116 protein-coding genes, 4 pseudogenes and 3 riboswitches (1 of these 123 running past the window's edge) are annotated in these 115343 nt (G+C 39.0%); of the genes and pseudogenes, 43 read left to right on the forward strand and 77 right to left on the reverse strand.

The window, feature by feature from the left end:
• On the forward strand, positions 1 to 279 hold a 279-nt coding region (locus A2U94_RS12430; protein WP_197473400.1), incomplete at its 5' end, for a transposase.
• Positions 280 to 630: 351 nt separating this feature from the next.
• Here A2U94_RS12430 and galE read toward each other — a convergent pair.
• On the reverse strand, positions 631 to 1611 hold the full coding sequence (galE, locus tag A2U94_RS12435) for a UDP-glucose 4-epimerase GalE (protein ID WP_062954580.1): 981 nt from the start codon (positions 1609 to 1611) through the stop codon (positions 631 to 633).
• A 205-nt stretch (positions 1612 to 1816) separates the two neighbouring features.
• Here galE and A2U94_RS12440 point away from each other — a divergent pair, with 205 nt between their 5' ends.
• Positions 1817 to 2302 (forward strand): DUF2062 domain-containing protein, encoded by a 486-nt coding sequence (locus A2U94_RS12440; protein WP_061786669.1) that lies wholly within the window; start codon positions 1817 to 1819, stop codon positions 2300 to 2302.
• Positions 2303 to 2670: 368 nt separating this feature from the next.
• Here the strand turns inward: A2U94_RS12440 and A2U94_RS21835 are convergent, their stop codons facing one another.
• Positions 2671 to 3180, reverse strand: a complete 510-nt coding sequence (locus tag A2U94_RS21835; protein WP_231882761.1) for a DUF7668 domain-containing protein — start codon at positions 3178 to 3180, stop codon at positions 2671 to 2673.
• A 547-nt stretch (positions 3181 to 3727) separates the two neighbouring features.
• On the opposite strand from A2U94_RS21835, the gene A2U94_RS12450 reads away from it, so the two are divergent.
• On the forward strand, positions 3728 to 4879 hold the full coding sequence (locus tag A2U94_RS12450; protein ID WP_025911764.1) for a hypothetical protein: 1152 nt from the start codon (positions 3728 to 3730) through the stop codon (positions 4877 to 4879).
• Positions 4880 to 5127: 248 nt separating this feature from the next.
• Here the strand turns inward: A2U94_RS12450 and A2U94_RS12455 are convergent, their stop codons facing one another.
• The 3 genes from A2U94_RS12455 to A2U94_RS12460 form a co-directional block, all read right to left on the reverse strand.
• The gene (locus A2U94_RS12455; RefSeq protein ID WP_025911766.1) at positions 5128 to 5976 is read right to left on the reverse strand and encodes a YxiH-YxzG fusion protein; all 849 of its coding nucleotides are present in this window, start codon (positions 5974 to 5976) and stop codon (positions 5128 to 5130) included.
• 27 nt (positions 5977 to 6003) lie between these two features.
• Positions 6004 to 6135 (reverse strand): hypothetical protein, encoded by a 132-nt coding sequence (locus tag A2U94_RS22115; protein ID WP_257788888.1) that lies wholly within the window; start codon positions 6133 to 6135, stop codon positions 6004 to 6006.
• Positions 6136 to 6296: 161 nt separating this feature from the next.
• Positions 6297 to 9386, reverse strand: a complete 3090-nt coding sequence (locus tag A2U94_RS12460; RefSeq protein WP_025911768.1) for an efflux RND transporter permease subunit — start codon at positions 9384 to 9386, stop codon at positions 6297 to 6299.
• Between the two features lie 204 nt (positions 9387 to 9590).
• Between A2U94_RS12460 and A2U94_RS12465 the strand changes: the two genes are divergently transcribed.
• From A2U94_RS12465 to A2U94_RS12485, 5 genes are all read left to right on the forward strand, one after another.
• On the forward strand, positions 9591 to 10445 hold the full coding sequence (locus A2U94_RS12465; RefSeq protein WP_025911769.1) for a TetR/AcrR family transcriptional regulator: 855 nt from the start codon (positions 9591 to 9593) through the stop codon (positions 10443 to 10445).
• Positions 10446 to 10690: 245 nt separating this feature from the next.
• Positions 10691 to 10993, forward strand: a complete 303-nt coding sequence (locus A2U94_RS12470; protein WP_025911770.1) for a hypothetical protein — start codon at positions 10691 to 10693, stop codon at positions 10991 to 10993.
• Positions 10994 to 11127: 134 nt separating this feature from the next.
• Positions 11128 to 12840, forward strand: a complete 1713-nt coding sequence (locus A2U94_RS12475) for a methyl-accepting chemotaxis protein (RefSeq protein ID WP_025911772.1) — start codon at positions 11128 to 11130, stop codon at positions 12838 to 12840.
• 389 nt (positions 12841 to 13229) lie between these two features.
• Positions 13230 to 14483: a C40 family peptidase gene (locus A2U94_RS12480; RefSeq protein WP_025911773.1), complete on the forward strand. Its 1254-nt coding sequence runs from the start codon at positions 13230 to 13232 to the stop codon at positions 14481 to 14483.
• A gap of 91 nt (positions 14484 to 14574) precedes the next feature.
• Positions 14575 to 14793: a hypothetical protein gene (locus tag A2U94_RS12485; RefSeq protein WP_025911774.1), complete on the forward strand. Its 219-nt coding sequence runs from the start codon at positions 14575 to 14577 to the stop codon at positions 14791 to 14793.
• A gap of 403 nt (positions 14794 to 15196) precedes the next feature.
• Here A2U94_RS12485 and A2U94_RS21185 read toward each other — a convergent pair.
• From A2U94_RS21185 to A2U94_RS12515, 8 genes and pseudogenes are all read right to left on the reverse strand, one after another.
• Positions 15197 to 15310, reverse strand: a pseudogene (locus A2U94_RS21185) (GNAT family N-acetyltransferase); the annotation flags it as partial.
• Between the two features lie 223 nt (positions 15311 to 15533).
• Positions 15534 to 15659 carry a hypothetical protein gene (locus A2U94_RS22120; protein WP_257788889.1) on the reverse strand — a complete coding sequence of 42 codons (126 nt, stop codon included), beginning with the start codon at positions 15657 to 15659 and terminating at the stop codon, positions 15534 to 15536.
• Between the two features lie 97 nt (positions 15660 to 15756).
• A pseudogene (locus A2U94_RS12490) lies at positions 15757 to 16236 on the reverse strand (sensor domain-containing diguanylate cyclase); the annotation flags it as partial.
• Between the two features lie 176 nt (positions 16237 to 16412).
• The gene (gene nagZ, locus A2U94_RS12495) at positions 16413 to 17648 is read right to left on the reverse strand and encodes a beta-N-acetylhexosaminidase (RefSeq protein ID WP_152545208.1); all 1236 of its coding nucleotides are present in this window, start codon (positions 17646 to 17648) and stop codon (positions 16413 to 16415) included.
• A gap of 2 nt (positions 17649 to 17650) precedes the next feature.
• Positions 17651 to 19042: a zinc ribbon domain-containing protein gene (locus A2U94_RS12500; protein ID WP_025911777.1), complete on the reverse strand. Its 1392-nt coding sequence runs from the start codon at positions 19040 to 19042 to the stop codon at positions 17651 to 17653.
• Positions 19043 to 19112: 70 nt separating this feature from the next.
• Positions 19113 to 20009: a DUF6574 domain-containing protein gene (locus tag A2U94_RS12505; RefSeq protein WP_025911778.1), complete on the reverse strand. Its 897-nt coding sequence runs from the start codon at positions 20007 to 20009 to the stop codon at positions 19113 to 19115.
• A gap of 34 nt (positions 20010 to 20043) precedes the next feature.
• The gene (locus A2U94_RS12510) at positions 20044 to 21978 is read right to left on the reverse strand and encodes a zinc ribbon domain-containing protein YvbJ (RefSeq protein ID WP_025911779.1); all 1935 of its coding nucleotides are present in this window, start codon (positions 21976 to 21978) and stop codon (positions 20044 to 20046) included.
• Between the two features lie 553 nt (positions 21979 to 22531).
• A pseudogene (locus A2U94_RS12515) lies at positions 22532 to 22696 on the reverse strand (PTS ascorbate transporter subunit IIC); the annotation flags it as partial.
• Positions 22697 to 23915: 1219 nt separating this feature from the next.
• Here A2U94_RS12515 and A2U94_RS12525 point away from each other — a divergent pair.
• Positions 23916 to 24209, forward strand: a complete 294-nt coding sequence (locus A2U94_RS12525) for a WXG100 family type VII secretion target (protein ID WP_025909237.1) — start codon at positions 23916 to 23918, stop codon at positions 24207 to 24209.
• Between the two features lie 188 nt (positions 24210 to 24397).
• Positions 24398 to 25858 carry a catalase KatA gene (katA, locus tag A2U94_RS12530; protein ID WP_025909238.1) on the forward strand — a complete coding sequence of 487 codons (1461 nt, stop codon included), beginning with the start codon at positions 24398 to 24400 and terminating at the stop codon, positions 25856 to 25858.
• Between the two features lie 386 nt (positions 25859 to 26244).
• On the opposite strand, the gene A2U94_RS20705 is transcribed toward katA, so the two are convergent.
• From A2U94_RS20705 to A2U94_RS12545, 5 genes and pseudogenes are all read right to left on the reverse strand, one after another.
• Positions 26245 to 26379, reverse strand: coding sequence for a YjcZ family sporulation protein (locus tag A2U94_RS20705; RefSeq protein ID WP_076512530.1), 135 nt, complete (start codon positions 26377 to 26379; stop codon positions 26245 to 26247).
• Positions 26380 to 26553: 174 nt separating this feature from the next.
• Entirely contained in the window at positions 26554 to 27489 is a 936-nt protein-coding gene (locus tag A2U94_RS12535; protein WP_025909239.1) for a nucleoside hydrolase, read from the reverse strand.
• Positions 27490 to 27534: 45 nt separating this feature from the next.
• A riboswitch (purine riboswitch) is annotated at positions 27535 to 27634 on the reverse strand.
• 138 nt (positions 27635 to 27772) lie between these two features.
• Complete coding sequence (locus A2U94_RS22125) at positions 27773 to 28249, reverse strand: PAS domain S-box protein (protein WP_268746977.1); 477 nt, start codon at positions 28247 to 28249, stop codon at positions 27773 to 27775.
• Positions 28235 to 28702 (reverse strand): annotated as a pseudogene (locus A2U94_RS22130) (histidine kinase N-terminal 7TM domain-containing protein); the annotation flags it as partial. The pseudogene A2U94_RS22130 and the gene A2U94_RS22125, both read right to left, overlap by 15 nt.
• A gap of 15 nt (positions 28703 to 28717) precedes the next feature.
• Complete coding sequence (locus A2U94_RS12545; RefSeq protein WP_025909241.1) at positions 28718 to 28921, reverse strand: hypothetical protein; 204 nt, start codon at positions 28919 to 28921, stop codon at positions 28718 to 28720.
• A 251-nt stretch (positions 28922 to 29172) separates the two neighbouring features.
• A riboswitch (cyclic di-GMP riboswitch) is annotated at positions 29173 to 29259 on the forward strand.
• A gap of 26 nt (positions 29260 to 29285) precedes the next feature.
• Between A2U94_RS12545 and A2U94_RS20710 the strand changes: the two genes are divergently transcribed.
• From A2U94_RS20710 to ftsZ, 3 genes are all read left to right on the forward strand, one after another.
• Positions 29286 to 29417, forward strand: coding sequence for an anti-repressor SinI family protein (locus tag A2U94_RS20710; RefSeq protein ID WP_081801837.1), 132 nt, complete (start codon positions 29286 to 29288; stop codon positions 29415 to 29417).
• A 124-nt stretch (positions 29418 to 29541) separates the two neighbouring features.
• Positions 29542 to 29796 carry a hypothetical protein gene (locus A2U94_RS12550; protein WP_025909242.1) on the forward strand — a complete coding sequence of 85 codons (255 nt, stop codon included), beginning with the start codon at positions 29542 to 29544 and terminating at the stop codon, positions 29794 to 29796.
• Positions 29797 to 29998: 202 nt separating this feature from the next.
• On the forward strand, positions 29999 to 30952 hold the full coding sequence (gene ftsZ, locus A2U94_RS12555) for a cell division protein FtsZ (RefSeq protein WP_025909243.1): 954 nt from the start codon (positions 29999 to 30001) through the stop codon (positions 30950 to 30952).
• 34 nt (positions 30953 to 30986) lie between these two features.
• Here the strand turns inward: ftsZ and A2U94_RS12560 are convergent, their stop codons facing one another.
• The 12 genes from A2U94_RS12560 to iolG form a co-directional block, all read right to left on the reverse strand.
• Complete coding sequence (locus A2U94_RS12560) at positions 30987 to 33464, reverse strand: GGDEF domain-containing phosphodiesterase (RefSeq protein WP_025909244.1); 2478 nt, start codon at positions 33462 to 33464, stop codon at positions 30987 to 30989.
• Between the two features lie 141 nt (positions 33465 to 33605).
• On the reverse strand, positions 33606 to 34214 hold the full coding sequence (locus A2U94_RS12565; protein WP_025909245.1) for an ABC-2 transporter permease: 609 nt from the start codon (positions 34212 to 34214) through the stop codon (positions 33606 to 33608).
• Positions 34195 to 35076, reverse strand: a complete 882-nt coding sequence (locus A2U94_RS12570; protein WP_025909246.1) for an ABC transporter ATP-binding protein — start codon at positions 35074 to 35076, stop codon at positions 34195 to 34197. The genes A2U94_RS12565 and A2U94_RS12570 overlap by 20 nt, the downstream gene beginning before the upstream one ends.
• A complete protein-coding gene (locus A2U94_RS12575; RefSeq protein WP_025909247.1) occupies positions 35076 to 35453 on the reverse strand; it encodes a GntR family transcriptional regulator in 378 nt (125 codons plus the stop codon). Before A2U94_RS12575 ends, A2U94_RS12570 begins: the two co-directional genes overlap by 1 nt.
• Before the next feature lie 123 nt (positions 35454 to 35576).
• Positions 35577 to 37916: an immune inhibitor A domain-containing protein gene (locus tag A2U94_RS12580; protein ID WP_025909248.1), complete on the reverse strand. Its 2340-nt coding sequence runs from the start codon at positions 37914 to 37916 to the stop codon at positions 35577 to 35579.
• A gap of 513 nt (positions 37917 to 38429) precedes the next feature.
• On the reverse strand, positions 38430 to 38951 hold the full coding sequence (locus tag A2U94_RS12585; RefSeq protein WP_025909249.1) for a hypothetical protein: 522 nt from the start codon (positions 38949 to 38951) through the stop codon (positions 38430 to 38432).
• 107 nt (positions 38952 to 39058) lie between these two features.
• The gene (locus A2U94_RS12590; protein ID WP_025909250.1) at positions 39059 to 39850 is read right to left on the reverse strand and encodes a 5-deoxy-glucuronate isomerase; all 792 of its coding nucleotides are present in this window, start codon (positions 39848 to 39850) and stop codon (positions 39059 to 39061) included.
• A gap of 27 nt (positions 39851 to 39877) precedes the next feature.
• Positions 39878 to 40774 carry a myo-inosose-2 dehydratase gene (iolE, locus tag A2U94_RS12595; protein WP_025909251.1) on the reverse strand — a complete coding sequence of 299 codons (897 nt, stop codon included), beginning with the start codon at positions 40772 to 40774 and terminating at the stop codon, positions 39878 to 39880.
• A 36-nt stretch (positions 40775 to 40810) separates the two neighbouring features.
• A complete protein-coding gene (gene iolD / locus A2U94_RS12600) occupies positions 40811 to 42745 on the reverse strand; it encodes a 3D-(3,5/4)-trihydroxycyclohexane-1,2-dione acylhydrolase (decyclizing) (RefSeq protein ID WP_025909252.1) in 1935 nt (644 codons plus the stop codon).
• 81 nt (positions 42746 to 42826) lie between these two features.
• Positions 42827 to 44284, reverse strand: a complete 1458-nt coding sequence (locus A2U94_RS12605; RefSeq protein WP_025909253.1) for a CoA-acylating methylmalonate-semialdehyde dehydrogenase — start codon at positions 44282 to 44284, stop codon at positions 42827 to 42829.
• Between the two features lie 21 nt (positions 44285 to 44305).
• Entirely contained in the window at positions 44306 to 45316 is a 1011-nt protein-coding gene (iolC, locus tag A2U94_RS12610; RefSeq protein WP_025909254.1) for a 5-dehydro-2-deoxygluconokinase, read from the reverse strand.
• Between the two features lie 66 nt (positions 45317 to 45382).
• Entirely contained in the window at positions 45383 to 46408 is a 1026-nt protein-coding gene (gene iolG / locus A2U94_RS12615; RefSeq protein ID WP_025909255.1) for an inositol 2-dehydrogenase, read from the reverse strand.
• 339 nt (positions 46409 to 46747) lie between these two features.
• Between iolG and A2U94_RS12620 the strand changes: the two genes are divergently transcribed.
• On the forward strand, positions 46748 to 48022 hold the full coding sequence (locus A2U94_RS12620) for an MFS transporter (protein WP_025909256.1): 1275 nt from the start codon (positions 46748 to 46750) through the stop codon (positions 48020 to 48022).
• A gap of 50 nt (positions 48023 to 48072) precedes the next feature.
• Here A2U94_RS12620 and A2U94_RS12625 read toward each other — a convergent pair whose 3' ends face one another.
• The 8 genes from A2U94_RS12625 to A2U94_RS12660 form a co-directional block, all read right to left on the reverse strand.
• On the reverse strand, positions 48073 to 49113 hold the full coding sequence (locus A2U94_RS12625) for a Gfo/Idh/MocA family oxidoreductase (protein WP_025909257.1): 1041 nt from the start codon (positions 49111 to 49113) through the stop codon (positions 48073 to 48075).
• 15 nt (positions 49114 to 49128) lie between these two features.
• The gene (locus A2U94_RS12630) at positions 49129 to 50133 is read right to left on the reverse strand and encodes a LacI family DNA-binding transcriptional regulator (protein WP_025909258.1); all 1005 of its coding nucleotides are present in this window, start codon (positions 50131 to 50133) and stop codon (positions 49129 to 49131) included.
• A 144-nt stretch (positions 50134 to 50277) separates the two neighbouring features.
• On the reverse strand, positions 50278 to 51231 hold the full coding sequence (locus A2U94_RS12635) for a sugar ABC transporter substrate-binding protein (RefSeq protein WP_025909259.1): 954 nt from the start codon (positions 51229 to 51231) through the stop codon (positions 50278 to 50280).
• A gap of 51 nt (positions 51232 to 51282) precedes the next feature.
• A complete protein-coding gene (locus tag A2U94_RS12640) occupies positions 51283 to 52278 on the reverse strand; it encodes an ABC transporter permease (RefSeq protein WP_025909260.1) in 996 nt (331 codons plus the stop codon).
• A gap of 5 nt (positions 52279 to 52283) precedes the next feature.
• Positions 52284 to 53792 carry a sugar ABC transporter ATP-binding protein gene (locus tag A2U94_RS12645; protein WP_035320431.1) on the reverse strand — a complete coding sequence of 503 codons (1509 nt, stop codon included), beginning with the start codon at positions 53790 to 53792 and terminating at the stop codon, positions 52284 to 52286.
• A 215-nt stretch (positions 53793 to 54007) separates the two neighbouring features.
• Complete coding sequence (locus tag A2U94_RS12650) at positions 54008 to 54331, reverse strand: hypothetical protein (protein WP_139109161.1); 324 nt, start codon at positions 54329 to 54331, stop codon at positions 54008 to 54010.
• Positions 54332 to 54428: 97 nt separating this feature from the next.
• Positions 54429 to 55199 (reverse strand): EAL domain-containing protein, encoded by a 771-nt coding sequence (locus A2U94_RS12655; RefSeq protein WP_025909263.1) that lies wholly within the window; start codon positions 55197 to 55199, stop codon positions 54429 to 54431.
• 173 nt (positions 55200 to 55372) lie between these two features.
• The gene (locus A2U94_RS12660; RefSeq protein WP_025909264.1) at positions 55373 to 56554 is read right to left on the reverse strand and encodes an amidase; all 1182 of its coding nucleotides are present in this window, start codon (positions 56552 to 56554) and stop codon (positions 55373 to 55375) included.
• A gap of 191 nt (positions 56555 to 56745) precedes the next feature.
• On the opposite strand from A2U94_RS12660, the gene A2U94_RS12665 reads away from it, so the two are divergent.
• The 3 genes from A2U94_RS12665 (at position 56746) to A2U94_RS12675 (ending at position 60248) form a co-directional block, all read left to right on the forward strand.
• Positions 56746 to 57456, forward strand: coding sequence for a M50 family metallopeptidase (locus A2U94_RS12665; protein WP_025909265.1), 711 nt, complete (start codon positions 56746 to 56748; stop codon positions 57454 to 57456).
• 791 nt (positions 57457 to 58247) lie between these two features.
• Positions 58248 to 59501 carry a L,D-transpeptidase family protein gene (locus A2U94_RS21570; protein ID WP_025909266.1) on the forward strand — a complete coding sequence of 418 codons (1254 nt, stop codon included), beginning with the start codon at positions 58248 to 58250 and terminating at the stop codon, positions 59499 to 59501.
• A gap of 558 nt (positions 59502 to 60059) precedes the next feature.
• Entirely contained in the window at positions 60060 to 60248 is a 189-nt protein-coding gene (locus tag A2U94_RS12675) for a hypothetical protein (RefSeq protein WP_025909267.1), read from the forward strand.
• 30 nt (positions 60249 to 60278) lie between these two features.
• Here A2U94_RS12675 and A2U94_RS12680 read toward each other — a convergent pair whose 3' ends face one another.
• Both A2U94_RS12680 and A2U94_RS12685 read right to left on the reverse strand, forming a co-directional pair.
• Entirely contained in the window at positions 60279 to 61181 is a 903-nt protein-coding gene (locus A2U94_RS12680; RefSeq protein ID WP_025909268.1) for an NAD(P)/FAD-dependent oxidoreductase, read from the reverse strand.
• A gap of 100 nt (positions 61182 to 61281) precedes the next feature.
• Positions 61282 to 63168 (reverse strand): hypothetical protein, encoded by a 1887-nt coding sequence (locus A2U94_RS12685; RefSeq protein WP_025909269.1) that lies wholly within the window; start codon positions 63166 to 63168, stop codon positions 61282 to 61284.
• Between the two features lie 139 nt (positions 63169 to 63307).
• Between A2U94_RS12685 and A2U94_RS12690 the strand changes: the two genes are divergently transcribed.
• Positions 63308 to 63901 (forward strand): YdbC family protein, encoded by a 594-nt coding sequence (locus tag A2U94_RS12690; RefSeq protein ID WP_025909270.1) that lies wholly within the window; start codon positions 63308 to 63310, stop codon positions 63899 to 63901.
• Positions 63902 to 63933: 32 nt separating this feature from the next.
• On the opposite strand, the gene rpiA is transcribed toward A2U94_RS12690, so the two are convergent.
• Together rpiA and cls are read right to left on the reverse strand one after the other, a co-directional pair.
• Entirely contained in the window at positions 63934 to 64602 is a 669-nt protein-coding gene (gene rpiA, locus A2U94_RS12695; RefSeq protein ID WP_025909271.1) for a ribose-5-phosphate isomerase RpiA, read from the reverse strand.
• Between the two features lie 15 nt (positions 64603 to 64617).
• On the reverse strand, positions 64618 to 66126 hold the full coding sequence (gene cls, locus A2U94_RS12700) for a cardiolipin synthase (RefSeq protein ID WP_025909272.1): 1509 nt from the start codon (positions 66124 to 66126) through the stop codon (positions 64618 to 64620).
• 293 nt (positions 66127 to 66419) lie between these two features.
• Here cls and A2U94_RS12705 point away from each other — a divergent pair, with 293 nt between their 5' ends.
• Together A2U94_RS12705 and A2U94_RS12710 are read left to right on the forward strand one after the other, a co-directional pair.
• Positions 66420 to 66914 carry an NUDIX hydrolase gene (locus tag A2U94_RS12705; protein WP_025909273.1) on the forward strand — a complete coding sequence of 165 codons (495 nt, stop codon included), beginning with the start codon at positions 66420 to 66422 and terminating at the stop codon, positions 66912 to 66914.
• 55 nt (positions 66915 to 66969) lie between these two features.
• Positions 66970 to 68079 (forward strand): AI-2E family transporter, encoded by a 1110-nt coding sequence (locus A2U94_RS12710; protein WP_025909274.1) that lies wholly within the window; start codon positions 66970 to 66972, stop codon positions 68077 to 68079.
• A gap of 31 nt (positions 68080 to 68110) precedes the next feature.
• Here the strand turns inward: A2U94_RS12710 and A2U94_RS12715 are convergent, their stop codons facing one another.
• The 4 genes from A2U94_RS12715 to A2U94_RS21575 all read right to left on the reverse strand — a co-directional run bounded on the left by A2U94_RS12715 (position 68111) and on the right by A2U94_RS21575 (position 71540).
• Positions 68111 to 68770, reverse strand: a complete 660-nt coding sequence (locus A2U94_RS12715) for a haloacid dehalogenase type II (protein WP_025909275.1) — start codon at positions 68768 to 68770, stop codon at positions 68111 to 68113.
• Positions 68771 to 68861: 91 nt separating this feature from the next.
• Complete coding sequence (locus A2U94_RS12720) at positions 68862 to 69335, reverse strand: hypothetical protein (protein ID WP_025909276.1); 474 nt, start codon at positions 69333 to 69335, stop codon at positions 68862 to 68864.
• A 439-nt stretch (positions 69336 to 69774) separates the two neighbouring features.
• A protein-coding gene (locus A2U94_RS20715; RefSeq protein ID WP_502686067.1) for an IS1182 family transposase occupies positions 69775 to 71255 on the reverse strand; the annotation gives its coding sequence in 2 pieces (ribosomal slippage) (positions 69775 to 70694 and positions 70694 to 71255; 1482 coding nt in all).
• A 117-nt stretch (positions 71256 to 71372) separates the two neighbouring features.
• Positions 71373 to 71540, reverse strand: a complete 168-nt coding sequence (locus A2U94_RS21575; protein WP_165932531.1) for a hypothetical protein — start codon at positions 71538 to 71540, stop codon at positions 71373 to 71375.
• A gap of 159 nt (positions 71541 to 71699) precedes the next feature.
• On the opposite strand from A2U94_RS21575, the gene A2U94_RS12735 reads away from it, so the two are divergent.
• Complete coding sequence (locus tag A2U94_RS12735; RefSeq protein WP_025910103.1) at positions 71700 to 72161, forward strand: staygreen family protein; 462 nt, start codon at positions 71700 to 71702, stop codon at positions 72159 to 72161.
• A gap of 16 nt (positions 72162 to 72177) precedes the next feature.
• On the opposite strand, the gene A2U94_RS12740 is transcribed toward A2U94_RS12735, so the two are convergent.
• The 6 genes from A2U94_RS12740 to pgsB form a co-directional block, all read right to left on the reverse strand.
• Positions 72178 to 73737 carry a gamma-glutamyltransferase family protein gene (locus A2U94_RS12740; protein ID WP_035320814.1) on the reverse strand — a complete coding sequence of 520 codons (1560 nt, stop codon included), beginning with the start codon at positions 73735 to 73737 and terminating at the stop codon, positions 72178 to 72180.
• A 384-nt stretch (positions 73738 to 74121) separates the two neighbouring features.
• A complete protein-coding gene (locus A2U94_RS12750; protein WP_025908231.1) occupies positions 74122 to 74319 on the reverse strand; it encodes a CapE family protein in 198 nt (65 codons plus the stop codon).
• Between the two features lie 16 nt (positions 74320 to 74335).
• Positions 74336 to 75898, reverse strand: coding sequence for a gamma-glutamyltransferase family protein (locus A2U94_RS12755; RefSeq protein WP_025908232.1), 1563 nt, complete (start codon positions 75896 to 75898; stop codon positions 74336 to 74338).
• A gap of 21 nt (positions 75899 to 75919) precedes the next feature.
• On the reverse strand, positions 75920 to 77149 hold the full coding sequence (locus tag A2U94_RS12760; protein ID WP_025908233.1) for a CapA family protein: 1230 nt from the start codon (positions 77147 to 77149) through the stop codon (positions 75920 to 75922).
• 32 nt (positions 77150 to 77181) lie between these two features.
• Entirely contained in the window at positions 77182 to 77631 is a 450-nt protein-coding gene (gene pgsC, locus A2U94_RS12765; protein WP_025908234.1) for a poly-gamma-glutamate biosynthesis protein PgsC, read from the reverse strand.
• 16 nt (positions 77632 to 77647) lie between these two features.
• The gene (pgsB, locus tag A2U94_RS12770; protein WP_025908235.1) at positions 77648 to 78829 is read right to left on the reverse strand and encodes a poly-gamma-glutamate synthase PgsB; all 1182 of its coding nucleotides are present in this window, start codon (positions 78827 to 78829) and stop codon (positions 77648 to 77650) included.
• A gap of 751 nt (positions 78830 to 79580) precedes the next feature.
• Here pgsB and A2U94_RS12775 point away from each other — a divergent pair.
• The 5 genes from A2U94_RS12775 to A2U94_RS12790 all read left to right on the forward strand — a co-directional run bounded on the left by A2U94_RS12775 (position 79581) and on the right by A2U94_RS12790 (position 81374).
• Positions 79581 to 80180 carry a hypothetical protein gene (locus A2U94_RS12775; protein ID WP_224840043.1) on the forward strand — a complete coding sequence of 200 codons (600 nt, stop codon included), beginning with the start codon at positions 79581 to 79583 and terminating at the stop codon, positions 80178 to 80180.
• A 118-nt stretch (positions 80181 to 80298) separates the two neighbouring features.
• Entirely contained in the window at positions 80299 to 80451 is a 153-nt protein-coding gene (locus tag A2U94_RS21195; RefSeq protein WP_156413456.1) for a hypothetical protein, read from the forward strand.
• Between the two features lie 24 nt (positions 80452 to 80475).
• On the forward strand, positions 80476 to 80814 hold the full coding sequence (locus A2U94_RS12780; RefSeq protein WP_025908237.1) for a DMT family transporter: 339 nt from the start codon (positions 80476 to 80478) through the stop codon (positions 80812 to 80814).
• A gap of 1 nt (position 80815) precedes the next feature.
• The gene (locus A2U94_RS12785) at positions 80816 to 81130 is read left to right on the forward strand and encodes a DMT family transporter (protein WP_025908238.1); all 315 of its coding nucleotides are present in this window, start codon (positions 80816 to 80818) and stop codon (positions 81128 to 81130) included.
• 58 nt (positions 81131 to 81188) lie between these two features.
• A complete protein-coding gene (locus A2U94_RS12790; protein WP_025908239.1) occupies positions 81189 to 81374 on the forward strand; it encodes a twin-arginine translocase TatA/TatE family subunit in 186 nt (61 codons plus the stop codon).
• Between the two features lie 62 nt (positions 81375 to 81436).
• Here the strand turns inward: A2U94_RS12790 and A2U94_RS12795 are convergent, their stop codons facing one another.
• Genes A2U94_RS12795 through A2U94_RS12800 form a run of 3 tightly spaced genes read right to left on the reverse strand, consistent with a single transcriptional unit; the run spans position 81437 to position 82427 of the window.
• Entirely contained in the window at positions 81437 to 81679 is a 243-nt protein-coding gene (locus tag A2U94_RS12795; RefSeq protein ID WP_025908240.1) for a helix-turn-helix domain-containing protein, read from the reverse strand.
• A 6-nt stretch (positions 81680 to 81685) separates the two neighbouring features.
• Entirely contained in the window at positions 81686 to 81826 is a 141-nt protein-coding gene (locus A2U94_RS20720; RefSeq protein ID WP_224840046.1) for a YvrJ family protein, read from the reverse strand.
• Entirely contained in the window at positions 81819 to 82427 is a 609-nt protein-coding gene (locus tag A2U94_RS12800) for a sigma factor-like helix-turn-helix DNA-binding protein (protein ID WP_025908241.1), read from the reverse strand. Before A2U94_RS12800 ends, A2U94_RS20720 begins: the two co-directional genes overlap by 8 nt.
• A 193-nt stretch (positions 82428 to 82620) precedes the next feature.
• On the opposite strand from A2U94_RS12800, the gene A2U94_RS12805 reads away from it, so the two are divergent.
• Complete coding sequence (locus A2U94_RS12805) at positions 82621 to 82827, forward strand: hypothetical protein (RefSeq protein WP_025908242.1); 207 nt, start codon at positions 82621 to 82623, stop codon at positions 82825 to 82827.
• Positions 82828 to 82853: 26 nt separating this feature from the next.
• Here A2U94_RS12805 and A2U94_RS12810 read toward each other — a convergent pair whose 3' ends face one another.
• The 4 genes from A2U94_RS12810 to A2U94_RS12820 all read right to left on the reverse strand — a co-directional run bounded on the left by A2U94_RS12810 (position 82854) and on the right by A2U94_RS12820 (position 85926).
• Positions 82854 to 83837, reverse strand: coding sequence for a Gfo/Idh/MocA family protein (locus A2U94_RS12810; protein ID WP_025908243.1), 984 nt, complete (start codon positions 83835 to 83837; stop codon positions 82854 to 82856).
• A gap of 390 nt (positions 83838 to 84227) precedes the next feature.
• Positions 84228 to 84404 carry a type II toxin-antitoxin system antitoxin gene (locus tag A2U94_RS20420; RefSeq protein ID WP_035320136.1) on the reverse strand — a complete coding sequence of 59 codons (177 nt, stop codon included), beginning with the start codon at positions 84402 to 84404 and terminating at the stop codon, positions 84228 to 84230.
• A 16-nt stretch (positions 84405 to 84420) separates the two neighbouring features.
• Positions 84421 to 85263 (reverse strand): SPFH domain-containing protein, encoded by an 843-nt coding sequence (locus A2U94_RS12815; protein WP_025908244.1) that lies wholly within the window; start codon positions 85261 to 85263, stop codon positions 84421 to 84423.
• 351 nt (positions 85264 to 85614) lie between these two features.
• Entirely contained in the window at positions 85615 to 85926 is a 312-nt protein-coding gene (locus A2U94_RS12820; protein WP_025908245.1) for a hypothetical protein, read from the reverse strand.
• Positions 85927 to 86156: 230 nt separating this feature from the next.
• Here A2U94_RS12820 and A2U94_RS12825 point away from each other — a divergent pair, with 230 nt between their 5' ends.
• Positions 86157 to 86354 (forward strand): cold-shock protein, encoded by a 198-nt coding sequence (locus A2U94_RS12825; protein ID WP_025908246.1) that lies wholly within the window; start codon positions 86157 to 86159, stop codon positions 86352 to 86354.
• A gap of 37 nt (positions 86355 to 86391) precedes the next feature.
• Here A2U94_RS12825 and A2U94_RS12830 read toward each other — a convergent pair whose 3' ends face one another.
• From A2U94_RS12830 to A2U94_RS12845, 4 genes are all read right to left on the reverse strand, one after another.
• On the reverse strand, positions 86392 to 87717 hold the full coding sequence (locus A2U94_RS12830; protein ID WP_025908247.1) for an amidohydrolase family protein: 1326 nt from the start codon (positions 87715 to 87717) through the stop codon (positions 86392 to 86394).
• Positions 87718 to 88219: 502 nt separating this feature from the next.
• Positions 88220 to 88321: riboswitch (purine riboswitch) on the reverse strand.
• A 119-nt stretch (positions 88322 to 88440) separates the two neighbouring features.
• The gene (gene bluB / locus A2U94_RS12835) at positions 88441 to 89088 is read right to left on the reverse strand and encodes a 5,6-dimethylbenzimidazole synthase (protein WP_025908248.1); all 648 of its coding nucleotides are present in this window, start codon (positions 89086 to 89088) and stop codon (positions 88441 to 88443) included.
• 294 nt (positions 89089 to 89382) lie between these two features.
• Positions 89383 to 89814: a hypothetical protein gene (locus A2U94_RS12840; RefSeq protein WP_025908249.1), complete on the reverse strand. Its 432-nt coding sequence runs from the start codon at positions 89812 to 89814 to the stop codon at positions 89383 to 89385.
• Between the two features lie 67 nt (positions 89815 to 89881).
• On the reverse strand, positions 89882 to 90511 hold the full coding sequence (locus tag A2U94_RS12845) for a DUF1643 domain-containing protein (protein WP_025908250.1): 630 nt from the start codon (positions 90509 to 90511) through the stop codon (positions 89882 to 89884).
• 262 nt (positions 90512 to 90773) lie between these two features.
• On the opposite strand from A2U94_RS12845, the gene A2U94_RS12850 reads away from it, so the two are divergent.
• Positions 90774 to 91889, forward strand: a complete 1116-nt coding sequence (locus A2U94_RS12850; RefSeq protein ID WP_025908118.1) for an IS4 family transposase — start codon at positions 90774 to 90776, stop codon at positions 91887 to 91889.
• Between the two features lie 372 nt (positions 91890 to 92261).
• On the forward strand, positions 92262 to 92714 hold the full coding sequence (locus A2U94_RS12855; RefSeq protein WP_025908059.1) for a hypothetical protein: 453 nt from the start codon (positions 92262 to 92264) through the stop codon (positions 92712 to 92714).
• Between the two features lie 26 nt (positions 92715 to 92740).
• On the opposite strand, the gene A2U94_RS12860 is transcribed toward A2U94_RS12855, so the two are convergent.
• Complete coding sequence (locus A2U94_RS12860) at positions 92741 to 93733, reverse strand: NAD(P)/FAD-dependent oxidoreductase (RefSeq protein ID WP_025908060.1); 993 nt, start codon at positions 93731 to 93733, stop codon at positions 92741 to 92743.
• Positions 93734 to 94199: 466 nt separating this feature from the next.
• Here A2U94_RS12860 and A2U94_RS12865 point away from each other — a divergent pair, with 466 nt between their 5' ends.
• The 5 genes from A2U94_RS12865 (at position 94200) to A2U94_RS12885 (ending at position 99927) form a co-directional block, all read left to right on the forward strand.
• Positions 94200 to 95414: an NAD(P)/FAD-dependent oxidoreductase gene (locus A2U94_RS12865; protein WP_025908061.1), complete on the forward strand. Its 1215-nt coding sequence runs from the start codon at positions 94200 to 94202 to the stop codon at positions 95412 to 95414.
• A 126-nt stretch (positions 95415 to 95540) separates the two neighbouring features.
• Entirely contained in the window at positions 95541 to 95864 is a 324-nt protein-coding gene (locus tag A2U94_RS12870) for a YuiB family protein (protein WP_025908062.1), read from the forward strand.
• Between the two features lie 116 nt (positions 95865 to 95980).
• A complete protein-coding gene (spsC, locus tag A2U94_RS12875; protein WP_025908063.1) occupies positions 95981 to 96598 on the forward strand; it encodes a stationary phase survival protein SpsC in 618 nt (205 codons plus the stop codon).
• 336 nt (positions 96599 to 96934) lie between these two features.
• Complete coding sequence (locus tag A2U94_RS12880; RefSeq protein WP_025908064.1) at positions 96935 to 98416, forward strand: leucyl aminopeptidase; 1482 nt, start codon at positions 96935 to 96937, stop codon at positions 98414 to 98416.
• A 182-nt stretch (positions 98417 to 98598) separates the two neighbouring features.
• Complete coding sequence (locus tag A2U94_RS12885; RefSeq protein WP_025908065.1) at positions 98599 to 99927, forward strand: Na+/H+ antiporter family protein; 1329 nt, start codon at positions 98599 to 98601, stop codon at positions 99925 to 99927.
• 40 nt (positions 99928 to 99967) lie between these two features.
• On the opposite strand, the gene A2U94_RS12890 is transcribed toward A2U94_RS12885, so the two are convergent.
• A complete protein-coding gene (locus A2U94_RS12890; RefSeq protein WP_025908066.1) occupies positions 99968 to 100159 on the reverse strand; it encodes a hypothetical protein in 192 nt (63 codons plus the stop codon).
• Between the two features lie 118 nt (positions 100160 to 100277).
• Positions 100278 to 100814, reverse strand: coding sequence for an HD domain-containing protein (locus tag A2U94_RS12895; protein ID WP_025908067.1), 537 nt, complete (start codon positions 100812 to 100814; stop codon positions 100278 to 100280).
• Positions 100815 to 101094: 280 nt separating this feature from the next.
• Here A2U94_RS12895 and A2U94_RS12900 point away from each other — a divergent pair, with 280 nt between their 5' ends.
• Positions 101095 to 101478, forward strand: a complete 384-nt coding sequence (locus A2U94_RS12900) for a hotdog fold thioesterase (RefSeq protein WP_025908068.1) — start codon at positions 101095 to 101097, stop codon at positions 101476 to 101478.
• A 230-nt stretch (positions 101479 to 101708) separates the two neighbouring features.
• Positions 101709 to 102323, forward strand: a complete 615-nt coding sequence (gene kapD / locus A2U94_RS12905) for a 3'-5' exonuclease KapD (RefSeq protein WP_025908069.1) — start codon at positions 101709 to 101711, stop codon at positions 102321 to 102323.
• Positions 102324 to 102358: 35 nt separating this feature from the next.
• Here kapD and kapB read toward each other — a convergent pair whose 3' ends face one another.
• Entirely contained in the window at positions 102359 to 102742 is a 384-nt protein-coding gene (gene kapB, locus A2U94_RS12910; protein ID WP_025908070.1) for a kinase-associated lipoprotein KapB, read from the reverse strand.
• 72 nt (positions 102743 to 102814) lie between these two features.
• On the opposite strand from kapB, the gene A2U94_RS12915 reads away from it, so the two are divergent.
• Positions 102815 to 103003 (forward strand): hypothetical protein, encoded by a 189-nt coding sequence (locus A2U94_RS12915; protein ID WP_156482249.1) that lies wholly within the window; start codon positions 102815 to 102817, stop codon positions 103001 to 103003.
• A gap of 98 nt (positions 103004 to 103101) precedes the next feature.
• Entirely contained in the window at positions 103102 to 103632 is a 531-nt protein-coding gene (locus A2U94_RS12920) for a superoxide dismutase family protein (RefSeq protein WP_025908072.1), read from the forward strand.
• Between the two features lie 35 nt (positions 103633 to 103667).
• On the opposite strand, the gene A2U94_RS12925 is transcribed toward A2U94_RS12920, so the two are convergent.
• Together A2U94_RS12925 and A2U94_RS12930 are read right to left on the reverse strand one after the other, a co-directional pair.
• A complete protein-coding gene (locus A2U94_RS12925; RefSeq protein ID WP_025908073.1) occupies positions 103668 to 104840 on the reverse strand; it encodes a MalY/PatB family protein in 1173 nt (390 codons plus the stop codon).
• 196 nt (positions 104841 to 105036) lie between these two features.
• Positions 105037 to 105864: an alpha/beta fold hydrolase gene (locus A2U94_RS12930; RefSeq protein WP_025908074.1), complete on the reverse strand. Its 828-nt coding sequence runs from the start codon at positions 105862 to 105864 to the stop codon at positions 105037 to 105039.
• Positions 105865 to 106023: 159 nt separating this feature from the next.
• Between A2U94_RS12930 and A2U94_RS12935 the strand changes: the two genes are divergently transcribed.
• The 3 genes from A2U94_RS12935 to yugI all read left to right on the forward strand — a co-directional run bounded on the left by A2U94_RS12935 (position 106024) and on the right by yugI (position 108290).
• Positions 106024 to 106524 carry an Lrp/AsnC family transcriptional regulator gene (locus A2U94_RS12935; protein ID WP_025908075.1) on the forward strand — a complete coding sequence of 167 codons (501 nt, stop codon included), beginning with the start codon at positions 106024 to 106026 and terminating at the stop codon, positions 106522 to 106524.
• Entirely contained in the window at positions 106524 to 107684 is a 1161-nt protein-coding gene (locus tag A2U94_RS12940) for an aminotransferase (protein WP_025908076.1), read from the forward strand. Before A2U94_RS12935 ends, A2U94_RS12940 begins: the two co-directional genes overlap by 1 nt.
• A 207-nt stretch (positions 107685 to 107891) precedes the next feature.
• On the forward strand, positions 107892 to 108290 hold the full coding sequence (gene yugI / locus A2U94_RS12945) for a S1 domain-containing post-transcriptional regulator GSP13 (protein ID WP_025908077.1): 399 nt from the start codon (positions 107892 to 107894) through the stop codon (positions 108288 to 108290).
• Positions 108291 to 108323: 33 nt separating this feature from the next.
• Here yugI and A2U94_RS12950 read toward each other — a convergent pair whose 3' ends face one another.
• Positions 108324 to 108554, reverse strand: coding sequence for a DUF378 domain-containing protein (locus A2U94_RS12950; RefSeq protein ID WP_025908078.1), 231 nt, complete (start codon positions 108552 to 108554; stop codon positions 108324 to 108326).
• 210 nt (positions 108555 to 108764) lie between these two features.
• Between A2U94_RS12950 and A2U94_RS12955 the strand changes: the two genes are divergently transcribed.
• On the forward strand, positions 108765 to 109928 hold the full coding sequence (locus A2U94_RS12955) for an iron-containing alcohol dehydrogenase (protein WP_025908079.1): 1164 nt from the start codon (positions 108765 to 108767) through the stop codon (positions 109926 to 109928).
• 40 nt (positions 109929 to 109968) lie between these two features.
• Here the strand turns inward: A2U94_RS12955 and mnhG are convergent, their stop codons facing one another.
• The 7 genes in view from mnhG to A2U94_RS12990 are tightly spaced (at most 6 nt apart) and all read right to left on the reverse strand, a layout consistent with a single transcriptional unit that may run on beyond the window.
• A complete protein-coding gene (gene mnhG, locus A2U94_RS12960; protein ID WP_025908080.1) occupies positions 109969 to 110328 on the reverse strand; it encodes a monovalent cation/H(+) antiporter subunit G in 360 nt (119 codons plus the stop codon).
• Entirely contained in the window at positions 110312 to 110596 is a 285-nt protein-coding gene (locus A2U94_RS12965; RefSeq protein WP_025908081.1) for a Na(+)/H(+) antiporter subunit F1, read from the reverse strand. The genes mnhG and A2U94_RS12965 overlap by 17 nt, the downstream gene beginning before the upstream one ends.
• Position 110597: 1 nt before the next feature.
• Positions 110598 to 111074: a Na+/H+ antiporter subunit E gene (locus A2U94_RS12970; protein WP_025908082.1), complete on the reverse strand. Its 477-nt coding sequence runs from the start codon at positions 111072 to 111074 to the stop codon at positions 110598 to 110600.
• A gap of 6 nt (positions 111075 to 111080) precedes the next feature.
• Positions 111081 to 112565: a Na+/H+ antiporter subunit D gene (locus A2U94_RS12975; protein ID WP_035320080.1), complete on the reverse strand. Its 1485-nt coding sequence runs from the start codon at positions 112563 to 112565 to the stop codon at positions 111081 to 111083.
• The gene (locus tag A2U94_RS12980; RefSeq protein WP_025908084.1) at positions 112555 to 112896 is read right to left on the reverse strand and encodes a Na(+)/H(+) antiporter subunit C; all 342 of its coding nucleotides are present in this window, start codon (positions 112894 to 112896) and stop codon (positions 112555 to 112557) included. Before A2U94_RS12980 ends, A2U94_RS12975 begins: the two co-directional genes overlap by 11 nt.
• Complete coding sequence (locus tag A2U94_RS12985; protein ID WP_025908085.1) at positions 112896 to 113318, reverse strand: Na(+)/H(+) antiporter subunit B; 423 nt, start codon at positions 113316 to 113318, stop codon at positions 112896 to 112898. The genes A2U94_RS12980 and A2U94_RS12985 overlap by 1 nt, the downstream gene beginning before the upstream one ends.
• On the reverse strand, positions 113318 to 115343 hold the 3' portion of the coding sequence (locus A2U94_RS12990) for a Na+/H+ antiporter subunit A (protein WP_025908086.1). The gene runs 380 nt beyond the window's last position; only the last 2026 of its 2406 coding nucleotides appear in the window; its start codon lies beyond the right edge, outside the window; the stop codon is at positions 113318 to 113320. The genes A2U94_RS12985 and A2U94_RS12990 overlap by 1 nt, the downstream gene beginning before the upstream one ends.

The following is a 115343-nucleotide window of genomic DNA, read 5'->3' on the forward strand; positions in this document are numbered from 1 at the left end:
GGCTTCGACCAAATGAAAAGCCATGATTTCCAAGTAAATGAAGCACGTATGATGATTAGTCTACTTGCCTACAATTTAACGAACTGGTTACGTACATTAACATTTCCACCTGCGAAGAAGGGTCTTCAAATTCAAACGATTCGCACGAGATTAATCAAGGTAGCAAGTAAGCTGGTGAAATCGAGTCGCTACTTGCATTTTAAATTAGCATCCAGCTTCGTCTATGCGCACTTCTTTTCGGACGTACTGACCCAGGTACAGCAGCTTTCCCTCAACTAAATCACCTTTTTAAAAAATCGAACCCGCACCAAGGGATCAGTCTGCCCAAAAACAGGTGAATCCCCATTTTTTAAGCATCAACCAGACTCCTTCACCTATTCATCCATTTGAAATTCACGAAAATTTAAACCATCGTGATCAAAAGTTGAAAAACGAAATGATTTTAGTTAGCTATGAATAATTCAGGTTCAAATAAAGTTGATTCGCTTAGTACTTCTCCTAAACTCAGTAAGGAAATGATTGACTTGTAAGAAGCCAACCGCCTACGCCAAGAAGCTCTTAATGAACAAGAACAAAAGAAGCATGAAGGAAAGTAAAAAGCCGAGACCCCGGGTGTCTCGGCTTCCTTCATTACTTCACTACCTTCACTTGACTTTGATGCCACTTCCACGCAGATGCAATAATTTCTTCTAGCGAACGCTCTGCTTTCCAGCCTAGCTCACGGTAAATTTTTTCTGAAGACGCAACGAGTCGAGCTGGGTCGCCAGCACGGCGGTCCGCCATTACGACGTTGGCTTTTTTGCCCGTTACGCGCTCGCACGTATCGATCACTTCTTTTACTGAGTAGCCAAGGCCGTTTCCTAGATTGTACGTCGCTGTTTTGGTTTCGTTTGCTAAAAGTGACTGAAGCGCAGCGATATGTGCGTTGGCAAGATCGGTTACGTGAATGTAATCGCGAATGCACGTGCCATCTTCTGTATCATAGTCAGAACCAAACACGGAAATGTGTTCTCTCTCACCTAGTAAGTGCTCAAGAATAATTGGAATGAGGTGCGTTTCCGGGTCATGGGACTCGCCAATTTCTGCTGTTTCGTACGCACCCGCTGCATTAAAGTAGCGAAGTACAACGTATTCCATATCGTACGCATGCGCGTAGTCCGCTAAGATGTGTTCAATCATCAGCTTAGAGCGACCGTACGGGTTGATTGGACTTGTGCTTGTTTCCTCTGTAATCATATCAACAGACGGAATGCCGTACGTTGCCGCTGTGGATGAAAAGATAAACTTTTTCACGTTATGTTTCATCATTGTTTTCAATAACGTAAGCGTCGCTGCAACGTTGTTTTCATAGTACTTCACAGGATCAACAACCGACTCTCCTACTAAGCTGTTCGCCGCAAAGTGCATCACCGCGTCAATTTGATACGTAGAAAAAACGTGCTCCAAATCCGCTTCGCTCCCTAAATTACCTTCTACAAACTGCGCGCGTTCATCAATCGCCCAGCGGTGTCCTGTTGATAGGTTATCTAAGACAACGACTTCATTTGTTTTCACTAATTCTTTTACAAGGTGGCTACCGATATAGCCAGCTCCTCCAACTACTAAAATCATAAAACCTCTCCTTTAGTCCACTTTGACTAGTTTTATCGTACTCTCTTCCCCTACTATTGTAAATGAGTTTTGTGAACTGAAAATGACTACTTTTCTTTATCTTAGTGAAATATGCGAAAAAATGCTTCTTCCAGCATTTTCATGATGTAAAATGGTGATATAGGTCTTAACCGAAACTGAGTTACCATAGAAGGGAAAGAATGATGTGAGCAAACTAAAGATCCTCAAGCGTCGATTTAAATATCTTCTTATCAAACTATTACGACTAAAAGATCATTCGCATAAAGTTGCACTTGGTTTTAGCCTTGGTTCAATTGTTAACTTTGTTCCTACCTTTGGGTTTGGACTAATCCTTTCTGTAGGTTTAGCCAAATTATGTAGAGGCAACAGCATGGCGGGCCTTATTGGTGGAATGCTGTTTATGTGGGCTTTTCCGCTCATGTTTTACTTAAACACGGTAGTTGGCGAATATCTCGTTCCCATCGATTTAGATCATGCGTTACTAGAAGTCGCCGACGATGATTTAACCGATCACTTAGAAACGGGGGCACACATCGGCAAAATATTTCTAGCAGGAATGCTTGTGAATATGGTGCTGTTTGGCGGTCTTCTTTACGCTGGCGTTTATTATATGATTAATCAGTATCGAGCTGAGCTTTTATACTACGTTTATAAAAAGTGGGTTGTATAATTTCTTAACAGCAAGAAAAGTATTACGCATGCCAAAAACCATTTCCTATCCGTTTCAACCAAAATCAAATCGCTATCTTATCCCTGGACAATTTGCCTGCGGAAGAGTAATGGTGTCTTAAAATAAAAAGAGGCTGGGACATAAGTAATTCAGCCAATGATAAACAATATTGGAAACAGGGTGGAATGGAGCGTAGGACACTCGACTCCTGCGGGAAAGAGAGGAAAACGTGAGATCCCGCAGCGCAATGGAACGAACGTGTTCAGACAAACCAAAGAGATGGGAACAGCTAGTGTTCGTCTCTTAGAAGCAATCATTTTGTTATGTCCCAAACCCTTTTTGACATTATTAGAACATGTAGGCACTTTTCACATCACGTGAATATCACTGACTTTGATCATCCAGTCTCCAGACTTATTTTCATAAATATTGCACTGAAGTGTTAAATTACTGCGCTCATTATCGTAATACAAATCAAAATCGACCATATAGATTAATTTAGGGAATTGCTTCTTCACATTTTTCTTACCTAAACTAAAATGTGGAGCATCCGGTTGATTAATATAGAAACCATCTTCTAATTGATCGTAAGCTACTTCGGGAGGAAGTGTCATAACTCCTGGATACAAACTCAACTCTTCTCTTTCTAATGTTTCAATAAAATAATCGAACTGTTCATTGAGATCATTTAAACTTAGCACTACTTGTTTTACGTAACGCAAGATATCTTGTTCTATATCTTTAGACTCTTTCAAACTATTTAAATAAGTGTCTAGAATTTCATCAGTCGCTTTAATGTTCTCGACAGTGAACAGCTCATCTTCTTCCATTCTCTCTTGCCATTCTAGGGTTGGTTTACTATCTTTTAATTCTTCCATCTTGTAATCCCCTTTATGTTTTTTTATGTTTACTTCTTAACTTACTGACATACACACTAAAATAGAATGGGACTTATGTATTCCGAATGACTTACAGGTAGCGGGCTATAAAGAAATAATTAGTGATGAAGACGTATACACTGAAGGTGAAATCTCGCTTATTGGGGAGCTTGAATGACTCCCCTTTGTCCCTCGTCACTGCACTTTTAAATATCGTAAAGTTTTTAGCTTCTACTGCATATCATCAACTTATTACCAAATCGAAAATTGACTTAACGTCCTCCTGCCCTTCGTAAGCTTCAAACTGAATATCACCGAGCTTCGTTCCGACATCAAACTCACCCATTAAGCTATCAAGCATGGTGATTATTTTTTTATATAAGTTTGAAAATTCACATCTTTTAGTTGATGACAAACACTATTTTTTTCATTACAATTGTAATATTACTGTAATATTTATTGAAATTAAACACATTTTTTCTAGTTAGTTGTAATTTAAGAATGAAACAAAACGATCAAACTATAAACGCACATAAAAGGTGAAGACATGAAAAAAAAGGTGCTTATACTGAGCTTGTCGATGTTCGGATTATTATCCACAAATACGTTTATACCGACCAAGGTGCTGGCTACTACTGCCGTGGAGCCCAATGAAAATACCGCTCCTGAAGAGGAGTTGGACGTGCTGTATGAACGCGTATATGATAATGGCTATGCGCTTGGAGAAAGCGATGGTTATAGCGGTGAAAAATTCATAAGCTTTGACGGAAACAACCAGCTTGCAGCTTATCCCTCAGAAGCTGCAAGCTGGTTCATGCTAGGCTATTCGGTCGGCTTTGAAAGCGGAAAGCGAAGTAAGACAGAAGAAGAAAAGACTGAAAAAGAAACCGATTATAGCGCTGGTGAAAAAGCAGGATACGAAATCGGAATTCAAGACTATGAGAACGCGACGGTCGCTTATACCCCTCCCACTATGAAAAGCAAGTCGGCTGACTGGAACGAAGGCTTCACGTTTGGCTACGAAAAAGCGATTGAAACGATGGATCTTTCTGTAAAAGCAAAAGAAGAAGGATACCAGCAAGGCGTACAAGATGAAGCAATGTCGGTACCAGAGCTTTATGCCGAAGACCCTATGACGCAAAAAGCATTTGAAGAAGGCTTTCAAAAAGCAATGAACGAAAAAGAAGCGGCTAAAAACGTACAGTATGAAAAAGATGGCTATAAGCTTGGATACAGCATGGAGCCACTCGTTGTTCCCGATGGTCTTACGCCTGCCGGCACCGAAGCATTTACAAAAGGTTACAATAAAGGTGAAAAGAAGCGCTTAGCAGATGTGAAGATGGAAGGATTTAATGCTGCTTTTCTGAATGAAAAGTACAAAGTACCAAAAGTGTATGAATCGAATGTTCAGCTTCTAGAAGTCTACCAACAAGGATTTGTTTCTAATAAAAAAGCAGCCCAGTTCAAAAAACAAGCGTACCAAGACGGCTGGAAGTTAGGCACCAAAATGGATGTTCCCGCTGCCTATAAGAAAAACAAAGCAGCGGTGACAGCGTATAAAGAATACTATCAGCTTGGCCAAGAAAAGCAGGAAAAGACAGTTTACGACGTGTTGATTGCCCTTGGTATTTTGCTGAGTGGAATTGGCTTATTCCGCGTGATTAGAAAGCGCAAGAAAAAGGGAGATTTTTCGGTTTAGCTCCTCTTCTTTTTTATACTCTTACTTTTGGCTTGGTTTTTCCATTGTTTATTTTTGGAATCGGAACTCTTAGAAAACAAAATCTACACTTAAAGCAGGGAAGTACTTAGTTTTTGTTCTGTTGCATATTAAACTCCCTCACTCATAAAGGTTGAAATGGGGGAGTTACAAGCGATTCTATCTAAAGGATATGCTAAATTGACTTTTTATAAATTATAAAAATGAACAACAAATATACCCCTTGTTCACTATTCAGCTTCGTTAGGTGTAAATCTATATACCCCTTCATCCGTCCGCAAATAAATAGAAGCTCCTTTATAGAAACAGTCCCAAAAGTCCAGTCGGTTTCCTTGTTCGTCAACAGCAATAGCCGAAGAAAACTCTTTCGTTTGTAGCGAATAGGTCATCAACTCTTGTTCTGCAGCTTCAAATAGAAGTACGTTATCCCACACGGCAAAGCCTCCTGATAAATAATCCCCTAGGTTCGTATCAGGCCACCAGTTATGTAAGTGATTGTTTTTTAATTGTACAACAGGAAATTCCGAATAATAATAAAGCCAAATCTCATCACCCAACACGTTCATTCCGTAGCAATCATCAATAGACGGCAAATTATGCACATTAACTATATCTCCATAATCGAAAATTATGTTACCGTCTATGTCGAGTGCTACTAAACCAGATCGGCTCATTTCAGATCCGCTAAATATCCCCTCATCAAAATAACTAATCCAGATTTGGTGTACATCATCTACCTGACAGTCTGCGATTCCTTCTCCTACTGAAAATTCTTTCATCACTTCTCCTTCACAGCTAAACACACAAATCACATTCGTTTCTTTTTCTTCATCATAATGCAGAAGCATCCATCTATCAGGCTTTACTTGCTGCACCGTTAACACATAATCTGCATGCACCACATGGCGAGGCAACACAGCAATGATCTTGCCCCTTCCGTTATGAATTTGAATAGGCCCCTTGTTGCTTTCCACTAAATAAAACAGCACATTATCTTTGCTAACATAGATGTGCTCTGGATTTTCTGCTTGGATAAAAGCTGAGTCTGCTTTCATTTTGGTAAAGGTAATTTTGTTCATATTTCTAAAACCTCACTGTTTGCCGTTTTATTGTTCGTAATAGTATGCTTTTACTCCTGGATAGTTTTTCCCTTTTTCTTTTAACACACAAAACTTCTTAAACAGCGGATAATCATTTAAGCGGCGGTTGTTTAAAAGTTTTGTTTCAATTGGTTCCATCTAATCGCACTCCGTTTCTTGCTGTTGGCTTTAGAGATAGTCGAATAAACAAACGACCCTCCTCTTAAGGAAAAATTATACAATCTAATACAATAGAAAGATAGTAGTTTTTGAGTTAAAGTTCAAACAAAAAAGCGCCCCTTCCAACAGGGCGCTTTCTATTACATGTCTTCTTCTACCACTTGACGATTTTTCTTCAATAGCTTCGATAATGCTTCATAGACAATTGGTACAATGACTAGCGTTAACAGCGTTGAAGATGTTAACCCACCGATTACGGTGATGGCTAATCCTTTTGAAATTAGTCCCGCTCCGCCTGCACCGAACACCATTGGAGCCATTGCGCCTATCGTTGCGATTGCTGTCATCAGAATTGGACGAAGTCGCGTTGATCCTGCTTCAAGAATCGCGTCACGAATGGACATTCCCGCGCGCTCCATTTCAATGATGCGGTCTACAAGTACAATGGCGTTGGTTACAACGATTCCAATTAACATCAGAAGTCCCATCATAACGGATACGGAAATGGTTTCACCTGCAATCCACAGTCCGACAAACGAACCGATAACTGCAAACGGCAATGAGAATAAGATCGCAAACGGTGCTAAACCTTCACCGAACGTTACCACAAGGATAAAGTAAACGATGAGAATCGCTGCAAGCATCGCTACGCCTAGCTGCGTAAAGGATTCCTGCATATCCGCTGCCACTCCGGCAACGTCTATTTTTACACCATTTGGTAAGTCAATGTTGTCAATCTTTTTATCGGCTTCAGCCGTTGCTTTTGATACGTCGTCGCCGACAATTTTACCAGAAATCGTTGTGTAGAATTCACCTTTGTTACGAGCAAGCGTCGTATAGGTTGTTCCTTCCTCTACCTCTACAATTTCAGATAAAGGCATTGCTGTTCCTTGAGCCGTTGGAACCTGTGTTTCTAACAATTCATCCATTGATTTTGGCTCTTTTTTTGCATCGCTTTGAACTGTAACGTTGACTTCTTCTCCGTCTTTTTCAACGGTAGTCAGCACGTCACCACTATTTTGTGCAGATAGCGCTCCTGCAATTTGTGCTGTTGTTAACCCATATTGTAGAAGCTCTTGTTGATTTATTTTCATCATGTGCTCAACGTATGGATTTTCAAAATCAGATTTGACGTTTTCTAATTCTTTTACGTCTTTTAATGCTTTTTCAACGTCTGAAGCTGCTTTATTTAAGTCGTCTAAATTCTTGCCGTATAGCGTATAGCTTACTTCATCAGACGACATGCCGCCCATGCCAAAATCCTGTGACTTCCATTCACCTGACTGGTCAAGGTTTGTTGCGTAGTCAATGACTTCTTCTTTTACGTCAGCAAAGTTCTTCACATCTTCGTCAAAGAATAAGTACATCAACGCTCCGCTTCCGCCACCCATCATGACTGCTGATGCGTCTGTGCTTGTTTCGTCATTGATTGAGAACTGAATTGTTTCTAAGTCATCACGCTTCATGAAATGCTCTTCAACTTTTTCAACATTTTTGAGCGTTTCTTCTTTCAACTCACCAGCCGCTGGCGTATACGTTAAGTACACAACTTTTTCTTCTTCTGAACCCATGAAGCTAAAGCCAATGAGCGGTGTTAAAGCAAGTGACCCTACAAGTAATACAACTGCGATTAAAGATGCAATAATTTTATGGTTTAAGACTTTTCCTAGGAAACCTTTATACCAGTTTGCTAGTTTTCCACCTTCTTTATGCGCTTTTACTTCTTTTTCACCCGATAAGTTTTTACGGAATAAGAAGTGAGAAAGCGCTGGTACAATCGTAATCGCAACGAGTAGTGATGCTCCTAACGCGAATGCCATTGTTAAAGCAAACGGTCTGAATAATTCACCAACCATACCGCCAACAAACATGAGCGGCGCGAATACAGCAACCGTTACGAGCGTAGACGAAAGAATTGGTTTAAACATTTCAATCGTTGCTTCACGAATTAACGCGCGGCCACGAAGTTTTTCGTCGGACAAGTTCATGCGTCGGTAAATGTTTTCCACTACGACAATCGAGTCGTCAATAACACGACCAATGGCTACTGTGATAGCCCCTAGCGTCATAATGTTTAGCGTAATATCAAGCCAGTTTAGTAGCAGTAGTGCCATGAAAATGGAAACTGGAATTGAAATGATTGAGATAATGGTAGATTTAATGCTGCGCAAGAACAACAAGATGATGATAACGGCGAATAAACCACCGAATAGCGCTTTTTCTACCATCGTAAATACGGATTCTTCAATCGGTTCACCTTGGTCTAGCGTTACGTCGATTGCTAAGCCATCAATCTCTTTTTCTTGATCTTTAATTAAATCTTTCACCGCATTAACAACTTCTACGGTATTTGCTTCCTGCGTTTTCGTAATTTGAATTGAAATCGCATCTTTTCCATTTGTGCGCGAAATAGATGGCACTTTACCAACCGTTTCAATTGTTGCAATATCTCCTAGCTTCACAAACGGACTTTGGTTTTGAGCAGTTGGTGTAACTGGAATTAACACGTCTTTTAAGTCTTCAATCGTTGTGATATCACCATCGAGTGAAACAGCTTCTTTCCCTGTTTCAAATTCTTTTAAGCCGAGTGATAGTGACATATCGCTTGCTTGAACCATTTCTTTGACTTTGTCTTCTGTTAAGCCAAGCTCTTTCATTTTGTCTTGATTGTAGACAAGGTTTACCTCTTCAATATGTTGACCTGTGAGCGTTGCGCCTGCTACGCCGTCGATGTTTTCAATTTTAGGAAGAACCGTGTCTTGTACTGTTGAAGATAACTCAACAATGTCTTCCTTATCGCTGCTGATGGATAACGCAACAACTGGCATCATGTTCATGCTGATTGCCATAACCGATGGCTCTTCCGCGTCTTCCGGCAGCGTGACGTTATCAAGCGCCGCTTCTAGCTCACGCTTTTTCTCATCCATATCCACACCGTACTCATATTCGATTTGAACCTGAGATACGTTGGCAGATGAGTTTGAGTAAACAGCCTTCACATCTTCTAAGCCTTCGATATTTTGTTCCATTGGTCTTGATATGTCTTCCATAACCTGTTCTGCCGTCGCTCCTGGATACACGTCCATCACGATTAGGTACGGAACAGAAATATCAGGTATGCTTTCCATTTTCATTCTTGTTCCAGCATAAATACCCGATACGGTGACAATAATCGTTAATAACCATACGGCTAACTTATTCTTTAAAACGAAATTAACTAACCCCTTCAATAACTAGCACCTTCCTTTTTGCTTAAGTGTCATGCATTCGGTATAATTTTAAACTGACTGGTCAGTCAGCACAAAATCAACTATAATTGTCCTAGTGATTATCTGTCAACTATTTTGATAAGGAACGAAAAGATACCATAACGAATTAAGAGGTTTTGGTCTCTTAAAATACGGGGAAACTAATTGTTTAAGGAGGGTTCTTTCATGACTGAGAAGAATACACAAATTATTGAAGCTGGAATGAAGCTATTTGCAAACAAGGGGTTTTCGGCAACCTCGGTTCAAGAGATTGCAACGGAAAGCGGCATTTCAAAAGGGTCGTTTTATTTACATTTTAAATCCAAAGATGATTTATTATTAGCGATCTTGCAGCATCAATTTGCCATAATTAGCGAAGCATTCGATAAACAAACAGCGACCAATCAGAGCCCTCGGGAAAAGTTTATTCACCAGCAGGCCGCATGGTTTTCACACTTTATTAACCACCGCGAATTTTTCATTATGCTTGCCAAAGAACAAGCTATTCCACGAAATGAAACGGTTAAGAAGCTACTGTTTGAAAAACAAATGGAAGCGCACCGCTATTATCGTCAAAGCATGTTAGCTATCTATGGTCCAGACGTAGAAAAGTATTCGTGGGACTTAACGTTTCTAATTGACGGAATGATTCATTCATATATGCGCGTCATCTTGCTGTCAAATGAAGACATAGATCTAACAAAACTTGCAAATTTCATTTTGAGCAGAATGGACAGCATCGTAAAGGATATTCATAACGATACTCCCCTACTCACGAATGACAAAGCAAACGAACTATTATCTCGCTTCCTTTTTGATAATGAAACAAACCTTGAAAAAATTGTAGCAAACTTAGAAGAAGAAATTCAAAAGCTAGACGAAGAAGAGCTATTCATAACGCTTCAAGTGATTAAGGAAGAAATAATGAAAGAAAAGCCGCGAATTCCTGTTATTCAAGGAATGCTTTCAAACTTTGACGATTATCCTAGCCTCCATCATTATCGAAACGTCATTTTAGGTTATTATGCAAACAAACAATAAATTCAGGAAGCTAGTCCCCTACCTTTACACAGGTAAGGGACTTTACTCTTTTCTATGTTTGTTCCTTATTTGCTACTGTATGTTACTTCTATTTAACTTTAGAACCCAGTCTATAATCTATGAAAAGGAAAAATATATTTCCCCTCCATCTTCACTTCGCATATAGTCGATTCGCAAAGAATGCGACATTTTTCAACCACCTTTTAAACACTTCTCTTTCTCTACCGATATAGTAAATATACTGAATGAGTATCGCGATTGAAGCAGGCACATCGTTTGCCACGATTAATGATGCAATTATGGGCTTAGCGGCTCAAATTCAAGAAGTAACGGCAACCATCGAGGAAGTATCAAACGGAACTACCGCAGTAACAAATTCCATCACCCAAGTGAAAGCCGTATCCGAACAAGCGGCTGGCAGCTCGCAAAATGCATCCGCTGCCACGCAAAAACAGCTCGCTTCAATGGAAGAGATTACAGCTTCAGCTAACTCTCTTGCAGAGTTGGCTGAAGAACTCCAGGAGTCCATTCGACATTTCAAAGCATAATGGCCACCCGCTTTTGCGGATGGCTTTTTTATTTATCCAGACATTTTTTTATGACTCTAAATTTTTAGGCAAATAGTCCGATATATGTAGTAGCTACAATATGCATTTAATTTTATTTTCAAAGGAGAAAACGGATGAATATTCTTCGTAATTTAAAGCTTTCATTGAAATTTTTCATTTTACTTACCATAGCCTCTATTTCTCTCATCATTGTTGGAACGATTGGCTACCTATCCACCCACTTCACTGCTCGTGGATCTGAGATTATGTATACGGAACAATTAATTCCAAACAGCCTTATTCAACAGATTCAGACCAACAACCGCGCGCTAGATACGTTTGTTTTAGAAATGATGATTACAAAGGAACCACGACGTAACGGAGAGCTGAACACTCATATTACTAGTATCCTTCGTACACAGGACAAAAACTTAGAAAAACTCAAAAAAATTAAGATGTTACCAGAGCAAGAAAAAGCACTGGCATCCTATGAAGATAAGCTTGATGAATTGCGAGACTTACGCAATCAGACAATTGAGTTAGCAACCGCAAATAAAAAGGACGAAGCATATGAGTTATATACAAGTGAAGTCGCCCCTGTTCGTAGTTTTGCGAATCGCTATTTGGCAACGCTTCAAGAATTAAATACACAGCAAGCCGAAGTTATCTATAAACAAAACCAACAAGATGCTAAAGAAGCAACAAATTTAACAATGATTGTAGCAGGTGTGGCGCTTCTTTTATTAATAACTATTGGCACCTTTATTGGTCGCTTAATTGCACAACCAATTCGAGAACTGCGCACGTTAGCCTTACAAGCAGCTGACGGTGATTTCACTGTCAAAAGCACTTACAAATCAAAGGATGAAATTGGAGTTTTGACAAATGCGTTCACAGATTTAATTCAGAATACTCGACGCGTCATTCAAACTACCAATATGACGTCTGAGCAGGTCGCAGCCTCTTCACAGCAGCTTAGCGCCAGCGCTCAGCAAAGCACGGCGGCAAGTCAGCATATTTCAAGCGTGATGCAAGAATTAGCTGATGGTGCAACGCAACAAGCCGGCTCTGTTGAAAAGTCAATGGCAGTTATTGAGAATATGGCAATGTCCTCAAGCGTTGTATATGACCATATCGACAAAGCAGCTACAACAGCTAAAGAAGCATCTCATTTATCTGCAGAAGGTAGCACAGCCATTCAAACGGTTAATACACAAATGAACTCTATTAACGATACGGTCATTGGCTTATCAACCGTGTTTCAAAGCTTAGCCGAGCGCTCAAACGAAATTGAGCGTATTAACGAAGTGATTACAAATATTGCGGGCCAGACAAATCTCCTGGCGCTAAATGCAGCAATTGAAGCTGCTCGTGCTGGTGAGCATGGGAAAGGGTTTGCAGTTGTTGCTGCTGAAGTGCGTAAGTTAGCAGAACAATCTGCTCAGTCGGCTGAGCAAATTTCATCGCTTATTACGCTTATCCAGCGTGAAACTCAGCAAACTACAGAGTCCATTGACTCCGCTTTGGCAGAAGTAAAAGAAGGTATGGACGTGACAACAAAAGCCGGTTCATCGTTTGCAACGATTAACAAGACCGTAACCAGCTTAGCAGCTCAAATTAAAGAAGTGACAGCAACGGTAGAACAACTATCGATTGGTACTGCCCAGGTGACACAAGCTATATTCGAAGTAAACGGTATCGCTGAAGAAGCTGCAAGCAGTACACAAAATGCAGCTGCAGCAACCGAAGAGCAGCTCGCTTCAATGGAAGAAATTACAGCTTCTTCTACCGCTCTAGCAAGCCTTGCACAAGAACTTCAAGAATCAATCCAACGATTCAAAGTCTAGCAAAAAAGGGCTGGGACATAAATAACCCAGCCAATCGTAAACCTGAACGGTTGAGAGTTCCTGACTTTTAATCGTTCAGGTTTTTTGTTGATTGGGAAAAACTAGTTTGGAAACAGGAGCGTAGGACACTCGACTCCTGCGGGAAATAGAAGGAAAACGAGTCGCCGTAGCGCAATGGAACGAACGTGTTCTGCCAACGTAAAGAAGTGAGAAAAGGGCGTGTTCGTCTTTTTGGAAATTTGTTTTGTTATGTCCCACCTTCTTTTTATTTTTCAGGTAACCAGTTCTTTTATCTCATTTTATACACAGAATTAGATAAGTTTATTATCCTTTTAAACTCTCTTCCGATAAGAAATATAGATATTTAGAACGATAAGGAGATAGTCAAAATGAAACCATACAAACCGTTACTAATTGCAACACTTAGCGTTGGCCTTTTAGCTACGCCGTTTTCTTCACTTTCATCATCACCAGAGCACGTAGAGGCAACTGAAACAGCATCGGCACTACTTACGCAAAAAGCGAAAGAAATGCTGGGTGCCCCTCACACAACAGGGGGAGAATCCCTTGAAGAAGGGTTTGATAGTTCAGGCCTCGTACAGTATGTTTGGAAGCAAGCCATTAACGTTAAACTTCCACGTACATTAATAGAGCAATCACAGCTTGGTGAAACCATTTCTCGTGAAGAAATTGCACCTGGTGATTTAGTATTCTTTAGCTCAAAAGAAGATGGAAGCGTGACAAGCGTAGGAATTTATGTAGGCAATGGCGATATGATTTACCCTTCCCCTTCTAAAGGAAAAGTAATTCAACAAAATTTTGCAAACAGCTCGTTTTGGTCACCTAAATTTGTGACCGCAAAACGTATTACGTCTTCACCTGAAATCGCAAAAGAAGATCCGTTAGTTGCAGAGGCACTTAAACTCATTGGCACACCTTACGTATTTGGCAGTGATTCAATTGAAGAAGGCGTTGATTGCTCAAGTTTTGTTCAGTATGTATTTGAGCAAGCTAAAGATATTTATCTTCCACGCTCAACTGACCAGCAGTGGAAAGTAGGAACTGAAATTGCAAAAGAAGATATGCAGGTTGGAGACGTGATTTTCTTCCAAGATACGTACCGGGAAGGTATCTCACACGTTGGAATTTACATTGGAGGAGGTCAATTTATTCACGCTAAACGCAGTGAAAACGTCGCGATTGACTACGTGTCAAACAGCTATTGGACGTCTAAGTTTGCGGGAGTCCGACGCTTTGAAGGGTTATCTTTACCGAAAGAAGGCCCCGTTGTATCCACCGCTACGAAATATATCGGAGAAGTGCCTTATCTAAGCGGTGGGACAACTCCTGATGGCTTTGATACAGGTGGATTTGTACAGTATGTATATAAAGAAGCTTTAAACGTTGACTTACCTCGCTACGGATCAAGCCAGTGGAACGTCGGTACATCGGTTGAGAAAAATAATCTTCAACCTGGTGACATCGTGTTTTTTAAAGCCTCTACTTTAAACCCGGCTATTTATATCGGCAATGACTATGTTGTTCACGTCACACCATCAAAAGGCGTAACGGTGACAAATATGAAGGCAGATAGCTATTGGGCACCTAAATATTACGGGGCAAAGCGCATCGGAGAAAGCTAAACATTCTTCTAGAAATTTGAATAATCCCTCTAAAGGTGGTAAATTTTTTAATAGGAATATCTATTATACATAACCACTAAGGAGCTTTCTTATGACTGAAGCAAAGAAAAGCATGTTTTTAAGCATTATTTACGCCGTCATTATTTTAAGCGTTTATTTCTTTAACTTACCGCTATGGATTGCGCTAGTCATCCTGGCAATTATTATCGCATTTGAACTGTTCTTAGCTATTAAAAAAGGCGACAAATTTAAAATGAGTATTAACGCCGTTACGCTTGGACTCATTATATTAGCGGCGATTATGCTGTAGAAAGAGACTGAGACATAAGTAGTTCAGCCTCTACTATACCTGAACGATTAAGAGTTTCTCACTTTTAATCGTTCAGGTTTTTTGTTGATTGTGAAAACAATGTTGGAAACAGGATGGAATGGAGCGGAGGACACTCGACTCCTGCGGGAAAGAGAGGGAAAACGGAGATCCCAAAGCGCAGCGAGGAAGCTCAGGTTCCTCCCCGCGGAAAGCGAGTGGCCGTAGCGCAATGGAACGAATGTGTTGAGACAAAACAAAGAGATGGGAACAGCTAGTGTTCGTCTTTTAGAAGCCATCATTTTGTTATATCCCAAACTCTTTTTCTTATGTTTAATCTTCTGATTCAATTTATGTGTAACAATAGCAAAGGAGCTGGGCGGGTACCCAACTCCTCTTTTAATTCCTAACTTTCCATATATTTTACAACCGCCATCTCTCTTCCAAAGCGGTTTCCTTCATCCGTAAACCCAAGCGATGCGTAGAGCTCGTGTGCTCTTTCATTGTTTGGGTGATAGCCGAATTCATCCATTTGTTCCCCTTTCATAATAAGGGAACGCACACGTTTAGGCAGACGTTCCCTCCTGTTTCACTGCTGAGATAACGATATACGTAGTTGTCATAATGAACGCCTCTTTTACCAAACTACTTTTATTTTAAATATTCAGACTAATGATGACGTAGATAACTATTTTTCACCATTTTCTTTACTACTCATCTGCTTTTTTAATAACCTGTCCCTTTCAACCTACTGATTCAACCGGTGGCTGATAGCGCGACTGCTTTAAAAGATAGTCTAAATATATCTCTAAATCAAATTGATCCTCTGTAATAAAATCCTCTAACGTTAACTCATTCTTTTCCTTCATCTTCCTTTCTCCCTTCACCGTTTTTTCCGTTTATTTAGTTGTTTAAATTCATTATGAAGGTTTTAACAGAAAAGGGAAATGCTTTCTACAAAAGTTCCTATAAAGATATAAAACTTGACACGTTCATCTCATTCGACAGCATTAGCCTAAAAAAAAGCAACACAAGCCCTGATGTTCCTTTTTCTATCAAGTTGTTTAAGTTTTGGTAAAGCATTTCACGGTTCGGAAGCCTCGTTAGTCCATCGTGGAACGCTTCAAACTCAAGCTGTTTTTCCATACGCTTACGCTCAGTAATATCCGTATGCACAGAAATATACTCCACAATGTCACCTTCAATGTTTTTCAATGGAACCACGGTTTTATATCCCCAGTAAATTTGACCATTTTTATTTCGATTCGCGACTTCACCTCGCCATACGTTTCCTTCTCGAATCGTTTGTTGCGCTGCTGTCACCTTCTCACCCTGTGCTTCTACCGTATAATATTCATCGTATAAGGACTGTTCAATTTGCGGTTTAAACAAATAAATGCCGCCCGTAATCGCTAACACAACAAGAAACGGCGCAATCAAAATCCCCGCATAAAAATGCTACCGCCAAATTGTTTTATACATCGACTTCTTCGAATCTTCACTAGCCTTCACTTTTTCTTCCCTACCCCTTCTCCCTTTCTCTCTTTTGTACTTACATATATAGCATAAAGTTGTGAGAAAAAAATGAAGTCAGGCCGAATTTGGCCTGACTTCTTCTTTGGTTACTTCCCAACAAGCTGCTCTGCTTTTTGTGGGTTTGCGATTTCTCGATTCATTGCCTGTTGTTTATAACTCAAAATTCGCTTAACTGCTTCATCTAATCGCTCCTCGGAAATTTGACCAGCCTCAACTGCATTTTTGATTCCTCGAAACACTTTTTCTTGATTTTCAAACGTATGACACACAAGCAGTAAATCTACGCCTGCTCCGACGGCTTTTGCACCTAAATCTCCATACGTAAAGTATTTGTTTACAGCGCCCATTTCTAAATCATCGGTCACAACAAGTCCTTGATAGCCAAGCTTCTCCCTTAGCAAATCATTAATAATAATGGGTGAAACGCTCGCTGGGTTTTCTTTATCATAAGCTGGGTACTTTACATGGGTAACCATCACAAAGAATTGATTATAATCCACGGTATCAATCATATTTGCAAATGGATAGATGTCCTGGTTTTCAAGCTCTTCAGAACTGACTTTTACAGCTGAAGTTTCCACATGCGGGTCAACTGTCGTTCGTCCATGGCCTGGAAAATGCTTAAGTGCTCCTGTTATATTTCCATCATGAAATCCTTTTATCACTTGTTTGCTAAATACCGCTGCTTTTTGTGGATCTGTACCAAAAGATCTTGTATCGGTTTCAGACAAATCTAAGACTGGGGCGAAATTCACGTTGAACCCCATTGCGTTGAGTTCTTGTGCGTTATGATAAGCAGATTCATATACTTTATTTTCGTCACTTTGCTTGCCAAGCTCTTGCTGCGAAGGAATAGGAGATACTTTTTCCTTCATGCGCACAATTTGACCACCTTCTTGGTCCACACTAATAATTAGCGGAATTTGATGCTCTTGCTCTAGAGCAAGTTTCTGTAGATCTTGGTTGAGCGTAGCAACCTGCTTTGGATTGTCCATGTTGCGGTCAAATAAAATAATCCCTCCAACATGGTAATCTTCAATCATTTTTTTCGCATGCTCATCCAATTCACTGCTTTGGAACCCAACGACCATCATCTGACCAATCTTTTCGTCTATGGTCATATCAGCTACAAGTTGTTCAATTTCACTTTGTTCATTAAATGTTTCTTTAGAAATAGCTTCTGAACTTGCTTTCTTTATTTTATGATCTATTTCATTTTGTACTACTGGTTTAGCTTTTTCATTGGAAAAGCTGAAGGCTAGAAATACACCTGCAGCGATAATAAGTATAAGTAGAAAAAATGCTGTGTACTTTTTTTTCATTATTACTCTACCCTCGAATCTACCTTTTCAAGATCAGCGCTATCTAACTTCCATTCTCCGTCTTCCTTCACAAGGCTCCAATACCCTTCCCACTCTTGTACAAGGTGTGTTCCGTCATTATTATCATCATAAGATGTCATTTCAACGTAAGCTCTCGCTTCATTTCCATCTACATCAAGAACTTCAATGTTCGTTACATTATCCGAGATATTTGCTTGTAGCCCTTTTTTCCAGTCGCTTAAATCTACTTTTGACTTTCGGCTTGATGAGAACAGGTCATGTGCTGATGCAAAGCTATCCGATGTAATATAATTGTAGTGAGAACGAACGGCATCTTCAATACCTGTCTCTTCGTCGATAGAGTCAGAGGCATCAACTTCCGTACTTACGTCGTCGAAATCATCACTCATGCTAAAATAAAGTTCTGCTTCCACAATGTCACCTTCAAGAGTAATAGCTGGTGTTTTCTTCGTTTTCGAACCAAATTTTCGTTCTGCATGTACTTCCACTGATCCATCTAAATTAACCGGACCAATGTATTCAAGCTCTTCAACCGTTTTACCTGTACTCTTACCGTTTACGAATACAGTTCCATCAAAGTAATCAGAGTATAACGAAACGTAATGATCTCCCCAATCAAAGTCAGCACTTATTGCTTCATCGCTATCCGTTGACTCAATCGTTTGTTTCATTTCAACGGTTCCATAATCACCTTTTGTAGACAATTTCATTTCGTGTTCTCCAGGTAAAAATGGTCCAACTGTTTGGGATTCATCTGCATCTTTAATGGTACCTACTTTTTGATTGTCAATGTAAACTTCTGCTTTTTCCAAGTTAGACGTGACTTCCGCATAAGCAGGCTGAACACGAATCGTGTAATAATCGAATAAGACCCACTTCTTGCCGTCTAGTTTTAGCTGAGCATATGATGAGTTTACTTCGTCTGTTTGAACCGTGTTTCCTTGCGTTTCATAAAGGCTTACTTCTTCTTTTAACTCATCTGACATGGATGCAAGTACTTGAGGATTGTCTTTTACATAGGTAAGAAACTGCTGAACTTGTTTTTCATTTGCTTTTAGCTCAATCTGACCTTCATTGACAATTTTTTTCACGGTTTTTACATCTTGCTTCTGCACAGCTTCTATAAAGTTATCGACTACGGCACTTGGAGATGTCATTGTTTTATTAACCATATAGTAAGCTCCAAATGCTATCGCACCTAAAGCCACAACAGTAGCTGTGATAACTTTTGCTTTTAATCCCATTACTTTCTTCTGAACAGGGGGTGCACTTTCAGTAGTAGCTGTTTTGGAAGGATTCACAACTTCTCCGCATTCGGGACAAAACGTTTGTTCTTCATTCATTTTATAACCGCAATTATTACAATAACTCATCTTTTATTCTCCTTCACATGAAAAAGCACCGTCTAGTCACGATGCTTTTTCTACGATTTACTCTAATGTGTTACCAGTCACCAAACGTATCCTGCACATTAGAACCCAGACTAGAAACAACGGCTTCAATTAAGTGTCGTCCAAAAAGTACAAGTAAAATTGCCATAACGATATAAGTAAGTAGCGTACCATAGACACTATCTAAGCCATTTGAGTCACTGTGCTTAAAGCTTAAAATTGTAAATGCTACTGTTAGAAATAATCCTAGGATTCCAAAACCTAAGATATATGAAAATAGTGAAATCTTTAATAAAGCGAATACTACACCCACAAGCATCACCGCTGTTGGGGCAATTAAAAATGCACCAAAACGTGCAAAGACATCTTGAATAGAAACATTAACCTTTGCTAGCTTAACAGCTCCAAAAGTTACAAGAGCAATTGCACCAATACATAACATAGAAATAAGTCCATTAATAATAACAATATCCGTGAAATCCAACTTAACTACATTCTTCAAATCTTCTCTTAGATCTATAAAATCTGAGCCTAGCAAAGGCAATAGTAGAACTGAAAATTTATTAAGCACTTTATCTAAGATGGAACCAATTCCAAGATAAATCATTAGCGGTATGCTGATAGCAAAAAGAATCATTGTAATAAGACCATTAATAAACTGTTCTCCACGTACTCCTTCAGCCGTTGCAGTTGGGTTTTTTAAGCCTTGCATAAAGTAACCGATGTACAGCTTTGAAATTTTCTTTGCGTTTTCTACATGTTGATTCGGTTGTTGTGGCACTTGTTGTTGTGAATAGTTCGGTATTGGTTGTTGTTGAGCTGGCTGCTGAGTTGGCACAGCCTCTACTCTTGCTGCTGCTTGCTGAGCAGCCACTGCTTCTAATTTTTTTCCACACTTTACGCAAAATTTTCCGCCATCGTTGTGATGACCACAGTTTAAACATTGCATTTATAAAATCCTCCCTCTAGATGTTATGCTACTTTTAATTTGTTTCAGTCGTTTTAACAAGCTTGTAAACACCTAGTTCTCCGTCACTATCTTTTACTTGATGAACCGTATTGAAGTTTGCTTGTTTACTAGTTCCATCAGCATATGAAATTGTATACTCTTCATATGTAGAGACTTCGTATAGACCGTCTCCTAGATCTTTTACGTTTTTCACATCAAACGTATGTAGCTCTTCCGTAATTCCTTTTTCATTTAGATACGCTGTGTAATCTTTTTGTTCTTTATACTTTGGACCATTGGGGTCAATATAAGGTGATGCGATAGAGAAATCTTCGTTATTAATAGAAGAAATTGTTGCGTCCATATAGTTGGCCATAAACGAACCAATTTCGTCAGATGAATAGTTTGCTTGCCCTTCTTCACTTTCGTCTTCCGAACTTTCATTCACAGTCTCTGCTGTCTCTACTTCTTCGCTTGTTTCACTATCTTTCTTTGATGATGAGCTAGCGCTTGTTTGATACGTTTTTGGCTTATCTTCCATGACTTCTTTCACTTTTTTCGATAACTCACCGTATGTGCTAGAAGCGTTATGAACTAACCACTTTTCTTGTTTTTCATCATAAATTAGCGTGTATTCCATAAAGGTATTTTGCTTGCTCATTTCTGGAATGTTACCTTGGTAGTAATAAGCCTCTTCGTATTCTTGAAGCCCATATACGGTAGCCGTCCAGTCTCCATCTTCATATCGAATATCCATATCATCTAAATTAAACGTCGTGCCAATATACTTGTTTTTATACAGACGACTAATATCTTGATCATAGCTAATGTTTTCTTTTAAATCTGCTAAGTGATTTGCGGTTACATTTACAGCTTTACTTGGGTCTTGAGCCGTGTATGCACTTAACCACCCTTTTGTTGAACTCACAATCGTATCAATCAGCGCATCTTGTGTTTTTTTATCGGTGCCAAAGTTCACGTACACTTCTGACCCATCAATTGCGTGATTAGCAGTCGTAGCTTCTCCCCAAGGAAGCTTAGCTTTTACTTGTAGCTTCATAGAACCTTCTGTTAGCACTGGACCAAACGTATCTTTTTTTGCTAAATCTACGCCAACGTCTTTTCCATCAATCAATACGTTAGACGAAATCTCTGCATCTTCAATTCCGGTATACACCGTAACATCCGAGCCGTCTAATGAAAGGTTAACGTTTTCTGTATCCACTGTATTAGTAAGCTCTACGTTTTCTTTAGCTACTAAGTCCACAAAATCAGCTTTTAATTTACCTTCAATTTTATAAGTACCAGGCAAATAAGGACCGTATGTGTCTTTAAAATCATCCGATGTTGCCGTATCAATCTTTTTACCATTTATGTACAATTCCGTATTTTTGTAATTAGTGCTAATGTCGACATATACAGGGTCCACTTGAACTGAATACTTATCAAAGATAAGAGCTGTTTTACCACCTTTATTTAGCCTAATAGGACTATCTTCTAGCTCATTACCTAATACGCTCACAGCTGAGCCATCCATTGATGCTGACTGTCTCTTTAAAAACTTAATAACGTCTTTTCGTTCATCAGGGTTTTTCTTAAAGTAGCTTACAAAGCCTTTGACATCCTTTTCTCCAATCTTCAAACTTGGATCTGTAGATGTTAGAAAACTAGCAACCTCTTTTTCATCTTGTTCAATAAGAGCCGTTTCAAAGCGATCAATTATTTTATCTTTATCAGTGGCTGCTTTTCCGTACTGATACCCACCGAATAATACTACGATAGCAGCACTAACTGAGATAATTAACGCCTTTTTCTTTTTCGTCATTGGTGACTTTTGTGTATGTCGTGAATTTGTGGTTACCGTTTGCTCTGTGGGCTGAGCTAACTGTTGCTCAAACGGTTCTCCACAGTTTTGACAAAACTGTGCTCCTTCTTGTTGGTTTGTTCCGCATTCTTTACAAAATGCCATACGCATAACCTCCTTTTTTAAATATAAAATAAGTAAAAAGAATCATAAAAAAATACCCATCATTTATCCACAGTTCTTTATATCGGTAGGTTTCTCTAACTTTTAACCATTAATTTTCTATTTTTAACAATCACATCCAGGTCAACAACTTTTTAATCTTAAAAGAAGACACTTCATATTCCCAAACCAGCATATAAAGGTATTCCATTTCTAAAAATAATAAAAAAAAGAGTTTGGGACATAACAAAATGATGGCTTCTAAAAGACGAACACTAGCTGTTTCCATCTCTTTAGTTTGTCTCAACACGTTCGTTCCATTGCGCTACGGCCACTCGCTTTCCGCGGGGAGGAACCTGAGCTTCCTCGCTGCGCTGCGGGATCTCAGTTTTCCCTCTCTTTCCCGCAGGAGTCGAGTGTCCTACGCTCCATTCCACCCTGTTTCCAACATTGTTTTCACAATCAACAAAAAACCTGAACGATTAAAAGTGAGAAACTCTTAATCGTTCAGGTATAGTAAGGACTGAACTACTTATGTCCCAGCCTCTTTTTTTAGTTAAGATAATCCCAATAGTTTCATAATCATTAAAATCAGGATTCCAACGACACCAAAGTCAGAGTCACCAAAGGTTGTTCCTTCAAATCCAACGTCTCCCATAAATACTAATAGAAGAGCTGGAATGAAGCTGATGATTAAACCGTTACAGAACGCTCCTGCCATCGTTAAGCTTTTTACCTGCTGCAAGTTCTGCAACAGCGCTGCGCTTCGTTCATCTAAAACCATGTTGTGTTCCTCCTTATCTCTACAATACGCTATAACCACAGCAAAGAAAACGTTTTCTAAAACCCTTTCTTGTTCTCTCCACTGCACACAAATATACTCTGCCGTTATTGTAACAAACTTTTTGTGTGGGCTTTGCTTCTTTTAATAAGATGTAGTCAAACCTCTAGTTAAAAAGGCAAGTATGGAATATTGTGCACCCTCTTTCCTCTTTCAAAAACAAAGAGCGAAAAGGTGTGAGACCCATACGAGGTTAGCTTAACGCGAGTCCCATGGAAAGCGAGCAAGCCGGAGTGAAAATCATGACCCGTTGCGTGCGTTCTCCCCTCTTCCACACTCAAACAATACATAGAAGTAATTGTTTTCCCTTCTATTCAAAAAGCCCATGATTGAAACCGAGGATGCGAGACTCCTGCAGGACTAGCGAGTGTTCTGAGATCCCGCAGTTTACGAGGAAGCTCAGGCCGAGCCCTGCGGAAAGCGAGCAATCCGGAGTGAAAATCACGACTCGTTGCGTGCGTTCTCCCCTCTTCCACACTCAAACAATACATAGAAGTAATTGTTTTCCCTTCTATTCCAGATAGCCCATGATTGAAACCGAGGATGCGAGACTCCTGCAGGACTAGCGAGTGTTCTGAGATCCCGCAGTTTACGAGGAAGCTCAGGCCGAGCCCTGCGGAAAGCGAGCAAGCCGGAGTGAAAATCATGACCCGTTGCGTGCGTTCTCCCCTCTTCCACACTCAAACAATACATAGAAGTAATTGTTTTCCCTTCTATTCCAGATAGTTCATGATTGAAACGGAGGATGCGAGACTCCTGCAGGACTAGCGAGTGTTCTGAGATCCCGCAGTTTACGAGGAAGCTCAGGCCGAGCCCTGCGGAAAGCGAGCAAGCCGAAGTGAAAATCATGACCCGTTGCGTGCGTTCTCCCTTACTTCCTGCACACACTTCTTCCAATCTAAGAATCATTAGACCTACTTTACCGGTGGGAATAAAGACCAAAACACCCAGGTTTAATCGTTCTTTATAAGCATAAAAACTTCTATTATCTAGAACTATTGATTCGTTTTTGCTAATTTTTTCAAATTTCTTTTGACTGTTACTGGAATTTTTTTTTAAAATAGTAAATGAAAATACATATTAAAGGAGATGTTTTTCCATGTCAGGAATCATTCGCGTAACGCCTGCTGAACTTCGTGAAATGGCAGCTCGCTACAATAACGAAAGTGGTCAAGTACAAGATCTAGTAGGTCGCCTTGACACTATGAGAAACCAATTACAAGATATGTGGGAAGGTTCTTCTAGCCAAGCATTCATCGCTCAATACGAAGAATTAAAACCATCATTCGTTGAAATGTCAAACCTGCTTAACAAAATCGCTAAGCAACTTGACGACTCTGCGAACGTTCTTGAAGACACAGACAACCAAATCGCTAGCCAAATCCGTGGCTAATAAAAAAATGCTCTATCTTTTGATAGGGCGTTTTTTTTGTTAATGTTTTTCCCTCTTTGCCCATACCCATGAAAATAGGAAACACACTGCAAAATTTCAGTTATTTATAATTATTATAAAAAAATATTGATTTTTATCTGATATATGGTATTATCAAACTATCAACTAAAACTTTACGAGGTGATCTTATGACTGAAAATAACAAAAAATTGACGACTAGCTGGGGTGCTCCTGTTGGTGATAACCAAAACTCGATGACAGCGGGATACCGTGGCCCTACGTTAATTCAAGACGTTCATCTATTAGAAAAACTAGCTCACTTTAATCGCGAACGCGTACCAGAGCGTGTTGTTCATGCCAAAGGTGCTGGTGCACACGGTTATTTCGAAGTAACAAACGACGTTTCAGCTTATACAAAAGCAGACTTCTTATCTGAAGTTGGAAAACGTACACCCATGTTCATTCGCTTCTCAACAGTAGCTGGCGAAAGTGGCTCAGCTGACACGGTTCGTGACCCACGCGGCTTTGCAGTAAAGTTTTATACCGAAGAAGGAAACTACGACTTAGTTGGTAACAACACGCCGGTATTTTTCATCCGTGACGCAATTAAGTTCCCTGATTTTATTCATACCCAAAAAAGAGACCCACAAACGCATTTAAAAAATCCTAATGCAGTTTGGGACTTCTGGTCTTTATCACCTGAGTCTCTTCATCAAGTAACAATCCTTATGTCCGACCGCGGAATCCCTGCAACATTCCGTCACATGCATGGGTTCGGTAGCCATACATTTAAATGGGTAAATAAAGAAGGAGAAGCTGTTTGGGTGAAATATCACTTCAAGACAGAGCAAGGTGTGAAAAACTTGCCAACAGATCTTGCGGCAAAATTGGCTGGTGAAAATCCAGATTATCATACAGAAGATTTATTTAATGCGATTGAAAAAGGCGACTTCCCTGCTTGGAAGCTATATGTACAAATCATGCCTGTTGAAGATGCGGATACATACCGCTTCGATCCGTTCGACGTAACAAAAGTATGGTCTCAAAAAGACTATCCATTAATTGAAGTTGGTCGCATGGTGTTGAATCGCAACCCAGAAAATTATTTTGCAGAAGTTGAACAAGCAACGTTCTCACCTGGCGCATTCGTTCCTGGTATCGAGGCATCTCCAGATAAAATGCTTCAAGGGCGTCTATTTGCTTATGCAGATGCACATCGTTACCGCGTAGGTGTAAACCATAATCACCTGCCAATCAACCGTCCAAAATCAGACGTTCACCACTATCAGCGTGATGGACAAATGCGCTTTGATGGCAACGGTGGTGGATCAGTTTACTACGAGCCAAACAGCTATGGTGGTCCAACTGAAACGCCTGAGCATAAGCAAACAGCTTTCCCTGTTAGCGGCGTAGCAGAAAATGCACCGTATGACCATAATGACCACTACACGCAAGCTGGTGACTTGTACCGTTTAATGTCAACAGAAGAGCGTGAACGCTTAGTAAACAACATCGTAGAAGCGATGAAGCCCGTTGAAAAAGACGAAATTAAGCTTCGTCAAATCGCTCACTTCTACAAAGCTGACCCAGAATACGGCTTGGGCGTGGCAAAGGGCTTAGGGCTTGAAGTCCCTAACCTAAAAGCGTAAGCGACTGGTAGTTCATGAAAGGCATTAGAGCTTTTAACTTAAAAAAGTAAATAGGAAAATTCAGATTATCTATTCTCAACTATTATTTTCATTTCTCAATTAATCTATTTCTCTACTGCCCACGTCAAATTGGCGTGGGCAGTCATTTTCAGCTTTAGAAAGGATGAAAAAACAATGGCCAAACAGTGCCCTGTATGTATGACTGAAATCAAACAATTAAAACATACGTTATTATGCAGCTGCGGTGTACGATTAAAAAAGAAAAAAAACAGCTTATTCAAACAGGAAAAAAGCTAGCGGTGCGCTAGCTTCTTTAAGGCCTTTACAATAGGAGAATGAAGAGGAGCATACTCTTAACTGTTGAAGTACTAATCATTTACTTGCTATTAGCAATCGCCTTTGTATCCCCAACAAGCGCAACCGATAATAACTAATAGAATGAAAAGGACGATGATTAAAGCGAAGCCGCTTCCGCCGCCGTAACCACCACAACCGTAACCGCAGTTTCCGTAACCGTACATATTGTCTCACCTCCTCTTGTTGATACTCTCATCATATGTACCGATAAAAAAAATGCTCCTAAAAAATCCAAAGTAAACTTTTGCTTTTACACGAACATCTTTTAGGTTGATAGGCTTGTGCATATAAGAAAAAGCCCAAACCAGACGGCTTGGACTTCTCAATCTTGCATGTATTTATTGCTTTTTAGACAGCTCTGTTATGTAGTGGAAAAACGCTTCTGAATCAACGTCATACACGACATGAACCCGTCTTCCCCCTACTGTTTCATACGTTCTTCCTTGGCTTGGAACTTTCGTTTCTACCTCGCTGCAAACTGTTTTCATCTTCACAAGATCTGGCTTACCAACGGAAGCGGTTGTTAACACATCCCACAAATAGTACGTGGAATTGGTTTCAAAATGTTCAAGTGGTGGGCACGCAGCGTAGCACTGACCCACGAAATCCACTCCCGTATAGCGGCGAAGGGATGCCCAATAGTTGCGAACTGAAATCGTTAATGGTACTTGACTGGTACTTTCAAGAGCCACCATTTCAATCGTTAATCCGCTTTTCCACACGCGAGCTACGGCTTCAGGATCCCAAAATGCATTCCACTCCGCCGTTCCGTCGTGCTCAGGCTCTTGAACGTTTCCTACTTCTTGGAATGTTCCGCCCATCCACACTAACTTTTCAATTTTCTCTTCAATATCAGGTGCTTCATCAAGCGCTCTGGAAAGGTCTGTCAGTGGGCCTGTAAATAGGAGCGTTGTTTTTTCTTGTTCTGCGCGCACTTTTTCAATTAAATGACGATGAGCAGGCTGATTGCTGACCGGCGCTTTCATTTGACCTGACTCATTTAAAATCGGAAGCGCGTCAACAAAAAACGTATGCATGCGCCATTCTTTTGGAAATGGATACATTCCTCTTGACGTCGAACGCGCGACTTCAACTCTCTGGTTGCTGAAGCGATCGATGATTTTTCTACTTGCGCTAATACCAGGCTCGAGATAGCCGTCCGCTGGGATAACCGATACACCCGTTAGCTCCACATCATCCATTTGGAGCAGTAAAAATAAAGATACTAAATCATCAATTCCTGCATCATGGTTAAAATATACTTTCTTTTTCATCGCTTTTTCATCCCCCTAGGTACACTAAAAACTGCGAAAAATATGCTAAAGAAGCATATTTTTCGCAGTAAGAAATTTGTGGTTTCTATGTATTGCCCTTAAACCATATCATTAAGGATATACGAAAAATAATTTTTTTTTGTGTGTAATTGTTCGTATTTAAAGTCTATTTTACCTTAAAAATTCACCTAAAACAACCTTTTATAATTAGAATCAAACCTCCACACGATTTCGACCGTTTCGTTTTGCAGTGTATAGCGCTTGATCTGCCTTGCGCACAAATTCATCTAACGTACACGCTGCGTTTCATGAGCGATATGAACATTTCTTCTGCTTGTCGAACAAAGAACGTTCGATTATACACTCCTGTTAAACCATCGATGCTTGCAAGCTTGCGAAGATCTTCCTGCATATTGACTCGTTCTGTTACATCACTGAACGTAATCATTTGGCCTACGTATACTTGACTCGTGTTGTATACTTCAGAAAATCGAACGTGAAAATGCTGAATGACTCCAGCTTCGTGACGATAATCACATTCTTTCCTTTCTTGAATAATAGCTACTAGTGCTTTATTTTCTTTCACAATGGATAGGGTATGTTCACCAACCATTCTGTGATGCAGCATGGGAATAACTTGACGAACGGCGTTATTAAAGTCTACCACTATGCCCTTTTGATTTAGCACAATGACGCCTTCTTGCATCGTTTCAAAGACCGTATCACGAGCGATGGGCACCACATTAAACGACCGGAACATGAAGATGGACAGCCCGTGAAACAAGCAGGTTAACCCAATGGAAACAGGGCCTAAATCAATTCCATATGGGCTGAGCTTATTTAAGTAAAAGTAGCTAGCAATAATCGGCGTTAATAAACCAAATACCATTAATAGAATCTGCATTTGAAATTGAAAAACTGATTTCCGAAGCTCCATCAATAGCACAATGATACTCAGCATAATGCAGACAAACAAATAAAATGAATGGAGGTAATGAAACGGGCCTGCTACTAAATCAGCCACGGGAAACGGCGTATCGCTTCGAAACCCTATTTTTTTATAGTACATATCGTGCCAATCATTTGTATTGTGGGTGAAAATCGTAATAATTGGAACAGTAAATAGAAGATAATAAAAAGCTGGATAAATCTTTTTCCCAACGTAGTTAAAGCACATTAGTACGATGAATGCTGGGATAAATGGGAGAGGAAGATACTCTACGCTTAGCTAAAACTTAACTTCTTCAATCGATGTACTCATCATTTCAAACATGTATCCAAAAGCAAAAACAGAGGACAGAAAGGTTAATATGACATAGTGCTTAACCCGAGGACTGTCTCGAATTTTAAACGCACCGTATAAACTTAAAGCTAAACTAAGGACACCCGAACTTCCAACAATCACTACATATTTGAGTAGTTCACTATGCATGAGCCACGACTCCATTTTCATTAAGGTTAGCGTACGCTACATTATTATATAGCAGCGCGTTTCTCGTAGACTATATATTTTCGTTCATCTAGCCTATTTATCCTCCATAAAACCCAATTACTTCACATTTAATAGGGATATATTCATATAAATCAGAGAATTTTTTCAATTTTTTAAAGATAAACAACACTTTTCGACATCTTTTTCATTTTGTTTAGCATATACTTTTAATACTACTAAAAGTAATTCTCTTCAGAAAAAGGCAAATCTTTCGAAAGAAAGCGACGCAAAGCTACAGATCTAAGGTGCAACGGCACTATGATGGCTGAGCTCCCTGGGATGAGTCGAGGGGGATATTAAAGTAATGACAAATCAAATAACAGTAAAAGCAGAAGAAGATGTACAAGAATGGATTTCACTCATGCAGCACGCAAAAGATCTCGGTCTCACCATTGAAGAAATACAGCATTTTTTACTTCAGAACGAAACTACATAAACAGTCCTCAAGCTGAAATAAGGCACCGTAAACCTTCAGGTATAGACTACCTGAAGGTTTTTTCGTGCTTGCTCTTCTTGTATACTAGTAATAGGTAAAAACTAGAAAGGATTGTGAAGAAACATTGAATATAGCATCGTTTATCATAATCGCTGCCCTAGTCGTCTACATTTTTACACTACATTCAAAAATACGGGCGCTTGAAAAGCAGATTAAAACAACACCGCTTACGGAAAACCAACAAGAAGCGCTCGCAATAAAAGTCTCAGCCATGCTTGAAAAAGGGTATACAAATGTAGAAGTTATAAAAGCCGTTCGACAAGATACAGGGTGGGGCTTACTTCAAGCAAAACAGTACGTTGATATGTTCAAAAGATGACCAAAATCGAGTTCTTTGGTCATCTTTTTTGCGATTTGATAACGTTTTTCGTCAAATACAGACAGATAACCTTAATTAATGGTACAATGGCGATAAAACAGTGAATTTAACATCATTATGTCAACGGCGATAAAGATGATGATTATTTAAACAATCACTTACCTTTTTTGAACAATCGAATGAGAGAAAGTAGGCTGAACATATGATTGATTTTGATACAGGATCTCCACTAGTGAAAATTAAAGTAGTTGGTGTGGGAGGCGGTGGAAACAATACCGTTAACCGCATGATTGAACACGGCGTGCAAGGCGTTGAATTTATGGCTGTAAACACCGACGCTCAGGCTCTTAATCTATCAAAAGCAGAAAAACGCATGCAAATTGGTGCTGCCTTAACGCGTGGACTGGGTGCGGGTGCAAACCCCGAAGTCGGACGCGCTGCTGCTGAAGAGAGCAAAGAAGAAATTCAAGACGCCCTTCAAGGTGCGGACATGGTGTTTGTAACAGCAGGGATGGGCGGCGGAACAGGGACAGGTGCTGCACCTGTTGTTGCGGAGATGGCTCGTGAGCTCGGTGCGCTAACAATTGGTGTCGTAACAAAGCCGTTTCGTTTTGAAGGAACAAAACGTACTCGTCAAGCAACAGGCGGTGTTGACGAAATGATGAACGCAGTTGATACGCTAATTGTCATTCCAAATGACCGCTTATTAGAAATTGGTGATAAGCGCACGACAATGCTGGATGCTTTCCGCGAAGCTGATAACGTACTGCGTCAAGGGATTCAAGGGATTTCCGACTTGATTTCTATCCCAGGCTTCATTAACCTTGATTTTGCTGATGTAAAAACCATTATGTCAGACCAAGGCTACGCGCTGATGGGAATTGGGATTGCAAGCGGTCCTGAACGCGCTGCTGAGGCGGCGAAAAAAGCAATTTCTAGTCCACTGTTAGATCGTTCAATTGACGGTGCACAAGGAATTCTAATGAATATTACAAGCGGCTCTAACCTCAGTTTATTTGAAGTACAGGAAGCTGCAGATATCGTAACGTCTGCTTCTGACCAAGAATTGAACATGATTTTCGGTTCTGTTATTAATGAAGATCTTCAAGATAAAGTAATGGTAACCGTTATCGCAACTGGCTTTTCAGAAAGCTAACAAAAAAACACTTGGATGATCCAAGTGTTTTTATTTATACAACAGGTTCCAAATATTTCGCCTTTAAATAGATAATAGCCTGCTCAATACACACGGGCTTGCTAAAAATATAGCCTTGAATAAACGGACAGTCATTCTCCTCTAAGAACGAAAGCTGCGCACGCGTTTCCACACCTTCAGCAATCACCTTCATATTCAGCCCCCGTGCTAAGTAAAGAAGGCTCTTTGTAATGGTTTGATGTTTTTCGTTTTCAACAACGGACTGAATAAACGTTTTATCGATTTTCAACACGTCAAAATCAAGCTTTTGCAAGTGAGACAGCGAACTAAACCCTGTTCCAAAATCATCTAAAGCGAACGTCACGCCCTGCTTTTTTAAAACGGTCATCATCTTTTTTACTTGCTCTTCATGATGAATGATGGAGTTTTCCGTAATCTCAAGTTCAATAAGCGATGGATCGATGTCATAGCGTTCTAAAAGCTCCATGACAAATTCAACAAAGTTAGGTTTTAATAAGCGTTTTGACGATAAATTAACCGACACAGGAACGACCGTTAATCCTAACAGCTTCCACTCTTGCAGCTGTTGACATACTCTCTCTAGTACCCAATCTCCAATTTTCACAATTAAATTAGACTCTTCTGCTAGAGGAATAAATTCTCCTGGTGATACAAATCCCCATTCAGGATGATCCCAGCGAATTAACGCTTCAAAGCTATCAAGCTCTCTCGTTTGCGTATTGATCTTCGGCTGATAATGAAGAAAAAACTCATTTTGTTCAATGGCATTTCGCAGCCCTTTTTCTAAATGAAAACTTTTGTACGTTCGGCTATCCATATGAGGTGAATAAAGCTGCCAGTCATTTTTTCCAAGCTCTTTTGCTCGATATAAAGCAAGACTTGCATTTTTCAACAGCGTTTTTGCGTCTTTTCCGTCATGCGGATAAATTGTAATCCCCATGCTGGTGGTTGTGTGAAGATGAAATTCATCAATTTCAACTTCTCTTTCTACTTGTTCAAAAAGCGATTTGGCAATTTGCGTACATTCTTCTAAACGGTCTAATGACTCAAAAAATATCGCAAATTCATCGCCACCAACTCGTGATAAAGACCCTTTATCTTGTACCGTTTTCTCCAGACGATGCGCTAACTTTTGCAGCATGAGATCACCGATATCATGACCTAAAGTATCGTTTAAATATTTAAAGCGGTCAAGGCCGAGATAAAAAACAGCAATGAACGAATGATTCTTTTTAACGCGTGCAATTGCATTAGTTAAATCTCGTTCAAACTTACGGCGGTTTGGCAACTTCGTTAGATAATCGTAATTTGCTAGATATTCAATTTCATCCGTATAGCGCTTTTGCTCCGTAACGTCTTCTACAATTCCGTCGAGACGAATGACGTTTCCTGAATCATCTAAAACTGGAATCACTTGATCTTTTAGCCATTTAGTAATTCCTTTCTTTGTCACGATGCGATAATAGTGACAAATTGGCTCACCGCCCATCAGCTTTACTTGTTCTGCCTCTACTTTTTCAAGGTCATCTGGATGAACACACTCTTTCCACAATGAGCGACTTTGAATAAATTTCATTGCCGCTTCCTCATAGATATTTGCCACTCCGTCGGAACAAAACGTCACTTTGTTTGTGCGAACATCCGCTGACCATATCCCAACATCTAAGCTGTTATAAACCATGGAAAACTGACGCTCAACTTGCTTAAGCTGCTTTTTTATTTGATGTATTTCAGTTACATCAAATACGACGCCAAGAAGCTGCACAACTTGATTTTTCTCATCTATAACAGGATCTGCTTGTTCAAATACGATGCGTGAATGACCGCTGGGCTGAACTAAACGATATTTAATACTGTAGCTATCTCCCTTTTCAATGGCACGCTTTATAGTTTGATTCACTCGCTGCCGATCACCAGGGTGCACAAACGTCAGCACTTCATCGTATGAAGGAATAAAATCTGATGTTTCTTCCATACCAAAAATGACGTACATCTGTCGGGACCAGTACGATTCATTTTCCAATACGTCATAATACCAACTTCCAATATTCGCTAGCTTTTGCTCCATATTCAATTGGGTTTGAAGCGTCATTACATTCAGCTGTTCTTCCGACTTCTTTTTACAGATGGCATACACTGCCTGTAGCTGTCCCTCAATAAGAATAGGAACATAGCTCAGCATCACTCTAGTACTCTTTCCAAATTTTGTTTTTAGAATGGTAGTAAACTGAACGACTTCACCTTTCAGCGCTTCTGTAAAATACTTTTGATGATCTAACCCGTACTCTACAAGTTGAAAAAAAGAGAATTGATCTTGTACTTCAGTACATACAAAAGCCGAAGCCTGCTTGTTATAAAAAAGCAAATCACCTTTTTCATCGAGCAAAAAAATAGCGTGTGAACTGGCTTCTATGAGTGCTGTATTAAAAGTATGAACACCCATCGCATCTTGTGTAGTAGATGCGATGGGATTAAAAAATGAGTCATGCATCTGGTTCTCTTTTCTCCTCGCTCTATCAGTCTTATCTTTAATTGTAAAGGTTCAGTTTGATTTTGCAAGCCTATCCTTACAAAACTGTCATTATTTTCTTAAGGATAATATTTTCATTGAGCTCTGGAAAAGAATAACCGTTTAACGTGTTTTTTGTTTATAGATAAAAATTGACGTTAGCCACGATAAAAGATAGAGAAGTAAAGCAGGTAAAAAAACAAGCATATAAAGGTTTGAGACCTCTAAAGACATGATTGTGCGTGCCGTGTTAATTACCCGCTCCTGCAGGTTATGCACAAAGGTATTAGCAATGATCATATAGATAACGAACAGCCCAATAAAAGCTATTCCTAAATACTTACTGTGAAAAATATACGAAACCGGAAAGGCAATGGAAACAAAAGTTAAAACAACGCTGATACTAAACACTAATTGCGCCCACTGCATCCCTTCGCTGTGAATAATCCAGTTTGAAGCAGCGATAACAAAAAGCGTAATGACTGCAAACAGGAGCGCACCGAGGTATTTAGCGGTTACAAGCTCTTTGCGTGTATATGGAAGTGAATTTAGTAAAAGGTGCACAGCCGATTTCTCATCTTCTGAAAAAGCATTCATGATGAGTGCGATGCTAAAGATAATACCTATCCAAGTAGTCGACGTATCAAGCAGCAAGTATATAAACAAAATCGGTAGTAGAATGAAAAATACATTTCTTTGCAATAAAAAGTCTTTACGAATAAGCTGTAGCATGTTCACGCTCCCCCTTTTTTGTATAGAACATAATGTCCTCAAGCGTCGGCTTTTCAATGAGCACCTCTGCACCAAAGATATCGTGTACTCGGTCCTTTTTATTGGTCAGCGCTTCAAACCCATGATTAGATGTTTGAATGGCTAGAAATTCTTTTTTCGTGTCACGATCTAGTAAATCAACTGTCCCTTTTACGAGGGCATATTCTTCAAAGATTTGATGGTGCTCTTTTGTAAACATATGCTGTCCGTTATGGATAAAGGTAATGTAGTCTGCGATTTTATCTAAGTCTGTGGTGATATGCGTCGAGAAGAAGATCGTTTTCTCATGATTGAGCATGAGCTCCTGTAGAATCTCTAATAGCTCTCTTCGAAAAATGGGATCTAAGCCAGATGTTGGCTCATCCATCACAATTAAATCCGCGTGATGAGACAATGCCATCGTTAACGAAGCCTTCATCAGCATCCCTTTTGAAAACGTTTTGATTTTTTTACGTAAAGGGAGTTCAAATCGTTCAACATACTGTGTAAACAACGTATCGTCCCAGTTTCTGTACATCGGCTTAATAATACGCTGAAGGTCTCGTAGCGTAATGTTTTCGTAGTACATATTTTCATCACATACAAATCCAATCCGTTGCTTGATCTCTTTCTCGTGCTGAGTGTAGTTTAAGCCAAATACAGAGACGCTCCCGCTATCAGGCTGTAAAAGATTCATAATTATTTTAATAACCGTTGATTTCCCTACTCCGTTTCCACCGATTAATCCCGTCACAAAACCTTTTTTTACTGACAGAGATACATCCTTTAGTTGAAATCCGCTAAACGACTTGGTCACATTGTTCAGTTCAATCACGCTACCCATTACCTTTCCTCCTCATACAAAATGATTAAAAGCTCCTGGAGCTCCTGCAAGCTAACTCCAATTTCTTTGCTGTTTTGAATGGCTGCTACTAATTGTTCTTCGATGACTCTTCGCTTTCGCTCACGAATCATCTCGTGATTTTGTTCTGAAATGAATGAACCTTTCCCTACAATTGAAAAGATAAACCCGTCTTTTTCAAGCTCTTCATAAGCTCGTTTGGTTGTAATGACGCTAATACCTAAATCCTTAGCAAGCTGACGCATCGAAGGTAACGAAGCTCCTGGTTTTAATTCATCCGCTAATACCTGCTTTTGAATTTGATGGTAAATCTGTTCATATATAGGCTCTTTTGATTGATTTGAAATCACAATATGCATATTCATACCTCTTTTAAATAATGTATATATACTTTATATACATTATATACATATTGTGTTCCTTATTTCAATATTTCCCATAGAAAAAAGCGGTAAGTTTTTCACTTACCGCTTTCTGCCTTCTTATTTATGAATCCAAACTGCTCCAGCTGAATTATCATTTGCTTCGCCAATCACATCGATTTTCAAACCGTATTTTGGAAGAATGCGGCCGGCATCTTTAATGCGATCATCGATATAAGAACGACGGTCGTTAAAGCTTGTCACCCCTTTTGCTTCTTTGGAAGAAATTGTTCCCCATGTTGAATGCGTATATGTCCATGGAAGCGTTGAATCAAATGAGAACGCAGCGTCTGCGATTTGATAACGAGTTGAGTTTGCCGTTGTGCTAATTCCGTTTCCGTTAAAGTATAGAACTTTTTTCGGATGTGAATCAACAACGCCTAAGAAACCTTCACCAGGGTGCTCTCCAACCCAGTTATCTAAGTAGCTATCGTCAGCGTACCATAACAGCATTCCCGTATTGTACTTCGCTCCGCGTGCAAATTGGAGCGCCTTGTCACTTCCAGCGTAGTTTCTCCACTCAACGTAGTAGTAGTTATCCTTGTACATTAAGCCGTCCGTTTGCTCAAATCCATCTAGCGTAAACGTTGGTTGACCTTCAGCATCATCTGTAAATACAACGTTACCATCCACTACAAGCGATGCGTTATCCAGCCCAAACCCTTCAAGTGCTAATCCGCCGTCCGTTACGTATTCAAACTGAAGCTTGATTTTCTTACCTTTAAACTGACTTAAATCATAGCTTACATCTACCCATTTTCCATTTGTTGTTTCAGCAGAGTTATCAGCATTATTTGCTTTATCACCAATTGTATCTAAAAGAACTTTAGAGCCATCTGGGAGAATAGCATTTACATATAGGTAATCATATTCTGCTTCCACTTCATAGTTTGCTTTAAAGTTAAATGAAGCTTTTGTTGCACTTGTTAAATCTACCTCTTTTGTCGTCATTGCTGTGCGCAGGTCGTCACCTTTTTGACTGTAATAAAACTTCTTACCGAAGTCTGTTTTCATCCCTTGCACGGCTTTTTGAGGAAGGTTAATCTTCACAATGCCTGGGTTTTTAGATTTCGTTACGCTTTGGTCAATGATGCTTACAGCGCCCGTCTTTTTAATATCTTTTAAATCCATTTCTTTAATGTTTGCCCAGTTTCCTCCCATTACCTTTTGGAAGAACTCTTTGTTTTGTGGTGAAAAGCTTGTTGGCTCTGTTCCAGCAATTTCTCCAGCCCAGCTTCCGCCACTCATAATAGACCAAACACCAACCGGCTCACCTTGACCTGTATATTGCGTATCATACTCATCTGGAAGACCTAAGTCATGACCGTATTCATGAGCGAAAACCCCAACAGCTCCGTCTTCCGGCTGAATTGTGTAATCATATGCGGACACATCAGAACCAGGTACTTTATAAGGCTGTCCTAATGTCCAGCGGTGTGACCAAATTGCATCATCGCCTAACTTACCTCCACCTGCTTCTTGACCTGTACCAGCGTGGATAATCATTAAGTGATCCACTAATCCGTCCGGCTCGTTTAAGTTGCCGTCACCATCTAAATCATATTGATCAAATTGATCAAATTCTTTTAAATCAATACCGCTTTTAACAGCTTCTTGAAGTGCTTCTTTTACAAGGTCACGAGGGCCTTTGGGTCCGCGATTGTCATTTCCACCGTTTGGATTATCAGCACCGTAATCTGCCGCGTTACCTTTAACGGTTAACCATTCAGAAACCGTACCATCCATTGTATAGCTTCCACCTGATTGCTCTTCGTAATATTGTTTAAATGTTTTAACTTTTTTACCGTTAAACAGCTTGAATTCTTTATCTCCAAACATTAACTTTTCATAATGCTTCCGATTAAAATCATCAGCATACATATAACCAGGCTCTTGAACCACGTTATTATGTTTAAAGTCTGCATATTCAACTAACAGTACAAGCACTTTATCTGTACGAACATTTCCATTGTATTTTGCTTCTTTAGCTGGCTTAACTTTCACGCCATTTCCGCTTCCTTTTGTTACAGCGTTCATGTTAACGTTCTTTGCTTCCTTTACTTTCTTTTCATTTTTAGCACGGGCTTGTTTTGCTTTTACATCAATTTTATTTGGCTTTTGCCCTTTCACACTTTCTTTATGGCTGTCTTTCTTCTCTATGTATGCATTAACAGCCTTCTTTACCTCTTGAGATGTTGCCTTTTTTGAAATGACCCCTTGCTGCTGCAAAGCTTTCCCTAATCGTTCTTCTGGAACAATATTCATATCCAGCGGTGGACTTTCAAGCTGATCAGCTGTTTTCGCTGATGCACTCGTCGCATTAAACAGAGGAAGTCCTCCACCGATTGCAACGGTTGTTGCTAGCAACGAGGTTCCTAGTACTTTTTTCCATGTAACCAAAGATAATACCCCCTTCTAAATTATCACACTATTAGCAAAATTTATTTTAATCTGAAGTTTCTTGTCGGTCAATAGGTTTTGCTTTTGTAATAAAGCATTACATACCGCTAAAATCCTACATACTCCTCTATTTAGATCGTCTTACAACTCGACATTATAGGCTAAAAAGAGGATAAAAAATGTAAAAAAACTGTAAATATATAACTATAAGAATAATATGTAATCTTATATACCTATCGGCTGTTTTGTTATGGGTATATATTATTATTTTCAAAATTTTCGTATTTCGTAGTGTTCTATAAAGAAGAAGCTAAGACACAGCTAAATGATTCCTTTTCAAAGACGAAGCATGACTTTTCTACAATAACAAGTTCGTTCCATTACGCTGCAGACACTAGGTCTCTAAAATTGATTTCAAATCAACAAAAAATCCGAACTATAAAAGAGTCGTTAACTCTTAATAGTTCGGATAGATCATTAACTGAAATACTTATGTCCCAACCTCTTTTTGGTTTATTGGTATCGAGTTGGTTGACTCGGTACGGTTTCCGGCTGAGGAGCTGGATATTTTTTAAGTTCAGGATTTGCCTTAGTTGCAACTTCTTCACCAGCTTGCTTTACTTTATCACCAATGTCTTGCAGGTCTTCTTGTACACCTTGCGCAGACTCTACTAGTTGAGAAGACTCTTCTTTAATTGACTGTACGGGGCCATTTAGTTCATTGTTCACTTTCTCATATAAACTTTTAAGGTCTGACGTTACTTCTTTAATAACACCTGAAGCTACTTTAATACGATGTTGCCAATCATCTTTTACTTCAGATGGGTTCTCTCGTAGGCGCGTGACAAAACCTGTTGTCGAATTCTTAGCACACTGTGCACTGTTTATGACCTTTGTTCGCGTGCGTTTATCAACAAGCGCTACCACCCCTCCAACCGCTGCTCCTACCGCAATGCCTGTTAAAAGCTTATTTCCCTTTTGAGAAGGATCTTGTCCTTGGACCGCTTGTGTTTCATGAGTCGTTGCCTGCTTCATCTTATCCACTCTCCCTTTGTGATTAAAATAGTTGTTAGTGTAGATATTCCCCTTTTCTTTCCTCCTAAACTGTGAAAAAACGCCCAACTTTTGTTAGGCGCTTTTCACTACTCTTTCTCTGGCCAAATTTTTGCTCCTGGCTCAAGTAACCATTCGTGATCTCTTTCCATAATGCGCGCATTCCACGGATTATCATCAAGGTGACGAATCATCCAGCAAAAGTACATAGCATACCCTGGAGCCGTCGCTTGAGGATGATCTAGCTCTCCCGGGATGGTGATAAAGCTGTTGTGCACAACGCGATGAGCATCTTCTCCAACCATTGCACAGCCAAATCCTTGAGGCTTATTAAAGCGATAGTAATATACTTCAGGCTGGTCGTGATGATGCGGAGGATAGCTGGACCATCTGCCTGGATAGGAAATCACTTCACCAATGACCATGTTCGAATAAGGGGCGTTCTCGTAATCAAAAATAGTTCGGATCACGCGCTGAGCTGTTCCGTCCCATACACCTTCTCCTGCTACTTCACTTTGGCAATCCGAAGGCATATAAAGTTTAGAAGGAAAATTGCGATCATTGTCTGTTTTTTGAACAAGGACTTCGCTTTTTCCAAGCGACGTAATCTTTACTTCATTGTTGCTAGCAACGTGAAGACACCATGGATCTTCTTCAAACACGCTTTCACGCTCTATCTCCTGGACGTTGCCATCCCACTCGATGCGAACTTTTCCTTCTAATAAAAGTACTGCCGTTTCTTTTTCGGAATCTCGCAATACTTGCTCCGCACCCTCTCTTAAACTATAAATCCCAATATCAAGCATCATATCTTCGTGCTTGCTTGCCATATTCGTTAATTCATTGTACCCTTCTTTTAATTGTCCAAGCTTTTCAAACATTTCTTTCAGCTCCTTACGTTACCTACTTTATAGTCCACTTTTTTCTCTAATAAATTGACGTGCTTTTAGCGCGTATTCAAACGGATTAGCAACAGCAGGGTCCTGTTCGGCTTCGACTACAAACCATCCGGTATAATCAGAATCAGCAAGCTGTTCAAAGATTGGTTCAAAGTTGATGCTACCGTCTCCTGGCACGGTAAATACTCCTTGCCGAACCGCTTGTAAAAAGCTCCATTTCTTCGCTTTCACAGCTTCGACTACGTCCCGTCGCACATCTTTCAAATGCACATGCTTAATGCGCGGTAAATACTTCTTTAAAATATACAAAGGATTTTCACCTGAAAACACTAGATGTCCCGTATCAAACAAAAGGTGAACCAACTCTGGATCGGTCATCTCCATCAGTCGATCAATCTCAGACGTCGTTTGAACACCCGTTCCCATATGATGGTGATACACGATATGCATATCCTTTTCTTTGGCAAGCATCCCTAAGTGATTTAGGCCTAGAGCAAGTCGCTGCCACTCATCTTCTGTAAACTGCGGCTTTTCATCAAAAAGCGGAGTATCCATAAGCCCTTGAATGCTGCGTCCTTGCTCTGACACAACAATCACGCTTGCACCCATCGCGTGTAAAAAGTCGCGGTGATTAATAAAAGCACTCACCGTTTCCTCCAGTGGCTTTGTCGTTAAATATGTGCTAAACCAAGCGCTTGCAATCTCTAATCTGCGATGAGACAGCGCTTTTTTTAAAACCTTCACATCACGTGGATACTTATTGCCAACTTCGCTTCCTTTAAAACCAGCAAGCGCCATCTCGCTAATACACTGTTCAAACGTATTTTCTCCACCAAGCTCCGGCATATCATCGTTCGTCCATGCAATTGGCGCGATGCCAAGCTTAATTACACCTTCTTTAAACATAGCTCCTTCTCCCCTTCAAGCTCTTATTCAATCGTATTAATACAATCTTGCTTTTGTTAGATGCGCTTTTTTCTCTTCAAACGCTTCTTGCGTTTTTCCATTTTCAGATACTTCAGCAACCCCAACATGCCACCATGAGTCGTATCCACTTGTCATGGTCTTCGGCAGCACCTTAATATCAATGAGCGTAGACACATCTTGTTTCTTCGCATCTTCAAGCGCAAATCTAAGCTCTTCTAAAGTCTGTGCTTCGTACGTTTTCACTCCGTATCCAGCTGCGCTTTGTGCAAAGTTAATTCGGAGAATCTCACCATCTAACTTGTTAGACTGTTCGTTTCTGTAGCGAAACTCCGTACCAAAGCTACCCATTCCGTTGCCCATCTGCAAGTTATTAATACAGCCAAACCCTGAATTGTCAAACAATAAAACGTTAATTTTCTTTTTCTCCTGCAAGCTTGTCACTAGCTCTGAATGAAGCATTTGATAGCTTCCGTCTCCAACCATCGCGTATACTTCTTTATCTGGCTCAGCTAACTTAGCGCCAAATGCTCCGGCGATTTCATAACCCATGCATGAATAGCCGTACTCCATGTGATACGTATTGGGCGTGCGAGACGTCCACATCCGCTGAAGATCACCCGGCAAGCTTCCTGCTGCGCCTACGATAATCGCATCTTCATCAAGTAGATGGTTCACTTGACCAATGACGCTTGTTTGCGTTAATGATGTTCCGAGCGCTTCTTTATACTCAGAAAGTACATCATCAAGCTGTCCGCTTACTTCTGGTACAAATGCTCCCTCTTCGTAACGCACGTGATGCAAGCGTTCAAGCTCTGCTTGCCACTTCCGTTTAGCCTCAGCAATCTCCGTTCCGTAACCTGATTGATATCCGCTCTGTGTCAATTCAGCTGTTAGCGTTCGAAGCGCTTCTTTTGCATCAGCCACCACCTTTACGGCATCCAATTTATTGGCATGAAATTCAGAAATATTTAAGGTTAAAAACTCAACGGCTGGGTGCTGAAACAATTCTTTTGACCCCGTCGTAAAATCGGTGAACCTCGTCCCAATTCCAATGACTAGGTCTGCTTCACGAGCAATTGAGTTCGCAGCGAGATTACCGGTTACACCTACTCCGCCTAGGTTATAAAAGAAATCGCTTTCAACAGCACTTTTACCAGCTTGTGTTTCACCAAAAGGAATATGGAATGCTTCTGAAAAAGCTTTTAATTCAGCTGCTGCTTCCGAATAGCGAACACCGCCGCCGCAAATAATAATAGGCTTTTTCTTGCTTTGAATAAGCCGAACGGCATCTCTCACACTCTCTCGCGTAGGCAAACGTCTTTCCATTCGATGCACGCGCTTTTTAAAGAAGTAGCTAGGAAAATCAAAGGCTTCTCCTTGTACATCTTGCGGCAGCGAAATTGTCACCGCTCCCGTATCAGCAGGATTGGTCAATACGCGCATAGCATTGATCATTGCCGTCATGAGCTGTTCCGGTCGATTAACTCGGTCCCAATACTTACTCACCGCTCGAAAGGCATCGTTTGTTGAAATGGATAAGTCATGAGTTTGTTCAATTTGTTGAAGAACAGGATCAGGCTGACGAGTAGCAAACACATCACCTGGAAGCAATAAAATAGGAATGTTATTAGCTGAAGCAGTAGCGGCTGTTGTTACCATATTGGCAGAACCAGGTCCTACTGAAGAAGTGCACGCCATGATTTGTTTTCTGTGCTTTTGTTTTGCAAATGCCATCGCAGCATTTGCCATACCTTGTTCGTTTCTTCCTTGATAGACCTCCAATTCTCCTGCATCTTGTTCAAGAGCTTGCCCAAGCCCCACCACGTTACCATGGCCGAAGATTGTAAAGATTCCTTTGATAAACTTTGTTTCGTTTCCATCAACTTCTACGTACTGGTGATTTAAAAACTTTACAAGCGCTTGTGCCGTTGTCATTCTTTCCGTTGTCATTTCTTTTTCCCCTTTCATAAAAAAGGGAAGTCTTCAGAACAAGCTGCTCCTACTACTTCCCTCTCCTTTTTTGTTTACAACTTACCAGCGAGCCGTTACCATTTTCTTTCTTGTATAGAACTCTACACCGTCTGTTCCATTCGCATGCAAATCACCATAGAATGAGTCCTTCCATCCTGAAAATGGGAAGAATGCCATTGGAGCTGGAACACCTACGTTTACCCCTAACATACCCGATTCAATTTTTTCACGAAACTCACGAACGCTTGAACCGCTGTCTGTATAGATGCACGCACCGTTTGCAAAGCGTGAGGCATTCGCAATATCAATGGCTTCGCCAAGGTCATTAACTCGAATAATAGATAGCACCGGAGCAAAGATTTCATCTTGCCAAATTTTCATTTCTTGCGTAACGTTATCAAAAATGGTGGGGCCAACGAAATATCCGTTCCCTTGAACCTCAGCATCACTACGGCCATCACGAACAAGCTTAGCACCTTGCTCAACGCCTGATTCAATATAGCCAAGCGTGCGTTCTTTATGCCCTTCACGAATAACTGGACCTAAGAAAACATTTTCTTCAAGACCATTTCCAATCACAATACGATTTGCTTCTTCTACCAATCGAGTGATAAGTTCATCCGCTACGTCTTCTTGCACCGTAACAACAGATGCAGCCATACAGCGCTCACCAGCAGAGCCAAATGCAGCCCCTACAATTTGCTTTGTCGCTACGTCTAAATCAGCATCGTTTAACACGATTGAGTGATTTTTTGCACCGGCTAAAGCCTGAACTCTTTTTAGATTTTCCGTTCCTTTTTTATACACGTATTCCGCTACTGGCTGTGAACCAACAAACGAAATTGCTTTCACGTGCTTATGTTCCAATAGTCCATTTACGACATCATGAGCACCGTTTACGATATTTAGCACACCTTTTGGCAAACCAGCTTCTTCAAATAACTCTACTAAGCGCGCTGCTAACAGCGGTGTACGCTCAGATGGCTTCAACACAAACGTATTTCCACAAGCGATGGCTAATGGGAACATCCAGCATGGCACCATCATCGGGAAGTTAAACGGCGTAATTCCACCAATGACGCCGATTGGATAGCGGTACATCCCCGATTCAATTCCCGTTGCGATATCAGGCAGCTGTTTGCCCATCATAAGCGTCGGTGCACCTGCAGCGAACTCAACGCACTCAATTCCACGCTGAACTTCACCGTATGCTTCGTTATAAGACTTACCGTTTTCAAGCGTTACAAGCTTTGCTAGCTCATCCCAATGATCAACAAGAAGCTGCTGGTACTTAAACAAAATGCGCGCACGCTTTGGAACAGCTACTTGTGACCAAGTTTGAAACGCTTCATTTGCGGTTTCTACTGCGTGATCTACATCTTCTTTTGTCGATAATGGAACATTAGCAATCACTTCGCCTGTTGCAGGATTGTAAACAGGCTCCGTTTTCGAAGTAGAAGCTTCTACCCATTGTCCACCAATATAATTTTTAACGTCTTTGACGGCTGTTTGTGTCATCGTGAAATCTCCCCTTTGTTATTAATAAGTTTCCTGTAAAATTTCTTCTGCTGAGCTCATAAACTCTTTAATTTCGGCAACGGTTGGCATCGCATCAGAACAGCTATGACGTGAGATAACAATCGAGGCTGATGCACTTCCAAACCTCATGGCTTCTTTTACACTCATCCCGGTCATCACGCCGTAAATAAAAGCTGATGCATATGAATCGCCAGCACCAAAAGTTTTCAGTACCTTTGTTTTAAAAATGCCGCCGCGATAGGAGTTGCCATCTTTCGTATAGGCGATTGATCCTTCACCACCGTGCTTGATAATCACGATTTTGGCATTATAAGAAAACCATCTATTTGCCGTTACCTCATCACTAGAAGCTTCTAAGTTTAATAGCTTTTCCATCATGTCAAATTCTTCACGCGTACCGATAATCACATCGCATTTCTCTGCGGCCAAATTATAGTAAGTTGACGTTTCTTCTTCTGAAGCCCACGTATACGGACGATAATCGATATCAAAAAACACTACTACTTCATGTTTTCGTGCATATTCTAACGCTAAAAAAACAGCTTCACGAGATGGACTTTGTGCGAGTGCTGTACCAGAAATTAAAAGTGCTTTTGATTGCTTGATATAGCCTTCTGATACGTTGTGGACATCAAGCTTTAAATCTGCAACATTGTCACGATACATCAATATGCTACAATCCGTCGGGCTTTTAATTTCTGTAAAAGCTAATCCTGTTACCGCACCTGTGCGATCAATTGCAACATGATCCGTATCGATATTGGTTTCTGTGAGATAAGATGTAATAAAACGCCCCATTTGATCATCGGAAACTTTACCGATGAATCCTGTGTTCAAACCAAGGCGAGATACACCAATTGCAATGTTCGCTGGAGAGCCTCCAACGTATTTCGTAAACGTCTTTGTTTCTTCCATCGGACGCTGCGTTTCATTGGCATTTAAATCGATACACAATCGTCCTAGGGCAATAAAATCAAGGGGACGGTCTTGCTTAAATTGTAGTTTGTTCATTATCTATCCTCCTGCTTTTTATCAATCGAGTTAAGCACTTACTCATTTTGCATGATAAAACGTAATTCATCCATTAGTTACGTATGATTCTTCTAGACGTACAGGTCTTCCTGATAACAGTGATTCTTTTGCTGCTTTCGCAATTCGTTCTGCTTGAAACCCATCATTTCCGCTGCAAGTTACAGGTTGGTCTGTTAAGCACGCTGTCGCGAATTCTTTTACTTCTTCAACATAAGCTTGCGTATAGCGCTCTAAGAAGAAGTATAATGGTTTTTCTTTTACCACATGTTCACTTGTTGATACCTGAACCGTTGTTGGAATGCAGTTATCAGCTGTCGCTACACCTTTATTTCCAAAAACTTCGAGGCGTTGATCATAGCCGTATACCGCTTGTCGGCTGTTATCAATGACACCAAGCGCTCCGTTTTCAAACTTTAGCGTTACAATCGCCGTGTCAATGTCTCCTGCTTCTCCGATTGCCGGATCCACTAGTACCGTTCCCTGAGCTGAAACCTCAACGACTTCGCTATCCATTATGTAGCGAGCCATATCAAAATCATGAATCATCATATCCATAAATAAGCCGCCAGATGCTCTCACATAATCGATGCTTGGAGGCTGTGGATCACGAGACGTTATCTTTAAGACGTGAGGCTGACCAATTTCGTTCGTTTGTACAAGTTCTCGTACCTTTTTAAAGTTTGGATCAAAGCGGCGATTAAACCCTACTTGAAGCTTCACTCCAGCTGCTTCTACCGCTTTTAACGCATCATGTGTTTCTTCAACAGAGAAGCTGACCGGCTTTTCACAAAAAATATGTTTTTTAGCTTGAGCAGCTTCTTTAATAATAGCTGCGTGCGTATTGGTTGGTGAACAAATAAACACTGCATCAATTTCACCATCATTTAAGAGGTCGCTATAGTTTGTTGTTAACACATCAATTTCGTTTGTTGTAGCCCAGTCATGCAGATGATCTACCACCACGTCTGAAACCGCTTTAATTTTAATTTGTGGAATTAACTTTAGATTGTCAACATGAAGCTTTCCAATTCTTCCTGCTCCTATTACCCCAACCGTTAAAACATTACTCATTGTTTTAAATCCTCCCATCCATACTGTTGATTCTAGTACGCATTGCTTAATTTGCAATTAAGTTAAGCGCTTTCTTAATTTCTATTATACACACATTCTATAAAACCTCAATATTTTTTTAATTTTTACATAATTTATTTTAAAGAAAAATTGAATTCTCTTTATCTAACCTTATTATATAGACATTTATTCTTCCTTCACCAACAATAAACAGGGTTTTAAAGAGTCTAAAAACCCCATAAATTTAATTGACTTTTCAGAAATGTAACCGTATACTTCTATTATGAATGAAGTTAAGCGCTTTCCTTTTAAAAACTTTGAAAGTGGTGGATGGGACAAATGAATATGCTTGGAACGAAGAACTCATGGATCGACAAGATTGGCATTCCTTCTAATCTATTTTGGGGGTACATAGGTATCGTTGTATTTATGATTGGGGATGGCCTTGAGCACGGTTGGCTATCACCTTACCTAGTAGAACGTGGTTTATCAATGGAACAAGCTGGTTTTTTATTCTCGCTTTACGGTATTACCGTTGCCATTAGCGCATGGTTTTCTGGTGTTCTTGTTCAAATGTGGGGGCCGAGAAAGACAATGGTTATTGGCGTTATTTCATTTATTATCGGTTCTATTGTTTTTATTGGCATAGCTATTCCAAGCTTGAATTATCCTTTAATTCTCTTATCTTATGGACTTCGCGGATTAGGCTATCCACTTTTTGCTTATTCATTTTTAGTTTGGGTTTCTTACAATACCCCTCAGCAATCATTAGCTAGAGCTGTTGGCTGGTTTTGGTTTGTCTTTGAGCTTGGTCTTAGCGTTATCGGCGCTTTATACTCCAGCGTAATGGTAAGCCGAATTGGGGAAATTGCGACGCTATGGACTGCTTTAGTGTTCGTAGCAATTGGTGCTATTTTATCTATCGTCATTAACAAGGATCGATTTAACGGCAAAATTGTAAGCGATAACAAATCTAAAGAGCTGCTAAAAGGTTTAACTATCATGGCTGAGAAGCCGAAAGTAGCCATCGGTGGCGTAGTAAAAATTATTAATTCCGCTGCAAAATTTGGCTTCGTAGTCTTTTTACCAACTTATATGGTTGGCTTTAACTTTACCATTACAGAATGGCTCCAAATATGGGGCACCTTATTTTTTGTGAACATTGTGTTTAACCTCATCTTTGGTGTTGTTGGCGATAAATTCGGCTGGGTTAACACCGTGACGTGGTTCGGCGGTGTTGGATGCGGACTAGCTACGTTGGCGCTTTACTATACGCCCCAGATTTTTGGCCATAATTACTGGGCACTGATGCTAGTTGCTTGCTTCTATGGAGCTACTTTAGCTGGGTACGTGCCGTTAACTGCTCTTGTCCCATCTCTTGCTCCTGATAATAAAGGAGCTGCAATGTCCGTTTTAAATCTTGGATCTGGTCTTGCAGCATTTGTTGGTCCAGCTATTGTCGCACTATTTATCGGTCCTGTCGGTGTCGGTGGCTTAATGTGGATCTTTGCTATCCTTTATTTTGTAGGCGCTTTCTTAACGAGATTTTTAGCGTTACCTGAGCAAACCACGAGTTATCAATCCACAGACCAACAGCAAAAACTGTCTGTTTAACTGAATAAAATATGCAGAGAACGCCTCACACGATGTGAGGCGTCTTATTGTTACTTTGTACTAGAGTAAGCTTTAACGTGAACCAGCTCACCCGTTTCAAATGATTCTTTACAAGCATATCCTAATAGTGAAGCCTGCACGCCATCTTTAGCAGTGATAGCTGGCTTGCTACCAGTTTGAATACAATGAATAAATTCTTCAACCTCTGACAAATATGCCTGTGCGAATCGTTCATTAAAATTAGATACGCACTCTTTCAGAGCACCCGCGTCGTTGAAAATGGTTACTGCATTCTTTTCAGGAACAGTACCAATTCGCAGACTTCCTTTTGTACCGATAATCTCTGTTTCAATATGATATCCGTGACGGCTATTTCTCCCTGCTGCAAAAAGACCCATCGTACCATTTGAAAACTTTACAAGAGCAGCTCCTGTTTCTGCATCATTTAACTCCGTGAATGCTGGGACTGAATAGGCTCCACCGATTGCCCACACTTGCTCCGCTTCAGCTCCAAGATACCATCTGGCAAGGTCAAAATCATGCACAGCCATATCTAAGAATATGCCCCCGCTATAGTTTTTTTGAGCAAACTTTAAAAATGATTCCAAACCTTCCGTAGGATCAAATCCGTAGCAACGAACCATCACAGGTTCACCTATTGCACCTTGTTCAATTTGCTTTTTGGCATATGCATATGAATCATCATACCTTCTCATGAACCCAAGCATAAATACTTTGTCTTGGTGGCGATTAATAATTGTCTCAATCTTTTCCACCTCTTCTAGGTAAAGGCCTAATGGCTTTTCACTAAATACGTGATATCCCGCTTCTAATGCTTGCTGAATTTGATCACAGTGGAAGTTAGAAGGTGAAGCAATAAAAATGGCATCAAGCTCACTGTTCTGTAGCATTTCTTCATAGGATGTATACGTATATGGAATGTTCCACTTATCACTTAGTTCGGCTAACTGTTCCTTATTTAAACCACAAATTGCTTTTAATTCACAGTTTGGAATGCGAAAAGCTAAATTCTCAGCATGCTGAATTCCAAGCCTGCCTAACCCTACAATTCCTACCTTTACTTTGTTCACAGAACCTCTCCCCTTTTACTCCAGTATGTTTTTAACAGACCCCCGCTCGACAAGCTCAGGAGTTAGCATAACCCTTTGTTTAATCGACTCACTTCCGTTAATTGTCTTTAAGAGCTGCGCAAACGTATATTCAGCCATTTGCGTAATCGGTTGCTCAATGGTTGTTAATCCCGGATCAGCCATTTCAGCATAGATCGTATTGTCAAATCCAATAACTGATAAATCACCAGGAATAGCTAACCCCTGTTTTCGAGCCTCATTCATAACTGCTACGGCAATTAAGTCCGTACAGGCAAAGACAGCAGTAGGTTTTTTAGGACCTGATAAGAGTTCACGCGCCGCTCTTTTGGCATCTTCAATAACTGAACGACAGCTAATTACATCACCGTCTTTTAAAAAAACCTGCTCTTCGTTTAATGCTTGTGTAAACCCATTTAGACGTGCTTTACTACTGCTACGATCTTGTTCCATAATAATAGCTATTTGACGGTGCCCTTTACTTGTTAAGTGGTCCCCCGCTAAATAGCCACCTCTTACATCATCTGTGGTAACCACATGAGTAGAGACTGATGGATGATCCACAGAAAACAGAACAAGCGGTAGTTCTCTGCTTACAATTTTATTTACTAGCTTAAAATTATTTAGCTCAGTGGCAACTACAATGCCATCTACCTGCTTTTTCAACAAGAGCTCTACATATTCATTTTCACGTTCTGGCTGATTATCAGTACTGCAAAGAAACAGCGTATACCCTGCAGATCGCGCGCTATTTTCAAAAGCACGCGCTACCTCTGCAAAAAATGGGTTTGAAATATCGGGTACCAGCACGCCGATTGTATACGTTTTCTTTCCAGTTAAAGCTGCCGCTACGCTACTTGGCTGATAATCGAGCTCTTCCATCACCTTGTGAACTTTTTTTCGCGTTTTTTCACCGATACGACCTGTTTCGTTAATAACTTTTGATACAGTGGCGATAGAAACTCCAGCTTTTTTTGCTACATCATAAATTGTTGTTTTCATTCTAGCTCTTCTCCTCTTAATCTTCTCTTTTAATTATCTTATCACGAATGAGTTGTTCATATCCTTTACAAGGCGCTTTCTATATGGATTCTTAACACGCCTGATTAAGAGTTTCTATCGCACATCAAGAGCTTAATACTGCTATTATTTTGAAATACTTTGTAAGAACTCTAGCTTTTCCTGAGCATTTTCTTTTGTGATAATATCGATCCCACTATCAATACGTTTTTCAATTTTTTCACCCTTAATTGTTTTCAGCGCATTTTCTACACCTTGATATCCCATATCATATGGACTTTGTGCAATCGTACCGGCCATTTTACCAGCAATGATTGATTCAACAGCTTCAACGGTTCCATCTGTACCAATTACAGGAATATCCCCTTTACCTTCAAGAGCACGTAAAGCCCCGAGTGCCATATCATCATTTGCAGAAAATACACCTTTTACATCTTTGTTTTTTTGCATAATGTTTTCCATAACAGACATCGCTTTTGTTTTATCACTATCAGCTGGCTGTTCAGCAACAATCTTCATGCCTGCCTTTTCAAGTTCTTCTTTCGCTCCTTTAATACGAGCATCCATTGCTGAGTTCCCAAGTGCTCCCGCAATTAAAGCAACGCTATCTCCTTTTTCTAGCATAGATGCAAGAAGTTTTCCTCCTTCTTGACCAGCCGTATAGTTATCTGTTCCAATAAACGCTGTTTTTTCATCAAAATCAGCATCTGTATCAATTAATAGTACCGGTAAATCACCTTGAGTTGCTTGCTTTAAGACAGGTACAACCGTTGAAGGCTGAGATGGTGACACTACAATTGCTCCCGGCATCTGATTGATGGAATCTTCAATCATATTTACCTGTTCAATAACTTGAGATTCAGATGCTGGCCCAACAATATTTACATCCACGCCTAGATCTTTTCCCGCTTCTTTCGCTCCCGCTTCAACGTACTTCCAATATGGACTACTCAGCGTTTTTAAAACGACCGTTACGCTTTCTTCTCCTCCTCCAGACGCTTTATCACTGCTGCACCCTGCTGCAACTAGTAACCCGGCTGCCATTGTTAACATCCCTAACTTTTTTAACCCTTTTTTCATCATCATTTCCCCCTTTAGAATAGATAACCAAAAATGTAAACGCTTAATTTTTTATGAACCCTTTTTGCTTTTTCTCTGTCTAAGTACGTCCACATATACGGCTGCGATAATGACGACTCCAATAACTGCCATTTGAAAATCAGCTGAAACATTGAGTAAGTTCAGGCCATTTCTTAACACAGCAATGATCATGGCTCCAATTAGCGTTCCCCATACAGTACCTACGCCTCCAAAGAAGCTTGCACCTCCGATAATAACGGCTGCAATTGCATCTAACTCGTAAGATAAACCAGCGAGCGGGAACGCAGAATTGACGCGTCCAACCATAACAAGTCCAGCCAGCGCTGCCATAAAGCCGCTGATTGTATAAACAATAATGAGAACGCGATCTACATTAATCCCTGATAAGTGGGCTGCTTCTTTATTGCCCCCAATTGCATAAATGTATCGGCCTGTTTGTGTTCTTGTTAAAAAGATGTGAAAAATAATGTACATCACAATGACAAGTAAAAAGCTGATTGGAATTGGGCCAATAAATTCTCTACCTAAAAATTGAATCATAAAAGGAAAGCCTGCAATAGGTGCTGCAGCGGTAATGATTAACGCAATACCACGAGCAATGTTCATGGTGCCAAGCGTTGAGATAAATGGATGAGGCAAGCGAAGTTTTGTAAGTAAAATTCCGTTTAACCATCCAAAGAATATACCAACTAATAAGCAAACAAGAATACCTAGAATTGGATTGAATCCCATCGTAACAGAGACAATACCCATGACCATAATTGAAACAGCTAATATTGACCCAACAGATAAATCAATACCTGCTGTTAAAATAGGTAAAAGCATTCCCAGTGCTAATAAAGCATTGATAGAAGACTGACGAGCGATATTCATAATATTATTTACAGTAAGGAATTTGTCAGATAGCAGTGTAAGAATACCGCTTAATATAATAAGACCGATTAAGGCACCAAACTTACCTAAAAAATGCTTAAATGACTTCTTTTCGCTGGGCGCTGGCTTTTTTTGAATAATAACTTCACTCATTACGTTCAGCCTCCTGTCGCTGCTTTCATAATTATTTCTTGATTTGCTTCTTGAATTTCTAAATCAGCCGTAAATTTACCTTCATTCATTACGAGTACGCGATCACACATACCAAGAATTTCTGGTAAATCAGATGAAATCATAAGAACAATCGCACCATTCTCTACAAGCTGATTCATTAAACGATATACCTCGACTTTGGCACCTACATCAATTCCTCGAGTCGGCTCATCAAAAATGAACACCTTTGCTTGTGTACAAAGCCATTTGGCAATAACTACTTTTTGCTGATTACCACCGCTTAGCTTACGAGCATGAAGCTCAATATTATCAGGACGTACCCGCAGTTCTTTAATATAGTTGTCTGCTGTTTTCTTAATGGTGTTTAAATTGATAAGATTATTTTTTTGTTTAAACATTTTTGTATTAGCTAAGGAGATGTTAAAATCTAGAGGTTGATCCAACAGGAGGCCCTCATTCTTTCGATCTTCAGTAATGAATGCAATACCTGCATTGATGGCGTCTTTAGGTGATTTAATATGAACTTCTTTCTTATCGATATATACGCTTCCGCTTTCTTTTTGGTCAGCTCCAAAAATCGCTCTAGCTAACTCTGTTCTTCCTGCTCCAACCAATCCGGAAATACCGACAATCTCGCCGTATCTCAGGGTAAAGTTCAGCTTTTCTTTAAAGCCTTTGACATGGAAATCTTTGATGCGAAACCCTTCATCTCCAAGTACAAACGACTGCTTTGGATATTTTTCATCTAACGTTCTTCCAACCATAAGCTCAATCCACTTGTCCGTTGTTGTTGTGCGAACTGGTAGCGTATCGATTTGAAAGCCATCTCGTAAAATGGTTATTCGATCACCCATCCGCTTAATCTCATCCAACCGATGAGAGATAAAAACAATTGCAATACCTTTTTTCGTAAGGCCTTCTACTGTTGAATATAGCTGTTCAACTTCTGTAGAACTTAGGCTGGCAGTTGGCTCATCCATAATGATTAACTTCGCATCTAAGGTAAGCGCTTTAGCAATTTCCACTAATTGTTGCTGACCAATCCCTAATTCACTGAGCTGCTTATCAGCAAGATCTGGGCTTTGTCCTAACATGGTCAAGTAGCGCTTTGCTTCTTCTCTCATTTGTTTATGGTTTAAAAAAGAAGCCTTTCCACGTTGCTTTAATTCCCTTCCAAGGAAGATGTTTTCATAGACTTTCAGCTGTGGAATAACGTTGAGTTCTTGATAAATTGTTGCGATGCCAAGCTTCATAGAATCCACAGGATTATTAATCTGCACATGCTTTCCTTCCCAGTAAATCTCACCTTCATCCTTTTCATAAGCCCCTGTTAAAATTTTAATGAGAGTTGATTTTCCAGCTCCATTTTCTCCTAACAGAACATGTACTTCTCCAGCTTTAACATTTAAATCAATGCCCTTTAAAACATGGTTGTTGGAAAAACTCTTTTTAATCCCTTTCATTATAAGCAACGCTTGATTGTCACCTATCATGTAAAGACCCCTTTCATCTCCTAAGTAAAGAAAGCGCTTTCCTAATTGATTTGAATTATAAATAGTTTTGTAGAGATTGGCAACAACTTTTTTCAGAAAATTTTATCTTTTTATAATTATAGGCATGCTCTCTCCTAATCAAATCTATATTCTAAGATATTAATTATTTTTTCACATACTATCCAAGGAGTTATGTATTAAAACATTCCTCATGCTTATCTATCGAAAACAAAAAGGCTATTCATTGTATAAAATAATAGTTTGTGAAAGAAAAGATATAAAAAAGCCACATGAAATTTTTTCATGTGGCTTTTCCAGATTGACGAGAACCTTACAGGTTTCTCGTCAATCTGCTCTTTTTTATATTGAGGTATTCTCTTAATTACATCGACAATTGTTTTTGCAATGGTCATAACCGTAAATAGTCTCGTGTCATTCTCCACTTCCATTTCTTTTTGGCTGCTTCCTGCTTTTACTGTCCAAGCTGTTGTTGCAGATTCTTTCTTTTCCACTTCCGTTCGCTTGAAAAAACTGCCCATCTCCCTCGCCTCACTTTTGTAAGTCCTCTTTCTATTTATTATAGCAAGGTTTTGTCCCTTCAACAGCTACCAAACCACTTAATAAAGCTCATATTCCTCAACGAATACCCCCAAAGCTCAACGATTCCCTAAGCTGGTGGTTCTTTAAAAATGTATCGATTGCTGCAGGACGATCTAGTAAATAGCCTTGTACTACCTTAATATCTAGCGCAAGTGCAATAGCCAAATCCTTTTCACACTCAATTCCTTCTAAAATGAGCGTGGTGTTTCCTTTATTATATTGTGATAAGCATTTCACCATTTCTTGCTTTTCTTTTGAATCAGCTAAACCCCTTGAAAAATAGCGATCTAGCTTAATAATGTCTGGCCGATGCTCCACAACGTGCTGAAGACTCCCCATCCCTGTTCCTACATCGTCTATAGCGATTTGAAACCCACATTGACGCAAATAGTTCAGCCCTTCTTTAAACAGTGGAGATGACCAGACACTGTGCTCAAATGGACTTTCATTTAGTTCGAATACCACGCGCTTGAAGATGCTTGGATACATAACTAATAAGTGCTGAATAAAAAAGTGAAACTGTTTATCTATTAAAGTAGATGGAAAAATATTCACAAACAGCTTTTCACCTTGTAAAATTTCAAATGGAAAACAATCAATGGCTCCTTCAATCGCCATCATGTCAAGCTGAGTCAGCTTTTTTTCTTCGTGCGCCTGTAAAAATACATCCATAATGGGTGCATGAGAATAATGTAATCTTAACAGTGCTTCAAACCCTACTTTACTCCATCTATTCACACTATAAATTGGTTGATAAACAAACGTAAATTGTTCTTTGTCAAATTGTTTTGAAAAATAATCTTCCATATTGCCCCCTCAGTTCTCTGCATAATTATTGCGTTTCGTACATTTTCTATCCTATATGTTAGTTAACTGTTTAATTAGCTATTATCTTATAAATCGGCAAAGCACTTGATTATTTTAACACAAAAAAACACCCATTTTTTTGGTAATGAGCGTTTTTTTATCATTTTTATATTTTACTCTTTCAAGGAGACTCTTTCTTTACTTCCCATCCATGCTTGCACCCATTTCACTAATTGCTGATCTTGATTTCTTCCTGCAATAACGGATAAACCAACAGGGAGTTGATTAACATAACCAGCTGGAATCGTAAGCTGTGGTAACCCGGCTAAACCAGCTAAGCACGTCATCTGCAGCGTATACAACCTTCGATTTTGAAGTTCTGGACCAACGGCATTCTTCAGAGGAGCTACTCCAGGAGCTGTTGGTAGCACTAAGATTGTTTGACCATCTAAAAGATGAGTAAGCTCTTTAGTAATCGTGTCACGAATTTGTTTAGCATCTGACATATCTTCTTCTTTTAATGTGCTGGCCCATTCAAAACGTTCGGCTACATCAGGACCAAATGTCGGGTTATATCGTTTAATCCATTCTCCGTGAGCACGCCAAATTTCAATTCCCTGCAGCGTGCGAAATGCTTCCATACATTCACTTAGCTTGTAAGAAAGCTGTAAATTCTTGTAGCTAACAGCGTGATCTTCTAATAGAACTTCTACTTTCTTACCGGCTTCCTCATCCGCTAGTTCAAACAAATTGTTTACTCCAACGACGTTCTCAAAAGAAGGTGCTGTAGCTTGAGACGCAAACAACACGGATGCAACATCAAGCATCGTGTTTATATCTTTTGCCATAAACCCTACCGTATCAAAACTGGGTGCTAACGGTATTAATCCTTTAACCGATAAGCTACCGTGCGTCGGTCTAAATCCATAAACCCCGCAATAGCTAGCTGGAATTCGTATCGATCCCCCTGTGTCCGTTCCAATTGCAAAATCGACGAGCCCAGCAGCTACCGCCACCGCTGAGCCGCTTGATGAACCTCCTGGAATTCGGTTGTGATTAATTGGATGAAGTGGCGTTCCATAATGAAAGTTTTCACCATTTAATCCATACATTAGCTCATCTGTATGCGTTACGCCCGTCAGCTTAGCACCTGAAGCTAACAAACTTTTAACAGCTTCAGCATGATCACTCGCTTGTTCATGGGTATGTAGCCAGTAAGGGTTTCCCGCACTAGCCGTATGTCCTTTTACATCAAATACATCTTTTAAAGCAAATGTTTTTCCACTTAACACTCCGTGATTCGTTGGCTCTGCGATTATTTCTTTATTAAGAAATGCATTCCATTTATCGTTCATCCTCACCGCTCCCTTTTCACTTATGTCTCTTTTAAGCGTAATAACTAGAAGGATGATTGGTCAACGAATGTGTAATAACTTCTGACAAATGTTAAAACACTGTAAGGATAACGATTAAAAATTGCTCTTTCTGTTTTAAACAAGGTAAAGTAATAGTAGCTTTGATTTTATACGCAAAGGAATAGAATACTATGTCACAACACACCATTTTGTATGCGTTTATCGTTCTTGCCATTATTTTAACAAGAGGCATTCCGTTAGCAGGCCGGCAAATGCACGGCCTTAACCAAGGTCTCACACACATAGGGCGCTATTTTTCTAATTTAAATACGCTTTTGCACGAGGATGGTCATGCCCTTATGGGGCTGATTTTCGGAAAAGGTGTAAAGCGAATCGAGCTATACACAAACACAGAAGGAGTAGCCATTACGTCGACCTATGCTGGTGCTCGCGGCTGGCTTCCTCGCGTTATTATTGCACTAGCCGGTTATCCTTTTAGTTCGGCCATGACGTATTTATTCTTTTATCTGCTTATACAACATCGCTACGACTTACTGTTTTATGGATTAGGGGGTATTTTATTATTCAATCTTCTTTTCTTAGTAAGAAATCGCTACGGAGTACTTTGGCTTGCGTCCATCCTTGTTATTTTAGGAGGGATTTACTACCTAAATTCCCCCGCTCTCGTTATGTATAGCATGATGTTTGTTGGAGCCATTTTGTTGGTTGAGTCTGTTTTATCAGCAGCTGTTATTTTTGTATTAAGCGTCAAGCAACCCTATCATGCCGGTGATGCAACCAGCTTAAAAGAGCTTACGATGATTTCAAGTCGCATTTGGGGACTTTTGTTTTTCGCTCAAGCTTTATACATCGCTTATTTAAGTATTACACTACTACACTAGAAAGGCTGGGGCATAAGTAATTCGGCTCATGATAAACCTGAACAATTGAGAGTTCCTCACTTTTAATGGTTCAGGTTTTTTGCTGATTGCGAAAACGATTTCATAAACAGAGTAGAATGGAGCGTAGGACACTCGACTCCTGCGGGAAAGAGAGGGAAAACTGAGATCCCACAGCGAGGAAGCTCAGGTTCCTCTCCGCGGAAAGAGAGTGGCCGTAGCGCAATGAAACGTGTTCTGACAACGTAAAGAAGTGAAAAAAGGGATTGTTCGTCGTTTTGAAAATTTGTTTTGTTATGTCGCACCCTCTTTTAACATTGATAAAAAGAAAAAAAAGCACCTTCCTCTTTTCTTTTTAGACTTTCTGTCAACTTCCCCTGTCGAACGCTTATCAAAAACCGACGTTAAAAATCTAGTTATTTTGACATAACCCCAAGAGAAAGATGTCGAAAATAGTGGGTTCATACAGAGAATTAGAGATGGATACTTCCTCCTATTTTGTATATATCTGGTATAATAATAGTTATTAAAAACTATTATAGTTTAGAGTTTTTTATGAAGGGACGTGATTACTTACACAAATACCTTAGTCCACTCTACTCCTAGAAATGGAGTGAACGTGATTTGTAAACATTCGCACCCTATACTCCTCACTTTATACACTTACGTTCATTCTCGCACTATTTTTACGCAACATATCACCTAGATATCGAAAAAAGCAAGCGCTATCTTTTTTTGAATTACTTGTAATTCAAAACGTGTAAACGGCCAAAAAATAAAAGGGGGATGGTCCGTTGGCAAAGAAAAAAACAAAGGTAAGTGTCTTATTTTTAGCGGTAATTTTAGTAATGGGAACTCTCTTCTTCAGCGCAAATAAAACAGAAGCTGCAGGAAGTACAACTCATTTCATCGTCATCAACAAAGCAAACAATCAATTAGCTTATTACAAGAACAACAAGCTCGTTCGTACGTTTTCAGTTGCAACTGGACGAACGAATTCACTTACACCAGAAGGTAAGTTCCGCATTGTTAATAAGATTGTAAATCGTCCTTATTATACGGGCAAAATACCGGGAGGAGATCCACGAAATCCATTAGGAAATCGCTGGTTGGGAATTAACGCTCGTGGTACAAATGGTACAACGTATGCTATTCACGGTAACAACAATCCTAGTTCCATCGGAAAGTACATAAGCAGCGGATGCGTTCGTATGTACGATAACGAAGTGGAATGGTTATTCAGTCAAGTAACAGTGGGAACTCCAGTCGTCATTACGAATTCATCAAAATCATTTGACGCAATTGCGGCAGCTAATGGATACAAAGTATCTGGCAGCAGTCAGCCTTCCCAGCCGGCTATTAGCGGTCTTAAAAAAGGAAGCCGTGGCAATGAAGTGCGCACGCTTCAGCAAAAGCTCACTTCTCTTGGTTATGATACAAAAGGCGTGGATGGAATTTTTGGAAACAATACAGACACGGCTTTAAGAAGATTCCAAAAAGATCGCGGCTTATCTGTTAACGGCGTGGTTGACTCAGCTACCCAAAAAGCGCTAAACGGAGCAAAACCAGGCGTCAAACCACCAGCAACAAGCACTGGTTTAAAGAAAGGAAGCCGTGGTAACGAAGTGCGTGCTCTTCAACAAAAGCTTACCTCTCTTGGCTTTAGCACAAAAGGAATTGACGGCGTATTTGGAAATAATACGGATGCTGCTTTGCGTCAGTTTCAAAAAGCTCGCGGACTATCTGTCACTGGAGTCGTTGATGCTGCTACGCAAAAAGCGTTAAACGGAACAACAGCTAGCAAGCCTTCTTCACCCAGCAAAGGCCCTAGTTTAACGTCAGGGCCAATTTTGAAGCTTGGTAGCAAAGGAGATGCAGTTAAAGCACTTCAACAAAAGCTTACTTCTCTTGGCTTTAACACTCAAGGTGTGGATGGTATGTTTGGTTCTAATACCAGCGCTGCTGTTCGAAAGTTTCAAAGCGCAAACGGCTTAGCTGCTGATGGAATTGTTGGTCCAAACACGTATAAAGCTCTTTCTTCTAAATAATACGATTAATCAAAGAGGCTGGGACATAAGTAATTCAGCCAATGATAAACCTGAACGATTGAGAGTTCATAACTTTTAATCGTTCAGGTTTTTTGCTGATTGTGAAAAACAATGTTGGAAACAGGGTGGAATGGAGCGTAGGACACTCGACTCCTGCGGGAAAGAGAGGAAAACGTGAGATCCCGCAGCGCAATGGAACGAACGTGTTCAGACAAACCAAAGAGATGGGAACAGCTAGTGTTCGTCTCTTAGAAGCAATCATTTTGTTATGTCCCAAACTCTTTTTCGTGTTCTCTATGTATAAACCTTTACTGTAACTAGCATAATACAAGTGAATATGGAAGTTTACAAGTGCTACTCATTCCACATAACGAAGGTGTTGTTTATCGCCTGCAAAGTCTTGACATACTCTTTTTTCAATTGTGACAAAAGACACCTAGATTCACGAAACAAGTCGAAACTGTTTATGGTTAAGTCTTTTTTTCTAAAGCTTTATTTTCACAATTTCTTCAAATGTCTGCACCGAACGCTGGCGAACTTTCAAAAAGGAGAAGAACAATGGAGAATTTACGAAAAAGCTTAGGTTTTAACACGATGCTTGTCATTATCTCTCTGAGCATCCCGCTTATTTTAACGCAAATTTATGTGTCTCCCTTAACCGGTTGGACACTGCTTATCTTTAGTCCATTTGGAACGATTATTGGTGCGGTTAATCTATTCAAGCACCATATCTATACAAGCCAATAACAACCTCCTTGAAAAAGAAGGTTGTTATTTTTATACTAGCAAACGCTTATGAATCCAAATGGCTGCTTGAACCCCTTCTCCCATAGCTACTGCTGCTTGTTCTGAATGAGCAACTAAATCTCCAGCCGCCCACACGTTTTCTACGTTCGTTTCTTTCGTTCGATGATTCGTTAATACATGGTTATTCTCTGTCGTATAAACACCTAGCTGTTCTGCTAAATGACTTTGCACTTTGTTGCCACCTAATGCTAAAAAACAATGATTGGCATGAATTATTTCACCACTTTGCAATTTTATTCCTTTAAACTGACTTTTCTCTTCAACCAACACTTTTTCAATTTGTTCGTTTTTATACGTTAACTCTTGCTCCTGAAGTTTTCGCTTTGTCTTAGTAGGCAAGACCTTCATTTCTTCATCAACATAAACAACATCCTTTGTCCAATGAGTTAATGTACAGGCAAGGTTGGCTCCCGCTTCTCTTCTACCAATTACAATTACTCGACTGTCTTTTACTTCATAGCCATCGCAGTCTGGACAAATATAAACGCTAATGCCAAGACAACCAATCAGCTCTGGAAAGCTTGGCAAGTGATCTTTAATACCCGTGGCTAACAAAACTGTTTTACATTGATAGCATTCACCAGATTTTGTGTTTAAAATGATACCTTGGTCTTGCTTAGCTGCTGATATCACGTAGTCTGCTACAAACTGCACGTCATAACGCATAGCTTGCTTCTTCCCACTCAACCTTAATTCTTCTCCACTTACACCTTCTGGCCATCCTAATAAATTATGATATCTGTTACATAAATTTGAACGACCGTCATTGGAATCAATCACTAAGGTTTGATGACAGTACCTGCCAAGCTGAATCGCTGCTTGGAGACCAGCAATTCCGCCTCCAATAATAATGCAATCATAATAGTTCTCCAATGCTATTCGCCCACCTTAAAATTTTTTACCAGTAGTAATATGCACTTTTACGACTGAAATTATGAACCCACGAAAAAAAAGCAGCGTCGATTCGCTGCTTTTAATGAATAAAAATCCCCCCATGACTTTCTACCGCGTGCTTTACCACATAATATAAGCCTCGCTCGAACTCTTTGTTCATTTTTGTTTGAAGAAACCTTTTTACATAGTAACCCCATTCTTCACCTTTTGTACGTTGAACCGCTATCCACTCCTTCATGTCTTTACTCGTTACCTCATCTGAGACGTACGCTTGAACCGCTGAGAAAAGAGAAGTCGCTACAGCTTGGAACGTCCGCTGACGATCGGTGGCTGAATGATAAGAAGTCGACCATCCTGAAGGCTGGGTGACAAATCCGTAATAAAGCGCGGTCGCTAGTTGGCTGGTCAGCTCCTCATGAAATGTCTTATCGCTATCGTCAGGAAGACTTGAATGCAAATGGTTAATGGCCTGCGTTATGATTGGAGGAGCTAATATACTAAGATAAATAGGATTAAGCTCTGCACCAACTTGTGTTTGTGCGGTCCGAGCTTGATTTACATAAACCATTTCGGACAACTTATGATCATCTTCATCGCTTCGATTTAGATTGGAAACCAAATCTACATCGGCAGCCGTGAGGTAATAAGAAAGTTGAGTAGCAACTACTTGTTCTTCTCGCTGAATACATCCTTGGATTGCTGCAGATAAACGGTGCTTTTTCGCTCGTTCTTCGGCGTACCTTTCACCTTGTAAACGCTCAGCATGGGTAAAGAGCAGCTGTAGCTTATTTCCGTACCCATATGCAATTAGATGTTTTAACGTATCAATCTTTATTTCGCGTGAGGCATCGTGAGTATATATAATATGATCCGCTTCTTTCACTTGATCATAAAGACTGGTTCCTCTTCTACTATCTTGGATGACAATAAGCTGTTCTTTTACTGAAGGAATAGTGGCATGGATAGACGTAATAAGAGGATAGCAGCTCGCTCCATCTGCTTTTTCCGCTTCCGTCGTTAAGCGATGTAAGGCCGTAAAGTAATGAGCCCGACTTTCCGTTGAAATGAATGCAAACTGAGGCCAGTCATCAATTCCATATGACCAAGTAAAATCACACTTTTCTTTAAATGATCTTTCAATACATGTTAAAAGCGTTTCAATTAGCTGCCGGCACTCTGCTTTTTGTAAAAACAGCTGTTCAAAATCCTCTGTTACTTCCTTGCTTTCTTCTAAAACCGCACTTGCGATACTTTTAATGGATTCAACATACTGAAAAACTCGCTTTGTGCTTTTGGCAGTGGAAGCTTGTTCTGTAAAATAACGAGGACCATACGGAACCTCTCCAAATAAAGCTTCAAAGTGTAGCTCGGGGTTTCCGTGCACAAGTGCAAATGCAAGGTCGTAGTCCGTGCCTCCATTTGCATAAACCAAAGCACTTTCAATTAAAGATTTTTCAAGGTTTTCATATACTTCTTGGCGTGATCGGAACGACACCCTTGCTTCATAGGCAGCACTATGCGTCATCTCATACACCGCATCGTAACTTGCTTTTCGGAAACGAATGGGAAACTTTTCGCGCGCAGGGTGAATACCAAAAACAGCACGAACGATGGATGTTTTCCCACTTTGCGCTTCTCCGATTAGTGAAATCTGATAAGCATCCGGACTTTTGTTCACTGTTGGAGTATCTGGCTCGTCCACTTCATCATAAAATGCGTTCACCACGCGCTGGTCGTAGCGTGCTTTCGCTCGTCCTTTTACAGTGCTTGTCCAATACTCTTCTATACGTAACAGTTCATTCAGCTCTTCAACAAGCACATCTACTTCTTCTTGTTCATCACATAGATAACGCTTGACAATCGGATATTTCTGTCCGTTTTTATCTGTCTGAAACGGATGTTGAAATAGTACACACCATCCTTTTCGACTAACGGATGGGAATGCTTTTGCTCGAAAAAACTTCATTCTATCTCCCCACTTTCTATCGAAAGACCTTATAGTTGAAATGTATGGGACGATAGAAGTATGTATGTCTGTAATTTTCCGAATAAAGGAAGGATTTTTCTAACAAAGAGCGAACCTTTGTTAAAGAGGTGATGAGAGCATGTTAACAAAAATTATAAAAGGCAGCATACCGATGGATAAAAAGGGGTCATTTTCCTATGCTCAACAGCATTGGGCAGCGCTTGCCCATGTCGATGGTTTTATTGGACAGCTAGGGGGATGGAATGTTGAAGATGAAACAGATACGTGCATTATTGCATTATGGAAAGATGAAGACTCTTACCAAGAGTTTATGAAATATACGCACGACTCTATTTTCTACAGCAGCAACCAAGATCAAACCTATACGGCGCTTGATGTATCCATTTCAAACCCTTCACAGTTTATCGGCGGTCGCTACAATTATTATCGAAGCAGCGCGATGGAAACACGCTATTTAATGAAGACGGAAATTGAAGTGGACTTTTATGATCAAAAAGATGTAGAAATGTTAGTGCAAAGCTTAGTAAATCCTTCATACAGGTGCTTATCTCATATCGTTGCTCCGCTAAAACATAATGACATAACTATTTTTACGCTTTACAGCGCAGCGTGTCCAACGAAAACAGTTGATACGCTTGTCCATCCTAACGTTTTGCAAGCTCGCCAGTACATATACAAATTAGAACAGAATTGGAACGTTCTATCTCGTTAAAAACTAAAAGCTATGGCATCTGCCATAGCTTTTTATGGTGTTATCATATGGACTTGCTGATTACGGATTGTAATGACTCGACTTGTCATATGATTAAACAAACCATTTTCAACTACTCCTGGTATCATATTAAGGGCTACTTCTAGCTCACGAGGTCGTTTAATTTCTTGAAAGTGACAGTCCATTATATAGTTTCCATTATCCGTAATAAAAGGCGTATGGTCTTCTAACAATCTGAGCCGTGGTACACACCCAAGGTCTCTCATATGTTTAGCCGTCATTTCCCATCCAAAACGAACTACTTCTACCGGTAAAGGAAACGCACCAAGCGTTTGAACTAGTTTCGTTGAGTCCGCAACGACAATGAACTGTTCAGATGCTTTGGCGATTATCTTTTCACGTAGAAGTGCCCCACCTCCACCTTTTATGAGTGCAAATTGATTGTCCACTTCGTCTGCTCCGTCAATGGCAAGGTCTAGCTTGTTAACGTCTGCCAGCGTCACGAGAGGAATACCGATTTGGCGGGCAAGCTTTTCTGTTTCTTTCGAAGTGGGTACTCCTTGTATGCGAAGGCCGTTTTTTACTCGTTCACCAAGCTTTAAAATTGTGTAATAAACGGTTGAGCCTGTTCCTAGACCAACAATCATGTCGTCTTTTACAAACTCAGCAGCTTTTTCACCGACCGCTTGTTTTTCAACCATAAGCGTATCTCTCCTTTATAATATTCCTGAAAATAAGCGCGCGAAGGATTCTTTTGATCGCTCTATAAGACCTCGCTTATAGAAAGCAACGGGCTTAATAAGTTCGCTGTCTTCCATATCTTCTTCAAAGTGTTTAATTAAATCTTGAATAGCTTTTGAATTCATTAAAAAAGCGTTTACTTCAAAGTTTAAGTGAAAGCTTCTCATATCCATATTGGCTGTTCCAACAGAAGCAAAATCGTCATCAATAATGACAATCTTTTGATGCATAAAGCCTTTTTGATAAGAATAAATTTCGATTCCGGAACGAATGAGTTCTCCAAAGTAAGACCTTGTTGCGTACTGAGTAAGAAAGCCATCATTAATTTCCGGTACCATGATTCGAACGTCAATACCTTTTTTAGCAGCAACTCGAAGCGCTGTTCGAATCGTTTCATTTGGAACTAAGTAAGGAGTTGAAATCCAAATCGATTTTGTGGCACATGCAATCATAGCGTAATAGTATTCGCTCATATTTTCATGGGTATCAGGCCCAGTCGCAATAATTTGTGTAAAACCATCTCCTGAAGTGGAAACCGCCTTTGTGTAGCGCTCTTCAATAATTAAATTTTCTCCGGAAACATACTCCCAGTCAAATAAAAAAACTGCATGAAGAGTTTGTACGGATTCTCCTACTAGTTTTAAATGTGTATCGCGCCAAAAACCAATTTCTTTGTTTTCTCCCAAGTATTCCATACCGATGTTTAAACCACCGACAAAGCCAACTTCACCGTCAATGACAATGATTTTACGATGATTGCGGAAGTTAAACTTTTGATTAAAAAAGCCGCTTTTAATCGGTGAAAAGGCATAAACTTTAACCCCACTGTCTCTTAGCTCTTTAACATCCGAGCCTGATAGTGAGATGCTTCCAACGGTGTCAAAGGTAAAGCGAACTTCGACACCTTCTTTTGCCTTTTCAATCAGCAAGCTCATGATTTCTTTTCCAAGCTTATCAGAGTGAATCATATAATATTCCATATGTATAAAGTGTTTTGCATTCTTTAAACTTGCCGTTATTTCTGAGAAAGTTTCCTGTCCGTTTTTTAGAACTCGTGCTTTTGTGCCGTTGTTTACTTTTGTAAACGAAACTCGCTCCGAATACTCAGCAAATGAGCGTTGATGAGGGCTTAGAGAAGACAAGTCTATCTTTGCTTCTTTTTCTTTTTCCGTCATGCGTTTGAGCGTTTCACGGTTGTTCATTCTCTTTGATTTAAATAAGTAGCCTTTAAGGTACAGCTGACCTGAGTATAGATAAAAGATGTAGCCCACAACAGGGAAGAAAAAGAGAACATACATCCAAAGTAGCGTACTATGAGGCGTCCGATTTTCGAGCATTAAGGAATAGATGCTGATGAAGATGAGCACTGCATATAAAGTAACTAGCGCGATTTTCCATTCTTTCGATAAATCTGTAAAGAAAAAAAGATAGGAAGATACGAGCATAATAAATAAAAAGATAAAGTCGACTCTTCTTTTTTTCATTGTGTATTCTCCAAACTATTGATTAGTTACTTTTGTATTCCCTTTTATGCATATGTTTAACCCTTGTAGAATCAGCATTTCCATCTGAGCATAAAAATACTCTTAACAAGAACCGTTCTTTCTTAATTAGCAATTAAAAAAATACTCTCTGCTTGGCATGGTTGCCACTGAGGACTGTTTAATGAGACTTCCTATACTCAACTCGTCAGGAATCTTCCTTTTTACTAGAAAGCTAAGTTGAAACATATGTTAAAATGAGAATTATGCAATTGGAGAAAGTTGGTGAATATAGAATGGATCGATATGATCGTGCCTTTGGAGTATATGGCATTTGTATACAAGATGGAGAGATTCTCGTCATTCGCAAAAATCGCGGACCTTATATTCATCGTTTTGATTTACCCGGTGGTCAGCTTGAGCATGGCGAGACGCTAGTAGATGCGATGCAGCGAGAGTTTTTGGAGGAAACAGGTTTTGAAGTGAACATTACGAAACAAGCAGGTACAGCTGATTTTCAATATCCTTGCCTCTGGAAAGAGTTTACTCATGTTCACCACATTGCGGTCTTTTATCATGTAGTGATTAAAGGCGGAGAGCTAATACATATGCCGAGTCAGTTCGAAGGACAAGATGCAGCTGAAGCACTGTGGATTCCCATGGAAAAGTTGGATAAAAACAACGCTTCTCCTCTCGCCTTAAAAGCCATTGAAGCTCATTCTCTTTCAGCTTGGCCACATCAGCCAGAAGTCTATGATAGCTGGAAGCTAAAGAAAACGTTTGAAGAGTAATTAGATAAGGGTATGATAGTGATATTGTTTGACTTATTTATTTGGAGGTAATGAAGTGTCAAAAGCAAAGAAGTTTCAATTTTGGACGATTCAGCTTGTGCTAATCGCATTGTTCATTTACATTTGTACGAAAATTTCATTTGTATTTGAACCAATCGTTGTCTTTTTCACAACGCTCTTTTTCCCTATTTTAGTATCTGGATTTTTATATTTCTTATTTAGTCCTATTGTCTTTTTCCTTGAAAAAAGGAAAGTACCAAAAACGATTGGGATTCTCGTATTGTACGCCGTTTTTATTGGCGTGATTTCGCTCGCGATTGGAACATTAGGCCCAGCTCTTTCAAAAGAAGCTAATCAGTTTGCCGATAAAGTCCCAACTTACGTAGAAAAGAGCCAGGAAGCGATTAATAATTTATCAGAAACAAAAGGATTCCAGTGGATTGTTGAGCAAGAATATGTATCAATTGAAAAGATTGAGGATTCCCTTGCAAATTTTTCATCTACGCTTACCACTGGTGTCACGAGCAGCTTATCAACTATTTTTAGCGTTTTGACTAACATCACGCTTACAGTTGTGACCGTGCCGTTTATTTTGTTTTATATGTTAAAGGACGGACATAGCTTACCTAAGTACATCGTTAAGCTTTTCCCACCATCTTATCGTGATGAGGGTCTAAAGATTTTAGAAGAAACGAAAGAAACGGTGGCTACTTATATTCAAGGTCAAATGCTTGTTGCACTGTTCGTTGGTGTGTGTGCATCCATTGGTTACTTAATTATTGGATTGCCGTTCGCACTCGTACTGGGCTTAATTGGTGCCGTAACAAATATCATTCCATACTTAGGTCCATTTTCCGGAGCTGCTCCGGCTGTTGTTATCGGAATCTTAGACTCTCCTACAAAAGCACTTTTAGTTATTCTTGTTATGGTGATTGTTCAGCAGCTGGAAGGAAACGTTATTTCACCTCTTATTATGGGTAGAAAGCTAAACATCCACCCGCTGACCATCATTTTACTGCTCTTGGTAGCTGGAAACTTAGCAGGAATTTTAGGAATGATTTTAGCCGTACCGTTCTATGCGGTTGTTAAGACATTAGTGCTTAATATCGTTCGTTTAATCAAGTTACGATCAAGGTCCAAAACAGACCCCGAGGCCTATAGCTAGAGCAAAAAAACAGGACGCGTGTTCTGTTTTTTTATTTGACTAAATTTGTTAAGTCATGAATTACACGATTAGGCGTTAATTCACGATGCTCCGGCACTTGATGATCACGGTTTACCCACACAGTTGAAAATCCGTAATTCTTTGCTCCAGCAATATCCCACGGATTTGATGATAAGAAAAGCACTTCGTCACGTTCCACTTCTAGCTTATTCGCTGCGTAGTGATAACTAGCCATGGACGGCTTGTACTGTTTGATTTCGTCAATAGAAATGACATCATCAAATAAAGGTGCTAACCTGTGGTGAGCTACGAGTGGATCAATCATATGCTTAGGTCCATTTGTAAAGATGGCAAGCAGATGTCCTTTTTCTTTTAAATACGCCAGTACTTGTTTCACTTCAGAGTACAGGTTAAGCTTGAAATAAGCATGAAGTAACGCTTCTTCACTTTCAGGTGTTACTTTCTCATCCACAGCATCTATAGCATAGCGTAATGATTTTTTTGTGAGTTCATAAAAGTCAACATAGCGGTCCATAATTTGGCTTTGCATCGCATATTCGATTTGTTTTTGGCGCCACAACTGACTTATTTTTGTTCCTTTATCAGGATAGTATTCTTCACATGCTTTAATCACGGTATGTACATCAAATAATGTTCCGTACGCATCAAATAAAATGGCTTTAAACTTCATTATCAGACCTCCTCCCTTATTCATTGTACCCCCTCTTTAAAAAACATAACGGAGTTTCAATAAAAAAAAGCACATGAGTTCATATGCTTTTTCACTGATTATAATCCCATGCAACGGTCCATTCTCCTTCATTTTTAACTGCGAATACATATTGGTCAATGGAGAAGTTCCCATATTTCCCTTTATAAACTTGAATCACTTTCATTTGATAAACGTCTGTTAACTCTTCGCCATCCGCTGTCATTTTCCATGTATCTAGTTTTTCCACTTCCGTAATGTCATAGGAAAATGTTTCGACACCAAAGTGATTAAAAAAAACATGAGCACGGTCCTGAATATAGGCACCCTTCTCGAAACGAACTTTCATAGCGGGATGAAAGGATTCCCACGAATCTGAGAAGTTTCCTTTTTGTTCAAGGTCATAGAATTCTTCAATCGTATTTTTAGCATGATATGTGGAAGAGAAAAAGGTAAATTGAAATCCCAAAGCACCTATAGTCAATACGGCTACGAGCCCTACAATGACGAGCATTAGTTTAATGAATCGCCTTCGCTTGTTATACAAACCCTCTGCTCCTTCGCAAATTGTAGTTTTATTTTCTACTATAAAGCTTATTCATTAGAACAAGCATTTAGCACATTTAATAAACGTAGAGTAATACGAGACTTCGTTTGATAATTTCTCTCTGCTTAGCATGATTTCCATTCCAGATTGCTCCCTTTCCGCAGGGCGAGCGCTGAGCCTCCTCGTATACTGCGGGGTCTCATCTCGCTTATTAGTCCCGTAGAAGTCTCGCATCTTCCATTCCAATCATGGGCTTTTGATAAGAACTGGTCTATCTTCTAATACTTTAAAAAGCACTCTTCTCAACTAGTACAAAGAGTACCTCTTTTCTATCTAACTTTCATCATTTCTGACGTCCTAAGCTTTATTTTCTTCAAATGTTGGAACAAATTTATTTAATCAATAAAAGAGAAACACAAAACTAAAAAAAAACCACTTGTCAGTGGTCAGATTGACGAGAAACCTGTAAGGTTCTCGTCAATCTGAGGCTCTTTTCATTTTTTATAGTGAAACAAGTAAATATTTCACAAACAAATCGTCGTTTTCCATAAAAATCGCCCATTACCTGACCTGTTTTGGTCAGGTAATGGGCGATTTTTTTCATGTTTTGACAAGCTGCCGTCAGATACGCCTGCATCTGGACAGACTTCAGCCCTCGATACCGGGCATATCGATACCCATTTAGCTCTTTTGCGTCGGCAAAGCTACGCTCAATCGTCGTGCAACGCATACGATAAAGTTGTTTACCTGCTTTTGTGCGCTTATTTAGACGCGCTTGTTCTTTGAATCTCTCCCAAATGTGACGTGTCACCACGCGTTGTTTTTGGGAAGCGGAAAAACAACCGTCTCTCATTGGACAAACGGCACAATCACTTGGATTTGATTTGTAGGTACGATCTCCTGTGCGACTGGTAGTCGCATACGATAAAATGCACCCCATTGGACAAGCGAATACATCTTTTTCCTGTACGTAGTGAAACAGACGTTTTGGCACGTCTTTGTTTGACGATCCAAAACGCCGATAGCCCATCACCATAAAAATCCCTTTTTCAGAAAGGCGTTTACAAATATGGCTTGTAAAATACCCGGCATCTAATGCAACAGCTTCAACAGAAAAGCGAAACTTTTTTATTTGTATGTCAAGGCGGTCAAGATAAGGAACAGAGTCAGCCACATTGCCAGCTGTAATACAGGTGTCTGTAATAATATTATGTTTGACATCCACCGTTCGATGATCTAAATAATGAAAGCCATCTGGCTTTCCATCTCTCATCATAAAACCACTATCGGGATCCGTTGTACTGATGCGGGTTTGTTTTTGTAAGGCAACGCCTTCCTTTCGAGGACTTAGTTCTTTTTTCCGTTTTCAAGACGATCTTCGTTGACGGCTGCTTCTAACTCTTCCATATACGCTTGTCGGCGGGACTTCTTTGGTTGTTTTTCATATTTATGTTTATTTGCATTCGCTTTGATATGAGTCGAGTCTGTCATTAAAGCACGTCCACCAACCATGCGATGTTCTATCGCCTGGCGAACAATTTCATCAAAAATGTCTTCAAAAATCGTCGTATCTAAAAAGCGTGTTCGGCGATTAAAACTAATCGTCGAATGGTGAGGAACGGCATCCGTTAACGATAAGCCTAAGAACCATCGATACGCCACATTCGTTTGAATTTCTTTGGCAAGTTGACGTTCGGAACGAACGCCATAAAAGTAACCAATAAACATCATTTTGAATAGCGTAATGGGATGAATGGAAGGACGTCCATTGTCTTCACAATAATAAGGAAGAAGCTTTTCTTCAATAAAGCTAAAATCAATTGTCGCTTCAATTGTACGCAAAAAGTGATTGGCAGGAACTAAATCTTCTACAGAAACCATCACTTGTTCATCTCGATGATTTTTAAGTGCACCCATCATGTTTCATCAACTCCAGTCTTTTTTTATCAGTGTTACCACTGATAAAAAAAGACTGACATAAAAAAGCTGTTGAGAACAAAGTTTCTCAACAGCCTGACCACTTGTCAGTGGTCTTTTCTACACAATTTGAAACGCCATCTGCATGGCTGCCAGAAATCCAATAAATACGAGAAACGTCACAAGGCCTTCTTTCCAGTCAGGTCTATCTCCTCGAACAAATTTTGCGATGTCGTATGAAAGCATCGCGGCTAAGAATATGGATAGAACAATATAAAACGGCTCCATTTTCTTCCCCCTTTTCCACTTTGTTTTTAGCGTTCGTTAGTCGCCTACACTTTTATAGATTAGCTGTTTTAGATAGGCGTTGTAAAGAATAGGGGTTTGAATGACTTTTTTTCCTAGTGCGGGCATAGACTACTTAAAAGCATGAAAGGATGACGCAGGATGGTTGCATTTAATCCTGAAGAGTTTAGCGTTACATACCGACACGGCGCAACTCCTACCCAGCCTTTTTTTAAAAGGCGCTATACGCTGACTTATGTCTCTGAAACGGATTCCCTGTATTTAATTATTGGAGCTTCATTTGCTAAAGACATGCTCAACGAACAGCGAAACGAACTTTTTGGGGAATGGGTTCATTACAAAGATACAACCGCTCTTTACGTATACGTTTTCATTGGTGATCACCATACTGATAAATCGATTCAAGCCATTCGATACGCTATTTTCAATAAAGAAATGCCGGTGCTTTTAACTGCTTTACGATACGGAGATCATTTCTTCTTTAGGCAAATGCTTGACTTGGACCACGCTCCGATTTACGTTCATTATCATTCAAATTATTCAGAGTTTCATACGATCCGCTACATGGAAACTCCATCCGTCTACGAAACGATAAAAAGGTAGCCCCTGCTACCTTTTCTTAGCTATGCTTCCACACACCGTTTCGGCGAGAATCACCGACACCTGTTATCCTGCCGTTACCAAGATCTTTCACAAGCAGCTGAATGCCTCCGTAATAGACGTCGCTTGTTTTGCTTTGTACGTCAAAAGCACTCATCTGCTCAATTACTTCTTCAGGCGTAGTTGGCTCGATATAAAGAGTATCTTGATCAAAGATAAAGCGAGGCGTTTCAACCGCTTTTTCCAACCCTTCTCCTCCTTGAAAATGGCGGGCTAATACTTGATTTAACACCTGTGGAATACGAGTTCCCCCCGGCGTTCCTACTCCCATTACCCATTCTCCTTCCTTGCGGATAATTAAAGGAGATGTAAACGTTCGGGCTCTTTTCCCAGGCTCAGGGTTATTTACGCCGATTGAGCCATACGTATCAGCATTATTATTAAGAAAAAAGCCATCTACTTGCTTACCTAACCCAAAAAAATTGCTTAGCGTATTGGTCGTGGATACGGTCGTACCTTCCTTATCAATAACGACAAAATGAGTCGTACTTTCATGTTCTTGGTCTGCACCTTCCACTTCACGTTTTTCTGAGTTTTCTAATAAACTTTCAATGTATTCATCGCTAAGGAAACGCTCTACATCCTGTGGGTAAAAAGCAGGATCGCTAATCTCTTTTACTCGGTCAGCGTACGCTATTTCTTTAATTTTCTTAATAGCCTTATAGTCGACTTTTCGCTCGTTTATGTTAACGTTTTCTTTCTCCATCATTTTTAACATTTGAATAACCGTAATACCTGAAAATGGAGGTGGAGCCGCAATGATTTCATTTCCTTTGTATGTTGAAACAACCGGCTGTCTTTCTTCCACTTCATATTCTTGCAAATCTTCTAGTGAAATGCTTGTTTCTTCTGCTAGACGATTGGCAATGTCCTTTTGATAAAAGCCAGCCGCTCCGTTTTGTTTAATATACGTTAACTGTTCAGCAAGCTCAGGCTGCTTTAGCTCCTCTCCTGCTTTTATAGCTTCCCCCCTCGGAAAGAAGCTTGATAAATTGCTGACGTCCATCCGTCCACTTGCGTAAAATAATCGGCTCGCTAAGAGTTCGTCTACTTTAAATCCTTTTTCGGCATACTCAATAGCAGGATCAATCAACTTTGTCATAGACGTTGTTCCATATTTTTTATTCACATATTCCATTCCTGCTACAAAGCCAGGAACTCCCGTTTTTCCTTCCAAAGAGCTAGGTGCTACTTCGCGGTAATCAATGAAGGTCGGTTCTTCACCTTCTTTGGCAATAAGCATGCCGCCACCGCCACCAATTCCAGAGCCGTACGGTTCGACAACGCCTAGCGCGTAAGATACAGCAATTGCTGCATCTACAGCATTACCTCCATCTTTTAGTACCTTCATACCTACATCAACTGCAATGGGGTTGGAAGAGCTAACTCCATAAGATGAATCTCCATTGCTAAATAACGGCGTGTTATTTTCATCGTGATTACGAACAAACCATACTGAAGTCGCAATTAATACACATAAAGAAACTCCTCCTATAAGAGCTCTCCGTTTATTCCACATGCTGTTCACTTCTTTCTTTGTTGTGTGTAGTATAAAAAAGAGTTTGGGACATAACAAAATGATTGCTTCTAAAAAACGAACAATAGATGTTCCCATCTCTTTGGTTTGTCTCAACACGTTCGTTCCATTGCGCTACGGCCACTCGCTTTCCGCGGGGAGGAACCTGAGCTTCCTCGCTGCGCTGCGGGATCTCCGTTTTCCCTCTCTTTCCCGCAGGAGTCGAGTGTCCTACGCTCCATTCCACCCTGTTTCCAACATTGTTTTCACAATCAACAAAAAACCTGAACGATTAAAAGTTATGAACTCTCAATCGTTCAGGTATAGTAAGGACTGAACTACTTATGTCCCAGCCTCTTTTAATCACGCTAACCGACGATGATTTACTTACTTGTTTAAAGATAATGAAGGTTGCTCAGTCGTTGTTTGCTGTTCAGTTTGCTCCATCATTTTTAAGTTCTTTTCAATTTTTTGTTCTTCAATTGTTGATAAAGTTGTTGGATGCTTTAAAGCTCCTAACGTAACCACAACTCCTGCTACGATAACAACTGGGGCTACTACTCCTACAATACGTTTAACTACCATGATTATTCCTCCTCAATTATTCTGTACTTTTATCCCACAAACCATGCCTTCTTTTATCTGCGCTTCCTGAAATCGTATACTCATTTCTATCTTGAATGAGGGCTTGTACCCCTCCGTAAAACATCGGATTATCGGTTTGTTTCACATCATATCCGTACGTTTTCAATCGATCTTTCACATCATTTTCAAGTTCTTTTTCAGAATATAGCTTGTCAGAATCAAAGATGACGCGGCTTGACTGCACTGCTTTATCAATCGATTGACCACTGTCAAAATAGTTGCCTAGCACCTGCGTTAACACCTGTGGAATTCGGTTCCCTCCAGGTGTCCCGATTCCCATTACCCACTCATCTTCACCGCGGATAATAGTGGGCGCTGTGAATGTACGTGGTCGTTTACCTTCTTCAATTTTATTAATGCCTTCACCAAAAGTACCAAGCGTGTTGTTTAAAAAGAAGCCTTCGATGTTTTTTCCACTTCCGAAGAAATTACTTAGCGTATTGGTTGTGGAAACAACCGTTCCTTCTTTATCTATTACAACAAAATGCGTTGTACTTTCGTGCTCTTCTACATCGCTAACTTTCGTTTTTTTCGTACGCGTTTCATTAATTTTATTTCCTAATAAACGAACGTAACGATCATCGATCCAGTCTTCAGGAGCTTGCTTAATGAAAGATGGATCAGCTACTTTATCTAATCGATCTTGATAAGACACTTTCGATATTTCACCTAGGTAGTGGTTAAACAAGCTTGGCTTTTCATTCTTTAGTTCCCAAATTTGTTCTTCATCAGCAAGCTTTAGCATTTGAATAAGCGTGACGCCTGAAAACGGCGGTGGAGCACTAATGATGCGATTACCTTTATAGTTCGTTTCTAAAGGCTTTCGCTCTACTGCTTCATAATCGCGCAAGTCTTTTTTTGAAATCTCCGTCCCATCAGCGATTTCATCACCAATATCTCCGCGATAAAAAGCAGAAGCACCTTCTTCTTTAATCGTTGTAAGAGTCTTAGCTAAATCTTTTTGCTTTAAGACTTCTCCCGCTTCAATTGCTTCTTCATTCGGATAAAACTGCTCAAGCTCATCTTCATCTAAGTTTTTTTGATACGAAATCAACCTATCATGAAGATCTTGGTCCACTTTAAAGCCATCTTTTGCGTAAGAAATCGCAGGGTTTATTAACTCACTCATTGATTTTGTTGCATAGTTTTGGTGAATGTATTCCATCCCAGCGACAAAGCCTGGAACACCTTCTTGCTCATCTTTATCTGAATTCGGAGCGACTTCGCGGTAATCAATAAAGGTAGAATCTCCATCAGCTGGATCAATCAGCATACCACCACCTCCACCGACACCGGAGCCATATGGCTCAACAACGCCTAGTGCATAGGAAATCGCAATCGCTGCATCAACAGCAGTACCGCCATTTTTCAGTACATCCATCCCCACTTTTGTTGCGTAAGGGTCGGATGTACTAACGGCATACTCTTTTTTGGGAAATAAAAATTGATACGCTACGACGCTAATAATGAGAGAAAAGATGATAATGGCTACAAAAAGCAATTTTCGTTTTTTCATCATCTTTCATCTCCTTTAGCTGAATTATTGTTGTGTGTATGCTTCTTCTGTATTGTTAGCAGGAGCATCATCACTTTGGTTTTGACGTTCCTGCGATCTCTTCATTACGTGTGTGTGATCAAGTTTAATTTGAAACTTCTTATCCTCTTTTTCTAAACGACCTTCATTTGATGCGTACTTTGTTAAGTCGTTGTAAATTCGTTTCATGCGCCATGGATTATCTGTTGGCGTAGGACTACCTTCTTTAATAATCATCGGAATGACATCTACCGTAGCTTGGCCCTCTTTATTTAAGTTGTACTGAACCATCGCCGTATTTTTTGTACTTGACCAACCTTGGTCAAAGACAAAGTTTCCTAGACTATAGAAGATAATTGAACCATTATAAACATCAAATGACTGTAAAACGTGAGGGTGATGCCCGATGATGATATCCGCACCTGCATCAACCATTGCTTTTGCTAAGCCCTGTTGACGCTCACTAGGCTCTACATCGTACTCTGCACCCCAGTGCGCGTTTACAACAACTAAATCCGCATTTTCTTTCGCTTCTTGAATTGTTTCAAAAATAACATCTGGATCTGCATCTAAAATGCCTGGGTTATTCTTACCGGCCTTCATTCCTGCAACATATACGTCTGTGAAACCAACGGATGCAATCTTCACACCGTCTACTTCTTTATATGAAATATGTTTCGCTTCTTCTTTATTACGACCAGCACCGACATAGTTCATACGGTTTTTTTCAAAAGATGCAAGCGTATCTTCTAGACCTTTTGTACCGTAATCCATCGCGTGGTTATTCGCTAGGTTTAATACATCAAATCCTGCATTTTTCATTGTTTTTAAATCTTCTTCTTCACTGTATAAGTGAATGCTTTTATCAATCTTCTCGTAAGAATCTTCGTCGTTTGTTAAAATAGGAGACTCATAGTTTCCACTCACATAGTCAGACTCATCAAAGAAAGGCTGAACATTTCGAAAAACAAAATCTTCTCCGTGACGGCTCGTCACTTCTTTGATATGTCGACCCATCATAATATCCCCAACCATCGTTAAGGTGATATCATCACTTGACTCTTTTTTTGCAAGATTAGGATCTTGAAGCGCATCCGAACGCTGAACCCAACCTGCTAGTGCCAAAACAAGGATTAAAATAGGTGTAAGGATAAGTGCTTGTTTTCCACTGCTTGGCTTCGTTCGTTTTATGAACATCAATACTTTTTCCTGAAAGTTTAGCTGCTTTTTCTTCACTGATGTTTGGCCTCCTTTCTTTTAACTTTTTATTAAAATAGGTAATAAATTTGCATTACACCAAACGTGATTCCACTTAGCAATACTGTTGTTCCAACCGTTAATGGTACACCTTGCTTTTGCATTGAGTTGGCGATTAATCCTGGTACGATAACTCCAATACCACGTAGCTCAAATACTTCAAATGGTAGGACAGGATAGAAATAATCAAAAATGACTTTAATTGCAATTCCTGTAATTAACATTGCGGTGAACTTACGACGTCCATATAAAATAACTACTTTTGAAATACCATAAACAACAATTACATATGTTAGTAAACTGATAACAAATACAACGACAATCATCATTGGCTGATCAAAGATAAGTGCCAAGTACCCTGGAACAATTAACCCTGCAGGTAGTACACCTGTTTTTTCCGTAAAAATTAAGCTGAGAGTTATCCCTAATACAAGGGCAATATATAAATCTGATCCGAACATGAAATGGCCTCCTAGATTAAACTGCTTTTTTCATCGTTTTCATTTCAATAATCGCTTCTACAAGTGGCTCTGCTGAACCATGAATATTTCCGACACCATAGACAATGCGATCTTTTAAATATGGTTTCATGCGCTCAAGAATTTCTTCTGTTGATGCACCTTCCATATCCCAGAACTCTTTCGTTGGTAACGTTCCTTTTGCATACGCATCCGCAATCGGTGAGGTTGTCTGACCAATTGCAATCATCACATCTGCTTCTATATAAGGCATTACGTCAACCGCGAATTGTTCTGTGCGATCGACACGGTCTGGACGGCAGTTCATGATAACAATCGGAAGCTTAGGGCTATAGTTCATAGAATCTACACGCTCCCAAATACGAAGTGTTGATGAAGCATCATTGGCTGCAAATCCATTTACTAAGAAAGCTGGATTACTTGTATCTCCAAACTTCGTAATTCTCATTGCACCTGGATCTGGCTGAGCGTTTAGCATTCCTCTCATTGCCGTTTCTTCATCAATGCCTAGTGCTTCAGCAACAGCTAAACCAATTGAAGCATTATCTGGGAATACCATGTAATCAAACTTACGTAAATACTCTTCAGAAATACGATCATTATCAGCAACGATTACTTTTGTATTTCGCTCCGCTGCAACCTTTTTGTAATACTCTAAATAAGGACCTTCAATTGTAACAAGGTGTCCATTATAAGGAATTGTCGCTAGGAAAGCTTGGGCAACTTCATCTAAAGTTGGCCCCATTACATCCATGTGATCCTCAAGTACGTTTACAATAACGCCCACTTTGGCTTGAATAAGCTGGTTTTGAAATGTAATTTGATAATCTGGCTGAACGGCCATACATTCACAAATAAGTGCTTCGGCTCCCATATCGGCAACTTCATTTACAACGCGTCGTTGCTCTCCAATATTTGGCCCTTCTTTACGACGGATAATTGGTTCTTCTTCTGATGTGTGCCAATAAATCATTCGCGCTTGGGTACCTGTTGTTTTTCCAACTGTTTTGTAACCTGCTTCTTTTACAATTCCTGTTATTAAACGCGTAACAGTTGATTTTCCTCGAATACCGTTAACATTTACTCGAACTGGAATTGAATGCAGTTTACGCAAATGTCTACGATACTCCCAAATGCCATAGCCTAGTAAAAATAAGCAGCATAGGACTATTAAGATCATCTCTTATCCTTCTCCTTCCAAAATAGCGCTGACCGCTGAAATTGTTAGCGTTCATCTGCGATTTCGCTTCTCTTCTCTTTATCTAATTTCATTTTTACGTTTGGGCTCGAGCACCAAATTCAACAGGTCTAAACCTACCACTCGCACGAAGAAACGGTCAATAGCTCAAACGATACATGTTTTTTGTATTGGTTATAAAAGGTCAAGGAGCTTTCACAACGCTGTCGTTTCCAAGCATTTTCTCTAGCATTCGTGACCATTCGCCTAATAGAAGCTCTTTAATCCTTTATTTTTTTTTATATTTTTTACACATTCACATTACGAAGATGCAATATCTTTAATACATGAAACATTCCTGTAATGTAAAACCCTTAAAAAGATTACAAATGAATTTAATTTTACTTTTCACTCCATAATCTTTCTAATGTGATTGTTAAAATACTGATTTTTCACTAAAATGAGCATGTTCCTATAGTCATTAAAGAAAAAGTAAGATATATAATTTGATAGACTCATAAAGAGAGTAGTCAGAAAGGTTACACTGACTACCAAATTCACATACATAGACAAACTTTATAACCATTTCTGTTTTAGGAAGATAGATGTTCTTTTTCACGATTGAATTTTAAATATTTTGGGTATAAAGCTCGTAGACAAATATAAATTGCATGACAGAGGTGAATAAATAATAATCGACACGGTGCTTTATTTTTCTTTTACTGCTTTATATATTGCCTTGTTAGGTTGGGGCTTGTTTCTTTATAGAACGCGAACAAGTCATTCTTTTACATATTTTTTATTAGTCGTGATGCTAGGGCTCATTTATGACAATGGTTTATTAGCGATCGGCTTGTTTATTGGTGAAGGATCCACTCTTGAAACGCTAAACCTATGGAGATTTCTAGGTCATGCTTTCTTCACTCCTACTCTTGTACTTTTTGCTTTGGGTATTGGGAGGCATGCGAAACTGCAATGGGCTAAGAAAAACGTTACTCTTTATAGCTTTCTCCTTATTACCATTACCTTAATCGTGTATGAAATCACAGAGATTATGCATCAAACCCTTCAACCAGTCGTCGAATATGGCATACTTCGTTATACGCTAGTTGGCGCGCACAGTGGACCACCAATTATGGTTTTAATCGTGACGTTTATTTTACTTTTAGTAAGCATTTCACTTTTTCGCCATACTAAATGGAATGTGATGCTGATTGGAGTTGTTTTAATGATTGCAGGAAGTGCTATTCCACTTCCGATCGAGAGCGGTGCCGTAACAAATACATTCGAACTTATTTTTATGACAGCACTAATGATGACAATGTCAAAATTCCTTCTAAAAGAAGCAGGATAACTCTTGCTTCTTTTTTTCTAGTTTGATATAGTTTCCCCTACCGAACGTTAGGTAAATTGAAGAGTTATCTGATCGATTATTAACATCCATCTTTGAACAAGGAATTGCAGAAGGAACAATGCGAGACGAGAAAATTGACCGCTACATTAACAGCTTTTATTGCTTAGCGGATGGGTTATTTATTCAGCGCTTTTACTACGATCAAGAGCGCTATTCTACCAAAATAAAAGATGCTTGGAACGTTTTTTGGTTAGGAATTAAAAAGGAATAAAAGAATGTTAAAGGAGTTTTATCCATGGCTTGGATTTATTTAATTATTGCAGGTTTGTTTGAAATTGTGTGGGCAATGGGCCTAAAGTATTCAGAAGGCTTCACTCAGCTTTGGCCTTCTGTTGTAACCTTAATCGCAATTGTCATTAGCTTTTTCTTCTTTTCAAAAGCATTAAAAGACATTGCAGTTGGGACTTCTTATGCCATTTTTACAGGTATAGGCGCAGCAGGAACAGCCATCATTGGCATGGTTGCTTTAAATGAAGATGCGAGCTTAACCAGAATCTTTTTCTTAGTGTTAATGCTTGTTGGTATTGTTGGTATTAAGCTGGTATCGAGTGATGATGTAAAGGAGGAAGGCTAATATGGCTTGGATTGCTTTAATTGGAGCAGGAATATGTGAGGTTGGGTTTGTTATTTTTTTAAAACTGTCAGATGGTTTTAAGCGCCTGCTTCCTTCTATTGGGTTTAGCGCATTTAGCCTTGCCAGCTTTTATTTACTTTCCTTAGCTCTACGAGACATTCCAATCGGGACTGCGTATAGCATTTGGACTGGTGTTGGGGCAGTAGGAAGCGTATTATTAGGGATGTTTCTCTTTAATGAAAAGAAAGATTGGAAGCGTCTTTTATTTATCTCCTTTATTGTCATTGGCGTAATTGGGTTAAAATTCACTTCTTAACAACATAATCCATGCTATAATGAACTTGTATTGATTCTTTGACTAGGAGACGATGACCATGAACCTTGGTTTTGGAGAAATTGCGCTGATTGTCTTTGTTGCTTTGCTTTTATTCGGCCCAAAAAAGCTTCCTGAGCTTGGAAAAGCAGCAGGAAAAACGCTGCGAGAGTTTAAGCTTGCTACCAAAGGAATGATGGAAGACGATGAAGATGATAAGACAAAGAAAACACAAAAGCAAGTATAACCCTACTTCTTAGTCATAACGCATAAACAAAGCAGATGCCCATGTGGACATCTGCTTTTTATTTACTGCTTTTGCTGACCTTCTTTTAAGACAGTTTCCCAAAATCCTGGTGTATACTCAAAGCTAAATTTCTTTGCTGCTTGTACAATTTTAACATTCAGCTCTTGCTTAATATCTTCACGTTCTGAGGCGCATGCGGCTTGAGCTGCGCTCTTCACTTTCGGAGATAGCCTTTGCAGAAGCTCTTCAACAGCTTTTTCATCATCTTTTTTCACTCGTTCAATTAATTTATAAAGAGTTGTCATGTAACATCACTTCTTTCTTAAGTCACTTGAAAGATTTTCTATAGTTTCTTCCAGCTGTTTAATATTCGTTTCAACCCTCACTAACAAATAAAACGAGACCACAACAGGAAAGCCAACTTGATTAATAACGGATAACCATTCAACCATGTGCATCCCTTCCTTCTAATTGTTGTTTTAATCGCATAAGTGAGCTCCGATACTTAAATGAAATGGCCTGTGGAGAGACGTGAAAAAAAGAAGCAATTTCACCGTTCGTCCATCCTTCAACAATACGAAAATGCAGAATAAGCTGCTGCTTCCACGGTAAGGATACGAGCGCTTTATAAAGCGCTTCATCTTCGATTTGATTGCTTAAAAATGATCTATTCCACCAGTCCCGATCCACTACACCAAGCGTTTCGCCGTATGTTCGCTGTTCCTCTTTCACAACCGGCTGATCCAAGCTTTTTACATAGTGTGTCTTCTGATAAAGCTGCACTTTATCCCGTACAAAGTGCTTACACAACGTTGAAACATAAGCCAAAAAGCGAATTTCACTGTAAAACTGTTTGAATGCTTCATCTACTAACGACGCATATTGCTCGCTCTTGTGATGAAACGTCATTTGTAATAAGTCGTAGTGACAATCGTTTTTTAAAAAATTTTTTAATAAAGGAGAAGAAAGTGCTGCTCGATGTTTCCAGTAAAATGTAGAAAAAGATGTTTCTAAATACGGGGGGATAAGATGATGTACAGATTGATTAACCATATAAGTAACCTCCTATTTTTTTTAAATATAGTAGATAAAAAGGGGAAAGCTGAGAAAAAAACAACAAAATAAGAACATTTGTTCTTATTTATATTAAAGGATAGGTACACTAAAAGTCAAACTGTGGTTTTAAATCATGTTATTACCAATTAGTTAATCAAATATGTTAATATGGATATAAAAAGGGGTTACAATGACAAAAAATCTATCGTTCATGGGAAAAGTAACATTTTGGATTGGCTTCTTCTTTTTTGTGTTTAGCTTTTCTTCTCTTTTAGGAGATACCGACTTTAAAGAAGTAGTCCCTACTACTTCAATTGGGCTTATATATTTTTTACTTGGTGGCGCTTTGTTACTTGGGAGCCGTTTATTTCAAAAATCAACAAAGAAGCAGAGGTAATTCCCCTGCTCCTTTGTTTGTATCTATTAGTTATCGTTTGGAAAAACAAGTCCCAGCTGACTACGAACCTTGTCCATCACACGCATTGTTGTATATGAATTTTCAAATGAGTTTACAGCTGATTCTGTTTCGCCGCTGTTTAACAAATCAATAAATTCTTTTACTTCATAATACATTGGCGGATGGCTTTGCTCGACTGTGAGTTCTTCTACCGACCCATCGTTGTAGCGAATTTCTACCTTTTCAGCAGTATGAATTTTATCGATAATCATGCTTCCTTTTTCACCTTGAATTTCGCTTGGCAGGTGTGAGTTTGTGATTTTAGAGTACATCACAACAGCGTCTTTATCATCATATGATAGAGCTACAGTACCTTCTCCATCAACACCTGACTCCAGCATCACTCCGGTTGCCTTAACTTCTTTTGGAGCACCGAATAATGCAATCAGCGGATATAAGCAGTATACGCCCAAGTCCATAAGAGAACCGTTGGCGAATTTAGGGTTAAAAGCGTTTAGCACAATGCCTTCCTTGTATTTATCATAACGAGAAGAGTATTGGCAGTAGCTCGCAAAGTAGCGACGAACGGGACCAATTTTATGTAGATTTTCTGCAATGACTTTAAAGTTCGGAAGAAGCGTAGATTTCATTGCTTCCATTAATAAAACATTGTTGTTTTTTGCAGCTTGAATCATTTGCGTTACTTCCGTAGAATTGGCTGCAAGCGGTTTTTCACATAGAACATGCTTGCCGTTCTTCATGAATAGAATTGCTTGTTCAGCGTGATACGTATTAGGTGACGCAATGTAAACAGCATCGAGTTGATCGCTCGTAGCCATTTCTTCCAAGTTAGTAAACGTTGTGGTTACGTTGTATTTAGAAGCAAATTCCTGTGCGCGCTCTTCTGTTCTTGAGTACACAGCGGTTAATTTGAAGTCTTCTACGTGACTTGCTGCTTCTAATAATGATTCTGTAATCCAGTTTGTTCCGATGACGCCAAAACGAATCATTTTATTCACTCCTTTTTTACATATACGTCCTATTGTAGCCTGATTCAAATTAAAAGTGCAATGATATCGTTTTAATATTTCACATTGAGAAGAATATAACTTTCTTTTCATATTTATAAAACATTCTCTTTGCTCGGTGTGATTTCCATTTCAGATTGTTCCCTTTCCGCAGAGCGAGCGCTGAGCTTCCTCGTATACTGCGGGGTCTCAGCTGTCTCACTAGTCCCGCAGGAGTGGCTCATCCTTCATTTCAATCATGAGGCTTTTGAATAAGACAAATCTTTAATGTGATTACTCTCTCCACTTCCCATGATATCCTGATCTTTATGTTCACTAACACGTACTTTTCCTTTACATACGAAAAAAGCAAGTTGGCATATCGCCAGCTTGCTAGGTTTCGTCACTTTGTTCTTTTCGCTTACTGAGTCGTCCTTCTTTACGCACAGCTTCACGGAGTAAAAATTCAATGTGTCCGTTGACGCTTCGAAATTCATCTTGTGCCCAGCGCTCTAATAGCTTATAGAGCTCAGGGTCAATTCGCAGTGGGAAACTTTTCTTTTTTGCCATTCCTTCTCACAACCAATTAGTATAAGCTACCTGTATTCACCACAGGCTGTGTTCCTCGATCTGAAATAATTGCGATCATCAAATTGTTGACCATATTGACTTTACGCTCTTCATCTAAATCTAGTATACCATCTTGTTCTAATTGCTCAACTGCCATTTGTGCCATTGAAACTGCACCTTCAACAATTTTCTTACGGGCTGATAAAATAGCTGTTGCCTGCTGCCTTTGTAGCATGGCGCTTGCAATTTCTGTTGAATATGCTAAGTGCGTTAAGCGCGCTTCAATAACTTCTACACCAGCAACCTCAAGACGATCTTGCAGCTCTTTTGCTAATTCATCAGAAATTTCATCTGCATTTCCACGAAGCGTAAGCTCTACGTTTTCAAACGTATCGTAAGGATAACGCGTCGCTACTGCTCGAATCGCTGTTTCACTTTGAATCGCCACAAACTCTTCATACGAATCTACATCAAACACTGCTTTGGCAGAGTCTACTACTTTAAAAACAACAACTGCGGCAATCTCAATTGGGTTTCCTTCTACATCATTTACTTTTAACTTTTTACTATTAAAATTTCGAACTCGTAATGAGATGGTACGTCTAATTGTTAGCGGAACGGTTACGAACAAACCGCTGTTACGAATGCTTCCTAAGTATTTTCCAAAGAAAATAACAACTTGAGATTGATTCGGCTGTACAACCGTCACACCGGAAGCTAACAATCCACCAATAGCAATAAGCGGAAGTCCTATAAGCGGCACTTCTTGAATGAGCATAAAAACACCGCCAATGATGGCTACTAAAATCAACAGAATGCCCACAAAACCATTTAAAATCCACGCTTGACGCTCCTGCAAAGTAATCTCCCCTTTGTAATTATATCTTTTTCATATTATTATGATATCACTTTTAGAAATAAATGTAAATATAAAACTGGATAATCTAGCCTATCCTAAAAAATGCTAAGCTCTCTAAATTTAAGGAATGGATATCCTTCAGCAACATTGTTTTCACAGTCAATAAAAAACCTGAACGATTAAAGCTGAATTACTTATGTCCCAGCCTCATTATATGTATATAAAAATTATCGTTTATGCACTTTTTTTATACATCCGTGATTTAACAGGCTTTCTTATCAAGAAATAAGGGTTCCCTATGAATAAAAAGCAACGTATTTATACATTAAAATAATTAATTTCTATATTCTCTTATACATCATTTCCTATTAAGCCATTCGTAATTTTTCTAAAAGCCAAATGCATCCATTTAATTGCAGCTGTCATGACAACAATGACCATGATAATTTTAATAACCATTTGAATGAATCCATTTTCAATATAATTTTGCAGCATCTGACTACCGATATAAAAGCAACCGACTGCAAATCCAATGGTCATGATAAAAGTGGCAGCAATTCCAATACGCTGTTGCCAAGTTAGCTTTTCCACCACTTCTCGATTTGCCACGACAACATAAATTAAAACAAAAATAAATATTAATAGAGAAAACAAGTCTTCCATTCTAGTCGCCTCCCCTTCTTTATCCAAATTGTAACATATTAAGTTCTTTTTTGAAGTTAACATAGTTTTTTTCGAAAAAAAGGTTTCTTTTTAAAGAAAAAGTGTTATACTAGGTATATTATTTCTTGTTCGGTGTTAGAAATAGAAAGACTTTCTTTAAAGTGATTTTTATTGAAATTGAGCAGAGATAGTAATATATTCGTGGATTGTTCCACACAGGAGGTACTACAATGGTACAAGGTAAAGTAAAATGGTTTAATGCAGAAAAAGGTTTTGGATTCATCGAAGTTGAAGGTCAAGACGATGTATTCGTACACTTCTCAGCTATCCAAGGCGACGGTTTCAAAACACTTGAAGAAGGTCAAGACGTATCATTTGAAATCGAACAAGGCGCTCGTGGACCACAAGCTGCTAACGTTCAAAAGTAATAATTTAGAAGCACTCACTCTGTGAGTGCTTCTTTTTTTATCCAATTAATAGCTGATTCTCTTTCCAAAGAGCTGTCAAATTATGATCAGCTAAGCGTTGATGTGTCTCCTTCACACTAACCCACCGTTTTTGAACATAAACAAAACGTGTCTCTGGAATTTCAGTCCATATCTCTGGCATTGACTGCACGTTTAAAAGTACGAAGTTTGCTTCATTTCCCTCTTCAATTCCATATTTCCTTTTTCCAATTAATCTTGCTGGAATACTAGTAATCATTCGAAGAAGCTGCTTTTGTTCTTCGGGACTCCCCATGTGAGCAACATATCCTGTTAACAAGCCAATTTGTAATAAGTCGGCTTTTCCAAACGGATGAAACGGATCATGAACGTTATCTGAAGCGGTCGCTACGGGAATAGCTGACTTTTGAAGTTCCTTAATTCGCGTTACTCCTCTTCGAATAATTCCTCGGTCTTCACGCCCTTGTAAATAAAGGTTCGCAGCCGGAAGCGTTACGGCCCCAATGTTAGCATCACGCATTAAAGTTAAAATTTTCTGAACTTTTTCTTCGTCCATTCCTGCTAATGAACATAGGTGACCAGCTACTACTTTTCCCTCCATCTTATGAGCAATGGTTTGCTCTGCCAAATAAATGATCGTGTCGATATTAGGGTTATCACTTTCGTCAATATGCAAATCCAATGGCAAATCATACTTTTTAGCGAGAGTAAACAAGGCATCTATATCTTCGTTAGGATGACTAGCTAAATGAGGGCAGCCTCCAATTGCATCAATTCCCAACTCTGCTGCTCTCTCAACTTTTCTCATAATATAGTCATCATGTGTGTTTACCGACCCAAACAATGGAACAAGCTGAATTTCCATATATGGACTGAGCTCATCTCGTGCATCTGCTGCTGCTTGAAGCCCTCTAAATAGAATATCTTCTTCTAATAAACAATTAAAATCGATATGTGTGCGAATAGCTGTCGTTCCATTTGCTAATGCCTGTAGTGCTGTTTTTACAATACGCTGTCTAATTTCTTCTTCAGAAAACAACGCAATGCTAGACGCATAGTTTTCAACTGCTTCAGATAGTGTACCAGAAAGGTTGGGCACTTGAGGTAAAGAGTGCGCTTTATCCAAATGCATGTGCATATCTACAAAACCAGGTAGCATAACTCTCCCTTGAGCGTCTAAAGCCGTTTCTTTCCCCAAAACATCTGCGTGCAGCTCTTCAAACTCATCATCTTCCATATAGCCGTTTTGTAACACAATTGAGGTATATATTCCATCTGTAATTTTCACTTCAAAAAGTGCGTGATCATGAATTAGCGGTAAGCGGACGTTAACCAAATGTAACAACCTTAACCCTCTCCTCTATAATCTTTTCTTTTTTTGCAAGCGATACTATTCCTTCAGCCTATCGGGGAGCTGAAGCTCTTGTTTGCACTAATTCGCTAAATTACCTAAAATACCTTCTTTTTCTTTCAATAAATCGGTTGATTACTCGACAAATTTAAGCAAAAAAAGAAGCAGTGTCCCCACACTGCTTACACAAAGAAAATGCTAGAAAATAGATAAATGTACTTCCAATGGTTAATGAGGGCTTGCAGAAATGCTAAAGCGTGTAGCTTCGTCTCCCTCCGCTAGCTTGTCTCCCCAGAAAGCTAGCGGCACACCCAACGACAAGCATACACAATAGATACAATAAGAAAAAGCCCAAAGCAAAGGTAGGCATCTCATAATAGATGAGCAAAAACCTACCCGCCTGGGCTTTTATCCCTTCGGTGTCATGCCGTTCTGTCGAAAACATTAAGCATGTAAATCGCTTGGACCAGACCTTTTCATGATGAAAAGCGGGAACCTAGATTTACTTTTTACTCATAGTCTTGTTATTTACGGTAACAAGGTAGAAACGTTCGATCCATATTATCAAACATATATGAGTGACCGTATTCAGCTTTTTCTTGATATAAAGATACCTCGTTTCGACATGCTTGTCAATAATAAAAACGAATATTTTAATTCACAATTAGTAATTCGTTCGTTTTTTATGTAAACTCAACTAGTTTTGGGGCAATTAATTTATTTGCTTTTCTCTCCCCACACATCTTCATAAATGAGATGTTCTAAAGAGCGGCGCTGAGCCCAATTCGCTTGCTCTAAAATCGGTTTTTCTGGATAATTTTCCGTATATCCGACGGACATGAGGGCTACAGGATCAATATGCGGTGGAATATTTAAAATGTCTCGCACATCATTTTTCTTATAAAAGCTCACCCATCCCATCGCAAGTCCCTCAGCGTAAGCAGCAAGCCACATGTTTTGAATGGCACAGGCCGTTGACATAATATCCGTCTCAGGTATTGAGTTGCGTCCTAGAACATGGGAACCGCCTCGCGTTGGGTCACATGTTACGCAAATCGTAAGCGGCGCTTCTTTCAGCCCTTGAATTTTCAACTCTAAAAATTTTTTTTCCTTTTGGCCTTCATAATGAATAGCTAATGCTCGCCTCTCCTTGTCAGCTGCCCACGCTAATTTTTCTTTTACGCTATCAGATGAAATTAAAATAAAATTCCAAGGCTGCATAAACCCGACAGATGGACCGTGGTGAGCAGCATTTAAAATACGATTGATTTTTTCTTCTGATACTTCTTTAGATAAAAACGTTCGAACATCTCGTCGACCATAAATAGCTTTATACACTGCTTCTTTTTCTTCATGATTAAGCATAACTTTTTCACCTCAATTTTTTAACCAGGGTATGTCAATCTATGGATATTTAAGTCCTACTAGATGAAAATACAATAAGGAGTGTGATACAAATTCGTGCATTAGCGTTCCTTTTTGACCCAGTAAGCAAGTAACCCCATCTAATCGGCTAATAAATAAAGCACAAAGGAAAAGGTAACTATCATTACCATCACCTTCATGCTTTAGATGATTACCTATACCGTTGTAACGACTTCTCTATTCAGAAAGTTCTTTATTTTCCCATTCTAACATGCAGTATTTTATTTGTATATACTATTGTTTGACACTGCAAATATACAAAAATGCTTGGAGTTCACACTGCATTTGCTTTAAGTGTGGCATGGCTTTTTGCAATAACTTTTCATGTTGTTTCTTATAGCTTTCAAACAACATTTTTTCAACCTTCACCTTTTCTTCATACAGAACATCTATTTTCTCTTCATTTCCCTCCAAAGAGATTGGATTCAGCATGGCAAGATCATAAATAGGTTGTCCATATTCTAATTTATTTAAAATGGAGCGTAATAACGCTTCATCATGAACATCTAATTCATATAAATAGTTTAGTAAACTTCCAAGTTCATCAATTATAGTTAAATCGAGTTCTGCCTTCTGGACATTCGCGCCTTCTACATATTGAAAGCAAGTTGTATTAACAGTTTCATATAACGTTTCCACCCTTTTGAGCGCTTCATCAATTGTCATGTAATGACCTCCTATACAGCATGGTTCATACAATTCTATGATGCAAGAGTTCATTTCATTACGTTCCTCAGCGGAAAATATCGATAATTTCTTCAATAACAGCAGCAGGATCTTCTTCTTGGGCAAATGACTTTATTTCAGTAAATGTAGGCTCAGAAAATTGATTATTTACCTCTTCAATATATGAGTAAACCTCTTTTGTTTCTTTCTCATTGTCTGAGAAAGACCATCTCTGCAGTTCAAAACCTTCCGAAGCATCTTCAACAGCTATAGGGCAACCGTTATCGGTCATTCCAAAACAGTACATCGGAGTCTTTCCACTTGTACAGATATCCTCTTGCCTGTTATGAATCTCGCCTTTATCTCCCCAGGCGGCAATTACTAAATGTGCACGATTAACCGCTTGAGTCAGATATTGGTTCGTTCCAATTCCAACGGCTTCCTGCTTTGAGAGTTTCGCTAATAATGTCTCATCTTCAGCTTGATAGCTAAACAAATAGACAATTTCTAACGAACCAAAGCCCCACCGTTGTGCTAACTGCATACATTTCTTTAGTTCCTCTTCACTTTGTTGAGTGCCTGTATTCATTGGAGATGACAAGATGAACGTTACGGTTCGATCATTTTTTTCACTCCAAGCTACTTTAAAAGAATATTGATATATTCCCTCTTCATCAAATATCGCTTCTCTTTTCACTTCCTAATCACCCTCTTCTCTATCATTTCATTCTATATGTATTTTGAAATAACAAAGGCATGACAACTTTTCTGTCTTTTCGGAAAAAATTATTTCCTCTTCTCATACATGCATTTTACAGCACTAGTGTTGCATTAATTTAAATTAACTATTAAAAAGACTCAAAATCTTCAATTTTATTATTTTAGGCAAACAAAAAGTCCTTTATAATGGAAATAGATGGTGGTAACCCGTCCAAATCCACTAATAAAGGACCAAACTTATGGACAAGATTACACGAAAAACTTCATTTGGACAATGGTTTTCACCAATTAATCTTCAATTATTAGAAGATAACGTGAAAACATTGAAATTAGATTACTATACGAAAAAATTAACGACAGAATCATTCCTTAAATTATTACTTTTTGCACAGCTAGTAGAAATTGAAAGTCTACATGCATTGGGCGATAGCCTTTTCGATGACCACCTTCAAAATGGAGTCGACCTTGATTCAATTAGTATTTCTCAGCTATCACGGCGATTAAATGGCATGAACCCCGATATATTTCAAATGCTTTTCCTTGATTTAGTCGGGCAAATTCATGCTAAAACACACTATACAAAGCTGGTCATGCCGTTAAAAATCATTGATTCAAGCACGTTACCACTAAATTTGACCAATCATAAATGGGCAAAGTTCCGCAAAACAAAGGCGGGTGTAAAGTTGCATTTACGCCTTGTATTTATGGAAAAAGGAACTTCCTATCCAGAAAAGGCTGTGATAACAACTGCGAATGAACATGATCGTGGTCAGCTTGAAATCATGGTGGACGACAAAAAATGCATGTATGTGTTTGACCGTGGCTATCTGGACTACGAACGCTTTGATCGTATGACAGATGATGGGTACTTTTTTCTTTCAAGGCTACGAAAAAACGCAGTCATACGGGAGGTTTATAATTTTAAACTACCCGAGGATTCAGCTGTCTTATCGGATCAAATGGTCTTGATTGGTACAACTCAAAACCGAGCTGAAAACTACTTTCGCCTTCTAAAAGTAATAGATTCAAAAGGAAATGTACTCCATTTAATCACGAATCGTTTTGATTTGAGTGCCGAAGAAATTTCAGAGATGTATAAATCACGCTGGGCCATTGAGCTATTTTTTAAGTGGATCAAACAACATCTCAATATTAAAAAGTTCTACGGACAAAGTGAATGGGCCATTCAAAACCAAGTGTTTATCGCACTGATTGTTTTTTGCCTAAATGTAATTGCGCAAATCGAAACAAAAAGTAAGCGAAAAACGCTACAGATTAGCCGTTTTTTAAGGGCTTCGTTATGGAAACCGGCACATATCTGGATACGAAAGATTAAAGGAAAAACCGTTCCTTAAAAATAAATTGTCGTCGTCGCACAAGTCTAATTGTACATAATTTCCAAATGGATGGAGCCACCTTTAATAAGGTATTTACTTTTTTGGCTCTAAACAGGAAAAAACATTAAACTGAAAATTGCGTCAACATTTATGCAACACTAGTGTTATCATATATATAAAAGGGTTCGTTTTCTATATGATTGTTAGAAGTTCTGACGCATTATATGAAAAGCAACAAGTATATTTACAATGAATAAGGTATAAAATGAAATGAATGTGACAAAACATAACTTGATATGTTATTTTAATTGACTCAATTATCAGAATTATTTATAATTTTACATATAAAATCCGATTTTATTTAGACTGGCTTTTAAGGAGGTGCGAAGTTTGGTAGAAGAAAACAATACACTACGAACAAATGCTTATAGCTACGGGGCTTTTTTTAGAAAAAATCGCTTAATGCAAATGATTCAACAACTAACTGCATGGTTTATTCCGATGAAATCTCAGAAGCAAGATAAAATTGAATCAATGATTTTTATCCAACATATCCCCACATCATTGCCAATAAAGACTACACCCCTACTTTTAGATTCCAACAAACAGTTAGCAATTCTATATTCAGATACTCAAGAACAAGAAGCGGCACAGCTGATTTTTCAAAGTGTGGGATCGCCGTTTAACCTGTTGCCGTATCACGATTATATAAGTAGGTTGAAGAACTATGAGGTATCAACAAATCTAATTCATCCAGAAGAGTTTAAATATGAGGTTAAGTTAAAGACGAAAGATAAAAAAGGACTACATGTACTAGCGGAAGCCCTAAAAAAAAGCGAATAACCATTCAATGGTCATTCGCTTTTTTATTAAGAAAACATTGATGTACTATGCATTGGCTGTAGGCGAGCTTTTGGATCAATGTATGCTTTTGCATTGTTAACGGCCGTAGGGCCTTCGCCGAATCCAGCAACAATTAGTTTCACCTTTCCTTCATATGTACAAATATCTCCAGCTGCATAAATTCCAGGAATATTTGTTTCTTGCTTGGAGTTAACGACAATTGTATTCTTTTCTAATTCTAACTCCCATTCTTTAATTGGACCTAGCGATGAAACAAAGCCAAAGTTCACAATGACGTCATCAACATCTACCACAATTTTTTCTTCACCTTTGGTATTTTCAAGAACGACTTGTGTAATTCGATCTTTACCAATAAATTCTACGGGGATGTATGGTGTTTTAATATCCACTTTGGAGTTTTTTAATTGTTCTACGCTGTGCTCGTGCGCACGGAATTTATCACGTCTGTGTGTCAGAGTAACTTGCTCTGCAATTGGTTCAAGCATTAATGACCAATCTACTGCAGAATCACCGCCGCCACATACTAATACCTTGCGTCCTTTAAACACATTCATATCATCAACGAAATAATGTAAGTTTGCTTTCTCAAATTGCTCTGCATTCTCTAGCTCGATTTTACGAGGTTTAAAAGCACCGTTTCCAGCTGTGATAATAATTGTTTTTGAATAATGAACTTCTGAATTAGTCGTCAATCGAAAAACACCGTCCGCTTGCTTTTCTACTTTTTCAACTGCTTGTTCTAGCGCAACAGTTGGGTTAAACTGCTTCATTTGTTCTTTTAAATTATTAACAAGCTCTTGTGCACGAATTTTTGGGAATCCAGCAACATCATAAATATATTTTTCAGGGTATAAAGCGGAAAGTTGGCCTCCTAATTGAGGTAGGCTCTCAATAATTTTTACACTAGCTTGGCGCATTCCACCGTAAAATGCAGTAAATAGGCCTGTAGGACCGCCACCAATAATGGTGATATCGTATACTTGTTTATCTTCTTTCATGATTTAGTCACCTCATTCGTTAATTTAGGTTAAAGAAGTCTACTGTTATGATAGCACAATTAAAAGATAAAAATTTATTATAAAGTACTGACGAAGAAAGAAAACTTTTTAACCCTTTTCATACATATGGAAAAAGAAGAAAACAATTTAATAAAATTTCCATTATAGTGAAGAGAGTGAAAATTAAAAAGCTTATAAATCAATGAATAGGTATTGAAAAATAGCTTAAAAAAGCATAATATGTTTCTAGATATAATATCGTTTCAGTAAGGTTTTAGTACGTCATCTTACGTGAAATGATTCACAAACTATATGGAATACAATAAGGTAAAACCGGGAAAAGAAATGGATAGTAACAGCTTTTCTTGTTTACACTAACATAAAAAAGTAGACCTTATTTATAACTTTATGACTTTTAACACAAATATTTGATAACTCTAAACTAAAAAAGGTGGATGACCATTCAATGAAAAAGCCAAAAATTGTTGTCTTAGGTGCTGGCTACGGTGGGATTATGACAACCGTTCATTTACAAAAGAAATTAGGTACCAACGACGCGGAGATTACGCTCGTTAATAAAAATGATTACCATTATGAAACAACATGGTTACATGAGGTTTCAGCAGGTACATTACATCACGACCGTTCAAGGTTTCCGGTGAAAAGTTTAATTAATACGGGAAAAGTAAACTTTGTAAAAGACACTGTAATGGACATTAATACTGCAGAAAAACGTGTTATTTTAGAAAACAGTGAACTCGAGTATGATTATCTAGTTGTTGGATTAGGGTATGAATCTGAAACCTTCGGAATTAAAGGGTTAAAAGAATATGCATTCTCAATTGCTAATATTAATGCTGCACGTCAAATTCGCGAACATATTGATTACGTATTTGCAACGTACAATAATGAACCTGTAAAGCGCGATGAGTTATTAACAATCGTTGTTGGCGGTGCAGGATTTACTGGAATTGAGTTTGTTGGTGAGTTGGCAAACCGCGTTCCTCAGCTATGTAAAGAATTTGATATTCCACGCGAAAAAGTCCGCATTATCTGTGTAGAAGCTGCACCAACGGCTTTACCAGGTTTTGATCCAGAACTGGTTGAATATGCGGTGACACAACTTGAGAGAAAAGGTGTCGAATTCAAAATCGGTACAGCAATCAAGGAATGTACAGAAGAAGGCATCTTAGTTGAAAAAGATGATCAAGTTGAAGAAATTAAATCAGCAACCGTTGTATGGGCAGCCGGAGTTCGAGGAAGTCATATTATTGAAAAAGCAGGGTTTGAAAATAACCGTTGTCGCGTTAAGGTAAGCAACTCTCTGTTAGCGCCAAGCCATGAGGATGTATTTATCGTAGGAGACTGCTCGTTTATGATCAATCCTGAAAACGACCGTCCTTACCCACCAACAGCTCAGGTAGCTATGCAGCAGGGTGAGACATGTGCAGAAAATATCGCACGCTTAATTCGTGGCGAAAAAGAGCTTAAAGAATTTAAAGCAGATCTAAAAGGTACGGTATGTTCTTTAGGACATGATGATGCAATTGGAGTTGTGTATGGCCGTAAATTATTTGGTTCAAGCGCATCATTTATGAAAAAAGTTGTTGATAACCGCTCTTTATTCCTACAGGGTGGAGTAGGTTTAGTTCTTAAAAAAGGGAAATTTAATTTCTTCTAATAAATTGGTGAAAGGAGATTCTGGGGAATCTCCTTTTTTATGTGTAATAAACGAAAAATTCTGTTATTGACGCTGTTTGTGGACTTAAGTACACTTAAAGAAAGAAGGACGGGGAGATGGGTCAAAATGGCAATGAGTGTACCAGAATTAATTATTTCGATGCTGTTATTTTTTGTTTTGTTTTTTGGAATCGGTTTCTTATTGAATATGCTCTTAAGAATGTCGTGGATTATGGCAATTACGTACCCAATTATTGTGATTTTGATTGTGGATGAAGTACGAGCAGCCAAATATGTCCAAGAGCCGTTAGCATCAGTGGCTCAGCTAGGTGAACGATTTCTGTCATTAGCAACTGCAGATATCGTGATTTTGCTATCTGGTTTTCTAGGTGCTCTTATGGCAGGGGTAGCAATCAAAATGCTTAGAGTAAGAGGATACCAAATGTTTTAAGCATGTATTATTGAAAGAACTCCTTCTCATGAGAAAGGGGTTTTTGCTCTTTCTACGCATAATTTGACTTTCCTTTGGAAACAAATAGATTCGTGGGAGGAGTTGGAAAGAGTCAAATGATTAAAACACTAATAAAGCGTATTGTCATGTCTTTACTTGTTGTAGGGGCATTGCTGACAACCTATGAAGCTGTCACAGGAGTACCCGTTACCGTCTTGTTTAAAAGTCTGTTATGGGCTGATTCTACAACTGTTAATCATAGTCTTCGAGTGAATGCTTCTGAGAAGGAAGCATTAGAAATTGAAGAAGCTTTTGATTGGTCAGCTTACCCAAGTCATATCGTATTAGCGACAGGGTATACAGCAGGATATGAATCAACAGGTAAAAATCCTACAGATCCAAGTTACGGAATCACATATTCAGGTGTAAAAGTAAAACGAGACTTATATTCGACAATCGCTGCAGACTTATCAATATTTCCAATTGGTACGATTTTATTTATTCCTGGATACGGATATGGTGTCGTAGCGGATAAAGGTGGAGCAATTAAAGGTAATCATTTAGATTTATATTTTGAAACAGTAGATGATGTTTACGAGATGTGGGGTAAAAAGGAGCTTAGCGTGTACGTAGTTGAAAAAGGGAAGGGAACCTTGTCTGAACAACAGTTAACCGCGCTTAATGAAAACAAATCGATGCAGGTATTTAGGCAAAAAGTTAATTCAGTTCGCTAGAGACTGAGACATAAGTAGTTCAGCCTCTAGTATACCTGAACGATTGAGAGTTCATAACTTTTAATCGTTCAGGTTTTTTGGTTGATTGTGAAAACAATGTTGGAAACAGGGTGGAATGGAGCGTAGGACACTCGACTCCTGCGGGAAAGAGATGGGAACAGCTAGTGTTCGTCTTTTAGAAGCAATCATTTTGTTATGTCCCAAACTCTTTATTTTGGTTGCTATAAATTAGACATAAATGAATGTACTCGTTATTTTTATTTTTTCATGAGACAATGTTACATATAAAGAGCTCTGTAGCTTTTAAGAGATTCGAACATGAAAGGATGATTATAGATGTTTCAGTTACATACTAATCTAAATTTAGAAAGGGAAACAGAAGCGCTAGTAGTAGGTGTTTTTCATAAAAATGATTCATTTGAAGGACCTCTAGAAGAAATCAATGGGATGTTTGATGGCTATCTTTCACAGCTTGTAAAAGCAGGGGACATTAACGTTAATGAAAAGCAGGTTTCAGTTATTCCAACGTTTAACAAGATAGGAGCGAAGCGTCTAATCTTTATCGGTTTAGGTAGAAACAGCGGACTGACAGAGGAAACCTTAAAAGAAGCATATGGAAAGCTCTTTCAACGTATTAAGGTAAGTCAGTTAACAGAAGTGACTATTGCACTTTCTACTTTTACAACCTCTGTTATTAGTGAAGAAATGTCTGCACGCTTATTAGGTGAAATGAGTCAGCTATCTACATATGAATTTGAACATTATAAGAAGCGCTCGAATCTACCAAGCGTTCAGCTTGAAAAAATAAATATCATTGCTTCTAATAATATCGAGAGTGCTTTTGAGCGCGGTTATGTGTATGGTAAAGCTACAAATTCAGCCCGTACGCTCGTAAATTTACCAAGTAATATGCTAACGGCAACAGATTTAGCTGATTATGCTCAAAAATTAGCCGATAAGTATGGGTTTGAATGCGAAATTCTTGAAAAAGAAGAGATGGAAACGTTAGGGATGGGAGCTTTACTCGCCGTTAACCAAGGATCTACTGAACCTCCTAAAATGATTACATTAAAATATCAAGGGAAAAGTGAGTGGAAGGATGTTATCGGCCTAGTAGGAAAAGGTATTACCTTCGATACAGGTGGCTACTCAATCAAGTCAAAATCCGGGATTGTTGGGATGAAGACGGATATGGGCGGAGCGGCATCGGTGTTAGGAGCAATGGAAGTGATTGGTGAAACAAAACCAAAGCAAAACGTTGTAATGGTCATTCCATCTACGGATAACGTAATTAGCGCAACGGCATTTAAGCCAGATGATGTGATTACAGCTATGAGCGGAAAAACTATTGAAGTATTGAATACAGATGCAGAAGGACGACTGGCTCTAGCAGATGCCATAACGTATGCTAAACACCATGGAGCTTCCTATTTAGTTGATGTAGCAACGTTAACAGGTGGTGTTATTGTAGCTTTAGGAACACATACAACAGGTGCAATGACGAATGATTCCGCTTTTTATGAGAAGCTAAAGGATGCAAGTCAACAGACTGGTGAGATGATTTGGCAACTGCCTATCGCAGAAAAAGATAAAAAGAAGGTGAGAAGCAGTAAAGTAGCGGATTTGAACAACTCACCAGGACGAGAAGGACATGCGATTATGGCAGGAACCTTCCTATTAGAATTTGCGGAAAACACCCCGTGGATTCACTTGGACATTGCTGGAACGGCTACAACAAACAGCGCTAGTTCGTATGGTCCTTCTGGTGCAACAGGCGTTATGGTACGTACATTAGCTCAATTAATTCATGATTTTTAAACAATATTATAGTGGATAATAAAAGCGTGGATGATTCATTCATCCATGCTTTTTGTATAAGAAAACGGTTTAATCAAACGTTTGTTTAGATTTCCCATTGACATTTGAGTGTGAGGTATTATAATGAGTGTATTGTTTTAATTCTCTAATTGTTTAACACACTAAAGTACGGAGGTTTCAAAATGAATGCAGTTTTAGTAGCTGTAGCTGTTATGCTTGTGCTGAGTTTACTTCGTATTAACGTTGTTTTCTCTCTAGCTATCGGTGCTCTCATCGGAGGACTTGTTGGAGGAATTAGCTTAACAGATACAGTCAATATATATACAGAAGGTTTAGGAAATAGTGCATCTGTAGCTTTAAGCTATGGACTGCTCGGAGCGTTTGCTGTTGTAATTTCAAGAACAGGTCTTCCCAACGCAGTAGTAGCAGTTGCACTAAAGATTGTTGGACGCGAAGGAGATACAAAAAGAAAAGCACTTTCTAAAGTACTTATTTTATTAATTATCTTGATTATTTCATGCTTTTCACAAAACGTAATTCCTGTACACATTGCGTTTATTCCATTGCTAATTCCACCGTTGTTAACAGTATTTAATCAACTCGAAATCGATCGTCGTCTTGTTGCAACTGTCATCACGTTTGGATTAGTGACACCATACATGCTTCTACCAGCAGGGTTTGGGAAAATCTATCATGATATTCTTGCAACAAACGTACAAGAGAATGGTTTAGTTGTACACGACGGTGATATCGTTAAAGCAATGGCGTTGCCTGCGTTAGGAATGGTTATTGGCTTGCTTGTAGCGGTCTTTATTTCATATCGTAAGCCCCGTGTTTATAAAGATAGTAAGCTAACAGTGAACGAAGAAACTAGCGATAATGGACTTTCGTATACAAGAAAAGGTATTATCATTTCATTAATAGCTATTTTTGTTGCACTAGCGGTGCAAATTCCATTAGACTCCATGATTTTTGGTTCACTTGCAGGCATTATCGTAGTATACCTAAGCGGTGTTGTGAAATGGAACGAAGCGGATACGGTTTTAACTGATGGTATGCGTATGATGGCATTTATTGGATTTGTTATGCTGTCAGCTTCAGGTTTCGCTAAAGTAATTCAAGAAACGGGAGACGTAGAAACCCTTGTTCAAGGTTCTGTTAATTTAATCGGGGGCAATCAAGTACTAGGAATTTTGTTAATGCTTGTAATTGGTTTATTGGTTACGATGGGAATCGGCTCATCATTTTCAACGATTCCAATCATTGCTACAATTTTCGTGCCACTTTGTTTAGAATTAGGTCTCAGTCCGTTGGCAACTATTTCAGTTATTGGAACAGCGGGTGCGTTGGGGGATGCAGGTTCTCCTGCTTCAGATAGCACGTTAGGGCCGACTTCAGGTTTATCCGTAGACCGTCAGCATAATCATATTTGGGATACATGTGTGCCAACTTTTTTACACTATAACATTCCGTTAATTATTTTTGGATGGATTGCTGCACTTGTACTATAAAGAAAGAAGGGGTTGAGTGATTACTCAACCCTTCTTTTATTTAAACTTGTGATAGTGTTGAAGCTGTTGAATCACATTGACCTAATGCAGCTTCAACAGCCTGTAAAGACTGCTCAATACGCTCACGATTTGAACCTTTTTCAACAGTTTGAAGAGCTTGCTCTAGGCTAGTCTTAGCAGCTGTTAATGATGTGCATGAATCTTGTACAAATCCTCTAGCATTTTTTTGCATGGTATGTACCTCCTTTGTAATTTAGAATCCTTATGTAGTATTTGCGAATATATGGGAATTATAAGGTTTATTTTTGTACATAAAAAAGGATTAACTTTTAATAAAGAAGTTAATCCTTTTAGCCTAATTGCTTAAATTGTTCTGATCCAAGAATTCGTTCCACGTTTTGGTCAAGTTCTTCAATTTTCTTAACAGCTAAAGCATAATCCATTTGGCGATAATGGTGCTTTCCACCTGGCTCTTCGTCTGCTTCATCAGCTAATTTGACTACTTTTTGTAGCGGACGTTGATGAATGGTTCCTTCAGGTAAGTAAGAATCAGTGTGAAGTAAAATAGCTAAAGCAATTTCTTTTGCTGCTTGAGGTTCTTCCCCAAGACGTATTAATAATTTGTGGGCGCGCTCAGCTCCTTTGATTGCATGAATATCATTCTTTTTATATTTTTCATAGTCCCACTGACCATCTGTATACCATTCATAATGACCAATATCGTGAAGTAGGGCCGCTTTAGTTGCTAAATCTGGGTTGACGTTGTACTGAGTGGATAAACGAAAAGCATGATACGCCACAGAAACTGCGTGAGCAACTCCAGATCTTGTTAAATATTTTTTAGCAATTGGGTGTGTGAAGATGTCTAGCAAAGTAACATGTCTCATCATATAATCCCTCCTAAAAAAAGACAGTAAAAAATTATTTCTAACAACAATAGCATATTTGAATAGAAAAAACAACGATAATGTTAGATGAATAAACATAGAAAATCCGTTGTATATTAGTTTATTCATATCGTGAAAACATGTACTTAATATTTTATTAAAATAGAAAAATGGACAAGAGCTACCAGTTGAGGTGAAAGGGTTTTAAACCTTTTGTGAAGAAGATAACCATTGTAAAATAAAAAGTATGCAGAAAAAAATGATATAGCGGAGGGATAAGATGAATACTGACAATACGTTATTAAGTACGCTAGGCATCGAAGTAATTCACGCTAGCAAAGATTATGTAGAAGCGACCATGCCGGTAGATGAACGAACAAAGCAACCTTTTGGTTTACTACATGGCGGAGCATCTGTCGCATTAGCAGAGACAGTTGCTAGCTTGGGAGGGTTTTTAAGTATTGATCAAGAGCAGGAAATATGCGTAGGCTTAGAAATTAATGCAAATCATATTAAAGGAAAAAGAGATGGCGTAGTGACAGCTGTTGGTAAACCAATTCATAAAGGAAAAAAAACAGCTATCTGGGAAGTGGCGATTGTAGATGAGAAAGATGATCTAATTTGTATTTCCCGCTGTACGTTAGCAATACTGCCAAAAAAATAGCAAAAAGACAGGCTGTAAAAGTAAAAAAATTATAAAAGATATGGTGGATATCCTAATCATAGAGACATGCTTTGGAATATAGTAATAACAAAGCATTCTTTTTTTATTGTCCAAAAGAATATTCATAATATTATAAAATATCAATAGAAATAAACCTATCTTTTGCATAAGCGTGCTATAATTATAATAGCAGTCTCGTAGGCAGGTTTATTTAAAAAGGGGTGATAAAGATGAACAATTATGAACACTATGTCTTTATTGACTTTGAATTTACAATGCCCGAATACAAAGGGTATCCCAAAGGCTTTTTTCCTGAAATTATTGAAGTAGGGTTAGTTGCTGTAAGAAACCAAGAAATACAAGACCGCTTTTCTTCGTATGTTAAACCCACTAGTTTTCCAAAGTTAACGGATCGCTGTAAAAGTTTTCTGCACATTCAGCAGAAACACGTAGATGATGGAATTACATTCGAACAGCTAATTCAGCAGTTAGGTCAGTATGAAAGCAGTACAATTATCACTTGGGGAAACATGGATATGAAAGTGCTCAAGCAAAATTGTCAAAAGCAAGGCTTGAAGTTTCCTTTAAAAGGAAAAGAAGTAGATTTGTCTATGGAATATAAGCGTTTCTTTGGAGATCAAAATCAAACAGGTTTATGGAAAGCTGTTCAAGAATATGGAAAAGAAGGAACGGGTAAGCATCACTGTGCGCTTGATGACGCTATGACTACATTTAATATTTTTAAGTTGGTAGAACAAGACAAACGCTATTTACAAAAGCCTGAACCTACTACAATTGGTGATCGGGTCGACTTTTCAAAGTTATTAAATAAATTTGCATTATAAAAGCCAAGTCACCGTAATGTGAATTGGCTTTTTGTTTAAAGTTTATAATCTTTTTGCAGTTGTTCGAGGCATTCAATACTTCTTGTTGCATAAGAATTATCTTTTAAAGAGAGCTCATGTATCAGTGCTGTTAAAGCATTCTCTAATGAATCTTTATATTGTGGAATCTCAGTTGTATATGCTTTAACCATTGGTTTTGGAATATTAGCTTGCTCGTTAAAAGCTAATGCACGGCGTTCATGAAAGAATGGAACATCTACTTGTTGAGGGTTGTGTAAATCTCCTTGTTGAGGATGTTTGATAACCGCTTTTACTCGTACTACATAATGCTGGTCGCGTACTTGTGTAATTTCTCCAATGTATTTTCCAGTTTTGTATAAAGCAGTTACAGAATCACCAATTTCTAAACTCATATTTATCTCTCCTTTAAGTAATGTTCTATTTATTATTATAAGTCATTATAGTTTAAAGTTCATAGAGAAAGGGTGAAAATGATGCAAGCGATAATCATGAATCTATATCTTTATTTTCCAGAAGATAAAACAGAGTATATTCCAGCATTTATATGGATGTTTGTGTTTTTTATAGGAGCATTTCTGACATGGAGGTTTGTTATTAAAGTTTCCAAAAAAGAAGAAGAGAAAATAAAAGAGCTAGAGCGAAAACATTCAGAAGAGTGACCGTTTGTTCAGATAATAATGCAAGCGTTTAAAAATGAAAGTTGCTGGACAATCTATGGGAAGGTGAACCATAAGGGAATCTAAGATTGGAGGGCAACATGAAGAAGTTACTACTAATTGGCTGCATACCATTAGTAATGTTAGTGGGCTGTGGTGAAAAAGACATTTCGAATAAAGAAGTGAAAGTATATAACGCTGATGGAGATAGCTTAGGTAATATAAAGCTAAAAGAAGTATCTGACGGCGTAGAGATTACGTATCAATTGAAAGGACTACCTCCTGGTAAACACGGTGTACATATACATGAAAAAGGCGTGTGCAAAGCTCCTACGTTTAAAACAGCAGGTAATCATTTAAATCCAGATGATAAAAAGCATGGATTACTTCACCCGGATGGTCCAGAGGCTGGTGACTTAAAGAACATTATCGTAAAAGACGATGGGACTTTTGATGGGACAGATATGGCCCCTGAAGTGACATTAAAAGAGGGGAAAGGCTCCCTCATTAAAACGATGGAAGGCTCTTCTATCATTATTACAGAAAATAAAGATGATGGTATGTCTCAACCAACTGGAGATTCTGGTACGCGAATTGCTTGCGGTGTTATTAAGAAAAAACAAGAAAAATAAACCAAAAGGACGCCTAAAAGCGTCCTTTTTTTAGGTTAAGACAGAGCAGCTTTTAACTTCTTTAAACCTTCTTTTAGCTGTTCTCGAGGGCAGCCGATGTTCAATCGAATAAAGCCTTTCCCTTCAGCTGCCCCGTATTTCACACCGCTTTCAACAGCGATTCCCCCTTTTGTTAATAGCAAGTTATGCAAATCTTCATCAGACATATTTAAAGCTCGGCAATCGATCCATAATAAGTAAGTCCCTTCAGGATTAATCACTTTGAGGGAAGGTAGGTTTTTTTTAATAAAGCTTCTAGTAAAGTCAATGTTCTCTTGTAAATATGCTAGCAGTTCGTTCAGCCAAATTTCTCCATGTGTATAAGCAGCCTCTAGGCCAATCGTGCCAAATGTGTTTAATGTGAAAAAGCCTTGTTTGTGCTGCTGTTGTTGATATTTTTCGCGTAATTCGTTATTTGGGATGATAATTGCTGAAGCTTGTAAGCCAGGAACATTAAAGGTTTTGCTTGGTGCTATGCACGTAATGGTACGATTTTCAGCATCTTCATTAAGAGAGCTAATTGGAATATGAACAGACGGTTTATATACTAAGTCCGAATGAATTTCATCAGATAAAATTAATACATCATACTTTTTACAAAGCTCTGCAATTTTCTCTAGCTCACCGCGTTTCCATACTCTACCTATAGGGTTATGTGGGCTACATAAAATAAACATTTTCACCCCAGAAGCAAGCTGCTTTTCAAAAGATGAAAAATCAATTGAATAGCGATCCCCCTTTAAGTATAGAGGACTTTCTATCAATTTACGCTCGTTTACTTTTACCATTTCAAAGAACGGCGTGTATACGGGCGGTTGAATCAAGATTGAATCCCCTTTTTGTGTGTAAGCCTGTATGGCCATACTAATGGCAAAAACAATTCCTGGGCTGTATGTAATCCAATCTGCTTCAATGTTCCACTCATGTCGCTTTTGGACCCAAGAACGAACAGATTCATTCGTTGACTCAGTTGGGGTTGTGTATCCAAAAACACCGTGATCTACACGCTTAGCAATTTCCTTAACGACCTCTTCTGGAGCTGCAAAATCCATATCAGCTACCCAAAAAGGTAACAGGTCTTTTTTTCCAAAAAGATTTTCCATCCGGTCCCATTTCACAGAATTCGTGTTTATGCGATTAATCTTATTATTAAAGAAATCTTTCTTCATAATATGAGCCTCCATTTTAGGTGATTTTTAAATCTATCAAAGAGATTTAAATGACGATACGATGTCTTTATTCTGAATGCTTTGTCTTGAAAAAGTCAAAGAAGTTGCTGTCGAATGCTTAAGAGAAAAAACGCAATGCTTTTTAAATAAATGATAATAGCCCTGTCTTGTTGACAGGACTATATCTTTTTTAGTATTAGCTTGATAAGAAATCCACCATATAATTTCGGATATCGTCCGGGCACTCTTCCGGTAACAAATGTCCCGTGTCTTTTAACGAAATAAAAGTAGAGCTTGGCAAATCTTGTTGAAGCTTCTTACCTAAATGAAGAGGAACTACCCTGTCTTCTTCTCCCCATATCAACAAACTTGGTTTGTTAATTTTACGCAGATCTTTTTCTGATAAGTCTCCTTCTCGATCACGAATCATCTTTGATAATGACATGAAGATACGGTCGTCTAAAAAAGGAGCGGTATACCCTTCAATCATTTCTTCATCAATAAGATCGTGGTTAAAAACGACATTTTGAAGGTTAGCTTTAACACCTTTGCGAGCTAGCCAAGTCTTGACCCATAAATAAAAAAATGGTAAATACGACGACATAACGAGACCAGAATGCAATCGTCCTAGATAGGCAGAGCTACAAAGTAAAACTAGCTTGGATACGTATTGTGGCTGTAACTTAGCGATGTTTAAGCAAATTTGACCACCCATTGAGTGACCAGATAAAATCACTTGTTCTAACTTTAAATGCTCAATGATTTCTAAAACAGTTTTTGCTAAATTTTCATACGAATAGTGAAAAGTTAGTGATTTTTCACTTCGACCAAATGGTGGTAAGTCTATTGCAACAATTGAGAATTTCTGTTTCAATAATGGAATGAGTCTTCTAAAGCTAAAGCTAGATGATAGAAATCCGTGTATGAATACAATTGTTGGCTTTTTAGGGTCAAAATGATGTAATTCATAATATACGTGTACATTGTTAAATGAACGATAGTGTGCTGTCTCCGTTTGGATCATTTGTTTCTTCACTCCAGCTATCTTTTTTAACAGTTTGCCCAGCTATCTTATTTAGTTACATGCAAAATATAGAAGACGAACGTCAAATCTCAATGACTTATGAAATTTGTTATAATGTAAAAAGTGGGAATATTTGATTATTTTCAGGAGGTTATTTACATGTTTTTAGATGAAAAAGAATTAGAAATACTTGAGATTTTAGAAAGAAATAGTCGAATTTCAATAGATACAATTGCTAAGATGGTTGACCTACCCCTAGATGAAGCGACGCTGATTGTAAAAAAATTAGAACGTGAAAAAGTAATTGTTCAATATTCTACCGATATCAACTGGCGCCGAGTGGATGGGCATGAAGGCGTAACGGCTATGATTGACGTTAAGGTAGCTCCTAAAAGAGGCGTGGGGTTTGATGAGATTGCTGAAAGAATTTATCGATTCCAAGAAGTTAAGTCTGTTTATTTGATGTCTGGAGCTTATGATTTATCTGTTATTATCGAAGGGAAATCAATGTCTGAAGTAGCATTCTTTGTTTCGGAAAGACTTTCAACATTAGATTCGGTATTGTCCACAACGACGCATTTTATTTTAAAAAAATACAAACATGACGGAACGATTTATGAACAAGGTGATGAAGACCGTAGAATCGTGGTGTCTCCGTAATGAAAGAACGCTTGTCTAAGACAGTACAGAGCTTACAACCATCAGGAATTAGACGTTTTTTCGATTTAGCAGCGAGTATGGATAATGTTATCTCTCTTGGTGTTGGGGAGCCAGATTTTGTTACATCGTGGTCCGTACGCGAAGCCAGTATTTTATCACTTGAAAGAGGCTATACATCCTATACAGCGAATGCAGGTTTACTTGAGCTTCGTCAAGAACTAATGAATTATATGAAAAAGCAGTTTGGCGTTTCATATGATTATCAAAATGAAATTTTAGTTACGGTTGGAGGTAGCCAAGCATTAGACGTGGCAATGCGTGCTATTATTAATCCTGGTGATGAGATCATTGTTGTAGAGCCAAACTTTGTTTCATATAGTCCACTCATAACGTTAGCTGGAGGTGTTCCAGTTCCTGTTGAAACAACGGCAGACACGGAATTTAAACTGCAGCCAGAACAGATTGAAGCGGTTATTACAAAACAGACAAAAGCGCTCTTGCTTTGTTCTCCCAATAACCCAACAGGTAGTTCATTAACTAAGGCGGAACTTGAAGCAATTGCTGATATTGTCATAAAATATGATTTATTGGTTATTACAGATGAAATTTATGCAGAGCTAACCTACGACGAACCATTTACATCGATTGCTTCCATTGGTGCAATGAGAGATAGAACCATCATTGTCTCCGGCTTTTCAAAAGGTTTTGCAATGACAGGCTGGAGATTGGGATATATTTGCGCACCAGTAGATCTGTTACAAGCCATGTTGAAAATTCATCAATATACTATGATGTGTGCACCAACAATGGCCCAATACGGAGCAATTGAAGCGCTGAAAAATGGGTCACACGATGTAGAAGAAATGAGAAAAAGTTATCGACGAAGACGGAATTATATGGTCAAATCATTAAATGAAATTCAGCTTTCGTGCCATACACCAGGAGGGGCTTTTTATGTGTTTCCATCCATAAAAAAAACCGGCTTAACTTCGGAGCAATTTGCTGAACAGCTTCTCTTAGAAGAAAGAGTGGCAGTGGTGCCAGGTAGTGTTTTTGGGCTAGGAGGAGAGGGACACGTACGCTGTTCTTATGCTTCTTCCATGGAATCCTTAGAAGAAGCTATAAAACGTATTGGCCGTTTCATGCAAAATAAGTTATAATAGAAGAACCATGCTAATGAGCCATGTCAGAAGTTAGCATGGTTTATTTTTTGCGGATAGAATCAATTTTCTATTTATAATTTAAGGGAAATATGGGAAATAATAAAGTATAATAAATATAACTAGTTTTTGATTCAAAACGTGAACTGTGCTATAATTTTAAATTGGCTATAATGATGAAAATAAAAGGTATTTAGGAGTGTTCATATGTCAAAATTTGAAATCGGTACTGTTACAAAAGGAAAAGTAACGGGCATTCAACCATACGGTGCATTTGTTGCATTAGATGAAGAAACACAAGGTCTAGTTCATATCTCAGAAGTTAAACATGGCTTCGTAAAAGATATCAACGAGCACCTATCAGTTGGTGACGAAGTAAACGTGAAAGTTTTATCAGTAGATGAAGCAACTGGTAAAATTGGTTTATCAATTCGTGCTACAGAGCCAGCTCCAGAAAAAACAGAAGCAGCGCCTAAAAAGCAAGCAGCTAAAAAGCGTCAAGCAACTGTACAACACACTGAGTCTACTCAAGGATTCAACACATTAAAAGAAAAATTAGAAGAGTGGATTGAGCAATCAAACCGCGAAGATCTAATTAAAAAATAATGTTTAAAAAGCGCACTGCAGTGCGCTTTTTTCTTAATGGGTTGTTCTTGGTTCAGTACGCTCTACCTCTTCAGATGGTTTAAATAATAAGCCTAAGTTAATTAAACCAGCGATTCCCACTAATCCGTATACAATGCGAGAAAGGGCAGCAGATTGTCCACCGAAAATAGCTGCTACTAAATCGAATTGAAAAAATCCAATAAGTCCCCAGTTAATTGCTCCAATAATCGTTAATACTAACGCAAATCGTTGAACACCACTCATCTATTCTCCTCCTTTCTTTTTGTATTCACTCATTAGCTTTAGACGTTTAAGAAAAAATATTCGTGGAAAGAAACAAAGGAGAACATAGGCAAAAACGTTAGATAAATGCAGAGTGAAAAGAAGGGTTTTCGGAAATAATCTGTGAAAAGTCACTTTGCTTTACATCTTATTTATCGTTGTTCATAATGATGATTATTAGGAGGTTTTCTTATGAAAAATTTCACTTTTTATAATCCAACAAAATTAATTTTTGGTAAAGGCCAATTAGAACAATTAAAAACAGAAGCAGCTCGCTTCGGTAAAAAAATATTAGTCGTATACGGTGGCGGAAGCATTAAGCGAAACGGTTTATACGACCAAGTAATGAATGAGTTAAAAGAAATCAATGCAGAAGTATATGAGTTAGCGGGTGTTGAGCCCAACCCTCGTTTAACAACAGTAAGACGCGGAATTGAACTTTGCAAAGAACATGATATTGAGTTCTTGTTAGCAGTAGGTGGAGGAAGCGTAATTGATTGTACAAAAGCAATCGCTGCAGGTGCTAAATATGATGGCGATGTGTGGGATATTATTAATCGTGACGCTGTAGCGAAAGAAGCTCTTCCTTTTGGAACAGTTTTAACTCTAGCAGCAACAGGTTCAGAAATGAATGCAGGTTCTGTTATTACAAATTGGGAAACAAATGAAAAATACGGTTGGGGAAGCCCTGCTACATTCCCACAGTTTTCTATTTTAGATCCTGTTAACACATTTACAGTACCACAAAATCAAACTGTTTACGGTATGGTTGATATGATGAGCCATGTGTTTGAACAGTATTTTCATGATGCAACAAATACACCGCTTCAAGACCGCATGTGTGAAGGGGTTTTACGAACTGTTATTGAAACAGGTCCTAAATTAATAAATGATCTGGAAAATTATGAACTTCGCGAAACAATTCTATATAGCGGTACAATTGCTCTAAACGGCATGTTACAAATGGGTCACCAAGGTGACTGGGCAAGTCATAACATCGAGCATGCAGTATCAGCTGTCTATGATATTCCTCATGCAGGTGGTTTGGCTATCTTATTCCCAAATTGGATGAAGCATGTTATGGATGAAAACGTAGAACGCTTCAAGCAAATGGCTGTACGCGTATTCGACGTCAAGACAGAAGGTAAAACAGATAAAGAAGTCGCTCTAGAAGGTGTTGAAAAGCTTCGTGAATTCTGGACAAGCTTAGGTGCTCCAACGCGCTTAGCTGATTATGAAATCGGTGAAGACAAATTAGACCTTATGGCTGATCGTGCAATGGCTAAAGGCGAATTTGGTCGTTTTAAAAAGCTAAATCGCGATGATGTAATGGCGATATTACGCGCTTCTCTATAATAAAAAAAATGCCCTGTGTTAACCAGCACAGGGCATTTTTTTATTCAGACATACTTCGTTTTTTTTGCTTTTCTTTTAGATCGTCTCGAACAGTACCTTTCCAAAGGGGAGATCCGCTGTAATAAGCAGCTCTTCCTAATAGATGTCCGGCAACTGGTGATGTAATAAATACAAACACAATGCCTAATAGCAACTGTCCGTTAATGGAACCATCTTTAATCCAGAAAAACAGTAAACATCCTACTAAGATAAGTAGCACACCAAGCGTGGCGCTTTTAGAAGCGGCATGGCTTCGTGTATAGGTGTCGGGTAGCCTAATGAGGCCAATCATTGTAACAACGGTTAACAGAGCGCCCATTAGAATAATAATACCGATAATTAAATCACTGATCGCGGTCATATTCAATAATCGCTCCTTTTTCTAAAAACTTACCAAACGCAACAGTACCAACAAAAGCGATAATTCCAATTAAAAGAATTACTTCTACAAATGATGTTGTGCGTAGCATAATAGATAGGATGGCCGTAACAGCTATAATGTTAATGCCAATCGCATCTAAAGCCATAGCGCGGTCACCCGTGGTAGGCCCTTTGATGATGCGATATACAAATCCAATCGTCGAAATTGAAATTAACAGCAGCGATAGATTAAGTAACATGTCTAGCATATTAGCGGCTCACCTCCATAATGGCTTTTTCAAATGAATGTTGAATATCCTTAATTACCTCGTCAATATCATCCACGTTCATGGCGTGAATATAAAGAGTTGAGTTATCATCTGACACATCAATTACCACCGTTCCAGGTGTTAAGGTAATGAGTAGTGAAAGAGTCGTAACCTCCCAATCTTTTTCAAGCTTCGTTGGCATCGCAAAAATTGCAGGCTTTATATTTAACTTTGGACGCAACACATCTTGAATAACCGCGATATTTGCTTTAAACAGCTCAACAAGAAAGATAAGAAGCAGTTTAATGACCGAAAATACTTTTTCTAAATAAAATCTTTGAGGAAAGAAGCGTCGAAAGACAAACAGCATAACTGCTCCCCAAAAGAAACCAATAAGAAAAGAGGGTCCGGTCCAAATACCTCTTAAAAACATCCATGTAACAGCAATTACTACGTTTAATAATAGTTGAAATGACATGCAGATCTACTCCTTTAACACCGATTCGATATAAATAGAAGGGTCCATGAGTGTTTCAGCTGCCATTGAAATATAAGGGAATACAACCTCCGCACCTAATCCTAAGAATATTGAGATCGCAAGTAGAATAGCTGATGGATACAGCATTCCTTTTGTAGACCCTTTCTCTTGCTCCTCGGTTAATTTTGGTGCGCGCCAGAAGCAGTTCATAAAAATCTTCATCGCGGAATATAACACCATTAAGCTTGATACAAGCAATACAATAACAAATGTATAGCTCTGTGACTCTAATCCACCTTGGACAAGAAGAAATTTACCAACAAATCCACTTAGCGGAGGTATACCAGCTAGCGAGACAACAGCGACGAAAAACATCCAACCCAATTGAGGGTGACGCTGAATTAATCCGCCCATCTCTTTTAGCTTAGACGTCCCTGTAATAGCAATGATAGCTCCGCCTAGTAAGAACAGTGCGGCTTTAATAATCATATCGTGAATTAAGTAATAAATTGCACCTTCAATTCCTGCCGGTGTTGTTAAGGTGATACCGTATACGATAACACCAACTGCAATGACAATATTATAGATTAAAATCTTATTCATATCGTTATAAGCAATAGCGCCAACTGTACCGATGACAATCGTTAATAGTGCCGTATAGCCAATAAGTTGATGTGTCACCTCAGGCTGATGATAAAAAATCAGCGTGAACGTACGGAAGATAGAATAGATTCCAACTTTCGTTAGTAATGCACCAAAAAGAGCTGTGACAACGGGAGGAGGTGCATTATAGGCGCTTGGTAACCAGAAGTACATTGGGAAAAGAGCGGCTTTTAGACCGAATACAATGAAAAATAAAACCCCAATGGTCGTTAAAATCCCTGGTTGATTTACTTCAGCAACCCTTTGTGATAAGTCCGCCATATTGAGAGTACCAGTAACCGAATACAAGTAAGCTACAGTTATAACAAAAAGAGCGGAGGAAATCACGTTTACTAGTATATATTTAAGTGACTCTCGTAGCTGCGCTCTGGTGCCTCCAATAACAATTAGAGCATATGAAGACATTAACATTACTTCGAAGAAAACGAATAAGTTGAAAATATCTCCAGTTAAAAAGGCGCCAAATACTCCAACCATTAAGAAATGAACGAGTGGATAGAAGTAGAATCGTTCTCGTTTTTCTCCAATGGAGCGAAAAGCAAATAGTATACAGCAAAGTGCAACAATGCTTGCCGTTAATACAAGCAAAGCAGCAAGCATATCAGCTACTAAAATAATTCCAAACGGAGGGTCCCAGTTCCCGAGCTTATGAGTTAGGATACCCTCTTTATATACAAGTTGTACTAAATAAGCTGCAAATCCAGTTGTAGCAATTAACGATATCGTACTGATTATTCGTTGAAGTTTAATATTATCTTTGAAAAATATAAGCACAACACCTACAACAAACGGGATAAGCAGCGGAATGATTACAAAGTTATTCATCATGTTCATGTCCCCTTAACTTGTCCATATCGTCTGTTCCGAGTTCTTGATAAGCTCTGTAAGCTAATACAAGGAAAAAGGAAGTAACACCAAAGCTAATAACAATTGCAGTTAAAATTAATGCTTGAGGTAGGGGGTCAGTATAAGAGGGAGCATTTTCCCCTAACAAAGGTACTGTTCCACCTTTTAATCCACCCATTGTGAGTATTAATAAGTGTGCTCCGTGACTTAGTATACCTGTTCCAATAATAATTCGTAGTAGACTACGAGATAACATTAAATAAACTGCTACTGTGAACAAAATTCCGGCTACAATTGACATTAATATTTCCATTATTCACTCTCTCCAATCGTTTGAATAATGGTCATCGTAACACCAACAACTACTAGATATACACCAAGGTCAAACAACACAACAGTTGCAAGTGCAGTTTTTCCTAGTATAGGAAGGTAAAAATAATCAAATGTGTGTGTGAGGAATGGAACTTTAAAAACAAAAGCTCCAAGTCCCGTTAATAAAGCTAATAATAATCCGGAGGCCGCTACTTTTTTGTGATCAAAAGGAATGACTTTTGATACGGTTTTAATATCAAAAGCCAATAACAATAACACAAGAGCGGAAGCGGTGGTAAGACCGCCTACAAACCCTCCACCTGGTGTGTAATGACCTGCAAAGAAAAGGTGAATGGCAAAAATGATAATGATAAACGTTACGACTTTAGTGGTCGTTTGTAAAATTAAATCGTTCTTTTTCATTATCTATCCTCCTCCTTTGCTAATCTTAATCGAATCATGCTGTAAATTCCGAGTGCAGCAATGCATAGCACAGCTATTTCAAACAGCGTATCAAATCCACGGAAGTCAACGAGAATAACGTTTACCATGTTTTCTCCACCTGCTTTTTTATAACTGTTCTCAATAAAGTATTGTGAAATCGAATCAAATAGTTTTGTACTGCTAGATGCAATACCGACAAGTGTTACTGTAACTCCTACAAGTAAAGCGATAATAAAGTTTGGTAGGTGAAATTTAACTCGTACTTTTTTCGCTTTAAATTCTGGAAGGTGATAGAAGCACAGTAAGAATAGTGCAACAGATACGGTTTCAATTACTAACTGTGTTAAGGCTAAATCAGGCGCTCTAAATAAGACAAAGAACAGAGCTAGGGTGTAACCCACGACGCCTAACGAAATGATAGCTGTTAAGCGTGACTTGGCAAAAACAGTAGTAATGGCTCCAAGGACCATAATTACAGCTAGAATTGCTTCGTAGATTCCAATATCAGCCATGTTAGAGGTATCTACTTTAAATCCACCTTGTGTAAACAAGGTAATTAAAACAGCTGTACCGATAAAGGCAAAGATAATTAAGAGGTAATCACGAATAAAGCCTGTCATCATAAATTTCATGATGCCACTCGAACCTTTTTCCATACCCGCTAATCCATTGTTGTACGCGTTATTTAGCGTAATAGACTCAGGGAACAAGCGATAAACTTTTGTCCACTTATTTAATGTTAAGAATAGTAAGATACCCATAGCGATGACACCAATTGTCATAAATAGCTCGGGCGTAAAGCCATGCCAAAACGTAATGTGAACATGGAACTGCTCACCGGCATCTAATAAACTTGGTGCAATTGAAGCCATGGTTGGTTCAATAATGCTAGATTCTAATATATTTGGGAATAAACCAAAGATAACAACAAGTGAAGCTAAAATAACAGGTGAAATTAGCATACCTATCGGAGCTTCATGTGGCTTTTTCTCTAGCTTCTCAGGTTGATACTTACCAGTAAATGTTTTGAATACCAAAATCATGCTATAAACAAACGTGAATATACTTGCAATCCAAGCAATAACTGGAAACAGCATTCCCCATGTTTCCATGTTATAGATATTCATCTTCGTTACGTTGACCATTCCCGTAAAGAACATTTCTTTACTTAAGAATCCGTTGAAAGGTGGAAGACCAGCCATTGCAAATCCACCAATTACTGTAATTGTGAATGTTACCGGCATAAGAGTCATTAGCCCGCCTAGTTTACGAATATCACGCGTTCCCGTTTCATGGTCTACAATACCAACAACCATAAATAAACTACCTTTAAATGTAGCATGGTTAATAAGATGGAATACAGCTGCCGTAATTGCTACAACATAAATGTTATCGTCTAAAAATTCATAGTGTAACGCTGCACTTCCTACACCAAGTAAAGACATAATCATTCCAAGCTGACTGATTGTTGAGAAAGCTAAGATTCCCTTTAAGTCTGTCTGCTTCACGGCTGAGAAAGACCCCCAGAAAAGGGTTATAACCCCAATGGTTGAGACCAGCGTAAACCACACTGCGTGGTCTGAAAAAACCGGACTTAAGCGTGCAACTAGATAAATACCAGCTTTAACCATTGTTGCAGAGTGCAGATAAGCACTAACTGGTGTTGGTGCTTCCATTGCATCTGGTAGCCAGATGTGGAATGGGAATTGTGCAGATTTTGTAAATGCACCAAGCAAAACAAGAATCATTGCGGGGATAAAGAGTGAACTTGATGTGACAACATCTAAGTTTGCGACAATCTCTCTAATGCTAAATGTACCGCTTGGAATTGATAGTAATACGATTCCTGCTAATAAAGCCAAGCCACCAAAAACCGTGATAAGCATCGACTTTTGAGCTCCATAGCGTGACTTCTCTCGTTGATACCAATAGCCAATAAGTAGGAAAGACGAAAGACTTGTTAGCTCCCAAAAGCTATAAAGAACAATTAGGTTATCAGACAAG

Source organism: Bacillus sp. VT 712, assembly GCF_001614195.1.
In the GTDB taxonomy this organism is placed as follows: Bacteria; Bacillota; Bacilli; order Bacillales; family Bacillaceae_H; genus Priestia; species Priestia flexa.

Excerpts from the sequence above, each read along its gene's own strand:
- galE (WP_062954580.1), bottom strand. The coding sequence starts at position 1,611 with ATGATTTTAGTAGTTGGAGGAGCTGGCTATATCGGTAGCCACCTTGTA.
- A2U94_RS21835 (WP_231882761.1), bottom strand. The coding sequence starts at position 3,180 with ATGGAAGAATTAAAAGATAGTAAACCAACCCTAGAATGGCAAGAGAGA.
- A2U94_RS12450 (WP_025911764.1), top strand. The coding sequence starts at position 3,728 with ATGAAAAAAAAGGTGCTTATACTGAGCTTGTCGATGTTCGGATTATTA.
- A2U94_RS12455 (WP_025911766.1), bottom strand. The coding sequence starts at position 5,976 with ATGAACAAAATTACCTTTACCAAAATGAAAGCAGACTCAGCTTTTATC.
- A2U94_RS22115 (WP_257788888.1), bottom strand. The coding sequence starts at position 6,135 with ATGGAACCAATTGAAACAAAACTTTTAAACAACCGCCGCTTAAATGAT.
- A2U94_RS12465 (WP_025911769.1), top strand. The coding sequence starts at position 9,591 with ATGACTGAGAAGAATACACAAATTATTGAAGCTGGAATGAAGCTATTT.
- A2U94_RS12470 (WP_025911770.1), top strand. The coding sequence starts at position 10,691 with ATGAGTATCGCGATTGAAGCAGGCACATCGTTTGCCACGATTAATGAT.
- A2U94_RS12475 (WP_025911772.1), top strand. The coding sequence starts at position 11,128 with ATGAATATTCTTCGTAATTTAAAGCTTTCATTGAAATTTTTCATTTTA.
- A2U94_RS12480 (WP_025911773.1), top strand. The coding sequence starts at position 13,230 with ATGAAACCATACAAACCGTTACTAATTGCAACACTTAGCGTTGGCCTT.
- A2U94_RS12485 (WP_025911774.1), top strand. The coding sequence starts at position 14,575 with ATGACTGAAGCAAAGAAAAGCATGTTTTTAAGCATTATTTACGCCGTC.
- A2U94_RS22120 (WP_257788889.1), bottom strand. The coding sequence starts at position 15,659 with ATGAAGGAAAAGAATGAGTTAACGTTAGAGGATTTTATTACAGAGGAT.
- nagZ (WP_152545208.1), bottom strand. The coding sequence starts at position 17,648 with ATGAAAAAAAAGTACACAGCATTTTTTCTACTTATACTTATTATCGCT.
- A2U94_RS12500 (WP_025911777.1), bottom strand. The coding sequence starts at position 19,042 with ATGAGTTATTGTAATAATTGCGGTTATAAAATGAATGAAGAACAAACG.
- A2U94_RS12505 (WP_025911778.1), bottom strand. The coding sequence starts at position 20,009 with ATGCAATGTTTAAACTGTGGTCATCACAACGATGGCGGAAAATTTTGC.
- A2U94_RS12510 (WP_025911779.1), bottom strand. The coding sequence starts at position 21,978 with ATGGCATTTTGTAAAGAATGCGGAACAAACCAACAAGAAGGAGCACAG.
- A2U94_RS12525 (WP_025909237.1), top strand. The coding sequence starts at position 23,916 with ATGTCAGGAATCATTCGCGTAACGCCTGCTGAACTTCGTGAAATGGCA.
- katA (WP_025909238.1), top strand. The coding sequence starts at position 24,398 with ATGACTGAAAATAACAAAAAATTGACGACTAGCTGGGGTGCTCCTGTT.
- A2U94_RS20705 (WP_076512530.1), bottom strand. The coding sequence starts at position 26,379 with ATGTACGGTTACGGAAACTGCGGTTACGGTTGTGGTGGTTACGGCGGC.
- A2U94_RS12535 (WP_025909239.1), bottom strand. The coding sequence starts at position 27,489 with ATGAAAAAGAAAGTATATTTTAACCATGATGCAGGAATTGATGATTTA.
- A2U94_RS22125 (WP_268746977.1), bottom strand. The coding sequence starts at position 28,249 with ATGTTCCGGTCGTTTAATGTGGTGCCCATCGCTCGTGATACGGTCTTT.
- A2U94_RS12545 (WP_025909241.1), bottom strand. The coding sequence starts at position 28,921 with ATGCATAGTGAACTACTCAAATATGTAGTGATTGTTGGAAGTTCGGGT.
- A2U94_RS20710 (WP_081801837.1), top strand. The coding sequence starts at position 29,286 with ATGACAAATCAAATAACAGTAAAAGCAGAAGAAGATGTACAAGAATGG.
- ftsZ (WP_025909243.1), top strand. The coding sequence starts at position 29,999 with ATGATTGATTTTGATACAGGATCTCCACTAGTGAAAATTAAAGTAGTT.
- A2U94_RS12560 (WP_025909244.1), bottom strand. The coding sequence starts at position 33,464 with ATGCATGACTCATTTTTTAATCCCATCGCATCTACTACACAAGATGCG.
- A2U94_RS12565 (WP_025909245.1), bottom strand. The coding sequence starts at position 34,214 with ATGCTACAGCTTATTCGTAAAGACTTTTTATTGCAAAGAAATGTATTT.
- A2U94_RS12570 (WP_025909246.1), bottom strand. The coding sequence starts at position 35,076 with ATGGGTAGCGTGATTGAACTGAACAATGTGACCAAGTCGTTTAGCGGA.
- A2U94_RS12575 (WP_025909247.1), bottom strand. The coding sequence starts at position 35,453 with ATGCATATTGTGATTTCAAATCAATCAAAAGAGCCTATATATGAACAG.
- A2U94_RS12585 (WP_025909249.1), bottom strand. The coding sequence starts at position 38,951 with ATGAAGCAGGCAACGACTCATGAAACACAAGCGGTCCAAGGACAAGAT.
- A2U94_RS12590 (WP_025909250.1), bottom strand. The coding sequence starts at position 39,850 with ATGTTTGAAAAGCTTGGACAATTAAAAGAAGGGTACAATGAATTAACG.
- iolE (WP_025909251.1), bottom strand. The coding sequence starts at position 40,774 with ATGTTTAAAGAAGGTGTAATTAAGCTTGGCATCGCGCCAATTGCATGG.
- iolD (WP_025909252.1), bottom strand. The coding sequence starts at position 42,745 with ATGACAACGGAAAGAATGACAACGGCACAAGCGCTTGTAAAGTTTTTA.
- A2U94_RS12605 (WP_025909253.1), bottom strand. The coding sequence starts at position 44,284 with ATGACACAAACAGCCGTCAAAGACGTTAAAAATTATATTGGTGGACAA.
- iolC (WP_025909254.1), bottom strand. The coding sequence starts at position 45,316 with ATGAACAAACTACAATTTAAGCAAGACCGTCCCCTTGATTTTATTGCC.
- iolG (WP_025909255.1), bottom strand. The coding sequence starts at position 46,408 with ATGAGTAATGTTTTAACGGTTGGGGTAATAGGAGCAGGAAGAATTGGA.
- A2U94_RS12620 (WP_025909256.1), top strand. The coding sequence starts at position 46,748 with ATGAATATGCTTGGAACGAAGAACTCATGGATCGACAAGATTGGCATT.
- A2U94_RS12630 (WP_025909258.1), bottom strand. The coding sequence starts at position 50,133 with ATGAAAACAACAATTTATGATGTAGCAAAAAAAGCTGGAGTTTCTATC.
- A2U94_RS12635 (WP_025909259.1), bottom strand. The coding sequence starts at position 51,231 with ATGAAAAAAGGGTTAAAAAAGTTAGGGATGTTAACAATGGCAGCCGGG.
- A2U94_RS12640 (WP_025909260.1), bottom strand. The coding sequence starts at position 52,278 with ATGAGTGAAGTTATTATTCAAAAAAAGCCAGCGCCCAGCGAAAAGAAG.
- A2U94_RS12645 (WP_035320431.1), bottom strand. The coding sequence starts at position 53,792 with ATGATAGGTGACAATCAAGCGTTGCTTATAATGAAAGGGATTAAAAAG.
- A2U94_RS12650 (WP_139109161.1), bottom strand. The coding sequence starts at position 54,331 with ATGGGCAGTTTTTTCAAGCGAACGGAAGTGGAAAAGAAAGAATCTGCA.
- A2U94_RS12655 (WP_025909263.1), bottom strand. The coding sequence starts at position 55,199 with ATGGAAGATTATTTTTCAAAACAATTTGACAAAGAACAATTTACGTTT.
- A2U94_RS12660 (WP_025909264.1), bottom strand. The coding sequence starts at position 56,554 with ATGAACGATAAATGGAATGCATTTCTTAATAAAGAAATAATCGCAGAG.
- A2U94_RS12665 (WP_025909265.1), top strand. The coding sequence starts at position 56,746 with ATGTCACAACACACCATTTTGTATGCGTTTATCGTTCTTGCCATTATT.
- A2U94_RS12675 (WP_025909267.1), top strand. The coding sequence starts at position 60,060 with ATGGAGAATTTACGAAAAAGCTTAGGTTTTAACACGATGCTTGTCATT.
- A2U94_RS12685 (WP_025909269.1), bottom strand. The coding sequence starts at position 63,168 with ATGAAGTTTTTTCGAGCAAAAGCATTCCCATCCGTTAGTCGAAAAGGA.
- A2U94_RS12690 (WP_025909270.1), top strand. The coding sequence starts at position 63,308 with ATGTTAACAAAAATTATAAAAGGCAGCATACCGATGGATAAAAAGGGG.
- rpiA (WP_025909271.1), bottom strand. The coding sequence starts at position 64,602 with ATGGTTGAAAAACAAGCGGTCGGTGAAAAAGCTGCTGAGTTTGTAAAA.
- cls (WP_025909272.1), bottom strand. The coding sequence starts at position 66,126 with ATGAAAAAAAGAAGAGTCGACTTTATCTTTTTATTTATTATGCTCGTA.
- A2U94_RS12705 (WP_025909273.1), top strand. The coding sequence starts at position 66,420 with ATGGATCGATATGATCGTGCCTTTGGAGTATATGGCATTTGTATACAA.
- A2U94_RS12715 (WP_025909275.1), bottom strand. The coding sequence starts at position 68,770 with ATGAAGTTTAAAGCCATTTTATTTGATGCGTACGGAACATTATTTGAT.
- A2U94_RS21575 (WP_165932531.1), bottom strand. The coding sequence starts at position 71,540 with ATGGAGCCGTTTTATATTGTTCTATCCATATTCTTAGCCGCGATGCTT.
- A2U94_RS12735 (WP_025910103.1), top strand. The coding sequence starts at position 71,700 with ATGGTTGCATTTAATCCTGAAGAGTTTAGCGTTACATACCGACACGGC.
- A2U94_RS12740 (WP_035320814.1), bottom strand. The coding sequence starts at position 73,737 with ATGTGGAATAAACGGAGAGCTCTTATAGGAGGAGTTTCTTTATGTGTA.
- A2U94_RS12750 (WP_025908231.1), bottom strand. The coding sequence starts at position 74,319 with ATGGTAGTTAAACGTATTGTAGGAGTAGTAGCCCCAGTTGTTATCGTA.
- A2U94_RS12755 (WP_025908232.1), bottom strand. The coding sequence starts at position 75,898 with ATGATGAAAAAACGAAAATTGCTTTTTGTAGCCATTATCATCTTTTCT.
- pgsC (WP_025908234.1), bottom strand. The coding sequence starts at position 77,631 with ATGTTCGGATCAGATTTATATATTGCCCTTGTATTAGGGATAACTCTC.
- pgsB (WP_025908235.1), bottom strand. The coding sequence starts at position 78,829 with ATGATCTTAATAGTCCTATGCTGCTTATTTTTACTAGGCTATGGCATT.
- A2U94_RS21195 (WP_156413456.1), top strand. The coding sequence starts at position 80,299 with ATGCGAGACGAGAAAATTGACCGCTACATTAACAGCTTTTATTGCTTA.
- A2U94_RS12780 (WP_025908237.1), top strand. The coding sequence starts at position 80,476 with ATGGCTTGGATTTATTTAATTATTGCAGGTTTGTTTGAAATTGTGTGG.
- A2U94_RS12785 (WP_025908238.1), top strand. The coding sequence starts at position 80,816 with ATGGCTTGGATTGCTTTAATTGGAGCAGGAATATGTGAGGTTGGGTTT.
- A2U94_RS12790 (WP_025908239.1), top strand. The coding sequence starts at position 81,189 with ATGAACCTTGGTTTTGGAGAAATTGCGCTGATTGTCTTTGTTGCTTTG.
- A2U94_RS12795 (WP_025908240.1), bottom strand. The coding sequence starts at position 81,679 with ATGACAACTCTTTATAAATTAATTGAACGAGTGAAAAAAGATGATGAA.
- A2U94_RS20720 (WP_224840046.1), bottom strand. The coding sequence starts at position 81,826 with ATGGTTGAATGGTTATCCGTTATTAATCAAGTTGGCTTTCCTGTTGTG.
- A2U94_RS12800 (WP_025908241.1), bottom strand. The coding sequence starts at position 82,427 with ATGGTTAATCAATCTGTACATCATCTTATCCCCCCGTATTTAGAAACA.
- A2U94_RS12805 (WP_025908242.1), top strand. The coding sequence starts at position 82,621 with ATGACAAAAAATCTATCGTTCATGGGAAAAGTAACATTTTGGATTGGC.
- A2U94_RS12810 (WP_025908243.1), bottom strand. The coding sequence starts at position 83,837 with ATGATTCGTTTTGGCGTCATCGGAACAAACTGGATTACAGAATCATTA.
- A2U94_RS20420 (WP_035320136.1), bottom strand. The coding sequence starts at position 84,404 with ATGGCAAAAAAGAAAAGTTTCCCACTGCGAATTGACCCTGAGCTCTAT.
- A2U94_RS12820 (WP_025908245.1), bottom strand. The coding sequence starts at position 85,926 with ATGGAAGACTTGTTTTCTCTATTAATATTTATTTTTGTTTTAATTTAT.
- A2U94_RS12825 (WP_025908246.1), top strand. The coding sequence starts at position 86,157 with ATGGTACAAGGTAAAGTAAAATGGTTTAATGCAGAAAAAGGTTTTGGA.
- bluB (WP_025908248.1), bottom strand. The coding sequence starts at position 89,088 with ATGCTTAATCATGAAGAAAAAGAAGCAGTGTATAAAGCTATTTATGGT.
- A2U94_RS12840 (WP_025908249.1), bottom strand. The coding sequence starts at position 89,814 with ATGACAATTGATGAAGCGCTCAAAAGGGTGGAAACGTTATATGAAACT.
- A2U94_RS12850 (WP_025908118.1), top strand. The coding sequence starts at position 90,774 with ATGGACAAGATTACACGAAAAACTTCATTTGGACAATGGTTTTCACCA.
- A2U94_RS12860 (WP_025908060.1), bottom strand. The coding sequence starts at position 93,733 with ATGAAAGAAGATAAACAAGTATACGATATCACCATTATTGGTGGCGGT.
- A2U94_RS12865 (WP_025908061.1), top strand. The coding sequence starts at position 94,200 with ATGAAAAAGCCAAAAATTGTTGTCTTAGGTGCTGGCTACGGTGGGATT.
- A2U94_RS12870 (WP_025908062.1), top strand. The coding sequence starts at position 95,541 with ATGGCAATGAGTGTACCAGAATTAATTATTTCGATGCTGTTATTTTTT.
- spsC (WP_025908063.1), top strand. The coding sequence starts at position 95,981 with ATGATTAAAACACTAATAAAGCGTATTGTCATGTCTTTACTTGTTGTA.
- A2U94_RS12880 (WP_025908064.1), top strand. The coding sequence starts at position 96,935 with ATGTTTCAGTTACATACTAATCTAAATTTAGAAAGGGAAACAGAAGCG.
- A2U94_RS12885 (WP_025908065.1), top strand. The coding sequence starts at position 98,599 with ATGAATGCAGTTTTAGTAGCTGTAGCTGTTATGCTTGTGCTGAGTTTA.
- A2U94_RS12890 (WP_025908066.1), bottom strand. The coding sequence starts at position 100,159 with ATGCAAAAAAATGCTAGAGGATTTGTACAAGATTCATGCACATCATTA.
- A2U94_RS12895 (WP_025908067.1), bottom strand. The coding sequence starts at position 100,814 with ATGAGACATGTTACTTTGCTAGACATCTTCACACACCCAATTGCTAAA.
- A2U94_RS12900 (WP_025908068.1), top strand. The coding sequence starts at position 101,095 with ATGAATACTGACAATACGTTATTAAGTACGCTAGGCATCGAAGTAATT.
- kapD (WP_025908069.1), top strand. The coding sequence starts at position 101,709 with ATGAACAATTATGAACACTATGTCTTTATTGACTTTGAATTTACAATG.
- A2U94_RS12915 (WP_156482249.1), top strand. The coding sequence starts at position 102,815 with ATGATGCAAGCGATAATCATGAATCTATATCTTTATTTTCCAGAAGAT.
- A2U94_RS12920 (WP_025908072.1), top strand. The coding sequence starts at position 103,102 with ATGAAGAAGTTACTACTAATTGGCTGCATACCATTAGTAATGTTAGTG.
- A2U94_RS12925 (WP_025908073.1), bottom strand. The coding sequence starts at position 104,840 with ATGAAGAAAGATTTCTTTAATAATAAGATTAATCGCATAAACACGAAT.
- A2U94_RS12930 (WP_025908074.1), bottom strand. The coding sequence starts at position 105,864 with ATGATCCAAACGGAGACAGCACACTATCGTTCATTTAACAATGTACAC.
- A2U94_RS12935 (WP_025908075.1), top strand. The coding sequence starts at position 106,024 with ATGTTTTTAGATGAAAAAGAATTAGAAATACTTGAGATTTTAGAAAGA.
- A2U94_RS12940 (WP_025908076.1), top strand. The coding sequence starts at position 106,524 with ATGAAAGAACGCTTGTCTAAGACAGTACAGAGCTTACAACCATCAGGA.
- yugI (WP_025908077.1), top strand. The coding sequence starts at position 107,892 with ATGTCAAAATTTGAAATCGGTACTGTTACAAAAGGAAAAGTAACGGGC.
- A2U94_RS12950 (WP_025908078.1), bottom strand. The coding sequence starts at position 108,554 with ATGAGTGGTGTTCAACGATTTGCGTTAGTATTAACGATTATTGGAGCA.
- A2U94_RS12955 (WP_025908079.1), top strand. The coding sequence starts at position 108,765 with ATGAAAAATTTCACTTTTTATAATCCAACAAAATTAATTTTTGGTAAA.
- mnhG (WP_025908080.1), bottom strand. The coding sequence starts at position 110,328 with ATGACCGCGATCAGTGATTTAATTATCGGTATTATTATTCTAATGGGC.
- A2U94_RS12965 (WP_025908081.1), bottom strand. The coding sequence starts at position 110,596 with ATGCTAGACATGTTACTTAATCTATCGCTGCTGTTAATTTCAATTTCG.
- A2U94_RS12970 (WP_025908082.1), bottom strand. The coding sequence starts at position 111,074 with ATGTCATTTCAACTATTATTAAACGTAGTAATTGCTGTTACATGGATG.
- A2U94_RS12975 (WP_035320080.1), bottom strand. The coding sequence starts at position 112,565 with ATGATGAATAACTTTGTAATCATTCCGCTGCTTATCCCGTTTGTTGTA.
- A2U94_RS12980 (WP_025908084.1), bottom strand. The coding sequence starts at position 112,896 with ATGGAAATATTAATGTCAATTGTAGCCGGAATTTTGTTCACAGTAGCA.
- A2U94_RS12985 (WP_025908085.1), bottom strand. The coding sequence starts at position 113,318 with ATGAAAAAGAACGATTTAATTTTACAAACGACCACTAAAGTCGTAACG.